The sequence below is a fragment of the Colwellia sp. BRX9-1 genome (assembly GCF_014077195.1).
Lineage (GTDB): Bacteria > Pseudomonadota > Gammaproteobacteria > Enterobacterales > Alteromonadaceae > Colwellia_A.
Genome location: NZ_JACGVM010000012.1, coordinates 1 through 115,343, shown reverse-complemented (window position 1 = coordinate 115,343; position 115,343 = coordinate 1). Strand labels below are relative to the sequence as shown.

Sequence of the window (115,343 nt, the reverse complement as noted above, 5' to 3'; positions counted from 1 at the left end):
TTAAGCGCTTCACCCGTTTTGTGGTTAGGTAAAGTGTCTTATTCTGCTTATTTAGTTCACTGGCCTCTTTTAGCCTTTTACCGTTATGGCTACGGAGAGCCTACACCTTTTACTTCAATTTTATTATTCATAAGTATTCTATTACTTTCATGGCTAAACTGGAAATATGTGGAAGAGCGCTTCAGATATGTAAATTTTTCATTCAGACAACTCACCATTCAACAATTCATATTACCTTCTCTGGCTATTATCTTAATATCTGGATTTGTTATTAAAACTAATGGTTTTGGCGTTCGTTCTGATAACTATCAAATCAAGTTTAAAGAATTAACAAATGAAGCTAAAGCAACAAATCAATACAATTATATTTGCCAATATTGGCGACTAGAAGAAAAACACTTTACTGATATAGACTGTGTTGTTGGTGATAATAAAGAGACGGATATATTATTGTGGGGTGATTCTAATGCGGCTCATTATATAGGACTAATAGGGAGTATTGCTAAAAATAAAAAGTGGTCATTTAGGAACATTTCGCATGCCTCCTGCCCGCCTATATTTAATGATGTACAACCATTTGTCAAAGTAGATAGGTATGATGATTGTCAGAGTTCTATTGACTTAGTAAGATCTAAGCTCGATCAGTATCAAACGATTATAATCTCAGCTGCTTATGACTATTACGCCAGAAAATCACCTAGCTTCATGGCCTATTTTGAGCAAACGATAGCAGCACTTGTTGAAAGTAACCATCAAGTGATAATCATTGGTAAAGCACCTGTCTATAGAGATTTTGACCGACACTGTTTAGCAAAAAGTATTATATATCCTTGGAAGAGTTGTTCTGAATTAGAGCAATATAATAGATTAGAAATTGACGCTATAAACACTAGATTGCTAACGTTTTCAAAGACGCAGCCACATGTTAGATATATCGATTTCAATGAAGAACTATGCGAAGGGAGTTGTAGTCCTTATAAAGACGGCATGCCTATATATTTTGATCCAAGTCATATTGAAATACAGTCCTCTTGGCGGCTTGGTAAACATATTATCGAAAATAATAAAATTCCAACATTATTTGAAACACTGATTTCTACGAGAGAGTAAATGTCTACTAGATTAAAAATAATAGCCATTAGCTATTTATTTCCAAATTGTAATCAACCTAATCATGGCATATTTGTTTTAAATCGTTTAAAAGCGATGAGTAAATATGCTGATATTACGGTTATCAACCCTATCGCAGATTCTCCGCTACATAAACAAATAAGTAAATTTGCACACCTGCAAAGTATTCCTGAATTAGAAGTTATAGAAGGTATTGATGTACATCATCCTCGCTACTTTTCTATTCCGGGTCACTTGAAATCAATAGAAGTGTTAACTTATCGACGAGCAGTTCAAAAAGTACTTGATGAAATTGGTTATGACTTTGATCTAATTGATTTACATTGGACTTTTCCTGACTTACCTTGTGGATATTGGCTTTCTAAAAAAATTAATAAACCTTTTCATGTAACACTTCGTGGTATGGAAGCATTTCACTTACAAGACTCTGGTTTAAGAAAGCATATTGTTGCTCATTATCTTAAAAAGGCAAGTAAAGTAATATCTCTTAGTGAGGAGATGGCACGTAAAGCCGATGAATTGTCAAATACAGCAGAACGAACGGTAGTTATTAGAAATGGTGTTGATACTGATAAGTTTTATTACTTAGATCAAAACGAATGTCGAGAAAAGCTCTCTCTGAAAAATAACGATAAAATTATATTAGGTGTTGGTGCGCTTATTCATCGTAAAGGTTTTGATTTGGTGATTAAAGGGCTAGAGCAAGTAATAACAATACAGGGTTTAGAAAACACTAAGTTCTATATTTTAGGCGCTCAAGGTCCTGAAGGTGATTATAGAAAAGAGCTTAACCAATTTATTAAACAACACAACTTACAAGATCATGTTGTTTTTGTTGGTGCTGTTGATAATAATCAACTAATTACTTGGTATAACGCTGCTGATGTATTTTGTTTAGCGAGCCGCGGCGAAGGTAGCCCTAATGTTCTGACTGAAGCCTTGGCTTGTGGTACACCTGCAGTAGCAACTAATGTTGGTAGTGTGCCTGAAATAATGGCGAGTGAAGATGATTTAGGATTTTGTGTACCAAATGAAGGTATGAAAGATATCTCAAATAAGATCATCGAACTGCTGAAACTTAAACACGACCGTCAAAAGCAAGCTGTGGCTTTTAGTAAATATACTTGGGATTGGTCTGCTAAAAAAGTGATGGGGATTTATAATGGATAAAGGTTATTCTCTTTATTTAGATGTTTTACGTTTTACTGCGGCCATGGTTGTTTTTTTCTCGCATGTAGCGAGCCAAGAATTAACAGATGGATTTTTATGGCAATTTAAGGCCTATTCACAAACAGCCGTAATGATTTTTTTTGTAATGTCTGGTTACGTTATAGCTTTTGTTACGCATGAAAAAGAAAAGAATATTACAGACTTTGCTATCGCTAGAGTTTCAAGGCTTTGGTCGATTATTATTCCTGCTCTAATTCTTACAGCTATTTGTGATTATATAGGTTTACAAGTTAATGAAAATTTATATATAAATTCAGCATGGCCTTATCCTGACGGCTCTCAGGTGATGCATTATTTATTGTCATTTTTTTTGGTGCAAAATCTTTGGGGGGCAGATTTGAACCCAGGTATAAACGGACCTTTTTGGTCTTTAACGTACGAATGGGTTTACTATATATTATTTGGGCTTTTTTATTTTCTAAAAGGTAACAAAAAATGGTTGTGGCTTATGCTGGTGGCTGCTTTAGCGGGACCTTCAATTCTGGCATTGTTTCCTGTTTGGATATTTGGTTATGCATTATTTCGGTTGAAATTAAATTTGAAAAGCAGTTTTGAGTTTTCGTATGTTAAGGCTGGCTTTGCAATTTTAGCTATTGCTTTAATCATTTTTGTTGGACCTCACGTCAGACAAATTAATACGTCAATCAGTTGGTTGACTAGAACTAATATCGCAGGCGATTACTTTGATGCAAGTATGTTTGTTATTCATCTATATTTTTGTCCACACTTAATAAGCTTAATCAAACCAATACTAATTCGCTTTGAAAAAATTATTAGGTGGAGTGCATCACTTACATTTGCACTTTATCTATTTCATCGACCTATTATTCAATTGATAGCTGCTATTTATGATGGGCCGCAGGAAAATAATCTTTATAGACTAATTATGGTTGTGATTACATTTATTATTGTTGCTACTATAGGCCGTTGGTGTGAAAAGAAAAAATATTCTTTTAAACAATTTATACATAGTTTGAAGTTTAAAATGAGAAAATGTATAAATTGAGTTATTTTGAGTTTCTCAATTCATTTGCATAACTATTTCTAACTTTAGATTTTTTAATAAACAAATATTTAATTATCAAGAAAGATAACTTTATGAGTGAAAATAGTTATTTTCACTCAATACCATTGAAAATAGATGGCTAATTTTTGATAGTTGATAGTTGATAGTTGATAGTTGAAAGTAAAGTTATCTTATCTAGTATAATTTTTTTATTATGCAGAACATTACTGTTTATATTAATGAATACAAACCTACAGTGGTACTGTCTAGCGTAAATGATGAAGTGCGATATACCATTGGAGGAACTTCAACTGAGCTCATCTAAAACCCGCTCCCTGTTTTTCTCATATATTTCCTATTAGGATCTGTAAAGCTTATATTTGGGGTAAAGTTAAGACTCTCTTCGCTTATATCAGAGTCTTGAAAATTTACTGTGGTCTTCTCTGTTGGCTCGGTTGTTGGTGTTCTGGAAGAAAGGCGTAGCACATATATCACTACTCGTCAAATTAGTGCTAACATATTCAATTTTGTTAAGAATAAGTGTTTTATTATTACTGTAGTTAACATTTATGTTAATAAGTGGGGTATTCCCTGCTAGTTCCGTAGGTAAATCATAATTACTCACTTGATATTGGTTAGGTTTAATCGTTATAGACTCCATAGAGTACCAATCACCTACGGGATTTTGAAAACGGCGATTAAAGTCATTAAAACTAATCATAGGTGTAAAATTTACTTGTATATCACTATTGTTATACCAGATAGCTCGTATAGTATCCCCTGCATTTAAAGTTAAACCAATGCCTGTGACTCCTTGAAAGTCGTAACTACCATTTTTACCTATGGTAATCGTTTTTCCTAGCTTAAAATTCTTCGTATATTTATCAGATATTACTGTATCAAAACGACTCGAAAGGATTAAATCTGAGCTCGATTTTTCTCCAAAATTTACAATACCAGAGCACTTTTTAATATTAAAGTCTTCTTCAGATTTTATTGGCATTCGTATATTATTTATAATTTGATTACCCTTGTGATCTTGTAGTAGTACTTTTACAGTATAGTCTCCTTCTTCTTCAGGTGTCCCTGTAATAAAGCCTGATTTATCAAGTGATAAACCAATAGGTAATGGCGATAAGTTTGTAAAACTATAAGGAGCAATACCCCCAGATAAAATAATTTGAGAAGAATAGTAGTGGTCTTTTATTGCTTGTTCTACTTGAGAGGTTTTAATCTTTAATGGGTAATTAATGATAGAAATTGGATAGGCAATGGTTTTAATTAGGTCGATTGTTCTTATATTTCCAACATTAGGTATTGTTTGTTCTTTGAAATCAATCTGCTCTTGCTCAATATTACTTCGGTTAGATATATCTTTTATTGCAAAGTAAATAGTTACTCCATCAGTTAATTTCTTTGAATGAAATTGAGATAATTTTATAGCAGCCCAAAGGTTATTATAGCCAGCGTTGGGTTTAATTATTTCACCTAAATTATTATTGTGGTTACGGTTGAAATTTAAAGTTTGCTCTGGTGTGTAGGCTTGTTCAAAGTTTAATAGAGTAATAGGAGAAAAAGAATATTTTATTTGGTATTTTGCAAAACATTCTAAACAGCGATATTTATCTGAAAAACTCACATCAAATATTTTATCTTGTGGATCATATCCTATGCCTAGGTTGTTAATTGTTTCGTCATTTTCGTATAAAACGAGGCTTGTTTTAATATCATCTATATAAAAAGTGTAGGGCGATGTACTTTTACTAGAAAACCCAGCGACAAAAGATATAGCAGTGGTATTGTTAAAATAAGCGATTCCATCACCAGGATATTCATATCCTCCAACTGAAAATGCACTATAGGGATTACGTGAACCACTGTTATGGTGTTGTGGATGTGCATCAAATTGTATTTTAGTCCACCCTCCCATAGGGATATTTGAAATACTATGATAATAATGACCTTGTCTGCTCGTGTTTATAAACGGATACATGGTAAACGTTTGATTAGGACGTGCCAACGAACTTGATTTTTTATAATAATCAATAGACTCTTTCACTTTGGGCATTAAGACCCATATGGAAAGTCGGTTTTTATTCTGTAGTGCGGGTAATGGTGTTGTGGAGTTTTCAGTCTTATAATAGAAACTGAATGCCCCCAAAAGTATTTGCTCTAAATCACCAAAGTCCTCTTCTGGGCTCTCTGACAAATCACTTTTAGAAAAAATTGGTGAACCAGAGTAACCAATCACACCTGAGGCCATTTTATAGGCCCCTCCAGTTAAGTTTACTTCAAGAGAGCTACCTGTTATAGAAAGTTTGTCGTTGCTATCTATATAACCGTATCGTAGCCAGCCCATATGTTCGTTGTTACGATAATTGTAATAAGGGTAAAACTTTAGACCATCGCTAGAGCATAATTTTGAAAATTTTTCACCCGCATAAATACCACAAGAAGTAGATCCTTTGTCAACATAACTCCAATTATCAAACCCATTTTCAATGAGATTATCTTTAAAGTTAAAATTAAATAAGGTTTCCGAATAGACATTAGTTGAAATCATTAAAATAAATAATGAAAATGTAAACGATATTAAATGATTAATTATACTTTTTGAAATGAGCAAACAGGTATCTTTAGATGTAACGGTGAGCTTATTCATTATAGACTCCAGAACTATCCCTCTACAGTTAGGGCAAAATGAAGTTCTAATTATATAGTAGATTAGTATTTTTTTATGCAAAGTGGAATGTAAAATATTTGAAATTAGTAAACTTTAGCTAAACGTACAATTAATATTTTCTCCATGTTGACCCTGTAACAGATTTTGTGTAACTGCCAGGTTTAAATAACATCTTTCAAACGGTCTTCAAATTCAATCATAAAACGATTCAAGGCCGTTTTCCAATTTCTTATCGGCATCGTCCACTTTTTAGATGCTTGTTCAATCGCTAAATAGATAACTTTTTTAGCCGAATCATCATGCGGAAATAGTTTACGCTTTTTAATGGCCTTACGGATAACACTGTTCAGTGACTCAATCGCATTGGTGGTATAAATGGCTTTGCGTATATCATTAGGATAGTTAAATATTGTGCTGACGTTTTGCCAGTTACTGCGCCACGAACGCGATATACTGGGGTATTTACTGTCCCAGCGTTGCTCAAATTGGTCGAGCGCCATCAAACCCTCCTCTTCGGTTACTGATTGATATATTTGCTTTAAGTCGCCAGTAACCTCTTTATAATCTTTCCATGGCACAAGCTTCAATGAATTACGCACCATATGCACAATACAGAGCTGTACCTGCGTTTGGGGATAAACGGTATTAATGGCATCAGGAAAACCTTTAAGGCCATCGACACAGGCGATGAGAATATCTTTTACCCCTCGATTTTGAAGTTCAGTTAACACGTTGAGCCAGAACTTAGCCCCTTCATTTTCGGATATCCACATGCCGAGCAATTCTTTATGGCCTTCAATATTGACGCCTAAAGCCAGATAAACTGCTTTATTAATAACGCGTTTGTCTTGCCATTCAATCACTTGCTCAATAACGGCGTTCGTTACACGAGAAATAAGCGAGGGTGACACATCAGCATCGTACATTTCCTTGAAGGTAGCGACGATATCACGCGTGGTCATGCCCTTGGAATACAGGTATAAAATTTTGTCGTCCATCGAGGTGAAGCAGGTTTGGTTTTTCTTCACAAGTTGAGGTTCAAAGCTTGAATCTCTATCGCGTGGGGCATCTAAATCGACTTGACCATCTTCGGTTCTGATAGTCTTCGATGAATAACCATTACGGTAGTTATTTTGCTGAGATTGTTCATGGCGAGCGTAACCAAGGTGTTCGTCTAGTTCAGCATTAAGTGCTGCTTCGACCGTTATCTTGGTTAACATTCTACGAAAGTCAGTTAAGTCTGCTTCCGTCTTAATTGATTTAGCCGCTTGCTTACCAAACGCTTCGAGTTCTTTCTTATTCATAATCTGCCTATCCTTAACCCTACATGGGTATTAATAATAGGCAGTTACACAGATTTTGTTACAGGGTCCACATGTTTCTTTCTATCTATTTATGCTTTGCTGGTTATATAACCTTGCATATATTTTAATAGGTATTACAGAGTATAAGTATTTTTATTATAGCTAAATGTTATTTAAGTTATAACAGCATTTTAACCAGTAAAATCGAGTGAATGACTTTTGTCTGTTTTTGAACGACGCCAACTACAGTTTTTTTAATACGGCCGAGTTAATTGGACTTCCTGATATGAAATAACTGTTTTCATTAAATATTACTTTCAGTTTTTTATTAATGTCTAATGCTCATTTTATAACGTAGATCTGTTTGTTTAATCTGTTAAGAGCAAACAGGTGATTAACTAACTTGAAATAAATCATACAATTTTATAAATTATCATCATAACAATAGAGAAAACCTTTTATTCGTCGGATTAATGCTTATTAATCGTGCCGATTAACTATGATATTTAATAAAATATTTTGTAATGTTCTTGCCTTGCCCTCTCTATTAAAGTTATCAAGGTCTCTTTGAATTAAACCGTTGTAATTTTTAATTAAGGCTTTTAATGATTTTTGTAATTCATTAGAGGTATTTCCAGTATAAATGGCATTAAATTGAGCCGCTAGCTTATACGTTTCCCCCTCGGTATCTGCCTTAACTAAAAGTGGTCTATTAGTTCTTAAATATTCATATACTTTGCCAGGTATTTGCTTATTAAATCGTTTGTCTTGAATGAGTAAAAGAGCGTCTGCATTCATCATGTTATTTAACGCATTCAAAAATGGAACAGGCTGGATAAATTTAACCATATTATGTAAATTGAGCTGGGTTACCTTGTCTTTAAATTCGTTGCCTTCGCCAGCTCCCTGAAAAATAATTTCAAAATTATTATCATCAATAAAATCTTGTTTTTTTAATGCTGCGATAGCTTCAAAAACGGGGATTGGGTCCCGACCATTTGGGTATAAAACACCACTATAATAGAGGGAGAATTTTTCCTTTGAAAAGGGGGTGGAGTTATCTTTTAGTAGTTTCAGTTTTTCAAAATTCGCTTCATCATAACCATTTTCAATAACGGTGTTTTTTCCTGCTACAAGTTCTGTATATGTATCTTCATATAAATCTCTAACGGCGCTTGTCGCAAAGGTTAAATGTTGAGCGTTTGTTAGCGTATTTCGATCAATTTTTTTGTGAAAACGGTCTAACCATTTACCTGCGGTACCATTCATATAGTGAAAAGGGTCACGATAATCTGCTACCCATGGCGTTTTAAATTTCTGCGACAATTTGTTAGCTATATAATGCGTACTGGGAATAGGTGAAGAAGACCAAATAACATCAGGTTGGTGTTCTACTATTATCTTTTTCCCTTTTGAAATCGCCGATGGTATCCAAGTTAAGCCCCATCTGTCGGGTGTTGCCATTAACTCAAGATACTTTCCTTTAAACGATAACTGTCGCTGTACGTCTAAAGCAGTAGTTCTAAAAATCAAGTGGTCAGTATTGTCTTGGTATGTATTGTCTTTGTTAACATAAGCATGGGGTTTAGCTGTTAATACAATGACTTTCCATCCCCATTGTTTTAAATAGCGATAAAAACTTTCTATTCTAGGTACTGAAGCTCCGTTACTTGGCGGAAACTCGAATGCTACCATGAGTAATGTTTTAGACATGTTCACCTGCTATTTTTGCGATGGATAAAGCGAATAAGGGTAATTGTTTTCTATAAGGCATGAACCGAGGTACAGTATAGATATTTGTAGACGTAAATGCACCACCATCGTTGGTAGAGAATGCCGCTTTAAAGCCCATTTTTTTAGCAATGTCGCAGTGTTCAAAGGTGAAGTCTCTTTCAAAAAAACCATTTGGAAATGCAACGAATTCTATTTTTTCGCTAATTATAGCTTCTAAGCTGTTTTTGTTAGTTAATAATTCTTGCTGGCAATCATCAATTTTTTCGGTTGTTAAAATAGTATGGTTGTGTGTATGAGCACCTATTGTGAATCCGTCTTGATGAAGCTTTTTAATTTGGTCTGTTGTCATCATGGTGCGTTTGAATTGTACGTGGCCTAATTCACTCGCTAACTTGTTTAATTGTTGCGTTCTTTTTTCATGACTCAAAAACTTTAATTTACTGAGTAGCAGTTGAAATGCTGCTATTTTTTCTATTTTATTATTAATGATTATTGATTCATCAATTACATTGGCTGAAATTTCGGTAATCGCCGTACTAACTAATAACTGTTCAACTTTGTCGTTCCATAAGTAACCTTCCTCAACACCACTGGTTGAAATAAAGAAGGTAGCAGGACAATTATGCTTTTTTAATATAGGTGCAGCCACGGTAAAGTTGTCTTGATAACCATCGTCAAAGCTAATAACTAATGCTTTAGGTGGTAAACGTTTAGCTTTTTGCAACTCCATAGCTTCTGATAACGCTAAAATATTAAAATGTTTCTTTAAAAATTTTATTTTTTCCTCGAATTCTAAAGCTGTTATATCATCTGGATGATACTCATTCTTATGTTCGAATACATGATGAAAATAAATAATTGCTAACGGGTTTTCTTTAAATTTGATTCGAGATCGCCAGTATATTATTGATAAAAGTAAATCTAACATATTTTGTTTAACGTCCTTTTTAAATGATTGGCAATTTTAGATATTAAGTGGTTCCCAGTTTAATCTATCAAGTAATATTTTCAATTGCTGTTTTCGGCGTTTGTTGAATTAAGTATTAGCCGATTGGTTTAGATAAGAATGACGACTTTAATCTTTTCATTAAATAACTTTAGTCCTTTTTATACTTTCAATTTGTGAAAAATAATTTTAGCCAAAGTAAATCTTATTTAACTGATAAGGATCATTGAATTGTCAGTTAGTTTCGCCTGATTAATAACCACTATTGATTTGAAAGAAAGCATGTTCTAGCTTAATTATACCTGTTATTTTTTAGCGTTCTGTTTAGCTTGTTTATACTACTACATTGCTAGCCAAAATAATTAGCCAAAGTAATAGACGGAAATAACTTTAAATATTATAAAATGAATGGATCCTGGTGTTTCTCCTCATATTATTGCACGTGTTTAAGTGACCGATATGGTATTTGTTTACGTTCAGGTTTTCATTGTGCTCAACCACTACGCTACATCGATTTTATAATGTACCTGCTTCTTTACGCTTATCATTTTGGTTATATAATACTGAAAATGAGATTGAACAAGCGATAAAAGGTATTGCTAACTTAATTAATTTAGTTAGATAAAAGAATAAATACAGCCTAATATATAGTTCTAGTTATTCATGCCTAGTAAATAATTGAATCAATGTTATTTACTAGGAACTAAAGCCCTATTTATAAAATACTGAAGTGTACGAATGAAAAAAATTGTGTTTTTATTGTTTTTTACTATTGCTTATTATTCCAATGCAGAGCAGGTTTTTGTTGATGGAAAAGAGTTTCAGTCGTTACAGGAAGCAAAAACAGCGATTAAAGATGGTAGTGTGGTCTATTTGAAGGCAGGTATTTATACACAAGGGCTTAATATTAAAGCCAGTAATATAGACATTATTGGTGAAAAAAATGTTATTTTTGACGATGCCGCAGTAGGTGGTAAAGCTGCTTTAGTGCTTTCTGGGGATAATGTGCTAGTTGAAAGTATAGAGTGTCGTAATATTTATGTGAAAGATTTAAATGGTGCTTGTATTCGTTTCGAGGGAGAAAATTTAACGATTCGTAATTTATACGCTCATGATAGCCAGTCAGGTGTGATGACGAGTTATAATGATGGCTTTTTAAAAATAGAATATTCGACCTTTGAGCGCCTCGGTGGAAAAGCTACAGGTAGAGGTTATGCGCATGCTATTTATGCGAATGTGGGTGTGTTTAGTTTTTTTGAAAGCAAAGTGGTCTCTATGGGTAAAGAAGGGAGCGGTTTAAAATCGCGTTCACGTAAAACTATTGTAACCAACAGCTTGCTTGCAACCCTAGACGGCAAAGACAGTCGTTTAATCGATGTAGCCGATTACGGTGAGTTAATAATTAAAAACAGTATTTTACAACAGGGGAATAATAGCTCTAATAGTCAACTTATTGCATATGGTTTAGAAAAACGTCCTATAAATTATTCGATTAATAGAATTGAAATTACTGACAACTTGTTTTTATTAGATCGCGAGAAAGCGAACGTAATTATTGCTCATAAAAATGCAGGTGAAGTTCTGATTGAAAATAACACCATGATAGGTGATTATTTATATCCCAATGAATTTAGTAAAAGAAACCCTTGGTATATTAGTAGAGAAAAGGCAAAATTACTCCCATACCCGTATTTACCGAATATTTCAGATTTACGCCAACTCATTAATAGCATTAGTATTGTGGGTGAACGAAACTAACACGGAAGAAAACTTTGAATATTATGCCTGAAACTAATAGCTTGAATATTACTATTCGCCTTCTTGATGCAGAGAATACTCAACTTTGGGATGATTATGTTAGCAAGCATAATAACGTTTCTATTTATCATTTGTCTGCTTGGAAAGGCTTAATAGAGAAAACGTTTAATCATAAGTGCTATTACTTTTATGCCGTTAACGAACATAATGAAATTTGTGGTGTGCTACCTAGCGTAAACTTAAAAAGTAAATTATTTGGACATTACATCGTATCAATGCCTTTTTTTAATTATGGCGGTGTACTGGCTGATAATCAAGAAATTACCGATAGCTTAAATGCACGTTTGCAACAACAAGGCAGTGAAAGCAGCGTTAGCCATATTCAGTATCGGGAACAAAAAGAACGAAAAAATAGTGCTATAGCCGTATCCACCGATAAAGTTAATATGGTACTTACGTTACCTGAATCTGCTGATGCATTAGGGAAATTAATTGGTTCTAAACGACGCTCTCAAATTAAACGCCCCATTCGTGAAGGTGTTGAACATAAAATTGGCGGTATCGAGCTATTAGATGATTTTTATTCTGTTTTTTGTCAAAACATGAGAGATCTTGGAACACCAGTTTATAGTAAATCATTTTTTAAAAATATTTTTGCAACTTTTAGTGAGAATGCTTCTTTAGTTGTTGTTTATTGGCAAGGAAAACCCGTATCTACTGGATTTTTAATCCGCTATAAAGACCGCATGGAAATACCTTGGGCAAGTACGCTTTCTTATGCAAATCGAATTTCAGTTAATATGTATATTTATTGGCAAATATTGTCTCACGCTATTGAAAGTGGCTGTACTGAATTTGATTTTGGTCGCTCAACTATTGATGCAGGAACTTACAAGTTTAAAAAACAGTGGGGCGCCGAACCACAGCAATGCTATTGGTATCATTGGGTGCCTGAAGGTGGTGAATTACCTAATTTATCTCCTAGTAATGCCAAGTTTGATTTGGCGATTAAAATGTGGAAAAAATTACCTTTGTCAGTTGCTAATACTTTAGGTCCATTTTTGGTTAAAAATTTACCTTAAAAATATTTTCGTGATTGAGTTTTTTTTATTAAGTATGAAGGAATAATTAGATGTATGAATGCAGCTGGCATCTAATTATTTACTATGAGAATAGTTTTTTTAGCTTGTTTTTTAATTGTATTAGTGAATTTTCAACTTTAAATTTTATTAAGTCTTTTTGTACTACAATATAGCTGTGATTATCTTGGTGACTTGATAATGACTTTTTATATCTTGCTTCTCCAGCCAAAAAATCATACTTATAAATAGCGGGTCTATTTTCAATTAACCACTGAATGAATAAGGTATGCAGGCTTAGCCCTAGCTTTATGCGATTGTCTTCAATTGGTTTAAAGGCACTTAAATAAAAGTAAGCACAATTGTTATCAATAAAGCAGTATAAACACCCCAGTAATTCACCATTAACTTTTAAATTAGCAATAACGGTTTTATTTGTAGGGTGTATTTCATTCATTAGGTTGTGATGAAAACTGGTGAAACTAGGGTTAATAAAACCACTTGGTGTATCTGTTCGTTGCCATTTATCTATGTGCCATTGCTTGCACTTTTTTAATATTTGATTTTGTTTTTCGGGATCTTCTGCTACCGAAAACTCATACGCTCCGAGTTCAGATAATAATTTATAGCTTCGTTTAATTTGTTTTCGAGTGTTTTTAGATAAAGAAGACAAATAATTATCAAGGCTGACTGTATTTTTTAGATTAAGATAGTAGCCATTTTCAGTGTATGCGCTTGTTGTGTTGTACTTTGATGATGCAGGTAATTTAAATTGTTCAGGGGTGTTGTGGTACATTGCGATTATAAATTCATCTACTTTACTGTGTTGTAAAAGCAAGGTTTGCCAAATAGATTCTATTATTAGTTCTTTGTTTTCATCGGTTGTTAAAAAGTTATTATTCTCAATCCATATTTGATCACTACTACCAACTCCACTTCTATGTAAAAACCATTGTGTACTTTTAAGTACAGTGTAACGTGTGACTTTTTGTTCAACAAAAACACCTAAACCAACAACTTGATTGTCTTGGGTGGCTTGCACAAGTATTAACTTCTCAGACGCGTCTAGTTTTTTTAACCAAGGCCCAATCCATTTCCAACTTAAAAAGAATAAAGGTGAAGATTTAGCTTCTAGCGCTTGCCACTTTTCTTTTAAAACTATAACTTGTTTAGATAAAAGTGGATTGATGGTTATTTGAACGGTATTTAACTCAGTTTGTTTATTTTTTACATTCAATTTAGATGCCTATTACGATAATATAGTCACACTTATTAATCTTACCTTTTTATTGTGTTGCTAGTTTATTGGAATGTAAAGCATAAATATTAAAGAGAAAAGCAGATATTTTAAAATGACAAATATAATCGTACATCTTGTCTATAGTTTTGGCTGTGGAGGCCTTGAAAAAGTAATTGCCAATTTAATCAATCATTCTTCCCAGTATGACGTAGAGCATGTACTTGTCTCTTTAACTGATGACATGAGTATGGTTGATCAAATAGACGAAAAAATTAAAGTGTTTGTTCTTGATAAACAGCCCGGTAACGATATTAAAACACACGTTAAGTTATATTCTTTATTGAAAAAGCTTAAACCACGGGTAGTAAATACATATAACTTCGGCACCATTGAATATCATTTAGTGGCAAAAATGGCAGGCGTTCCTATCCGTGTTCATAGTGATCATGGTAGAGGGGGCGATGATCCTGCGGGTAAAAGTAAGCCCCACAACCTATTTAGAAAATTCATTGTGAATTTCATCACCGAATATATTGTTGTTTCGTATGATTTATACCAATGGGTTTTAAACGATATTAACGTGAAGTCGTCAAAACTTACCTTGATCTTTAATGGTGTTGCCGTACCTCAAGCTAAAGAATTTGTAAGTGCTGAGCCTAAAGTATTTGTTACCGTTGGCCGTTTAGACAAAGTAAAGAATCAGAAATTGTTAATTAATGCTTTTGCTCAGGCAGTAAAATCGATACCAAGTTTTGGCAACTGTAGTTTGAATATTGTTGGGAATGGTCCTTTATTTAATGAGCTACAACTGCAAATAGAAGCATTGAAAATGCAAAAGCATATACATCTATTAGGTTTTAGGGATGATATAACTACTATTCTTAACGATTCAGATATATTTGTATTGTCGTCAGTATATGAAGCGATGCCGATGACTATTTTAGAGGCCATGGCCAATAAAACCCCGGTTATATGTACAAACGTTGGGGGTATTTCTCAATTTATTACGGAAGATCAGGCCTGGTTTGTAGAGTCTAATAATTGTGATGCACTAACAAATAAATTAAATGAAGTTAAAAACAATAAAGAAAGCCAATTAATAAAAGTTAATAATGCTTATCAGTTGGTTAATGAAAAGTACGCCATGAAAGAAATGGTTAAAGCGTACATGGATAAATACTCTATAGTTGAGAATAGGAAATCAAAATGAAAATAGGCATTATCGTTGGCACTCGTCCAGAAATTATAAAAATGGCTCCTGTGATAAGGGAATGTCAAAAGCGTAAAATACCTTTTTTTATTATTCATTCTAATCAGCATTATTCAAAAGAAATGGACAGTATTTTTTTTGACGAATTACACCTTCCTGCTCCTGATTATAATTTAGGGGTTGGTTCAGGGTTACACAGTAATCAAACGGGTAACATTCTAATAAAAATGGAACCTATTTTATTAGAAGAAAAGCCTGATGTTGTTTTAGTTCAAGGTGATACTAATACTGTTTTAGCCGGCGCACTAACCGCTTCGAAGTTGAATATTAAAGTAGGCCATATTGAAGCGGGTTTACGTAGTTATGACCGTACTATGCCCGAAGAAACAAACCGCATAATGACGGACCATATTAGTGAGTACTTATTTGCAGTAGGTCCTAATCAAGAAAAAATCTTGAAGTCTGAAGGTATTGCTAGCGATAAAATATATACAGTAGGTAATACTGTTTCTGACTCCCTATTTCAGCATTTAGATATTTCGGCAAAAACAAGCAATATTTTATCTGAGTTAGATTTGCATGCAGGTGAATATTTTTTAGTTACAGCTCATCGCGCTTCTAATGTTGATATAGCATCAAACCTTTTAGAGTTACTTCATTTATTTGATGAAATGCATAAGCATTATACAGGTACCATTGTTTGGCCAATTCACCCTCGAACGCAATCAAAATTAAAAGAATTCAATATTGAAGTGCCTAGCTACCTGCAATTAATTGCCCCTGTTGGATATTTAGATTTTATTCAATTACAGAAACACGCTAAATTAATTTTAACTGATTCTGGTGGGATTCAAGAAGAGGCATGTTTGTTAGGCGTTCCGAGTTTAACCTTAAGAGAGAATACTGAACGCCCAGAAGCGGTTGAAGTTGGCGCAAGTGAGCTTGTTGGGCGTGATGCTGTAAAAGCGGTTAAGGCAGCAGCAAAATGGTTAAGTCGTGACAGTTACTCTTGGGATAATCCTTTTGGTGATGGTCATGTAGCCGAGGCTATTCTTGATATAGTGATTGCTGATAATACTGAATTTATTGAACAACCTATAGTTGCTAAGAATGAAACGCTCGCTGTTATTGGTATGGGATATATGGGTTTGCCTATTTCAAGCTTACTTGCTCAAGCAGGCTATTCTGTAACAGGTGTTGATTTAAGTAAGGACAAGGTTGATTCAATTAATAGAGGAGAGTGTCCTTTTGATGAAGACGGCATGCCAGAGCTGGTAAAAAAAGTTGTAGAACAAGGCTTTTTAGTGGCTTCAATGACTATTCCTTCTTGTGAAACTTATTTAGTGGCAGTTCCAACACCACATAAAAATAAGCAATGTGACCGCTCTTATGTTTTTGCAGCGGTTGATGCTATTGCAAAAGTCGCTAAGAACGGGCAAACAGTCATCGTTGAATCTACTATCTCACCACAAACCAGTATAGAAGTTGAAAAACGATTAGCAGCTAAAGGCTTACAACTTGATGTTGTTCATTGCCCTGAAAGAGCTATACCTGGGCAAACATTATATGAGTTAGTGCATAACGATAGAATTATTGGTGCGTCGAATCCTAATGCTCAGCAAAAAGTTAAAGCTATATATCAAAGCTTTGTTGATGGTCAGGTGTTTTTAACCGATTTAACAACAGCGGAGTGTGTCAAATTAGTTGAAAACACCTCGCGTGATGTAGGTATTGCTTTTGCTAATGAGTTAGCACAAGTGTGTGAAGAGCTTAAAGTAGATGTGAATGAAGTTATTAAGTTAGCTAATCGTCATCCTAGAGTTAATGTATTAAATCCGGGGCCAGGGGTTGGCGGCCATTGCATACCAATTGACCCTTGGTTTTTAGTTGAAAATACTAAAGCAGGTGATTTTATCAGGTTAGCGCGCAAAGTTAATGACGAAAGGCCAATTGTTGTGGCAGAAAAAGTGCTTGAACGACTAAAAGAAAATGGGGGGACCAAAATAGGTATCCTCGGTGTTGCTTATAAAGCCAATGTAGATGATTGTAGAGAAACTCCAGCACAGCCTATATTAAAACATTTTGAACAGGCAGGTGTTGAGGTGCGTTACCATGATCCATATGTACCAGCGTGGGAATGTGATCGAGTTGACAATATTGAGGAAATACTCGAATGGGCAGATGTGATTGTGCTTGTTACTGGACATGAATGTTATAAAACGTTAAAGCCACAAAAATCAATCGTAGACAGCTGCGGACTCTTAACGTTAATGAAATAGGCTTTCGACAAAAGAAATATCGTGTATAAAAAATACTTATTAACAGGGAACAAGCATGAGAAATAATCTAAAAATAAAAAAAGCAATTATTATAACATCCATGTGTTTGATCGGTATTGTAGCCTGCGGTGATAAAAACAACTCCGCAGAATATATTGATTCAGCCAAGCAATTAATTGTTAACAATCAATATAAGGCAGCCATTGTAGAATTAAAAAATGCACATAGATTAGATCCAAATAATGCTGAAATTAGGGGGCTATTAGGGAAATCCTATTTACAAACAGGAGACGTGTTGTTTGCTGAAAGTGAATTTGAAAAAGCAATAACTAGTGGCCTAGAAGCTAAATCAATTATTCATGAATTATCTCGAACGTATTTATTATTAAATAAAGAAGATAAACTTAAAGAATTGTTAACGATTAATAATTTGAATGAACAACAACAAATTATAGTCAATATATATATTGGTATGATGTATGTCCAAAACAGTAAAATTGAAGAAGCAGAGTCTTATATTGCACAGGCAAGTGAACTAAGTGAAGATAACTTATATTCAAAGTTGGGTATGTTGTGGCTGAAGTCTAGTACTTCTTCTGATGGTGCGCTGGCTGCGGTTGAAGAACTGTTAAAAGTTGATAATACCCTCAGTGAGGCAATATTATTGAAAGCGCATCTATTAAGATCAAAAGGTGACGATTTAGCCGCTGCTTCAGTATATAACGACTATTTAAACTTACATCCATTAGCACATCATGTGAGAATTTTTAAAGCATCGGCATTAGTAAAAGGAGAAGAATTTAAAGAAGCGGAAGGCGAAATTGATTTTCTTTTAAATTTATATGCCAATCACCCTATTTTGAATGAATTAAAAGCGGTTACTCGATTTTATGATAATGACTTTGAATCAGCAGAAGCTTATGCGCGAAAATCAATGAATGCTGATCCCGATAGATCATTAGCAACGCTAATAGGTGGTATCAGTTCCTTTAAACTAAACAACACTGAGCAAGCATATCGTTATTTAGTTACTTTAGATAAAAAACTAGAACATGGACACATAGGCAAGAAAATATTGGCAATTACTCGTCTTAAATTAGGGTATTTAAATGATATCGCCAGTGAATATTCAGTTGACACTGATATTACAGATTTTGATATAAAAATGTTAACCGCGACCAGTAAAGCCATAGCAAAAAAAGGTGACCTATTAAAAGCAAAGGAAGTTTTACGTAATATAGACATTTCTCAAATAAGCAATATTGATAAACTTACTCAATTAGGGCTACTTAAATTGTCCCTAGATAATGCTGAAGGCTTAGAAGAATTACGAAAGGCAGTTGATTTAAATTCACAGAATATAGAATCAAAAATCATTTTAGCTGTATCTTTGATTTCAAAAAATGAATTGGATGAAGCTGAAAAGCTATTGATAACTTGGATACAGAGTTATCCAAATGAGCCAGATTTAAAAGTAGCATTGGCTGAAGTTGACATAAGACGACAACGTTTTGATTTAGCAGAGTCTAAGCTTAAAGAAGTAGTAAACGCATACCCTAAGAATATTTCGTCACGTTTTAGGTTATCCCAACTTGCACAAAAGCAAAACAATAACCTCGAAGCACTAGCCTTATTGAAACAAATTATTGAAATTAATAGTAAGCACGGTGGTGCATTAAGTAATTTGATTACTTTATCAAAAGATAAAGAATTAAAAGTACAAGAATACCTTTTGTCTAAGTGGACCGCAGATGAGTCAATTGAACTTTCAACTGCTTTGGCACAATCTTATGCTGCAATTAAAGAGTATGACAAATCGATTGAGTTATTAGACAAAGTCGATAACAAGCAGAGTAGCCTCCATTATATTTTGATGGGAGACATTTATTTAGACGCTCAAGATATTGTTGAAGCTGAAAAAGCTTATAGTATGGCTGTAGACAAAAATAGTGCTGATATACAAGCGATTACTAAATATGCTTTGTCACTTGAAATGCAGAAAAAATATCAAAAAGCACTAGAAGTTATTCAAAAGGGCTTAAATAATTCTAATTCAATTGGTGTATTAGAATTACTAGAAGTCAATTATTTATTATTTACCAATCAAATCGCACTCGCTGAAACTAAGTTCAACAGTTACAAGATTAAAGACAATAATCAACCCATTATATTCACTCGATTAGGTGGGCAAATTGCTTTAGCACAACAAAAATTTAATGTGGCGATTATTTACCTAGAAGAGTTAGTCAAATTAGAAAGTAATAAAAAAAATGTATTGATGCTAGCTATGGCCTATGCGGGTAGTCGTAATCTTAATGGCACTATTACAACACTGACTAATTTTCTTGAACAAGAAGATAATATTGATGTGAGAGCAAATTTGGCACAAGTATATATGTCGACAGATCTTGCTTTAGCAAAAGAGCAATATCTACTACTTGTTAAGAAGGTGCCGAATAATTATTTAATTCATAATAATTTGGCTTATGCTGCGGTTAACACTAATGATATGGATTTAGCTATTCAACATGTAAATAAAGCAGCTGAATTGGCACCACAAAATCCACAAGTTATAGATACTCTGGGCTTTGTGAGTTATATACAAAAAGACTATTCTAAAGCCCTTGGTTACTATAAACAGGCAAATGCGCTTGCACCAGATGATAAAGGTATAATAAAGCATATGGCAGATTGTTTACTTAAAATGAATAGAACTGAAGAAGCCAAAGCTTTATTAACGAATGTTAATAAATAAGATGTCAGGTTTTTTTACAATCATATATTTTTAATCTGATGGCTGTAAATTAATTATATAATAAACAGGCACTTGAAAAGTTGGCGGGCGAATTGCATTGTAACCTGTAGAAGTTAAAACGTAATTATATAACGAACAACATAAAGGTATTGATATGAAAAATTTATATAAAGGAATGGTAGCAGCAGCAATACTAGCTACAGCAAGTTTTGCGAATGCAGGGACAGTTTCTCTACCTGGTGGAGTTACATTTACTGAGTTAACCGATATTGATGCTGATCATAAGAAAGGCACATTCTCAACATCGTTTGACTTCGTACAGTGGTGGGAAGATAGTAGTAATAATGCTACTAGCTTATCAACTATGTTTAGTGGAGGTCTTCCTGCTACAGATGTTAATGGTCTTACTGATTACAGCCTTACTGGCTACGGTGAATTGAATACTAACTCTGCAACAGGTTCATTTCAGTGTAATGGCTGTGAGATGACATTTACATTTGAAGGTTTAGGTTTATCTTTAATAGATGTCCCAAATTCTGCTTATACTGATGCGTTTAATACATATACTAATTTTATCAACGTTGGTGGTGATGAAGCTGCGTTTGAAGCCTCTTCTTATTACACTAGTCAAGGTTCTCCATCTGCAACTGTTTCTGCTCCAGGTCTTGATTTGGCTGGCGCTAGCATGAATATTTATCTTGATAATACCCCTGATTTAGATTTAGGTCTTGATGTTGGTAATAAAACTAATGCAATGAATGGTGACGCATGGTTAGAGTTGTCATTTATACAAGTTGATTTTGGTGTTGTTGCAAGTTCAGCCGATTTAGCCGTTGCTGGTTTGAACAGAGCTGATTCATCTTTTGGTTTGGACGTTACAGGTGGTACTGCTGCTGATGGTTTCCTACTTGCAGGAGATATTCGTAATACTCCTATCTTAACTACCTTTGTTGATATGATTGGCTTTGGTTTGTCAGGCGAATTTGCTAAAACAAATGGCGAATATGATACATATTCTATTGGTGGTTCGGGAACTGCCCATGGCTTCGCTGTTACAGAACCAACGTCTATTGCAATCTTTGGTTTAGGTTTATTAGGCTTTGCAGCGGCATCACGTCGTAAGCAGTCTTAATTATTCATATAAACTAAGTTTATATATTAAAAGGCCTCCAATTGGAGGCCTTTTGCTTTTCTGATATTAAATGCTTTATAACTTTTTATATCAATTTATGCTCACTTAATTTTTTATCTTGGATTATATCGACCGGGGCTAAGTATATTATTTGGGTCAAAACTATCTTGTAATAACTGTACGGCTTTCCAAAACGGTTTATCTTTATCGAGTACCCATTGCTGCTGATCAATATTCAACCGGTAGGGGACCCATCCTTGCTTTACCCCTTCTAGCACCAGTTCTTTTAAACAATCATGCGCGTCTTTAACTGCTTGAGGGTTAGAGCTGTCGAAAACGATCGGAATAGTGCTGTCGAGACAATCATGTCGTAAATTAGTAAAGGTTATAAAAGGCTCTATATTATATTTAGGACACGTTTCTCTAATAAAGCTAACGTAACGCTCCATCTCTGCAGGTATCATGGGTATAAGCGGTGCATACCAAAGCAAACCACATTTGTCTTTAGCAATTGAAAATATATGATTTGTATCTTTATTGAAACTAGGGAGTTGGGGATTTCTCCAATAAGCGAGTTTTAAAGCAACTCGATTGGGCTTACCTAGCATTATTTCTTCACCTAAATTAAATGAATTTAATTGCTTTTTCACATCAACTAATTTATTGCTTATTTTGAAGATAAAATTAGGCATATTATTAATAACTAAGTTACCTAACTTAATAACAGCGCTATCTGAAAAAATAAATTTACATTCTATTTTTTTAAAAAGATTTTTAATTTCTTTCGCTACAACATTCACAACTGAAGTCGTTCCATATATTGTGCCAACGATTGTCCAGCAAGGCGTGTCTTGCTGTTTTGCAATGTTATTAATTTGTTGCGAAGACATTACTTGATGTTGTTCAGTTCCATTGGGATTATCAGCAAACATTGATAATATGCGACTTTTATCCATTAGGTTTACTGAGCCAACAATACCTTCATAATCACGAAGCGTTTTTTGTATTAACGGAACAATATCAGTGAGCAAATCGTCATTGTATACTTTGATGAAGAAAGACTTAAAAGCTTCTCGTTTTCTAGCCAACCTAATAGTGATCTCAGTAACAATGCCTAAACTTGATTGTGTAAATAAACCATCGATGTATGGTCCTGGACTATATTTATAGGTTTTATCCACTAAGTCTCGATGACTACCGTCAGGGTGTGTACTTTTATCGAGATCACTAATGGCTGATTGAAATAACTCGCCTGATGCCCAATAACCTTTCAATGAAGTAACAGCATCAAAATGCTGAGTATTAGGCGTTATACCGTAACCACGTTCGATAGCATTACTTAAAATGGCACAATCTGGCCCTGCCCCTGTGGTAGGAACCATATAATTGGTATTATTTTCTTGTAGGAACTCATAGAGATCTTGCTGAGTCACTCCCGGTTCAATAGTAACCAAATCAAGTTCAGGTATAAGGTGTATTTTTTTTAATCGAGATAAATCAATAATAATAACAGGCAGTATATCTGTTGGGGGTAAACCGGTACCATACCCCCAATTTCGTCCTGAACATATTGGATGTACTGTAAACTGGTCTTGTTTTTCTATAGCTGAATAATTGGCAAGTTTAAGTATCGCGGCAACATCTTGAATTAAAGCGACCTTTATAACTGCAGTAATATTACGGGTTAGTCCTTCTGTGCCTCTTAAATAAGGCGCTTTTTGCTCTGTAGTCGTTAGAAGGCTAGCGTTTGAGGATATTATATTACTAAGTTTTTCGAATAGAGTGTCCATTACTTTAAATACCTATGCATTTTATATAAATTTTGAATATACAGTTACGTACCTAAATGGAGCATAGCAGAAGCGAATTAAATAACAGAGAAGAGTATTGGTATTTGAATTATAATTTGATTTGAAAAATTTACTGCGACTGTGATTATCATCCAACATTGGTGGTTAATTATGTTAAAGGTGACGAGTAAAAGTGTGGCTAATGTATATATTGCCTTACTGACACTTATCGTCAATTGATAAAAAAACTGATAGTAATACTGCACTCCTGAGACGACCCTGTGGCGTCTATCCAGAACTTTCCACCTTGTTCTTGTAAGTATTCGTAAAGATCTTGTTGGGTTACACCTGGGGTTAAGGTAATAGTACCTTGCTTGTCGTCGTAGTTATCGAGTTCTTTAATACGTGAAAGTTTCATTAATATGGCATTATCAAAACTTGGTTCTTGCGCTGAATATCCCCAGTTTTTTCCTGAGCTTACCGTGCTAATTGAAAACTTTGAGTCGTCATTGGATAAATTATACTGGTTAATAGTTTTAACTATTTGCTGAACTTGCGCTGTATTTGCAGGCTTGATTACAATTTTATTTGTATTTTTATGAGGGAACGTTCCTAAATTATATTCAGCGACTTTTTTACTTGAAGTAAAAATGTAGTCTTTACCCACTATTGTTGTTAATAGCGAAATTAGGTTATTCATAGTTACTCTTTTTGGATATATAGATTGTAAATTATTATATGACATAATAATTTTATTGGCATTTTTAAGACAATAAATTCGTGTTTTTATTGATCCTGCATCAGTTTCATAAAATTTTGTAGAGGGAGTTATTGCTTTTTTAAAACTCGTATTGTGATGCCAGTCGTTTTATTTTGAAAGCTACCGGCATCACAGGGTATTTATTATATTTGCTGATATTTTTAAATATTATTACTCATTAAGATCAAAAGCTTTGTTGAAAAATTTAACTGCTTTATGACGAGATTTAACTGCAAGTTTCTTATTCGGCTTTAAGGTAACAGTGCCGCCTTGTCCTAAATGTGCAAAAGGATCTTCAACGATTAATGTCGGTTCAAGTCTATCCCATGCGTGGTAAGCTTTTTTATATACATTCAGGTCAGTTAACTCTTTATCTATATCAGGCAAATTATTCACCATGTTTGAACAGGTGTCAGGTAAGTCGTAATCGTCATATTGCCCGGTTTGAATTAATACCGGTGCACCGGTGAGTTTTTCAAATTCAAAACCAGGAACATTATTGTATACCCAACAAACAGGGTAATGCGCAACATGGGCGGCATATCGAAGAGAGCTACCTGTCATACCCATATATTGTTCAGTAGCGGTTAGCATAGATAAAACTCCACCCCAAGAAAATCCAATAATACCTATTTTAGATGAGTCTATGTCGGGTCTTGACGCTAAATAATGTAATGCAGCAATAGCATCGGGTAAAGTTTCTTGTGGACTTGCTGGTCTGTCGGTTCCTCCGGCTAGGTTGCGAGCGCCCCATAGATCAAGTTCAATGGTTACGATCCCATTGTTATTAAGCGACTTTGCGTAAAAATCACCCGTGCTATCTATACCGCCTGAGCTATGCATAATGACTACTGCAGGCATCTTTGATGCGTTATCTGTTCGTGGAATTCTTAATTTTGCCGATACTAGCCAACTATTTTCAAGTGTTTGGACGGGAATACTTACGTAATTAATGATTGGGAGCTGGTGTTTCTCAATTTTAATTTTTGCAGAAACGGGAAGTGAACATAAGAGTACAGATACAATAAAGCCTAATATTTTAAACATAATAAATTCCTTTTTATTTAGAGAGTTTTTTTATCAAATAACAATACACACGATAAAAGCATTTGTCATATATATTTATACGTAAGTGTGATTATTTATATTTCATATAAAAAGATGTCTTAATGCTTTAGTATCATATGTAAGTATTTAATCCAGAAAAAAGATACAGGAAGTTTAATGAAATTTTTAAAGTCGATAATATGTATAAGTGTTGTAATGGTTTTATCTGCATGTTCTGACAATGAGTCGGCACAAACCTATATAACCAAAGCAGAGAGCTCAATTTTAGAAAAGCAAAACAACGCGGCAATTATTTCATTAAAAAATGCCCTTAAAATTGATGGTGAAAATGCACATGCGCGATTCTTACTAGGCAGGTTATATTTAAACGATGGTGATGCCGAAAACGCGGTGAAGGAGTTAGAACGTGCTAATAAGTTAAAATATGACTTTGATAAAGTTCTCCCTTTACTCGCTCGTGCCTATATATTGACAGAATCTGATGACGATGTTTTAGCGCTTGAAATACACGAAAAGTCTTTATCAATGCCAAATACTCAATACCTCGCCTATAAAACTTTAGCATCATTGAGATCTGGAAAAAATGAGCTTGCCCAATCAATAGTTGATGAAGCACTTTCTCTATTTGGATCAGATGGCTACAGCCAGTTAGCGAATGCCTATTTAGCCTTCTCAACACAAAATATTGATCATGCAAGTTCACTTGTGAAGCAAATTTTAACGACAACGCCAAACAATGCTGATGCACTTATGTTACAAGGTCAGATTGCGACGGTTGAAAATAACTATGCTTTAGCCGTTGATAGCTTTAAGCAATATCAAGTATTACAACCTAATTCAGGTAAAGTGCAATTTTTTATCGCTGATTCACTCATCAAAAATGGCCAATATGATGAGGCTGAAGCCATTGCTGATGTTATTTTAGCAAGAATTCCGACCCAACCTTTCTTACAATATATTAAGGCGATGGCACGCTTTGAAAATAAAGACTACAAAGCTGCAAACGTTCTTGCTAATCAATCATTAAGTTCAGGGTTTAATTCTTTTAGTTTGAAATTAGTTGCCGGGGCAAGTGCTTTTTATTTGCAAAACTATGAGCAAAGCCATCTTCATCTGAAAGATTTGATCTCATATTTACCCGCAGAGCATCCGGTCAAAAGAATGCTTGCGTTAAGTCAATTACAGTTAGGTTTGATTGATGATATTAGTGAAACACTAAATGGTTACGACTCAAATAATAAAGAAAACGCACAGTTTTTATCTACATTAAGCTATGAATTATTAGAAGTAGGGGCTTACGAAAAAGCACAAGAAATGGCTAATTATGCCTCTAGTGCAGAGGATATGACGGCTGAAGAAGTTGCAAGAGCCGGTATTTTAAAACTAATGATGAACGATCCTTCTGGCATTGAAAAATTAGAATTAGCTTTACAGCAAGACCCTGAATTGATTTCAGCAGAGCTTGCACTGGCCTTTGCTTCAATTCAGTCTGGAAACTTGGCTAGAGCTACTAAAATTGCAGACAAGTGGTTGGAGTTATACCCAAATAAAGCAGGGGGACATAATCTACAAGCGAGAATCTTATTCAAAAATAATAAATTTGAGGAAGGAAAGGCTGCATTAGAGAAAAGCCTAGCATTAGAGCCTAATAATGTGTACGCATTAACTGAAATTATAAAGTTGGCTGCTTATCAAAAAGATACCGAACAAGCTACGTTATTGACAGAGCAGGCACTTAAAGCACATCCGAATAATATTGAAGTACTTCGCCTATACTTTGAGTTTCACAAAAATGAAGAAGGCTTAGAGGTGATTGCTCAGGCTCAAAAAAGTAATGCCGATAATGTTAAACATGGAATGCTATTAGCCGAAGCTCTTATACAGTTAGATCAATTTAGGCAAGCTAGTACGATATTGAACGGTTATCAATTAAGTGGAAGAACCCCAAAACGTTATTGGCAGTTAGTACTTATGGCTAATGCTAAACAGCCAGATGCTAAAGATGTCTATTCAATTTTAGATAAGTGGTTTAAGAATAATCCTTATCATATTGAACCTGCCTTTTTATTAGCAAATTATTGGACGAGCAAAAAATTTCCTGACAGAGCATTGGGCGTATTAGATGAAGCCTCTAAAAAGCATCCTAACAATCTAATGATTAATTTGGTGAAAATGCAGGTTTTATTAGATAGTGGTGGAATAGCAGATGCGAAAGATTTGTTTAAATCATTAGAAAAATTTGATGTTAATGAAGATTTAAAAGCAGGAATAGAAGGTAGGATTTTCTTACTGGAAAGAAATTTTATTGATGCAATACCTAAACTTGAGCAGCAGTATAAGGCCAGGCCTACTAGTAATAATGCGACGTTTTTAGCTTTTGCTTTGGAAGGAAATAATCAAAAATCGCAAGCTATTGAGTTGTTAGAGCAGTTTTCTGATAAGGAAAGCATAGACAATAAAATTGATCCTCGCGTTAGCCTGAGTTTAGCAAATATGTATTTAGCTGAACATAAAGACAAAGCTATTATTGAATATGAACGACTTATTAAAGCTAGCCCGAAAAATATTGTGGCCTTAAACAATTTATCATGGCTGTATATGGAAGATAAAAAACATTCACAAGCCCTGAAATATTCGAAACAAGCCTATGCTATTAATTCTACAATACCGAATGTCGTTGATACTTACGCTCAGGTCTTATTAAAGTTAGATAATAAAGTAGAAGCATTAGCAAAAGCAAAAGAAGCTTATGATTTGTCTAAAGGGAAAGATACTGATATTGCTTTAAACTATGTAGAAACGTTATTAGCAAATAATAATAGAGTAGAAGCCCAACGTATATTGAGCGAAATAACGGTGGTATCAGCGGAGCAAATAGAGAAAAAAAGGAAATTGTCTGAATAGTTGAAGGTTTGTTGTATTAGTAGCGAAAAGAGAAGACGTACATTATATTTTCGCTACTTTTATCAGTATTTTCTCTGATGATATTATGAACAGTGAATATTCGAAATAGTTAATTAAAACTGGCTACGGATATCTTTTTGTATTTCTTTATACAAGCTCTTAAAGCCACTTGTTAGGTTTTCTAAAAATATTTCAGCATTAATATAATAAGGAGCGCGTAAACCATGATATTCAATGGGCTCACCAATTTGTATGAATTTAATGCCAACAAACTTCATACTACGGGCTAAACGTGGCTCCATCATAACAAAAGCATGCTTTATACCAGTATCAATAGCTAAAGTGCCAGCAACCATATACAAACCTATCGCAATAAATGGGAAACAGCGCAGTTCTGATTCAGAATATGAACCTTCACTAATGGCACCAATGGCAGAACCCTTAAAACGATCTGATTTACGACGTCTGAAGTCAGCTTTTACGGCCAAGCGAGAAAATTCACCAATCTCTTCACGTTTGAATTTTTTAGGATCGTAGTCTTTATTTTGAATCGCGTCATAACAAAACTTTTCAATCGGTAACAATTCATCTTCATTGCTTGAGCGAACTATACGTACACAACTGGTGTAATTATTGGTTGGCTTGTGCTGAATTAGAGCAAAAATAGAGTGAGGATCAAACTCATCCATTTCCATACCATTATCTTTTTGATTTTCGAAGGCTAATTCTTCACAGTAAACATTGTGACGAATTTTAAATACTTCGTTACGTAGGTTGTCAGTAGAGGCGTATTGTGGCTTGAGAAACTTGGTAAAATGCTCAGCAATATTTCCGGCATCATGATTGACCTTAAACGACGCCACTTTTTTTGCGACATCGCCAATGATAGGGGAATTTAATATTAATTTGCTTAGACTCATTTTCTCATCCATTTGTCTTCATGTTATTTCGTGATAGAAGTCATTACGTCACGAGACATACTATTAATATAACCTAATACCGGAGAAATATTACTATTAACTGTTAAAAATTTTATTTCTTTCCCAGTTTTATCGGTAATACTTCCTCTGCTGTTTTAAAGCCAATATCAAATAAGCTTTGTTTTTGCTCTGTCGTCATGGAAAAGTCAACGGCAGAGTAATTGCCAATATTAACTACTACGGTATTGTGCCAGAAGGCTTCATTAATATATTCGCGCGAGATCGTGGTCATAAAGGTACGAATAAGCAGGGTTACGTACTTATAAATTGGGAAAAAACCTTTAATATTAACTTCGTTATTTTCATGCTCACCCTTAAGGCGAAAACATAATACCGGTGTCCCATCTTTTGCCCAGTCTCTATGTAGGGCGTCTTCAGATAAAATACTGCCATCGACCATGACATGTTCGCCAAAAGTCTTGAAACTAAATATTAAGGGAATGGACATCGAGAATCTTACTGCCAGTGATACTTTTACATCAGGGGTGAGCTCTTTGTTGAAAATAACGGGGGTACCTTTAGCGACATCTGTGGCAACAATATGTAAGTTATAATCAAGCTCAGCAAATGTTTTTCCACTGAGTAGGCCATCCATCCATTGTTCAAAACGGTCACCTGAACTTAAACCGCCGTTGCGAATTAATTTTAATAATGAAAATTCTCGGAACTTGTTATAGTTAGTATTTAAAGCGATATCTTTAATTTCCGCTGGGCTTAAGCCAGCTGCAAATAAGCTGCTAACAATACTGCCACCCGAAACCCCTACTAAGTGATTGAAGTCGATGTCATAAGCTTGTAGCGCATGTAAGATGCCAACATGTGCCGGCAGTCGTGTGCCGCCACCAGCGAAGATAGGAACTACTGTTTTTTTTGTCATATTGTTAAACGACCTTAAGAAATAGCTGCCTACAGGGATATAACATATTGTTATAATTATTTTAATTATGAGTAATCATAGCTGTTTTTGCGAGTAAAACGCAGTAAACTTATTGACGATAAATAAAATTTATAATGAATGGAGGGTTTAAGATGCGTTATTTGAAAATAATATTAAGTGTTTATATAGTTTTTTATACCAGCTCAGTACTGGCCGATTTAGCAGATACCGTTGAAAAAATAAAACCGTCAGTAGTGGGTATTGGTGTTCATACGCCATCGGGTCGTCAGCAAAATAGTTTGAACGGCAGTGGCTTTGTTATCGGTAATGGCCGCTATGTGGTCACCAACTTTCACGTTTTACCCAAAGAACTTGATGCAAATATTCTTCAACAGATGGCGGTGTTTACTGGCTCTGGAAAAGCGGCGAAAGTGCGAACTGCTGATATTGTTGCTAGTTCGCAGTTGCACGATATCGCCGTACTAAAAATCCATGGCGCGCCACTGCCCGCGATGCAACTTGCAAGTAAAGCGTTTAGTCGAGAGGGCAGCTATGTTGCTTTTACGGGCTTTCCTATTGGCGCTGTTTTAGGCCTATACCCTGTGACCCACCGCGGTATTATTGCCAGTATTACACCAACGATAATTCCGGTGGATAATGCTCAGCAAATTAGTATTAAGATGTTGAAGATGTTACGTAATCCTTATTTGGTTTATCAACTTGATGCTACCGCTTACCCTGGCAATAGTGGCAGTGCTTTATATGATGTTGATTCAGGAGAAGTGATTGGTATTATTAATAAGGTGTTTGTGCAGGAGTCAAAGGAAGCGGTTATTACTAATCCTAGTGGCATAACATACGCGATTCCGGTTAAATATTTATTAGCCTTACTAAAAAAAGATAACATTGATTATCTCGGTACTAATTAGTAATTTTTAGTCTTCAGTTATGACGGTCAGATCTTGCAGGATTTTTGGTGAGTCTATTAAGGATGAAACGGGCACTAAGTCAATATCAAGGGCTGCGAGTAACGGTATTAAACGATTGAGTGCAGCGATCGTTTCAGGGTGAGGGTGCGCAATAGCTACCACTGATTTATATTGCTGGGCGTGCTCAATAAGCTGCATAAATTGTTGATCAATATAGTCAGTAGTTAATTCATTATCTAAAAATATTTGTCGGTGGGTTGTTGGAACGCCTACCTGAAGGGCGATATGTTCTGCTTTGGTTTTGTTGGTAGTAACACTGTCGACAAAAATTAAATCTCGCTCTTTTAAAAAGCGCATGGTCCACATCATTGGATTATAAAGTTTAGTTAGTTTACTCCCCATGTGGTTGTTGATGCCAATAGCAAAAGGTATCTCAGCGAAAGCAAGTGCTAACTGATGGCGGATTGACTCTTCATTCATTTTAACGGTTAGTGCGCCAGGTCCTAGCTTTTTACCATTTTCTGCTTCCATTGGGATATGCAAAATAATTTCGTTATTTTTATGATAGCCTTCTAAAGCCAGCCTTTTACCATAAGGCGTATGGGGGAGAATAGCGAAGGTTATTGCGCCGGGTAAGGTTAGCACGGCAGCATCACTTTTTCGGTAACCAATATCGTCAATAATAATGGCAACTTGTGCGTTTTTAGCGGTTGCTAAAGGCGTTATACTTAGTAACGTCAATAAAATAATTAGTTGTGGGAATAAAGGCAAAAGAACTCTTAATTTGGAAAACATCATTATTGACCGAGATTATCAGTAGAAAAAGTTAAAATCGAGGAGAAGTTAACTTTTTATCTTCATTTAAACCAAGCTTTAGGGTTAACTGCTTGACCATCGCTGGGTATTTCGAAATAATTACAGCGGATTGACTGTTTTTATTAGCAGAAAAAATAAGACTCAGTAGGCGCTATATTTTTACTTTATTTAAACCAAGCTTTAGGGTTTACTGCTTGGCCATCGCTGCGTATTTCGAAATATAATCCAGATTGACTCTGCCCACCACTTTGTCCAACAAGTGCTATCGGTTCACCTGTTTCTACTCGGTCTCCTACTGACTTTAATAACGCTTGGTTATAGCCATATAGGCTCATATAGCCGGCGCCATGATCTAACACTGTGACTAAACCATAACCTTTTAACCAATCTGAAAACAATACCGTACCGTTATGAATGGCTTTAACTTGTTTACCAACAGGAGCGGCTAACAAAATACCTTTCCATTTTAAGTAACCTTGTTTACGAGAGCCAAAACTGTGGCTAATTTTGCCTTTAACCGGCCAAGAAAGTTTTCTTTTCAATTTTTTTAGGCCAACTAACTCTGCACTTTGCTGTGCTAATGCTGCGATTCGTTGTAATGCCACCACTAAATTTTGTTCTTCTGCCACTAATTGAGCTAACAGCTGTTTGCTACCAAGCAGCTCTTTATTTAATGCGCGAATGGTGTTTTTTCGTTCTTGCTTAGTGTTTTGAAATACGATTTTTTGTTCGGCTTGTTGTTGTTTTATAAGGTTTAACTTTTTAGCTTGCTCTTGGTGTTGTGTTGTTACGGCGAGCAAATCACTTAAGACAATCTGAAATTGGTCAATTTCTTTGATGCGAGCATCGTTCAAATATTTATAATAAGTAACGGTACGTTCTACGCTAGCAGGGCTTTGTTGGTTAAGTAATAATTTAATATAGTCGTGATGTCCCGATGTATAGGCGGCTCTTAATTGTTGGGCTAACACTTTTTCTTGCTGTTGTTTCTTGTGCGTTAAGGTTATTTTTTCTTGCGCGAGTTCTTTTAATGTTTGCTGAGTATCTTGAAAATCATCTTGGGTTTTAATCATCGCCTTTACTATTTTAGCGATTGAAATATCGTCATTTCTTAATTGATTTTCTAAAGATGAGCGTTTATTACTCGTTTGTTTAATCGATTTTTCTTGCTCAACTATTTGCTGCTGAACTTTCGACAATGCTTGATTGGTTTTATTGGTTGTATCACCATTATCCGACGACTGTGCAGTGGCGTTCACCGACATCAATACGCAGCTAAGGCTGAGTATTGATGCAAATAAAGATATTTTTTTCACGGTAAATTTCATTTTAATAATAATTTTCTTAAATAAACTTCATTAACGAATGACCGGTCATTTGCTTGGGTTGCTCTATATCCATCAGCTGTAATATTGTTGGCGCAATATCGCTCAATGCGCCATTTTCTGCTGGTTGAGCGGGTCGGCCAATATAAATTAGCGGCACAGGTTCACAGGTATGCGCGGTGTGTGCTTGCCCTGAATTGTTATCAACCATTTGTTCAGCATTGCCATGGTCAGCGGTAATTAAACACTCACCTCCTGCTTTTTCTAAGGCGGCAACAACACGACCAATACTGCTATCAACCGCTTCACAAGCGGCTACGGCAGCATCAAACTTTCCAGTATGACCCACCATATCACCATTTGGATAATTACAAACGATAAAGTCGTGTTCACCGCTTTCAATGGCGGCGACTAATTTATCAGTGAGTAACGCTGAATTCATTTCTGGTTGTAAATCGTAAGTGGCAACTTGTGGCGAAGGGACTAAAATACGCTGTTCGCCAACAAATTCACTTTCTTTACCACCGCTGAAGAAGAAGGTAACGTGCGCATATTTTTCTGTTTCTGAAATACGTAATTGCGTTTTGTTATTTTTCTCTAACCATTCACCCAGTACGTTCTCAAGTGCTACTTTAGGAAAAGCGATATTGGCTTTTATGTCACCGGCATATTCAGTGAGCATGACAAAGTCAGCAATAGCAGGGCACTTCTTACGCTTAAAGCCAGAAAAGTCTTGTTCAGTGAAGCAGCGGGTAAATTGACGGGCACGGTCGGCTCTAAAATTCATAAAAATTAAGGAGTCACCATCATCAATTTCTATGGCTTGGTTGTTCTCGTCTACAATCGCTGAAGCGGCAACAAACTCGTCATTTTCATCACGGGCATAAGCGGCGGCTAATGCCTCAGTTGCGCTTGAATATTTATACTGCGCTTCACCACTAACCATTAAGTTGTAAGCTAATTCGACACGATCCCAACGTTGGTCACGGTCCATGGCATAATAACGACCAATTACCGAAGCTATCTGGCCACAGCCTAGCTGTTGGAATTTTTCTTGTGCTTTAATCAATGACGCTTCTGCGCTACGTGGTGGTGTATCGCGGCCGTCTAGAAAAGCGTGTAAGTAAATTTTACGGGCACCTTTTTCTTTAGCGAGTTCGAGCATTGAAAAAATATGATCTTCATGGCTATGAACGCCACCTGGTGATAATAAGCCAAAAATATGTACGGCTTTATCATTTTTAACGGCTTGGTCAACCGCATCATTAAGTGCTTTGTTGCTGTTAAATTCTTTATCTTTTATCGATTTGGTAATACGAGTGAAGTCTTGATAAACAATACGACCAGCGCCTAAATTAACGTGGCCCACTTCTGAGTTGCCCATTTGTCCGTCAGGTAAACCTACTGCCATGCCTGAGGTGCCAATTAACATATGTGGATAGCGAGCATTTAAATCGTCGAGTACCGGCGTTCTTGCATGAAAAATAGCATTAGATTCTGTAGATTCTCGGTATCCCCAACCATCTAAAATCAGTAATACGGTAGGTTTTTTATTTGGCATTTTAGTTTCCATAACGGTGAAATTAGCTAATTATTCACCAGTATACCAAGGCAAATCAAGAATTGCTTGTGTGGTATTAGACAAAACATTTCAAATGAATTGTGTGCTTTTATTCGTTATCGGTCGGTTGTATCAACAAAAAAAACCTTTTCATTGATTTAATCGCTTATCACGTAAAGTTCTTTTTGGGTTTGCTTGGTAATTCTGTATACTATCGTCAACTTTTTATTCAACCAATATTTATTATTTTTATGGATCAATTAATTATTTTTGCTGGTAATCATCCAGCACTAAGCGCTGCTTGGGCAGTTATTGTCGTTCTTATTATTGTGACGACTATTCGTATTCAAATGTCTCCTATTAAGCAAATATCTACACAGGAACTTACTTTTTTAGTAAACCGTGAAGAAGGTGTAGTAGTTGATATTCGTACCGAAAAAGAATTTAAAGCGAGTCGTATCATCGATTCGAAAAATTTAGTGAAAGAGAAAGTATCAAATAATGATTTTGCTACCCTTGAAAACTATAAAGATAAACCCATCATAGTTGTATGTACCGCAGGAATTACTGCTACCCCGGTTGCTAATCAATTACTTAAAGCAGGCTTTACTAAAGTAAGTTTGTTAAAGGGTGGTATGAATTCTTGGGTTAATGCCGGTTTACCACTGGTTAAAAAATAATAGCTAATAACTAATAAAGGTTTGATATGACAGTTGATATTTATACTAAAGTAACTTGTTTTTACTGTATGCGAGCAAAAGCTTTACTCGAAGAGAAACAAGTAAGCTTTAATGAAATTAAAATCGACAATAATGCAGAATTGCGCAATGCCATGATCAAGCGTAGTGGCGGTGTAACTGTGCCACAAATCTTTATTGGTGATCATTATGTCGGGGGCTGCGATGAACTATTCGCACTTCACGCCGCTAATAAATTAGATGAACTTTTAGCAAAAGATTAAAAGTCATCATTATATAAAATAATAAATACAATAGGAAAAAACTATGTCTGATGAGAACACCAACAACGCTGATGCGCCAGAAGCCGCTACTGAACAAGCCGCACCACAATTTGCTATTCAACGTATTTATACAAAAGATATCTCTTTTGAAACGCCAAATTCTCCTGCTATTTTCCAAAAAGATTGGAAGCCTGAAATCCAATTAGATTTAGATACTAAATCAAATAAATTGGCTGAAGATACTTATGAAGTTGTTCTTTCAGTAACCGTTACCGCGACTGTTGAAGGGCAAACGGCCTTTTTAGCTGAAGTCCAACAAGCTGGTATCTTTTCTATTGGTAATTTACCTGAAGCACAACTTGCTCATACTATTGGTGCATTCTGCCCAACAACATTATTTCCGTATGCACGTGAGTCAGTGGCGAATTTAGTGAGTCGTGGTTCATTCCCACAAATTAATTTAGCACCAGTAAACTTTGAAGCACTATTTGCTTCATATGTTCAACAACGTGCCGCACAAGCACAAACTGAACAGATGCCTGCGAGCAGTGAAACTCACTAATTAACGGTTTTTCTTCAAAATCGGCTAGTAGTAACAATAAAATGGAAGTGATGATATGTCGAAATTAACGGCAAAAATCACGGTTTTGGGGGCAGGGTCTTATGGCTCTGCCCTTGCTATTTGTCTCGCTCGAAATGGTCACAAAACCGTATTATGGGGACGAGATCCTCAACATATTGCGCAAATGCAAGCGTCTCACTCAAATGAGAAATATTTACCGGGTAGTGAGTTTCCACCCTCACTGACAACGACTAACGATCTTGAAAGTGCTGTTCAAGCGAGTGAAAACATTTTAGTGGTTGTACCGAGTCATGCCTTCGGCGAAATGCTCAGCCAAATTAAACCCTACTTATTACCAAAGGCTAAAATAGCTTGGGCAACCAAAGGTTTAGATCATAAAACAGGTCGATTACTGCAAGATGTTGCCCGTGATATTCTGGGGGATGATATTTCATTGGCCGTGCTTTCTGGGCCAACCTTTGCAAAAGAGATGGCGGCTGGCTTACCAACGGCTATTTCATTATCGTCAACTGATGATGATTTTGTCACTGAAATTTCTGATCTATTACATTGTGGCAAAACCTTTCGGGTTTACGCAAATAAAGACTTTATTGGTGTACAACTCGGTGGTGCGGTTAAAAATGTGATCGCTATTGGTGCTGGCATCGCCGACGGTATTGGCTTTGGTGCCAATGCTCGTACTGCGTTAATTACTCGTGGTTTAGTTGAAATGACACGTTTAGGCTGTGCACTTAATGCCGAGGCAAGTACTTTTATGGGGATGGCTGGATTAGGTGATTTAGTCTTAACTTGTACTGATAATCAATCACGCAATCGTCGATTTGGCTTAGCACTTGGCAGCGGCGTTGATGTTGAAAAAGCGATGGCTGATATTGGCCAAGTTGTTGAAGGCTATCGTAATACCAAAGAAGTTTATATGTTAGCACAACGTATGGGCGTAGAAATGCCGATAGTAGAGCAAGTCTATCAGGTACTTTATTGCGGCAAATCAGCAAAGCTAGCCGCTGCTGATTTACTTTCTCGCGACCGTACTGTCGAATAATTTTACACTTTGTTTGGCTCCGTTTATCTTTACTATTGTAAATTTAAACTGAGCCTTCAAAGCCCATTTGTCGCCAAGCTTCAAAAATAAGCACTGCGGTGGCATTCGATAAATTCATACTCCGGCTGTCTTTTAGCATGGGGATACGAATTTTATCTTCATCGGGTATTTGCTGTCTTACTTCTTCTGGCAAACCACTGGTCTCTGAGCCAAAAAGTAAATAGTCCCCAGGTTTAAAGGCAATATCACCATAGTAATTGGTTGTTTTAGTGGTTACCGCTAAAACTCGCTCAGGTTGTTCACTTTCGATAAAAGCTTGGTAATCTTTATGGCGCTTAATGGCTGCAAACTCATGGTAATCTAAACCTGCTCGGCGAAGTTTTTTATCGTCTAGGTCAAAGCCAAAGGGTTCAATAAGGTGTAACCTAAAGCCTGTATTCGCACAGAGGCGGATAATATTACCGGTATTCGGTGGAATTTGTGGCTGAAACAAAACGACGTCTAACATAAAAATGTACTTAAATTCGAAGATGATAAGGTATTATACCAAACGAATTACTATATTGTACAAATTAGCGCTTAAGTAGCAAGCATGGAAAAGTAATGACTATGAGTGAAGCTTTATCAAAAAAAAATGATTACAGTTTTTGGGTAAGAGTAGCTGCTTTCGCTGCTACTGGAACGGCCTTATTACTTTTTCTTTTGAAACTATATGCTTGGGTGGTAACAGATGCTAGCTCAATGCTGGCTTCAGCCACCGATTCGATGTTGGATTTATTTGCTTCGTTGATGAATGTGGTTATTCTTCATTATGCTTTGGCACCCGCCGATGAAAAACACAAATTTGGTCACGGTAAAGCCGAGAGTTTAGCGGGTTTAGTACAAGCCGCTTTTGTGACCGGTTCTGCCTTGTTATTGATCTTTCATGGCTTTGACCGAATTATTCACCCCAAACTGGTTGTTAAAACAGAAATAGGCATAGTGGTGACGATTATAGCTATCGTGATGACACTGTTATTAGTGGTGTTGCAACGTTTTGTGATTGCCAAAACCCGTTCCGTTGCCATCAGTGCCGATGCCTTGCATTACCAGTCAGATTTATTATTAAACCTTGGCGTATTAGCGGCGTTGATTTTAAGCAGTGGCTACTCTCTCTATGCAGATGGGATATTTACTTGTCTTGTTGGGGTGTTGCTATTGAGTGGCGCTTTAAAAATTATTTACTTAAGTGTGCACAACTTAATGGATCATGAACTGAGTGAAGAAGAGCAGACTGAAATTACCGCTATTGTGGTTGCTCATGATTCGACCTTAGGTGTTCATGACTTGAGAACCCGACAATCAGGCCCACATCGCTTTATTCAATTTCATTTAGAGCTCGATGACCGACTGTCTTTACTGGAAGCTCACGATATTGGTGAAGCGATAGAAGAAGAAATTGAAGCGAAATTCTCGCCTTGCGAAGTGTTTATTCATCATGATCCCACTTCAGTGGTAGCCATTAAAACGGTTAATGTAGATCAAGAACCGCAACAGAAATAACATTAAGTTGAATGTGTATCATACCACTGCAGTGCTTTTTTTAAGGCGGGGCTGCGGTACTGGTCTTGCTCAAACATAAGTTCGTGCCGCGCATTGTCGACAGTGAAAGGTTTGCCTTCAGGGCAAGAATTTTGGTGGTATTGGTGCAATTGCTGGCAGAAAGTGTTTTGCGCTTTATTACAAACGATCGTGTCGTTACCTGCTTGCATGACTAAGATAGGTGTAGTCAATTTAGCTAAATCTGCAAAAATATTTTTCTTAGCGATAATGGCTTCTTTGAGCCAATGAGTGGTGACGCCGCCCAATTGTATCTCTTTATTTTTCTGATAAAGTTCCACAAAAACTTGGTAGCGAACAGTCGATTGACTAAGCTCATTTTCAGCAAAAGGTGTGTCGTTAAAGGCCGTTTGTCCAATAAAAAAATTAGCTTCAGCAGCTAAGCAAGCGTTAAAAAAATCACCTAAATAAATAATCCCTTTGGCAAGCCAGTTAGCGATATTGCCGTAGTTAACTGCAATCATTGGCGAGGTTAATACCGCAGATTTAGCTGACAGTGGGTATAACTGCATCATGCGCACAGCAATGGCTCCCCCCATCGAATGTGCTAATAAATGTGGTTTTTTAGCGGGCGTTTTACTGGCATTATTTGTGGCACTTTCTATAACAACCTCATCAATAAATTTTTTAAGATCTTTGGCGTAGTCATCAAATTTTTTTACATAGCCTTTTTGGCTATCATTCAACAAACGTTGTGACAAACCTTGACCACGGTGGTCGACGATAAATATATTATAACCTTGCTGATATAAGTCAAAGGCGAGCTCTTGATACTTTAGATAGCTTTCAGACCGTCCGGTAACTAATACAAGGTTTTCTTGGTTTTTGGAGTCAGTAAAGGTTGCGTAATTTATTCTTATTTTATCGACGCCACTAAAAGATGAAAAATAACCTTGTTGCCAAAACTGTTTTATTTCAGTTGATAAGCGAGCACTAAGCTCACTTTCTTTGCCATAGTCATTACTATTGATTTTCGCTAAAGCCATGTTGTTTAATCCTAAGGTCGCATGACATTAGCGGTGATAATTCACTTATGCTCATCAGTTTTATGTCAGTGTTGTGCTTATTGGCAAAGTAATGGTTACAGATAAGCCACCAGAGTCGTTGTTTTTAGCACTAATTTCACCATTATGTGCTAATACTGCTTGCTGCGCTATCGCTAAGCCTAAGCCGGTGCCACCCGTGTTTCTATCTCGGGCTTCATCGACACGATAAAAAGGCTGAAAAAGTTTTTCGATGGTACCTTGAGGAACGCCATTACCGCTATCGCTAATGATAATCTTAATACTGTCTTGTTGATTGAGAATAACACTCGCCATAGAAATGACCACTTCACTGTGCTTTGGGCTATATTTAATGGCATTAATAATGACATTACTAAAAGCACTGCTTAATAAATTTTGATCTCCGGGTAGATCCAAAGAGAAAAAGTGCTTCATAGTAATTAAGATATGTTTTTCGTCAGCAAGGTACTGGCAGTCTTGACAGATATCGGCTAATAATTCATCAAGATGAACGGTTTGCAAATTAATTTTTTGAAAGGTGTTTTCTAATCGAGAAAGAGAAAGCACATCGCTTATCATTTCATTTAAACGGCTAACTTCTAGTTCACAGCGCGCGAGATGCTTTTTTTGCAGCTCGGGTTTGTTAATCGCTTGCTGAGCTAGGCCAACCGCAAGTTGTAAGCGAGTCATCGGCGAACGAAGCTCATGGGAAACATCGGCTAATAAACGCTGATTAGCGGTTAGATTTAGTGATAACTTGTCGGCCATAGTATTAAAGCTGGTGGCAAGTGAACCCAGTTCGTCTTTTCTTTTATTGGCATGTTCGATACGGGCATCAAGCTGACCGTTACCAATATCGGTTGCCGCACGTCGTATTGCCAATATTGGCTTAATTAATGTTCGTGCTAATAACCAGGCTAATAGAGCACTGACCGCAATGGGGATGGCAAGTTTCAACCAATTGGGCAGTTGCATAATAAAGGAATCAAAATGTCGAGACTGACCTTTAATGGCTAAATATAGTTCGACGGGTTGATTATCTAAAATGATATTTTTAGGGCCGGTAATACGAGATCTCGGAAATTGAATCGAGGTGATGGCTGAAAAGCGATTTTTTTCTAGGTAGCTAACCAAGTCTTTTAAAAAACGGCTACTATCGGTGGTGAGCTGACCACTATCAATATTTCTGATAATAATAGCTTCATTAGGTGATTTTCCTCGATATCGCAAAAGTCCATCGGCTGAAGTATTATTCCTTTCAATATGTTTAGCGATACGGTTCAATTTTTTGAGGTCACCATGGTGCGCAGGCAAAACAATACTGTTCTGTGCTAACTGCGCTGAGATAAATCGTGTTGCTATAATAGAGCTTAAGGCGAACAGCCAAAACCATAAAAATATCTTAAAGCCAATCGATGAAAATGACTGTCTAATTTTATTGAGCATTAATCATTTATCCCCGTGCTCTCTCCTGTGAGGAAGATATAACCCGCGCCGCGAATGGTTTTTAATTTATCACTTGCAGAAAACTCGAGTAACTTACGGCGAATATTACTGATGTGCATGTCGATACTGCGATCAAAAGCACTCAATTTTCGTTTCAAAATTTGTTCTGATATTTCATTTTTACTGACGATTTGACTGGCATTATTCATCAGCAAAGCTAATATTTGAAACTCGGTACCGGTTAATTCAACTAACTGTTGATGGCAAAAAGCCTGACGAGTGCTATGTTCAAGCCTGACCTCATTAATTTGCTGATGGCTGATAGTACTTTCATTGGACTTAACTATTTTAATGCGTCGTAAAATAGCTTTAATGCGTGCCAGTAATTCACGATGCTGAAAAGGTTTCGCTAAATAGTCATCGGCGCCTAGCTCTAAGCCTAATATTCTGTCGTCGTTATCACCTTTAGCCGTTAACATTAAAATTGGCGTTTTATGCTGGCCACCTAAGGCTTTTAATACTTCAAAGCCATTTAGTTTGGGCATCATAACATCAAGTAATATCAGTGAAAATTTTTCATCATAAGCACGTGCCAGACCACTAACACCATCATGGCAAGCTTCTAATTCAAATCCTTCATACGATAGATACTCAGTTAATAACTCAGTGAGTTCTTTGTCGTCATCGATGATTAATATTTTCTGTTTGCTCATGAGGTTTTGTTATCTTTTGTTAGTGGCGGTATTTGGCGTATCTTAATATTAACTTAACTTTTATTAGAAAACTGACTTTGTTGTAGCCTTTACAAAAACTTTACACTGCCTTGCGTTTCTTTGCGTTGCAAGGTTTATAGTTACCTCACTTAAAAGAATGAATCGATTCACCGGGCTCGCTCAGTAATTGATTGATTAACTTATTCGATATTATTATCAATTTAACCCAGAGGTAAATCTTATGAAAAGTAAACTATCAGTTTTATTAGCCAGTGCAGTATTAACCTTATCCTTAGCAAGTACCGCAGCGTTGGCCATTAATAACGGCGATGGCGTTAACAATGACCGTCATGATGCCAAGCATACCGGTAACCATCAGCACAAATCAAAGCGTGGCATGAAAGGTGACTTTAAAAGAATGGCGAAGTATTTAGCGCTTACTGACGAACAACGTGAACAGGCAAAGGCGATAAATAAAACGGCAAAAACAAGTGGTTTAGTATTGAAAGAGAGCATGCAAGGTTTTCATCAACAACGTAAAGCGTTACTGATGGAAGAGCACTTTAATGAACAAGCTTTTGTTGATTTACAAAGTCAATACCAAGATATTATTGCACAAAAAGCCTTAATTAAAGCAAAGAAAGAACACAGTTTTATGATGATATTAACGGAGGCACAAAAAGAAAAAATGCAGTCACATCAAAAGCATGATGGGAGAAGAAAGCATCTTGCTGAGTAATCTTATTATCTAGCAATACTGAAAGAAAATATTTTAGACATGGTGCTTTCTACCGGTTGGTCATTATAACTTGCCGGGGTGAAACGCCATTTTTCTAATGATGAACGAATAGTATTACGAAAATAACTGACTCTGCCTTCACCATCGTATTGAATATCACGTACATAGCCATTTTTATCTATGGTGAATGTAACTTCTACATCTGTTTCAATACCTTTTCGCTTAGCATTGGCAGGGTATTTCGGGTATGTTGATGTCAGTAATTGCGCGGGTGCGTGTTCTGGCATGTAGTTAGTTGTCGATTCACTTGTCGAGGAAAGTACTTGCTCTATCATCTGTGAACGACGAGTTGTTGGTAGCGCTAAGTGCGAATTTATGGCTAATGGCTGCTTAGTCAAATCAGCTATTTGTGCAGCGTATGGGTTTTTTAATAATGAAGCTTTTTTGCTTGAGTCAGTGCGCTCAAAGGCTAATTCTGCTGGCGATTTACCCATAGTAACCGTTTGACTTAATGCCAATTGAGCTAAAGATTTGTTTACCTTTACTTGAGTACTAGGCTGTTCAGCTTGATTTTTTTGAACAGCCAAAGATTCAGTAAAATTACTTAAAGGTTCAGATTTAGCCTTTTTAAGCCCGACTAATTTATTGTTTACGACTGTCGCTAAGGTATCGACAGTATTCTTTTCTTGGGGGTTGTTGGCATTACCCGTGTTTTTAGTACTGTCGTTGTTCTCAAAGTAAGCTTGTGCGACTACGAGCTCAGCATTTACTGGATTTTTATTGGTCTTTTTAGGAAAAAATGGCGCTATCATCTTTGCGGGTAGTTTGTTTTCTAAGGCATTACTTTCATTGCCTCGGTGTAATAATTGCTGCGCCAAAGAAGGTAACGCTATTTCATCGCCACTATCTGTGTATGTTTTGAAGTCATCATCGGCGCTGCGGTATAAAGGAATGGTATCAGTGCCTATATCTAAGCTAGGAATTTGGATGTATTTTTTACTGCCCACAGCAATAATTGAGAAAATAATGACGATAGACGCTAACCATTTTCCTGAGTGAGTCGTTGTTGAGCAGTGTTGGTCGTGGTCAACTAAACGCAGAACGCGTTGCTTTAAATCACCACCCGATGCCGCCATTGCCATAGCGGGAATAGAATGATGACGGTGGCTGTCACATATTGAAGCGGTATCTGCCAGAGTGTGCGCATAAGCAACAGGGTTACCACAATGCTGCACAGCAATATCATCACTACAATATTCACGTTCATTTCGCATTTGCTTTGACACCCAACGCACAGCGGGGTGGAAGAATAAAAAGATTTCTACCAAGGTCTGAATGAAGTTAACTAGATAGTCATGTCGACGAATATGTGCCAGTTCGTGCAATATCAACATATCAAGTTGTGCGGGTGTTAAACCTGTCAACATAGTAACGGGAACAAGTACTATCGGCTTTAACCAACCTATTGCCATAGGCACATCATTTTTAAGTGAGATTAATAGTCGAGGTGAACAGGTTAATTTTACTTGTTCAACTAAGTGCTGAAATCTGGCTTCAAGTTCAGCATTTGCCGGCGAGGTGCCTATTTTGGGTAGTTGGTTAACATTATATAATTCGATGAACAGCTTTAGCGCTAAGGCAAAGCTTATTGTTACCCATGTTAATGATAAATAGGGTAAGAATTCAACCGCATTGGAGTACCAAACAGCAGTGTTTTGGGCGTCATTATTTATGATATCGCCCAGCAAGATGCTGTTATTTAATAAAGGACCAAATTGTGGAAAGTCAGCTTGAGAGATAATATAGAAAGTGAAAAAAGGCAGTAATAAATTAGCTACCATAGCCAATGACGCCATCGCATAACGCCATTGTGGTTTTTTATAAGAAGTAAACGTTAATGCCAACTTTAGCGCAAGCGCAACGAAAATCCCTTGCCAAAGAAAATGGATAAGGGTTAACGATAAATTGTATAAAAATGGACTACTCATTAAATTAATCTGACATTATCCTTCCATGTTATAGCACTTTTTAGATTGTACTATAACAAGTGTAGCAGTTTTTACTTTTCTAGCTCATTAAGTAATTGACGAATGTCGGCAATTTCTTCTTTACTGGTTGATTCATCTAAAGCTCGCATCACTAATTTTGACGTTGAGCCACCAAAAGCCTTTGAAGCTAGGTCTTTTAATAATGAAGATTGTGTAAAAGTTTCACTATTTGATGGTGCATAGACATGGGCACGATTACTTTCGTCTCGAATGACCAAGGTTTTTTCATGCATAATTTGTAAAATCTTCAAAACAGTGGTGTAACCTGTCTTTTGCGTTTTACTGACAACATCATGTACCTGACGAACTGTTGCTGGACCGACTTTCCAGAGAACATTAAGCAAAGTTAACTCTGCTTCTGTAGGCTTGATATTTGTATTATCTCGAGCCATCTAAAATCCTTAATACTATGAATAATTATAAGTTATATACGAATGCAATCGTATCTTGTGTTGATAAAATGAGCAACACCTTTTGTTGTTAGTGGCTTTGTTTTAAAATATCACTATGATAACAAAGGTTTTTAAATTGAATTTATTTTTTATTTGCTCAAGGTTTAATGTAGTACGAGCGAGGTAGTTAGTAAAAATGGTAGCGATTTTTAGTGTGATATTAATTAAATATCGACCGGTGATTTTTGATGGTGTTTGGCTGAGCGCCTTGATTAAAGGGGGTCGTGAACTTATCGATAATCGAGAAAGACTTATTGCCCTGATTGCTGGTCGTACTGAACGTCAAGCTCTATAACTTTTACCAAAATCTAGCAAAAAGCCAATAGCGTATTTCAGGAAATTCACTACTGGCTCTTTAATGAGCAATGACTTTATGGTTAATCAGCGTTAACAATATTGGCGTAGAGTTCACCTAAGCGGGTCACTGTACCTGGATGAGCATCAACATCAAACTCGATCATGCCAGGACCAAACGTTGACACTACCGTAGAGCCAAGTTTAAAACGTCCCATTTCATCACCTTTTTCAAAAGTGATCGCATCAGCGCCGTCAGCAGGGTAACTTTCTCTGAAAATTCCTTTGGCTCTAGGTGAAGTAATCGTACCTGCCCAAGTTGTTTCTATACTGGCAACTATGGTTGCGCCAACAAGGACCATAGCTAAAGGTCCTGATTTTGTATCAAAGATAGCGACAACACGTTCGTTACGAGAAAATAAGTTAGGCACGTTATTAGCGGTTAATGGGTTAACAGAAAATAAATCACCGGGTACAAAGATCATTTCGCGTAATGTTGCTGCCATCGGCATATGAATACGATGATAATCTTTTGGTGCTAAATAAATACAAGAAAACTTTCCGCCTTGAAAAGGCTTCGCGGTGTTATATGAACCACCCAGCAAGGTTTCCAATGAATAATCAAAACCTTTTGCTTGTATTAAACGTCCGTCTTCAATATCGCCTTGCTGACTAATAGCACCGTCAACGGGATAGCAGAGTGTTGTTTCATTGTTATCAATAGGGCGCGCACCATCTTCAAGTTCGCGGGTAAAAAAATCGTTGAAGGTGGTAAAGTCTTCGGCATTCTTAAGCTTTGCTTCTGACATATTAATGCCGTAATGCTTGATAAATGCTTCAATGGCTTTCGTGGTTACTTGGCCACATTCTGCAGCGGCAAATTTTCCAGCTAAACGCGAAATCAAATGTTTAGGCATAAGGTATTGAAGGGTGATTTTTAATTTATTTAAAAGCACTGAATTTCCTTTATATTATTAATATTAATTTAGTCGTTAAAACGAGAGGTTAATTTATTATCGCCTAAACTGGCTAAAATTCGTTGAAAGCTCGCTAAACGTTTTGGATGTATTTTCATTTCTTCACCGGCGGCTATTAATGCACAACCAGGATCATTTTGGTGTTTACAATCTCTAAATCGGCAACCACCCAAGTAATCTTCAAATTCAATAAAGCCACCGTAAACTTCTGCTGGCGTTAAATGCCATAAGCCAAACTCTCGAATACCGGGTGAATCAATTAAATCACCACCTTGTTCAAAATGGTATAAGCGAGCAACCGTTGTTGTGTGTTGACCTAAACCAGAGTTCTCAGAGACTATTTTTGTCATTAAACCCAGTTCAGGCATCAAAGTGTTAGTAAGTGTTGACTTACCGACGCCAGATTGGCCTACAAAGATACTGGTATGTTCGCTAAGTTGTTTCTTGAGCTCTTCTATACCGTGTTGAGATTCATTACTGACATAAATTACCTGATAACCAATCTCACGATAAATATCGAGATGTTGCTCAATTTCAGCTTTACTGGCTTTATCAAGTAAATCAGTTTTATTGAGTAAGATAACGGGGGTGATACCTGTTTGCTCTGCCGCCACTAAATACCGGTCGATAATATCAGGGTTAAAGGCAGGTAACACCGAAGAGACAATTAATATTTGGGTGATATTAGCCGCTATGGGTTTTACGCCGTCATAAACATCTGGACGACTTAATACTGACGTTCGCTCATGAACCGCTTCAATGACTCCTGAAATACTGTGTTGTGTTTCTTTACCTCTGCGCCATAAAACTTTATCACCACAGACCAAAGATTTAACGCCGCGGCGTATATTACAACGTATGCAATCACCATTTTCTGCTTCTACATCGGCATGCTGGCCAAAGCGACTGAGAATAGTGCCGTTTTCAGGCTCTCCCAACTCAGTATCTTGCCATTGCACTTGCTCTGGTTTATTACGCAGTTTTTTAGCTTGATTATCTTTAATGCGCCTTGTCTGACCTTTAGTCAGTTTTTTTAGCTTAGACATGGAGTTTTATCATGATAATTATGGAGTTTCACTCGTCTTTTAAAAGGGTAATGCGACAAAAAGTTTTAATCACAGTTCATTGTCACGTATTATACTGACTAAATCACCATTCATCTAATATACTTGTAATAGTAATATCAGTCTCACTTAGTTTGTTACCTTGCTGTGGCGAAGAAAACAAATGAAGATAAGGCGCTTGATTGAATAATCGTGAGCTATTGCGATTAAGAGCAACTTAGCCTTGGCGTACTTTAGGGGGCACAAGTGGGTGATAATTTAATGATATTGGTATCAGTAAAACAGTTGGCATTTTTAAGGAAGCGGCATGACAGGTAACGAGACAAATTTAATTTGGTTAGATTTAGAAATGACAGGCCTAGAACCCAATACAGATGTGATTTTAGAGATTGCCAGCATAGTGACTGACAGTCAGTTAAATATTTTAGCTCAAGGACCTGTTTTTGCTATTCACCAAAGTGATGAGGTATTAGACAATATGAGTCAGTGGTGTATCGAACACCATGGTCAATCAGGCTTAACTACACGTTGTCGTGAAAGTGTTAGTACGCTAGCCGATGCTACCGAGGCGACGATTAAGTTTGTTGAGCAATATGTGCCAAAAGGTAAATCACCGATGTGTGGTAATAGCATTGGGCAGGACAGACGCTTTATTAATAAATATATGCCTGATTTTGAAGATTACTTTCATTACCGGAATATAGACGTTAGCACGGTTAAAGAATTAGCGCGTCGCTGGAAACCTGAAGTGTTAGATAAAGTGGTGAAAACGGGCGCTCATTTAGCGCTTGATGATATTTTAGAGTCAATTGCTGAAATGAAAGTTTATCAAGAACACTTCTTTAAACTATAACGCTCAGCAATAATGTATAAATCAAAGCGCTTAGGGCGCTTTTTTTATGCACGTTTTTATCTGGGCGTTTTTAACTGGACACTCACTATAAGTTTGCCACGCGCTTTTATCTGGACACTCACTATAAGTTTGCCACGGGGTAAAAAAACTTGAAGGTCAGACCAGTTTGCGCGACACTTAATTAAAATTAACAGCAGGCAAATAAATTATGGCGAACAAATTTGGAAAAATAATCAGTAAAGTTAATAGAATGCCGCGCTTTATGCGCTCTTTTTTACTGACTAAAATTTTCTGTTCGACAGTAAAGTATGCTGGTACTTCATCAATAAAGTTGATTTCTGTTTCTCATACCAAAGCGGTATTATCGTTAGAAAACAAAAAGAAAGTACAAAACCATATTGGTGGTGTTCATGCCATTGCTGCGGCATTATTGGCAGAGTCGGCGACGGGTATCGTTTTTGGGATGAATGTTCCCGACACTTGTGTACCGCTATTGAAAAGTATGACATTTCATTTTCAAAGGCGAATGCAGGGAAATTTGTCTGCGGTAGCTGTATTAAGCCTCGCTGACATTGAACAAATAGAAAATTCGGATAAAGGCAGTTTGATGGTTAGTGTCGAGATTACCGATGAATCTGATCAACAGCCTATTGTTTGTGAAATGGAGTGGGCTTGGGTAACCAAAAGACGTTAAGTTTGAGAAGATAAAAAGAGCCTGTAAACGCGCTGATTGATTTGACCTTAGTCGGCTATGAGGCGCGTTATTTTTAAAACAGCTTACTCATATCGTTATTAAAAACCGTTGATTCTTAGTGACAATTCCTTACACTGTATTTTTAAACTAAATTTACCGTTGAAGGTATTGATCAATATGGACGCTACTCGTTACTTTTTTCAGCAATTATCAGGACGATTTTTTCGGATTGCTTTACTTTCATTTATTCTCTTTAGCGCCTTAACTGCTCTGTTAGTTCTTCGTGATAATCAAGTGACCTCGTTAGTAGAGAACGAACTGCCATCGTTAGCGAATAAGCATAAACAACAACAACAAATTTTAATTACTTATCTAGCCTTAGAAAATTTAACTAAACGTATTGATGCCAAAAATTTATCTGCTGACTATGAGGTCGCCCAACAGCAAATTAATAAAATATCTTTACTGGTAAAAAATAATAAAGCTCAGCTTGATTTGATGTATGTTGGCCATAAAGAATTTTCAGGTGTTATTGATAAACTTAGTGAAAATCATCAGAGAAACACTCAACTTAAGCAAAATACCATTATTCAACTGCAGTTAATTAATGATCAATTAACGGTTGAGATTAAGGAAAAGCAGCGACAAAAAAGTCTGCTTTTACAGCAACTCAATTCAGATAAATACACAGATAAAGTCACCGCAACCCGCGCTAAGGCCTATGTAAAGCAAATTACAGAACTGAGTGACTTACAATCATTACAACAAACCATTATCCGTGCACTATTAGCCTTTCAACAATTGAATTTACAGTCTTCTATTTTAGATTTTGATGATGTTAGTACCGAGCTAAAACAAGTGTTAACGAGCTTTCTCCCAGAAGAAAGCACGTTTAGCCAACAGGGTAAGTTATTAACGCTACAACTTAATACTTTAGAGCAATTATTATTTTCACAACAGAATTCGGTAGCCAAGTGGCGCAGTCATTTACGGTTATCTCGTTTATATGTCGAATTTATTGAGCAACAACAACAAAAATTACAGCTGTTAGTGCTTGAATCTATACCACCGGGGCCTTTATCTGCAGATAAAAAATTACGATTAATCGATTGGCTGCCTACTGAGATAAATGATTTTTTAGAAAAGCAAAACGTTAATGTTAACAATCAAGATCTACAAGCAACTGTGCTTAGTTTGATCGCACTACTATTTATGCTGTTATTGTCGATGCTATTTAAAAGTAAAAGCAAAATAAAAAAATATGGCCAAGAGAGTGTGCAATTATTTAGGCAGTTCATTGAAAAAAGAACAAAGGATAGTGATGAAAAACTGACCCCCAACTGTTTTAATTCAATGGAAAATAAAGAAATTGCCGAACAACTTGAAACCGCGCTCGAAACAATGATTAACCCTGAGCACAGTGAGCAAGAGTATCAGCAACAGCTTAGTGATCAGCAAGCCGCTAATGACAATATAAATCAACAAAATGAAGAAATTAAAAAATTAAAAGCGTCCCTACAGCAACTTGCATTAACCCATGATAAGCAAATTTTAGAGCGACAATCACAAAACAATGAAAACACCACAAAGTTAACCAATATGGTGGTGCGTAGTATGTTGCAAAGCCAAAGTGTTTCTATTGGTGCTGGTGTTACTTCGGTACAAGTTTATCGACAACTTGCGCGTATTTTTGATTGCTGTCAACAACACAAAATTCGCAGTGAATTTTTATCTGCGGTCAAACCTATGACGCTAAGCGATGTTGCTTTGCACAATGAAATTGACGCGGTATTACTTAATATTATTGCCGATGCCCATTTACAGCGTAATAAAATTTATTACCAACAAGATCCACAATTGTTAACTGCTGCGAAAGTTGACGTATGCTTATTTCACCGGCTGTTAAGTGGCCTATGCCGATTACTGCTTGCTGATTTATTTAAAGCTAATTTACATATTAGTACCCTTGTTATCGATAAAAATGAAGGCCAGCAAATTGTTCGTTTTGATTTTTCTGTGACCAGCAAAAAAACAATCGCAAAACTACCCGAGGCCCTCGAGTGCTTATTATTAGACGAGCGCCTTGAGTCAGCAAAAACCAATACAAACGATACCCTTGATTACTTATGCTTACTGTTTGATTCACTTAACGTCACAGATAAAAATGTGCAGTTACAAGAAAAGGGTTACCAGTTCCGCTTTACTCTGCCGATAGGTTTTGCTGATGTAGCACAAGAGATATCGGTAGAGCGTATTAATTTAAAGCAAGCCAATATTTTGTTGTTATCAAGTGATGCCGACATTTGCAGTATTACAGAAAAAGCGATCACTTCAGCTAATGGCATAATAACTACCTTAGCCGATCCGGAACAAGTTATTGAACAACTGAGTACCGCGCAGTTAATTGATAAAAGCATTGATGTCGTTATGTTGGCCAGTGACCTTTATGTAAAATCAGTTGAAAAAATACAGCAACAGATATCAAGTTTATCGATAGATATTCGGCCAAAGCTTTTTGTTATGCAACCTTATCTTAATGCGCCTTTAGAGCGATATGGCTTGTTTGAACAGACAGAAACGCCATTGCAAATACTCACACTTCAGCAAAGCTTAGCTGATTTTTTAACGACAGAACAAACGACTAACCATCAACTTTCTGCCAGTGTGTTTAATAAACATCAGTATTTATCGACCCAAGTTGAAGTGCTTTTTGCGGTGGCAAATCCAAGTAAACAGTTAACTTTGCTGCGTATTTTACAATGGTTAGGACTACAGGTAAAAATTGTCTGTCAGCCTAAAACAATGACTCAATTGTGGAGCTCTGGAAGATACTTATTGTTATTTACCGAATTTGAACAATCACCTTTTATTAAAATGTCTGCTGGAAAAAGTGTACGCCGTGACATCTTTACTTTTAATCAAAGTAATTTCTCCATTGAAGACTCACCAAAATTGGCAGATAAGTGGGCTGTTTCTATTTTACCTGCTTTGCATGATGTCGATGCTTTGGTGCTACTTTTACAGCCTTGGTTGAAAGCAAAGCCAACTAAAGTGGTTGCTATTAATACAGTAAAAGCACAAAGTAATAAGACTAAAGAGTATAATAATATTGACGCTGAACTGTTAAAAACAACTGAAAAGCTTGATGACGTATTATCGAACTTAGATTTAACACCCGCTGCGAAAACAAATCAACCTGAACCTTTTAACCTTGAACACTATGCAAAAAATCAGGGCTCTGCAGAATTGGCAATGTTGATGCTAGATGACTACCTTACTGATATTGATGACGCGATGAAAAAATTATCAACGGCACTAGCGGTACATAATTACCCATTAGCGATGAGTCTAACGAGTAGCATGTTTACAACCAGTAAAATATTAACCGCTAACGACTTTATTGATATTAGCCAACAGCTATTATTTAGTCTTACGTCAAATACGGTCATAGAACATCAACAAGTTATGTCGTTATTTAGCCAATTAAGCGAACAGCAACGCCTGTTAAATGAGTTTGCTGAGGCAATATAATATGACTACTGGGATATTAGTTAAATGAGTTTTAACGCTGAAAAAGAAATGGATGTTGCTAGCCCTTGTGTTAGAAATTGCTGTTTAAATGCCGATGATGTCTGCCTTGGTTGTTTCCGCCACATTGATGAGATTTTGGCGTGGACAAGCTATAAAAGTAAAGAAAAAATAACGGTAATTAACAACTGTCAACAAAGACGAATAGTGATTCAAGAGAAGCACGATTAAGGTAAAAGTTAAATGGAAATTACTGAACAAAGTGAATTAGACGATTTTTCACAACTTACCGTGCTGATAATAGACGATAACCGGTTAGTTCATGACACCTTAAAAAGAGGATTGTATGATATCGGCATTAATCACGTAAAATGTGCAGAAAGTGCTTATTACGGTATTAGGTTATGTGAAACAACACGTTTTCATATTGTTATTTGCTCATTTAATGTAAATAGTGATAAAGACGGTTTTCATTTACTCGAAGAATTAAAATTCAGAGGTCATGTTAACAAAACCACAGTTCTTATTTTTCTCAGTACTGAAACGAATGAGTCTCTTGTTAATTCAATTGTCGAATTACAGCCCGATGACTTTTGGGTAAAACCACTCGCCCCTAAAACAGTGCAACAACGCTTAATCCATACCTTGCAAACTAAAAAGCAATTATTCAATATGTATCGAGCGACTGATACTAAGAGTTTTTCGAAAGTTATATATTTTGCTGACCGTCATCTTGTTAATCAAAGTTTACACCAATATCACCCCAATATATTGCGGATGAAAGGTGAGGCTTACTTAAGTCTTTTAGAATTTGAAACGGCAGAATCTTTTTTTAAAAGCCTATTGAAAACCTATACCTACGCTTGGGTTTATTTAGGCTATGTAAAGTCTTTGTTAAAGCAAGGGCGTATAAACGAAATTAATGAACTGATTGAGAAGTTAATTAATAAGCCCGCTACTCGATTTGGGGCTCATGATATGCTGGCGCAATATTATATTGAGCATGAGCAATATGAAAGAGCCTACGATGAGATAAAAAAAGCAACTGCGTTGTCGCCACGAAATATTGAACGTAATAAAAAATCATGGGATTTAGCACGACTCAATCATGACCATGAAGGACAATATATAGCGACACGAAATATCGCCCAGCAAGCGAAAAACTCTATTCATGATTCACCCGAATTGCTCTTAAATGTTATTCGTTCAGGCATTGATTTAGCGGCGGCTATTACTGACGAACGATCTTTTAAAGTTTTGCAGCAAACAGACAAGCATATTAAGCAACTTCAAAATGATTATAGCGACGCAAATGAGTTTAAACAGCAGTTATTAGTGATCCAAGCACGGTTATATATTGTTCGTGAACAAAAAGAGAAGGCCACTAAACTTGTTGAAAACCATGTTAATTTTATTGCGTCACCGCAAATTGAAGACAACCTAGATAAAGTGAAAGTCTTTCACGAATTGGGTATGCGCGAAGAAGCGCTGAAAATGTTAGAGATTATCGGTAAACAAGTCTCAGGTGATTCATTAACGAGCCAAGTGATCAATAAATATATTGAGCAAGAAAGTCTTGAGCGTGCTGAAATTAATTTTTCACCCAAACAACTGAACGATATGGCGATTGAACATTTCGAAAAAAATCGTTTACAGCCCGCGCTTAAGGCTATTCAGCAAGCTCTAAGATTAACACCTCATAATATTAAATTAACGATGCGTATGTTAAAAATATTGGTGGTGATTAAACAAAGTAATGAATTTGATGAAAGTCACCAAAAACTGGGTGATGAAGCGCTTGCTCTACTTTTGTCTGCGAACATTAAAAGCAGCGGTGTTGAGTCTATAGAGCAGTTAAAAATAAAGTGGCAGCAAGCTGAATCAACTGAGCCTGCTAAGCATCTCTAGGTAAACCTTTTTCAACACTGCGGATCAAGCGCTCGGTTAATCGTTGATTTTTTATTGGAAAGTCACTTTGCTGTTCTGCAGCGATTCGCTTATTGTCTTGTTGATGCAATGCCCAATTAATATGTTCAGCAACCATAGGCTCTGCGGTTGCTAACTTATTATTTAACGCGTTAACATTTTCCGCACTATATGGCGCATTACCGATTGCAACGGAAATATTTCGTTGCCAGCTATTAAAACCAATACGGCGAATAGGAGACCCCTCTGTTTTATTGAGAAAGGTCGCTTCATCCCAGCTAAATACTGTTAATAATTCAACATCATCAAGATTTTGGCGAGGGGAAAAGTCGCCTTCGTGACTGATGTTAGCAAATTTATTCCATGGGCAAATGAGTTGGCAATCATCACAGCCATAAATTCTATTGCCAATTAACGGCCTAAACTCTTCTGGAATTGCGTCACGCAATTCGATGGTTAAATAGGATATACAACGGCGAGCGTCTACGACATAAGGAGCCACTATCGCTTGGGTTGGGCAAATTTTAATACAAGAAACACAACTACCGCATTCATTGGCTGTTTTTTCATTAGTCGGTAACGGAATATCAACTAATAGTTCACCCAAGAAAAACCATGAGCCGGCACTTTTGTTAATTAATAACGAATGTTTACCGACCCAGCCTAACCCCGCTTTTTCTGCTAAAGGTCGCTCTAAGATCGGTGCTGAGTCAACAAATGGGCGAAAGTTGAAGGTTTCACAGTACTCACTAATTTTATCACCGAGTTGTTTGAGGCGTTTGCGCATTAATTTATGATAGTCTCGCCCCAAGGCATAGCGGCTGATATAAGCATGGTCTTTCTTTTTGAGCGTACGGGCAAATTTTGCTTTGGGGGGTAAATAATCCATGCGAACACTGATCACCCGCGTTGTTCCTTCAACAAGCTCTTGGGCGCGTGCTCGCATTAAACCATGCTTTTGCATGTAATCCATTTCACCGTGATAATTATTTTCTAGCCACGTTGTTAAGGCTTGTTCATGACTTGATAAGTCAATATCACTGAAACCTATTTGCGAAAAGCCTAATTCTTGACCCCAAAGCTTGATTTTTTCAGCTAATTCTTGATAGTTAATATTAGGTGTTGTCATAGTTAACATGTCATCGCAGTACAATTTGGTAAAGGGAGATAGAAATGGAAATAAAACTGTTGAGTGCAAGCTTACCACAAGCTGCTTTTTCCGCGAAGCAAGTGTTAGCTAATGAAGCAAAAGTTGCTGCTATAGAAAATATTGAAATGTATTCATTGATGAAAAATGCAGGTCAGGCTGTTTTTCAGCATATCAAGCAAAAATATCTTCAAAATGAAAATGATATAGGTAAAAAAATAGCTAGCCAAAAGCTGTTAGTTATTTGTGGAAAAGGTAATAACGGTGGTGATGGGTTTGTAATTGCACGTTTAGCTGTGCAAGCTGGTTTTCAGGTTTCGGTGCTACTAACGGCAAAACCAGAAGAATTATCCGGCGATGCCTTACGCGCTTACCAAGCTTACATCAATGTTAATAAAGTTGAAAATGGCTTGATTATATTTGATCAAAAAACGGCTAATGTTGAGATTGTAGCGAATTTTCAAGGTAAGTTAATTATTGATGCACTATTTGGTATTGGTTTTAAAGGACGCCTACCAGAAACTCTAGTGACATTAGTTGCTTCTATTAACCAGCATTTGGCAAAAGTGATTAGTGTTGATGTGCCTTCAGGTTTATGTGCAACTACAGGTGTTGTTGAAAATACGGCAATCATTGCTAACAGTACTGTAACTTTTATTGCTCTAAAGTGCGGTTTAGTGACGGGACAAGCCATTAACCATGTTGGGGAAATCTATTTTGCTGATTTAGCATTAGGTCAAGCATTTACAGAGCAAGTGAAGACCAATATCACGGTTTTTGGCAACGAAGTTTTTGCTGCTTTACCTAAACGCAAAGCAAGCAGCCATAAAGGAAATATTGGATTATTACTGGCTGTTGGTGGTGGAGAAGGCTTTGCTGGTGCGATACGTTTGTCGGCAGAGGCGTCATTGCGCAGTGGTGCTGCATTAGTGAGTGTTTGTTGTCATAAAAATAATCGAGCATTAGTCTTTAATGGCCGCCCAGAATTAATGTTAGCGCCTAGTTGCGCAGAACAACTTGTGGGATCAATGACATTAAGTAAAGCTAAGGCTTATGTGCTTGGCCCTGGTTTGGGTCAAAATGAGTGGAGTCAGGCATTATTTGATTTAGTACTGGCTCAAAAAAAATTATGTGTAATTGACGCCGATGGTTTGAGTTTGTTGGCGCAAGCTTACCAACAAAATTTATTAACGGATAAAATTAAAAGTAACCATTGGGTTTTAACGCCACATCCCGGTGAAGCTGCAACGCTGTTAAATTGCACTGTGACAGAAATAGAGCGAGATCGTTTTAGCGCCGTAAAAAAAATAGCCCAACAATATCAATGCGTGAGCGTATTGAAAGGTGCAGGGAGTTTGATAAGTGATGGTCAACAGGTTTGGGTGAACACAACGGGTAATTCAGGCATGGCAAGCGGAGGCATGGGTGATGTGTTATCAGGTATTATTGCGTCATTGCTAATGCAAAAAATCTCGTCAGAAAAAGGGGAGGAACTGCAAGCGCGAACTGATTTTGCAAAGCTTACAGCCTTGGCCGTTTATATTCATGGTAAGGCTGCTGACATTATTGCGCAAAAGCATGGAAAAATTGGTATGCTAGCAAGTGACCTATTGCCAGTTATACGGCAGCTTATAAATAATAAATTTTAGAAAATAATTGATGAAAGAAATGCTTACAAACAAAAACTACTTTTTAGCTGATGAATCAGCAACTATAGCTATGGGTAATAAATTAGCTGATATTGTAAAAAAAGAACTAAAACAAGGTATTGTTGTATATCTTTACGGTGATTTAGGTGCGGGAAAAACCACCTTAACTCGAGGTTTTGTGCAAGGTATGGGGCATATTGGCCACGTAAAAAGCCCAACCTATACTCTCGTTGAACCTTATGAATTACATGACTGGTTAGTTTATCATTTTGATTTATATCGCTTGTCAGATCCTGAAGAACTAGAATATATGGGCATTCGAGATTATTTTGCAGATAACTGCTGTTGCTTTATTGAGTGGCCAGAAAAGGGGCTAGGTATGATCAAGGCACCTGATTTGCGTATCGACTTAGCGTATAGTGAAGAGCAAAGAACCATCAACATACAAGCAAAGACCCCTTTGGGTGAGCTCGTAGTAAATGCGCTTAGTTAATGTGCGCTAATAGACGCAAAAGGAAAGGGCAGCAGTAAATGAATATTCGATCGTTATTATTAGCTATGTTATTAACCGTTAGTGTTTTCTTTGAAGCGCAGGGTAATAGCATCGATGGCGTTCGTGTCTGGCCAGCCCCGGAAAATACCCGTATTGTTTTTGATCTCAGTGAACAGCCTGATTATAAGTATTTCAGTTTACAGAATCCTCAGCGTTTAGTCATAGATTTTAACAACAGTAAGAATCATGTTTCGTTTAAGAATATCCTTAAAAAGGATAAACGCATAAAACTGATCCGCACCAGTAAATCGCGTATTAAAGGCACAACACGTTTAGTATTAGAATTAGCGGATAATTACTCTTTGGCTGTTTTTCCGCTTGCACCAGCTGGACAATACGGTAACCGTTTAGTGATTGATTTATTCGATGAAGAAAAAATAAACCAAGGCGACCATACCCCCAAAAACGATCATCGAGATATTCTTATTGCCATTGATGCTGGCCACGGTGGTGAGGATCCTGGTTCTATAGGGGGTAAAGGCAGCTATGAAAAACGTGTTACGTTAGCGATTGCTAAAAAACTTGCTACCTATATTAATAATGAAAAAGGGATGAAGGCGGTAATGGTGCGCGATGGAGACTATTATGTTTCGGTCGGTCGACGTAGTGAAATAGCCAGAAAAAACCAAGTGGATTTTTTAGTGTCAATCCATGCCGATGCCTTTAGAACACCTCAACCTAACGGAGCCTCAGTCTGGATTGTATCGCACAAACGGGTTGAGTCAGAAATGGCCAAATGGCTGCGTAACCGCTCGAACAACTCCGAGCTTTTAGGTGGTGGCGGTGGTGTTATTAAAAATACCCGCGATGATAACTTGGCAAAAACCTTAGCAGATATGAATAAAGAGCATTCGCAGGGTGTCAGTATTAGCATGGCGAATAGCGTACTAAAACAACTGAAAAAAATTACTAAAATGCACAAGAAAGTTCCCCAACATGGTAATTTTGGTGTGTTAAAATCTTCAGATATCCCTTCGATTTTAGTTGAAACAGGTTTTATTTCTAACCATAGAGAAGAACAAAATTTAAACTCTAGTGCTCATCAGCGCAAGCTCGCTAAAGGTATTTTTAAAGGTATTAAAGACCATTTTATGATTCAACCGCCGATGGGCAGTTATTATGCCTCTATTGAAACACGACAACATAAAATTACTCGCGGAGAATCTTTATCTGTGGTTGCACAACGCTATAGTGTTTCAGTACGAGAATTAAAAATGGCAAATAGTTTAACCTCAAATACCGTTCGCATAGGTCAAACCTTAACCATACCTCGCGCCGATTAATTTATTATAAATAGTTAACAGATCAAAATTTATGACCATAGAAATCCTTCCAGCACGCCTAGCTAACCAAATTGCTGCCGGTGAAGTCGTAGAACGTCCTTCATCAGTGGTGAAAGAGTTAGTTGAAAACAGCTTAGATGCTGGCGCAACGACCATTAAAATAGACATTGAAAAAGGTGGCGCTAAACGTATTCGTATTAGTGATAATGGCTCGGGTATTGTTAAAGATGAACTAACGTTAGCGCTAAGTCGTCATGCGACCAGTAAAATTAAAGATTTAAATGATTTAGAAGGTATTTGTAGTTTAGGGTTTCGTGGCGAAGCACTGGCAAGTATTAGCTCAGTCTCACGTTTAACGTTGACGTCAAAACCTGCTGAGCAAGAATCAGCTTGGCAAGCCATTGCCGAAGGGCGAGATATGGCGGTAGCATTACAACCCGCTGCACATCCTAATGGCACGACCATTGATGTTGTCGACTTGTTTTTTAATACCCCCGCGAGACGAAAATTCCTTCGTACTGAAAAAACAGAGTTCACTCATATTGAAGAGGTCATTAAGCGTATCGCTTTGGCGCGCTTTGATGTTAGTTTTATTTTGTCACATAATCAGAAAGTGATTAAGCATTTTAAATCAGTCAATAATAAAAGCTTATACGCAAAACGGGTAGCACAAATTTGTGGTCAAAAGTTTATTGAGCATTCACTGGAAATTGACTGCCAGCATGGCGATTTACAATTATCAGGTTGGGTAGGGCTACCAAGCTTTGCCCGTAACCAAAATGATTTATGCTTTAGTTACGTGAATGGCCGTATGATGCGAGACAAGTTAATTAATCACGCCATTCGTCAAGCTTATAGTCATCTGTTACCTGCGGATACTTACCCAGCTTTTGTGCTGTTTCTGGTGCTTGATGTCCGAGAAGTTGATGTAAATGTTCACCCAGCAAAACATGAAGTACGGTTTCATCAAGGGCGTTATATTCATGATTTTATTTATTCGGTTTGTCATAACGCGTTAAGCGAAAATGCTAATGTTGGCTTATTGCCTGAACCAGAAGATCAACCCTCGGCTACTTTACCACTTCAGCCTGAAAGCCATGCGGTAAATTATAGACAAGACAATCAGCTTGAGTCAGATGAAACCGGGCAGCAATTAACGCGTGATTATATTAAGCCATTGACGAAAGTTACCGATGTTCAAAGCGAACCCTATCAAGGTAGCAATCCAGGTAGTCAAAAGAATTATTCTTCTTATACGCACAGTAATAACCAAGTGAGCAGAAATGCTGCGCAAGCTTATCAAACATTGATGACGCCTTTGTCTAATGGAAAGTCAGATGAAGACAGTACCGCTCTGCCAATACACGAGGTGAATGAAAATGAGCACTTAGCGTTAACCAAGATTATTGATGAAAAATATGCGGTGATAACGTTAGACAATGAACTACGTTTATTGGCATTAAACAAAATAGAGCAAGCGGTTAAATTCTTCGAAGTAAAAAACAGATGGCAGCATAATTTTGTTAGCCAGCCGTTACTATTGCCGATTAAGATATCGTTAACGCAAGCACAAGTCACTTTTGTTGAAGCGCAGACTGATGCACTGAAAAAAATAGGTATTGTCGCGAGTGTTTTATCTAAGAGCAGCATACAAGTACGAGAGTTTCCGGCCTTGTTAAGAAATAAAGATGTAAATTTAAGTGTTAATAAGCTCTTAACTCTTTTGTGTTTAGAAGATGGACAAGAATTAACAAATAGTGATTGGCAACAAGCCTTTGCAAGTTTATTATCCGCTGATTCTTACGATAACCAACAAGCTAAAAGCCTACTCCGTTTGAGTCAGCAACAATTAAATCCTACCTTTGAGCAGCAGCTACGCTTGAATTCGGTATTGATAGACCTCACATCATCAATAAGAATGTTAACGAATGCTACTTAAATTGATGCCTGACGCTTTATCAACAAACAATATTGACAGTAAAAACCGTAAATTACCGCCAGTCATTTGTTTGATGGGGCCTACTGCATCAGGTAAAACAGCGTTAGCAATGGCATTACATGATGCCTTGCCATGCGATATTATCAGTGTTGATTCTGCGCTTGTTTATCGTGGTATGGACATTGGTACTGCAAAACCAACAGCAGAAGAATTAGCAAAGTATCCGCATCGATTAATTAATCTAATTGATGCCAGTGAGAGTTACTCTGCCGCTGATTTTTGTCGTGACGCTTTACTAGAAATTGAGAAAATTAGGGCGAATAACCGCATACCTTTATTGGTTGGCGGTACTATGATGTATTTTAAAAGCCTGATTGATGGTATTTCGCCTCTGCCGGCGGCCGATGTAAAAATTCGCCAAGGCATAGCCGACGAAGCTGAACAATTTGGCTGGGAGAACATTCATCAACAACTTGCTAGCGTAGACCCAGTTTCTGCCGAACGTATTCACAAAAATGATCCGCAACGATTAATGCGGGCATTAGAAGTTTACCGCCTAACGGGGAAAAGTATGACCGACTTAACGAAAGTTAAGGGTGAACGACTCAGTGGTGATGTTTTACAATTTGCTATCTCACCGAAAGAGCGTAAAGATTTACATGCTCGTATTGCGCTTAGGTTTGAACAGATGATTGAACAAGATTTTGAATCAGAAGTTGTTAAGTTAAAGCAGCGTGACGATTTGCATGAAAATTTACCCGCTATTCGTTGTGTTGGTTATCGACAGATGTGGGAATATTTAGATGGTGAAGTCGACCATGATGAAATGGTTTTCAAAGGCATTTGTGCGACGCGACAACTGGCTAAACGACAGTTAACTTGGTTGAGAAATTGGCCAAATTTACAATGGTTGCATATGGAAGACGAAAATAATTTAAAACTAATTATGTCTTCAGTAAGCAAACTTTAAACCTTGATGTATAATAAAAACAGTTGCATAGTAAGTAACTAGTTTTCTAGAGAAAAAACTCTTACATACATTTATTAAAAATAACAAAAAAGGGGCCAAACAATGGCAAAGGGGCAATCTTTACAAGACCCATTTTTGAATGCTTTACGACGTGATCGCATTCCGGTAGCAATATATTTAGTTAATGGCATTAAACTACAAGGACAAGTAGAGTCCTTTGATCAATTTGTTATTTTACTTAAAAATACAGTGAGTCAAATGGTCTATAAACACGCCATTTCTACTGTTGTTCCTTCACGGGCAGTTTCTACGATGCCAGCACCACAAACTGGTGATTATAGTCAGGAACAGCAAGATTAATGATTTCGTTGAGTTTGGTTGTACACCAAATATTACGTGTCCAAAAGTTTCTTTTGGTTTAACTATTTAGTTTATAGGTAATACTCAATTGTTTGATCGTTATCAAGCAGGTGAACAAGCTATTCTTGTTCACCTCGATTTCCCTGATGAAAATGCGCGCGAAGACTTACAAGAATTTGAAATGCTTGTTAGCTCTGCGGGCGTTAACGCGCTTGCAATTGTTACAGGTAAACGTACTACACCTCATACTAAATTCTTTGTTGGTAGTGGTAAAGCTGAAGAAGTTGCCGAGGCGGTAAAGTTACATCAAGCCAATGTGGTACTTTTTAATCATGCACTTTCTCCTTCACAAGAAAAAAATATTGAAGCATTGTGTGAGTGCCGCGTTGTTGACCGAACAACACTCATCCTAGATATTTTTGCCCAGCGCGCTCGAACACATGAAGGTAAGATGCAAGTAGAACTTGCGCAATTACGTCATATGAGTACGCGTTTGATCCGTGGCTGGACACACCTTGAAAGGCAAAAAGGTGGTATTGGCCTCCGCGGGCCTGGTGAAACTCAGTTAGAAACTGATCGTCGTTTACTTCGCGACCGTATGGTAAATATTCGTAAACGCTTAGAACGTGTGGAAAAGCAACGCCAGCAAGGTAGAAGAGCAAGAACACGCGCTGAAATACCGACAATTTCTTTAGTGGGTTATACCAACGCAGGTAAATCGACGCTGTTTAATATTATTACTCAGGCAGACGTTTACGCAGCAGATCAATTATTTGCAACCTTAGATCCCACATTACGAAAAATTGAAATTGAGGATGTTGGCCGAGCAATTTTAGCTGACACCGTTGGCTTTATTCGTCATTTACCTCATGATTTAGTCGCCGCTTTTAAAGCAACATTGACTGAAACCCGTGAAGCTGAACTATTATTGCATGTCATTGATATTTCAGATGATAGGCGAACTGAAAATATTGAACAAGTTGAAACGGTTTTAAAAGAGATCGAAGCGGGCGATGTTCCGCAATTATTAATTTGTAACAAAATAGATGCTTTGGAAGATATTGAACCACGCATTGACAGAGACGATACAGGTCTACCTATACGAGTATGGTTATCTGCACAAAAAGGCATAGGGATTGAATTACTTTTTCAAGCGCTAGCTGAACGACTCGGCAAGAAAATAGTCAAGCATAACTTATGCTTACCTCCTAGCGAAGGTAAACTACGTGGTGTGTTTTATCAATTAAATTCTATTGTTGATGAACGGTATGACGAAGATGGAAATTGTTTATTGAAAATTAAATTACCTGCAAGAGAGTGGGATAGATTAATTAAACAGAGTGAAGCTGATATAGAAGGCTTTATTGAACGTAAACAGACTGATATATTACCGTAATGGGTAAATAGTAGTTTTAGCACTTATTTAAATTTATAGTTAGTGGAGAAGACCATGGCGTGGAATGAACCGGGGAATAATGATAAAGACCCCTGGAAAAAGAAAGATGATAAGAATCAAGGCCCACCAGATTTAGACGATTTACTAAAAGATATTGGTAATAAGTTTGGCGGTATTTTTGGCGGAAAATCATCAAAAGATGGCAGCAAGAAAGGCGCATCGAATGTTGGTATCGCTATTGCGCTAATCGTGGGTATTCTTGTTTATGCTTTTAGTGGTTTCTACACCATTAAAGAAGCTGAAAAAGGTATCGTATTACGTTTCGGGCAATACGATGGCACAGTTGAACCAGGTTTACGCTGGAAATGGACATTCGCCGAACGTATTATTCCTGTTGATATGCAAACAACACGCGACTTACCTGCATCTGGTTTTATGCTAACCAAAGATGAGAACGTGGTACGTGTTGAAATGCAGATACAGTATCGTGTTGTTGATGCCCGTGATTATATTTTCAGTGTTACTGATGCTGACGACAGTTTAAGCCAGTCACTAGACAGTGCTTTACGCTTCGTTATTGGTGATTCTAAAATGGATGATATTTTAACAAGTGGCCGTGAAAAAGTGCGTCAAGATGTCTGGAAAGAATTAGATGACATTATTGCCCCGTATAATCTTGGTCTAATTGTTGTCGATGTTAACTTTAAAGATGCTCGTCCTCCTGAAGAAGTCAAAGATGCTTTTGACGATGCTATTTCAGCACAAGAAGATGAAGTTCGTTTTTTACGTGAAGCCGAAGCCTATGCCCGTGGTATTGAACCAAGAGCACGTGGCCGAGTGAAACGTATGGAACAAGAGGCCATCGCTTATAAACAACAAACGGTATTAGATGCCGAAGGTGAAGTTGCTAAATTCAATAAATTACTTCCAGAATACCTTGCTGCTCCAGAAGTTACTCGCCAGCGTATGTATTTATCAACAATGGAAAATGTTTATGCCAATACCAGTAAGGTTATGGTTGATGTTGAAGGTGGCAATAACATGATGTATTTACCATTAGATAAAATGATGCAAAATCAGTCTTCTGGTCAACGTACTTTACCTGAGAGCCAAACGCGAGCGACGCAATCGATTAATACCCAAAGTACTGCGCCTGATTTATCAGGTCGTGCAGACAGATTTAACGAAGGGAGAAATTAAGCAATGAAAAACTTTATTATTGCCCTAATTGTATTATTCTCAGTATTAACCGTCTCTTCTGTTTTCATTGTTTTTGAAGGACAACGTGGTATCGTTTTTCAGTTTACAAAAATTAAACGTGATGCTAATTCAGGTGAAATGCTTGTTTATGAACCGGGTTTACACTTTAAAATACCCTTTATTAACAACGTTCGCAGACTTGATGCTCGTATTCAAACGCTTGATGAAGCGCCTGATCGCTTTGTAACATCTGAGAAAAAAGATTTAATGGTCGACTCATTTGTTAAGTGGCGTATTGTTGACTTTTCAACGTTCTACTTACGTACTTCTGGCTCAGTAGAAAATGCTCGTGCGTTATTGAAACAAAAAGTAAATAATGGTTTACGTACTGAGTTTGGTACGCGCACCATTAAAGAAATTGTTTCAGGTGACCGTGACGGCATTATGGCTAAAGCGTTAGCAAGTGCCTCAAGTAGTCGTGAAGACTTAGGTATTGAGGTTATTGATGTACGTATTAAAGCGATTAACTTACCCGCTGAAGTCAGTGCTTCTATCTATGACCGTATGCGAGCAGAGCGAACAGCTGTAGCAAAAGAGCATCGTTCTAAAGGTCAAGAGCAAGCGGAAATTATCCGTGCTACGATAGATTCGAAAGTAACTGTTATGTTAGCGACAGCACAAAAAGAAGCACAAGAAATGCGTGGTGAAGGCGATGCGTTAGCGGCTAAAGTTTATGCTGATTCATATGGACAAGATCCTGAGTTTTTCAGTTTTTACCGTAGCCTTGAAGCATATGAAAAAAGTTTTAGTAGTAAAAGTGATATCTTGGTGGTTAAACCCGATAGTGATTTCTTTAACTACTTAAAAGAAGGCGCTACAATTAAAAAGTAGTCTACTTTTTTGATAAAAAAGCCATGACTTGTCATGGCTTTTTCGTATCTGCTAGTTACCTATAGAAGTGATTGAGGAGTAATAACATGGTAGAGACACTATTAACGGCATTTGCTTTGGTACTGATTTCTGATGGACTCATTCCTGTACTTTTCGTATCGACTAGTTACCTATAGAAGCAATTGAGGAGTAATAACATGGTAGAGACACTATTAACGAACGGCATTTGCTTTGGTACTGATTACTGATGGACTCATTCCTGTACTTTTCGTATCGGCTAGTTACCTATAGAAGTAATTGAGGAGTAATAACATGGTAGAGACACTATTAACGGCATTTGCTTTGGTACTGATTATTGAGGGGCTTATTCCTGCACTTTTTCCAAATAAGTGGCGCGACACTATGGAAAAGTTAGCGCAACAATCAAGCTTATCTATTCGTAATATTGGCATTAGCTTACTCGTCGTAGGCACATTTATTTTATGGTTACTGAGTTATTAGACTAAAGAATGACATAAAAGTTTTTCATAACCCCTTTAGTTAATTGAATATTTTTAAATTGCATTAAAAATCATCATTTATTACTTGGACTACTATTTGATTTTTGATAAAATCCCCGCCTAATTTTTTATCGAAATTGAAAACATGGGCAAAAACGTCGTAGTTCTAGGCACCCAATGGGGTGACGAAGGTAAGGGTAAGATTGTTGATTTACTCACAGATAAAGCTAAGTACGTCGTACGTTATCAAGGAGGCCATAATGCAGGTCATACTTTGGTAATAGACGGTGAAAAAACCGTACTTCATTTAATTCCATCGGGCGTATTACGTGACAATGTGAAATGTTTAATCGGCAACGGCGTAGTTTTATGCCCGAAAGCCTTGATGACAGAAATCGCAATGTTAGAAGCCAAAGGCGTTCCTGTACGTGAACGTTTACTTATTAGTGACGCTTGTCCGTTAATTCTTCCTTATCATAATGCTCTAGATGCTGCGCGAGAAATCGCTCGCGGTAATAAGCCTATTGGTACGACAGGGCGTGGTATTGGTCCAGCTTATGAAGACAAAGTTGCTCGCCGTGGTTTACGTGTTGGCGATTTAGTTTGTGCTGAGTCATTTGCGATTAAATTAAAAGAAATTGTTGATTACCATAATTTCTCTTTAGAGCATTACTACAAAGTTGCACCCGTTTGTTATGACACTGTGCTTGCTGATGCTTTATCAGTTCGTGACGTTATCCTTAAAATGGTTGCCGATGTCGCTGAAATTCTTGATCAAGCCCGTAAAAACGGCGAATCAATTATGTTTGAAGGTGCTCAAGGTACTTTACTTGATATTGATCACGGTACTTATCCTTATGTAACGTCTTCAAACACTACTGCAGGTGGCGTTGCTACCGGTTGTGGTTTTGGACCTCGTCATTTAGATTATATTCTAGGTATTACTAAAGCATACACGACACGTGTTGGCTCTGGTCCTTTCCCTACAGAATTAGATGACGAAATTGGTGAACATTTAGGTACTGTAGGCCATGAATTTGGCGCGACTACTGGACGTGAACGTCGATGTGGTTGGTTTGACGCGGTTGCTATGCACCGTGCCATTCAAGTTAACAGCGTAACAGGATTTTGTTTAACTAAACTTGATGTTTTAGACGGTTTAAAAACCCTTAAAATATGTACAGGTTACCGCACTGAAGCTGGCGACATTATTACTGTACCGCCTACAGCTGCTGAAGGTTATGACAGAATTACACCTGTTTATGAAGAAATGCCAGGTTGGTCTGAAGTTACTGTTGGCGCAACTTCTCGTGACGCTTTACCTGCTAATGCTATCGCTTACATTAAGCGTATTGAAGAATTAACAGGTGTACCGGTTGATATTATTTCAACAGGTCCAGATCGTAATGAAACCATTATTTTAGTAAACCCGTTTGCTGAGTAATTAGAGCGAATAATTTTTTTCTAAAATAAGACGAATAAAACCACCCCTGAGGTGGTTTTTTTTTACCTAAAATAAATTATTTCAATGGCCATTATTGAATATAAATTCAAAAGCAATTAATCAACGTAATAAGCGATAGTGACAACGTTGATGAAGATTAATTATTAATTGGATAACTTCACCGATAAATTCGTTGTTGTGTATTGAAAAAAAGAAAAATCGATGGCTAAATTTTTTAAGTCAAAGAAGTTTATAAAAGTGGTCATAAAATACGGTGAATAGATTAAGCTGTATAGCGAATATTTAGTTTTATGATGTGCAATACAAAAGGGCTAAGGGTATGTTTGTTATAGCTTCTAGCACTTTTTATATAAGAATAACGTTGGAACAAAATGTAAGATTACAATAGTATATACCCGTTACTTTTTAAAGATCACAGACAAAGGTGTATCTTGATTGATAACGAGTCTATAAAACTATGCTGTATATAAACAAAATAAAACGTGAAAAATGGCATATATAAGACAATAAATTCACCTAACGCATAGGATCAATCATGACTGACTTTCGCCAACAAGCACTTGATTACCATCAATTCCCAACACCTGGAAAAATAAGTGTTGAATTAACCACGGCCGCTGAAACTAGCCGTGATTTAGCACTCGCCTATAGCCCAGGTGTTGCTGAACCGGTTCGCGCAATTGCGGCAAATCCCGATGATGTTTACAAATATACGGGCAAAGGCAATACCGTCGCTGTTATTACCAATGGTACCGCTATTTTAGGGTTAGGTAATCTAGGTGGTATGGCGGCTAAGCCGGTAATGGAAGGCAAAGCATTATTATTTAAGCGATTTGCAGGTATTAATTCATTTGATATCGAAGTTAAACATAAGACAGTTGAAGAATTTATAAATACGGTCGCCAACATCGCTGACAGTTTTGGTGGTATTAACTTAGAAGATATTAAAGCACCAGAGTGTTTTGCTATTGAAAAGGCACTTATTGAACGTTGTAAAATACCGGTATTTCACGATGACCAACATGGTACGGCTATTGTTACTGCTGCTGGAATGATCAATGCCTTGGAAATCCAAGGTAAAAGTATTAAAGATGCCAACATTATTTGTCTTGGCGCAGGCGCAGCAGCGATTGCTTGTATGGAACTATTAATCAAATGTGGCGCTCAGCGCGAAAAAATCTACATGCTTGATACTAAAGGTGTCATTCACACCCGACGTGATGATCTTAACGAATATAAGCGTATGTTTGCTAATAATACTGATAAACGTACCCTTGAAGATGTTATCGATGGCGCAGATGTATTTGTTGGTGTTTCTGGACCTAATCTACTTTCTGCTGAGCATGTAAAATTAATGGCACCCAATCCAATTATCTTTGCTTGTTCAAACCCAGATCCTGAAATAAAACCCTCATTAGCGCTTGCTGTTCGTGATGATCTTATTATTGCTACGGGTCGCTCTGATTACCCTAACCAGGTCAATAATGTGTTATGTTTTCCTTTTATTTTTCGTGGCGCTTTAGATGTTCGCGCTAGAACGATTAACGATGAGATGAAAATTGCCGCTGTTCATGCAATTCGTGAATTAGCAAAGGAACCTGTTTCGCAAGAAGTGTTAGATGCTAGTGGTGAGAAAAGTTTGACCTTTGGTAAGGAGTATATTATCCCTAAGCCGATGGATCCACGTTTGTGTGGTCGAGTAGCGCTTGCCGTTGCTAAAGCGGCGGTTGAGTCTGGAGTGGCAGCCCTAGAATTACCTGAAAACTATATGGAATAATCAGTAGTATTTATTAATAACGCTGTAAAAGGAGAGCTCGACTCTCCTTTTTTTATTTATGACAAATAGTAGGTTATTAAGGGCAAGTGGTCATGGTGACTCCAAGGCATCGATGTATTAGCTGCATTATTACCTCTTGTACGTCATCTATATTCCTGAAAAATCATTAATACTTGCACCTCTGTAGACAATGTCACCGATGGCAAAGCATAACAATATTGAGTAGGACGAATAACAATGAAAACTTCAACGAAAGCCGTTTTACTCTCAGCACTTGTTTACCCGGGTATTGGCCAACTAATGTGTCACGCTTATCGACGGGCTACGTTATTTATTTTAAGTTTTTCTGTGACGGTATATTTGTATATTGAAGAAGTGATGAGGCAATATCAGCCACTTATTAATAAAGTTAAATCAGGTGACGTTGCGCTCAATAGCCAAGCACTGATCGCTGAGATGTCAAAAAATCCCATTATTGTTGACCCTATCTTAATGAGTACATTAACCTATACGCTATTAACTTGTTGGTTACTGGCTATTGTAGATGCTTACCGTATGGGCATAAAAAAAGACGCCAGAGCGTCTTTTTGAGGAAGTGTATTAAAACCCTAAGCTACTCGTCTTCAATTTCAAATTGACTGAAGTCGGTAATACCTTTTGCTATTAAGGCTTCGCGCACACTTTTAGGTAGCATCTCTGTATTGTCTTTTGTTAAATCGCCATCATCAGGAAGAGGCTGTCCGGTAAAAGCATGCAGAAAAGCTTCACATAACAATTCGCTGTTAGTTGCATGGCGTAAGTTGTTAACTTGCCGACGAGTACGTTCATCCGTTAACACTTTCAGTACCCGCAACGGGATTGAGACCGTGATTTTTTTAACTTGCTCACTTTTTTTACCATGTTCGGCGTATGGTTTTATATAATCGCCATTCCACTTTGCCATTTAATTACCTTTGTTTAGCTAAATTACTTTTTATAAGTTAGATTTTACTGGTTGTTGGCGTTGAGTCAATAACGAATGTGTAGAAGTTTAGAAGTCTAAAGTTCTTGACCGACAAAAGTAAAGCGTTTAGAGTTATAGACGTCCAAACATCTATTTGATTTTACTGCCCGATTGGAGCAAAAAATGACAAGCAAAAAACCAGCAACATTAGCTGTTAGAGCCGGCATTAATAGTGATGAACATCACGGTGCGGTTGTTCCTGCCATTCATTTATCGAGTACTTATGCTTTAAAAGGCTTCAACAATAAGCGCCAATTTGATTATTCCAGAACAGGCAACCCCACTCGAAGCACGTTTGCACAAGCTATCGCTGATTTAGAGCAGGGTGCTGTAGGCATTGTTACCAGCACAGGAATGTCAGCGGTGCACTTAATCTGTCAGTTACTGACAACAAAAGATACGGTTGTTATTCCACATGATTGCTATGGTGGAAGTTATCGCTTGTTTACTCACCTAGCAAAACGTGGCTTATTTAATGTGATTGTTGTTGATCAAAACGATGATCAAGCGTTAGCGCAAGCGCTTGAAAAAAAGCCAAGATTAGTTTTGATTGAGTCACCCAGTAACCCATTATTACGGCTGATTGATATAAAAAAGGTTACTCAAGCCAGTCATGCTGTTGGTGCTTTAGTGGCAGTAGATAATACGTTTCTTTCTCCCTTGTTACAGCAACCGCTATTATTAGGTGCTGATATTGTTTTTCACTCGACAACTAAATATATTAATGGTCATAGTGATGTTGTGGGTGGGGTGTTAGTAACAAAAGAAAAAGAACTGGGTGAAGAGCTAGCGTGGTGGGCAAATTGTATTGGTATTACGGGTTCACCTTTCGACAGTTATCTGGCATTACGTGGCTTAAAAACCTTACCACTGCGCATGAAACAGCATCAAGAAAATGCTAATGCTGTTGCAAAATACTTAGAAAATCATCGAGCGATTAACGCGGTATACTTTCCTGGTTTAAAAAATCACCCGGGACACGAAATTGCTAAGCGTCAGCAAAAAGATTTTGGCGCTATGATGAGTTTCGAAATAAAAGGTGGTGTTGAAGCGGTTAAAGTACTCTTTGACAACTTATCACTCTTTACCTTGGCACAGTCATTAGGTGGCGTTGAAAGTTTAATCAGTCATCCATCAACGATGACCCATGCAGGTATGGAAATTGAAGCACAAATTGCAGCGGGTATTACTCAATCTTTAATCCGAATTTCTGTGGGTATTGAAGATGTTAGTGATATTATTAATGACTTAGAACAAGCTTTATCGGCAAGCCAAATTTAAAGTTGTAGACTATTTTTAGTAGAAGAATTAATGAGTGAAAATGACACAGTCAAATACAGTAGAACAATTATCATCAGGGAATAATCAACTGGCGAAGCATGCTATTCATGTACATAAATTTGGTGGCAGTAGCTTAGCAACTACCCAATGTATTGAACGTGTGGTTGATATTATTCGTCAAAACTGTCAATTAAATGATTTAGTTGTTGTTTCGGCAAATGGAAACACTACGGATGACTTATTCAATATTTATAAACTCGCACTTGAAAAAAGTGACGAGCTGTTTTTGGCTATTGAAACACTAGAGAAATCACAAAGCACATTAATTGGTGAGTTATTGAACCCTAGCAGTGCAGCAGACCTTATCAAGGTTTTGTCTGATGATATAACACAATTAACGGCTTGGTTATCTGATCAGCCAAGCCAACACCATGCAGATATGTTGGCATTTGGTGAGCTGTGGTCGGCGCGTTTATTATCGGCGGTGTTAAGTGAAAAAGTTTGTCCAAGTTATGCTATTGATGCGCGTGACTTTCTGGTTATCAATAATGATAAAGACTGTGCAGTCGACAATCAGCAAAGTAGTCAAAATTTTCAGCAGAACTTACAAAAAGGAAAGTTGGCGGTTATTACTGGCTATATCACTAAAAATTCTCAAGGTGAAACCTGTACTTTAGGTCGTAATGGTAGTGACTATTCAGCAACAATTATTGCATCACTGTCGGGTGCGCTGAATGTTACCCTATGGACTGACGTTGATGGCATTTATAGTGCCGATCCTCGTATTGTACCACTTGCCCGTAAATTACATCGCTTACCTAATGGTGTCGCGAAAGAATTGGGCCGCTTAGGTAACCCGGTTCTGCATGCAAAAACCTTACAGCCGCTCACTAACCACAGCACACACCTTCATGTAGCAAGTAGCTTTGATCCTGAAATTTCTGGTACAGAGATAGGAAAATTTGGTCAAATTGCTAAACAGGAGTTGTCGGTTACCTCGCTTAACGATCTGTTACTGGTAAAATCGACCAGTTTAGCCGGTTCGTTTGGTGAACAAGCCAGTAATGAGTTTTCTGCGATATGTAGTGATGTTCAGCAAGGCTTTATGGTTATCCACCAAACACAACAAAAATTAGTGAGTCAGTGGCTGGCGAGTCATGATACCGAAGTATCATTCACACCAGTGTCGATTATAGCGATTGTTGGTCATAGTGTGGTAAATCAAGGTAATATCCAAGCGCGTTTTAAACGTGCCCTCAAACATACTCATGTACTGCAGGTGGTGAACTCGTTAAGTGAGCATAGTATTATCGCCATTCTTCAGCAGAGTTGTACCGGTGAGTTACTTAATAATGTTCATTATGATATGACTAAAGACGCTCGACACATAGGTGTTGTTGTTTCAGGGCTTGGTAATATAGGTCAACGATTCTTAGACTTGTTACCCGCGCAACTCAATCGAGTCTCTGTGTTAGAGAACGTTCATTTAGTCGGTTTAGTCACTTCTAAAAAAGCACTGCTTAATACCGATGGTATCGATGTTAATCAAGCAATGTCGCTTTATGAAAGAGATGCTACGCCTTGTGATAATGCTTTATTGATGTCGTGGTTAACGAACCATCCTTACGACGAATTAATTGTTGTCGATATCACCCCTAGCGAACATTTTAGTGATTTATACAGTGAGTTCTTTAAAGAAGGTATTCATGTTATTGGTGCCAATAAATGGGCGGCTTCTGCCAGTACCGCTCGCTATAATGACTTAGTATTAACCGCGGCTGAAAATAAAAGCTTATGGTTAGGCAGTACTACTGTTGGCGCCGGTTTACCGGTTAACTTTGCCATTAACGATTTATTGAAAAGTGGCGATAAGATAACGGAGATATCAGGAATTTTTTCAGGCACGCTTTCTTGGCTATTTGAAACCTACGATGCCAGTGTACCGTTTTCAACCTTATTAATGGATGCCTTATCACAAGGGATCACTGAACCCGATCCACGAGAAGATCTGTCTGGGCGAGATGTGCAACGAAAATTACTGATTTTAGCGCGTATGGCAGGTTTTGAATTATCACTTGATGATATTGAATGCGAAAATTTAGTGCCAGAATCCTTACAAGGGTTATCAACGACGGAATTTTTAGCAAAGTCAGCAGACTTGGACAGTTACTTTGCTGAACAACTCACTAGCGCATCTAAACAGCAAGCCTGTATTCGTTATATTGCAAAATTCTGTGTCAACGAACAAGGCCAATTGAGCGCTAAGGTTTATCTTGCGACGCTTGCTAAGAATGATCCCTTTGCCTCTTTAACTCCGGGTGATAATATCTTTTTAATTAAGAGCCATTGGTATCAAGATAACCCGCTTATTATTCGTGGACCAGGCGCGGGTCGTGATGTTACTGCGGGTGGCCTACATTCAGACTTAGTGAGTATTTGCCAGCAACTGGCCGGTAAAAAACACCAAGTTAAAATCAAAGGTCTAAGTTAAATTAGCTTAATCTAGCTATCATCATTATTACTACACTAGGCATTAATACGCTAAATGAGAAAAAGCACAACTTGTAGGTTGTGCTTTTTCTCAATCGATACTAATAAACACTTGTCTGTTATCGCATTATTAACTAGCATTTAGATAATTAAAAAAATTAGCTACTTAGCACAGGCACCAAGTTGTATTTACATGGAAAATAAAACCTATAGCGACAGCTATTTTACCAGCCAAGTAAAAAGTCTTTTAAGCAGAATTTATGGCCACAGCCAATTAAATGATTCCGTTCTTGATCGTGCGATTGAGTACTATGAAAAACAATCTTTTATTGAGCATAAGTTAGATGAACTCAAGCAAAATATTGAAAAAGTTAGTCGGCAAACAGCCACGGATAAAGCTAAAACTTTACGGGTAAGACTCGAACGTGAACAACGCAATTATTACGAGGAATTACGCTTTGAACGCAATGAGCGTCATCAACATCTCTATAAACTCTGTAAAGAGATCATCAAGTTGTCTGAGGGTGATTGCTTTGAAGACAGTAATCGTAAATCTAGCCAGCTTTTAGGTACCATACAATTAGTGAGTCCCACCCAGGGGCGAAAAATTGCTTTAACCAACGAGCAACATAAACCGCTTTATAAAAGCGTGTTATGTTTGCGTTTACTTGACCGACTATGCATGGATCAACATATTGTTGAGCCCTATATCAAGAGTGCTTTGGGGGATATCAACGCAGAGCAATATCAAACGTTGGCTCAAGATAACCCCGAGGCGTATCAAGCCTTTGTAGAGAAAGTAAAAATTCCACTGGTCATGGCGGCGCTATTACAAGATATCGGTAATAACCACCCCGAGTCGCTAGTCATTTTGCGTGGTGCAGATTATCAAAAAGATCCCCATCGAACCTTACCTATTGAAGAGCGAAAAGTACTCTTACAAATAAATTATCGAGAAACGGTTAAGTATCTTATTGATGGTATTGGCGCGGGTATATATATTGGTAATTCAAAAAAAGATCGCGACGAGCACAATGTCGTTGAGCATAAAAAATTATTGTTCATTAAGCATTTACTCAAAAGTGCCGTCAACCCAAAGAAGGGTATTGGCAACCTTCTTAAAGTACCACAAATATACAGTTCTATTATCTTGTCGACAAAAGATAGCTATAACTACAAATTATTACCGAAAGTTTATTATGTTCTTAATCAAAACGCGGAGCGGGGAGCTTGTTGTCAAGCAGTGGTTAATGCACTGACAAAAATTACTGGCCATTTTCCACAAGGTTATGGTGTTACCTATGTCCCGTATGAGCAAGATATTAACGACCGCTATGAATATGCCATCGTCAGCCAGCTTTATCCTGCAAATGCTGATTATCCTATTTGCCGAACGGCAACACGCAACTTAGCCTTCATAAGTCATGGACAAGAGATAGTCATTAAAAAATCTGCTAATTTATATTTTACTGAAACAGCTAAAAATTTCTCTACTATCAGTAAAGAGCGCCTCCATGAAATATTAGAGTTGTTAGTGTCAAATTCCCATGAGCGTAAACAACTAGATCTACTTCCTCGCTGTTGGCAGCCAGGAGAATTCTTTTCAGTCAATATTAATCAAAAGCTGTGGAACAAAGCTAAATAACGTTAAAGTCTTTGCTTTTATAACGCCATAGTGAAAACACTTAGCAAGTTAAGTAAGTAGACTTACCCTGTTGTTGTTATCAAAGAGGGATATTTACAGTAAATATTAATCAAAAGCTGTGGAACAAAGCTAAATAACGTTAAAGTCTTTGCTTTTATAACGCCATAGTGAAAACACTTAGCAAGTTAAGTAAGTAGACTTACCCTGTTGTTGTTACCAAAGAGGGATATTTACAGTAAATATTAATCAAAAACTGTCAAATAAGGCTAAATAACCATAATGCTTTTTCACTGTCTGTTAAAGTTCAGGTAAAATGGCGTTTATTACTTTGCATAACTTTGGAATATCTCGTGAGCGATCAAGAAAAAAGACTGAATAAATTTATCAGTGAATCAGGTTACTGCTCGCGCCGAGCTGCTGATAAGTTGATTGAAGAAAGTCGAGTTACGATCAATGGTAAAACCCCTGAGTTAGGTACTAAGGTACAAGCGGGTGATGTGGTTTTTGTTGATGGTAAGCAAATTGGTGCTATGCCGGCTAATAAATCTGACCGGGTTTACATTGCTTATAACAAGCCAGTGGGTATTACCTGTACGACCGAGTTACATGTTAGAGGTAATATTATTGACGCTATTGGTCACAAGGAAAGGATCTTTCCGATAGGGCGCTTAGATAAGCCTTCAGAAGGATTAATTTTCTTGACCAGTGATGGTGATATCGTTAATAAAATTTTGCGCGCTGAAAATGCCCATGACAAAGAGTATATTGTCACGGTTGATAAACCCATCAGTGAGCGTTTTATCCAACGGATGTCAAAAGGTGTACCTATACTGGGAACCATCACTAAACCCTGTCTTGTTAAAGTAGAAAGTAAATTTGTTTTTCGTATTATCTTAACGCAAGGCTTAAATCGTCAAATTCGTCGGATGTGTGAATATTTAGATTACGAGGTTTTACAGCTAAAACGTTCGCGTATTATGAGTGTCGAGCTGGGTGATTTACGACCAGGACAATGGCGAGATTTAACCACAGCGGAAATGGTTGAAATTAATGCAGCGGTAGCCACGTCGACGAAAACAGCTTTACCAAAAGAAATCGATGAATCGGGTGATCCATGGGCAACCGTTATTGCAGTAACAGACATAGAAAATGATGTTAAAAAATAAAGCTTAGTTATACTAAACGTTAATTACGTTTGGTTTTTAAGGCAATAAAAAAGGACGCCTAAGCGTCCTTTTTTTGTTTTCTTACTTAATGCTTACTATTTTCTAGCAGCATCTTTTGCTTCTTTAGCTGCTTTAACTTCAGCGATAACAACTTCTGCTACGTTATTAGGACAAGGCATGTAGTGAGAGAATTCCATTGAGAATTGACCACGACCTGATGTCATTGTACGTAATGTTCCGATGTAACCAAACATTTCTGAAAGAGGTACGTCAGCTTTAATACGAACACCAGAAACACCTGCGTCTTGACCTGCGATCATGCCACGACGACGGTTTAAATCACCAATAACATCACCAACGTGATCATCAGGCGTAAACACATCAACTTTCATGATAGGTTCGATTAACTGTGCACCAGCTTTTGGAATTGACTGACGGAAAGCACCACGAGCAGCAAGTTCAAAGGCAACAGCAGATGAATCGACCGCGTGGAAACCACCATCGTATAATTCAATTTCAACGTCAAGTACAGGGAAGCCAGCAAGAACACCAGTATCCATCATGCCTTTGAAGCCTTTCTCGATTGCTGGGAAGAATTCCTTAGGAACATTACCACCAACAACAACAGAGCTGAATACGAAACCAGTACCAGGTTCGCCGGGCTTAATACGGTAATCAATTTTACCGAACTGACCAGAACCACCAGATTGTTTCTTATGTGTGTAAGAATCTTCAATTGCCGTAGTGATTGTTTCACGGTACGCAACTTGTGGCTTACCAACTTCTAATTCAACACCGTAAGTACGTTTTAGAATATCTACTTTGATATCTAAGTGAAGCTCACCCATACCAGATAAAATCGTTTCACCTGAATCGATATCAGTTTCAACTTTAAAAGTAGGATCTTCTGCAACCATTTTACCGATAGCAAGACCCATCTTCTCAGTTGAACCTTTATCTTTAGGTGTTACAGAGATTGAAATTACTGGCTTAGGAAATACCATAGCTTCTAGAACGATAGGGTGCTTAGGATCACATAATGTGTGACCTGTCTGAACATTACTCTTCATACCAACAATCGCGATAATATCACCAGCTTGTGCTGAAGTAAGTTCGTTACGGTCATCAGCTTGCATTTCACACATACGTCCAACACGCTCAGTTTTACCTGTAGCAGCGTTAAGAATGGTATCGCCTTTCTTCAATGTACCTGAATAGATACGTACGAAAGTTAATGTACCAAAACGGTCATCAGTGATTTTGAATGCTAACGCTTTGAATGTTTCTTCTGCAGAAACAATTGCGAATTCGCCATTAGGCGTGCCTTCTTCATCAGTAAGTGGTTGAGGATTAACATCTGTAGGTGAAGGCAAGTAATCAACAACAGCATCAAGAATTAATTGAATACCTTTGTTTTTAAATGCAGAAGCACCGTAAGTTGGGAAGAAAGTCATATCACGAGTACCAGTACGGATACACGCTTTGATTTGTTCTGTAGTAGGAACCATTTCCCCTTCTAAGAACTCCATCAACATATCTTCATCAACTTCTAAAGCTGTTTCGATTAACTGTATACGGTACTCAGCAGCTTTTTCTACCATATCCGCTGGAATATCAGTAATTTCATAGTTTTCTGGAAGACCTGTGTCATCCCAGATGTAAGCTTTTTCGCTAAGAAGGTCAACAACACCAACAAAGTCATCTTCTTCGCCAATTGGCAAAGTCATAATAAGTGGCGTAGCACCTAAAACGTTTTTAACTTGCTTACAAACACGGTAGAAATCAGCGCCTAAACGGTCAAGTTTGTTGATCATGATAATACGAGCAACTTTTGAGTCGTTCGCGTAACGCCAGTTAGTTTCTGATTGTGGTTCAACACCACCAGAACCACAGAATACGCCGATACCACCATCAAGTACTTTAAGTGAACGGTAAACTTCAACAGTGAAGTCAACGTGACCAGGAGTATCGATGACATTGAAACGGTGATCGTTCCAAAAACAGCTTACCGCAGCAGACTGTATGGTAATACCGCGCTCAGCTTCTTGTTCCATGAAGTCAGTGGTAGATTCACCATCATGTACTTCACCAGTTTTATGGATCTGACCGGTTAATTTAAGGATACGTTCAGTTGTTGTGGTTTTACCAGCATCAACGTGAGCGAAGATACCAATATTTCTATATTTAGATAAATCTGCCATTACTTTACTCTATTTAAGTCGCTACTAAAAAAGCGGAATTGTTGAAAATTTGCGCGCGAGTATACCATTAGTAAGTTCAAACAAAAATAAAAAATGAAAATTAATTAATAACAGTGATAAAAAGTTGGGCTAATCTGACGGTGTTTTATCGTGAGTTTATGGCATTAATTATCGAATTATAGCGAGTTGTCGACGGCCAAGACTTTAATAGCTTGTTTGATAAGGTGCGATAGCTGTTTTTAATGATACCTTAACTAACATAATTGCGACCTTTTACACGACCCAATTGTTATACTTATTAAGACAGCTAAAAAGGGATCAGTTTTGACGAAATGGAATGACAAGCTACTGGAAAGTATGAAGCAGGGTGATGAGGTGGCATTCGAGCAATGTTACCGGTTACTCTCTCCTATTATCTTTACTGCAATTCTTAAGATTTGTAAAAACCGCCATGATGCTAATGACCTATTACAAGATACCTTTGTAGATGCTTTTGACAATTTAGCTTCTTTCCATCAACAGGTACCTTTTATTGCTTGGCTAAAAAGAATAGCCTTTAATAATACGTTTAATTTTTTAAAAAAAATTAAACGCTTAACAATTGGCACTGACCATTTACCCGAAGCGGTGTCTTTGGAAAATAGTATTGAAAGCGACTATGAGAACCGCAATTTATTACTTTACTTGTTTGAGCGATTGTCCGAAATGGAGTGTTTGATTATGTGGCTATATATAGCAGAGCAATATAAGCATAGTGAAATAGCGGAAGTTATTGGAAAAACGCCAAGTTATTCAAAATCAGTTGTCTGTCGATGTTTACAAAAGTTAAGGGCGAATGCAGAGGTAAAAAAGTATGCTAATTAGCAAAATAAATGGTGATGACTTACCTGAGCAAACGCGTCAGCTTGATTCATATTTAACCCTTGATTCGGTGCGTAAAGAAATAACTGCATTGCAACAGTCGGCAGATGAAATAGCGCTAGAAACACCCGATGAACTCAATTGGCAGAAAATTAATCATCGTTTAGCCACTTCAACTCATCGTACAAGGGGGCAGAGTAAATCTACAAATATATTTACAGAGAAAAAACCGTTACTCGCTATGGTTGCGTCTTTGTCATTTTTATTTATAGGTGGTTTGAGTTGGTATAACTATCAATTACAACAACAGTTAGTTATGGCATTAAAAACTAACCAAAGCATGGAATTACAACTCGCTGAATATAGCCAGCTACAAGTAAATCAATACTATCTATTGCAAGAAATCTCTGCGGTGGAAGCCAAGCTGCTTAACGAACCATCTTTGAAAGTTAAGGTAGCGATATTAAAACACAGGAGCGCATTAATGCAACAAGTGCTCGAGTATCAACAAGGAGGTAACGATGAGTTTAGTATTTAAGGCCTTATTCACTAATAAGTATAGTGGTGTGTTATTAGTGCTGCTTTTATCAAAGCCCTTATTCGCCGCAACGCCACAAACGCATGAATGTGCAACGCTAGCGCTGACCGCTAATAATCAACAAAACCAGGCGATAACCTACCAGCTGTTGTCACATAACAATAGTGCGATTGATAACAACGCCTATTTAGATAATAGCTACCAAGCCGTGTTTATCGCTCCAGGACAACATAGCTTAAAGGTAAGGGCTTGGCGGACAGCCGATTATCTCAGTTACCACAATGGTATTGATATAAATAAACAGCAGGCATTGATTAAAAAAACTGTTGACCACCAGCTATTAATAACCGTGGTTGCCGACGCTAACTATCAACTGTTACCGATAAACGAAGAGGATGGAACTGTACTCGTCTTAGAAAAAAATCTGCAAAATTGTCATCCAGACACTCGCAGCGTGTTAGTAGCTAAGCATCAGCCATTAACATCCCAGATGATAAATTCGGTCTCCTTACCCGGAGATCTTGAGATACGCTTATATAATTTAATGGGAAAGTTAGCGCTTGAGAACTCATCAAGTATTAAGGGTTTAGTAGCAACAAGTAATATAGTGCCGCTTAGATTAATGGGGAGTTTTGGTCTGACGTTTGACCAAGGTAATGATACCAACAATGACACGCTGAAGGTATTAACCGTTCATCCTTTCTCAGTCGCCCATACCTTAAAATTAGCCAGTGGTGATGTGATTGTAAATCTAAACAATAAAAGTGACTTAACGGTAAAAGCTTCACCCAATCAGAAGTTTCAACACTATGTTAACCGTTTAGCTATTGGCGAGGATATAGAGATTACCGTTCGACGAGATAATAAAGAACGGCTATTAAAAGGTAATTACCAGCCAAAAATATTGCCTGAAAGCCACTATAAAATAAATGGTACTGCCATTGTAGATTCATTCGACGATAAGCAATGTGCATCGTTAAGTCGATACTTCACGGGGATAAAAGGCTATAAGATAATTAGCCACAATGGTCAGTCACTGAGTGAGCTTTATGGAAATTCAGCTCCAACAAGGTTAAGCCTGTCGCCAGGCGTTCATCGATTTCAAGCGGTATTTTCTCCTCGACCTACTAGTGCCATTAATAGTCAAATGGCGAGTACCCTTGATATTGCCCCAAGAATATCGGGCGGTAGCCGAGCGGGTGAAGCGGGTATTAAAACCTTAATCCGTACAAGAACAGGTTCGATTAATGGTTGGTTCGGTAATCCTACTGATCGTAATTCAGCCAGAACCAATGGTACGATAGTCGACGATTATATCATTGAGCCAATGGTGGGGCGGCCATTACTGAATGTTACCCTAAATGTTGAACAGGCTAAGCAATATAAATTAACGCTAGCACAGGAATCTACTGAGTCTAAACAGTCGATTTATGAAATTACGTCAACAGCTACGTTAAGTGAAATAGATTGTGCTGAAACTGTCTTATCGGCAATTTTATCGCCGCCATTAACAACGCAGTCCTTAATAAATAGTCAGACCTTAACGCCTTCACTTCAGTACGAGTTAGATCAATTGTTGTTAGAAGTGGCCTCTTATTATCAGCTCAGTGGTATTAACACCGGTATTGTTGATATTTACCGCGAGAAAAAGCTCGATAATAAGTATGGCCTTATTGGTAAGATGACTGATTATCGAGCAGGTTATGCCTTGTTAGTTAAACAAGTCAGTAGTAATAGCATGGCAAGTCGGGCAGGTTTGATGGCGGGAGATAAAATATTGGCTTTAAACAACACCATTTTTATTAATAACAAGCCAAGTGAATTTTTAGCCGGTATAGCAAAGTTAAAAGCGGATGAAGTCTATACATTACTTATTTTAAGAGAAAATGAACAACGTGAGTTCGTTGCGGTTTACCAAGAAAAAGATCTTCCTGCTTTCTTCTTGTCAGTAGATATGAGCTCTGTAGCACAAGCCCAACAGGCTTTGGATCGGATAAACAGTTCAAACTAAGCTGATAATAGGGATAGCCATTTGTACTAAAAAGCAGATAACCTATATTAACAATCAATAACGGAGACAACTGATGAATAAATTTACAATTATAACCGCGTTATCATTAATACTGGCTGGATGTAGCGCTTATCAAATCAAAGCCGATGTTGATGAAGGTAAATTTCGCTTTGTTAACTTTGAAAAAGAACGGGGTAAGCAATTTGAGTATATCCATCTTATGTGTCTGTATAAAAGGCCAATTGAATGGAATCTACCTAAGCAGTATCAAGCAGGTAATCACCAATTATGGGTAAAAGCGCAAATTTATCAAAATGGCATGAGCATTCGTGAAAAGAATGCCTTCGTTAAATTTGACGTAACGTTAAAAGCAGGCCTGAGTTATAAATTGAACCGCTCTTTTGATGATGATAATAATATTTCCATTTGGATCGAAGAAGAACAGTCTAAAAATATTGTTTCAGAAATTATTACCACTGAACTCCTTAGACCCTTGCTTATTGAAAAATCATTGAGAACTGAGCAATGTGAGTCGGGATCAATTTAGTCTGATCGCCACCGCATCTGAGCTTTAGTGATAAAAAATATTTAGGCTTGATAAATATTATCAGTTATGTATAATACGCATCCGCACATCGCTCACGCTTTGTGCGGATTTTCACCTTAGCCTTTACGGTTAAGGTTTACAGCAGCTCCGATAGGGAGTTGAATGTTATTAGCGATACACCCCCCTTTTACATATAAAAGGTGATGGGATGTATTTTGTTGTTCTTTAAAAATGGGGATTTGATTAATGTCAAATCAAAGAATTCGCATTCGTTTGAAAGCGTTCGATCATCGTTTGATTGATCAATCAACAGCTGAAATCGTAGATACTGCAAAGCGCACTGGTGCTCAGGTTCGTGGTCCAATTCCACTTCCTACACGTAAAGAGCGTTTTACTATCTTGACTTCTCCACACGTTAACAAAGATGCGCGTGATCAGTATGAAATTCGTACTCACAAACGCATGATTGATATCGTAGAGCCAACTGAAAAGACTGTAGACGCATTAATGCGTTTAGATCTAGCAGCTGGCGTTGACGTTCAAATCAGCTTGGGTTAAGGGGTTTTAACAATGACTATTGGTCTAGTTGGACGTAAAGTAGGCATGACTCGTATCTTCACTGAAGATGGCGTTTCAACACCTGTAACCGTTCTAGAAGTTGAAGCCAACCGTATTTCTCAAGTGAAAACTTTAGAAACTGACGGTTACTCGGCGCTTCAAGTTACAACAGGTAGCCGTAAGGCTAGCCGTGTTACAAAACCAGCAGCTGGGCATTTCGCTAAAGCTGGCGTTCAAGCAGGCCGTGGCCTGTGGGAATTCCGCTTAAACGAAAATGAAGGCGAAGGTTTAGAATTGGGCGGTGAAATCACTGTTTCAATTTTTAATGACACTAAATTAGTAGACGTAACCGGTACATCTAAAGGTAAAGGCTTCCAAGGCGGTATTAAACGCTGGAACTTTACTATGCAAGATGCTACTCATGGTAACTCTGTCTCTCACCGTTCAAACGGTTCGTTAGGTCAGTGTCAAACACCAGGTCGCGTTTTCAAAGGCAAAAAAATGTCTGGTCACATGGGTTCTGTGCGCTGTACTACACAAAACCTTGAATTGGTTCGCGTTGACGCAGAACGTAACTTGCTCCTTATTAAAGGTGCGGTTCCGGGTGCTATCAACGGTAACGTAATCATCAAACCAGCTGTTAAAGCTTAGTCCAGGAGATTCGTGATGGAATTATCATTAAAAGACGCTGCAGGTGCTCTTGAAGTTTCTGAAGCAACTTTTGGACTTGAGTTTAACGAAGCATTAGTACATCAGGTAGTAGTTGCATATGCAGCTGGCGCTCGTCAAGGTACTCGTGCTCAAAAGACTCGTTCAGAAGTAAGTGGCGGTGGTGCAAAACCTTGGCGTCAAAAAGGTACTGGCCGTGCTCGTGCTGGTACTAGCCGTGGTCCAATTTGGCGTTCTGGTGGCGTAACATTCGCTGCTAAACCTCAAGACCACAGCCAGAAAGTAAACCGTAAAATGTACCGTGGTGCGATTAAAAGCATCCTATCTGAGCTTGTTCGTCAAGATCGCTTAGTAGTGGTAGAAAACTTTACTGTTGAAACACCAAAAACTAAAGAATTAGTAGCTAAACTAAACGGCTTGGAGTTAAAAGATGTATTAATCATCACTCCAGAAGTTGATGAGAACTTGTTCTTATCAGCACGCAACTTGTACAAAGTTGACGTTCGTGACGTAGACGGTATTGACCCAGTTAGCTTGGTTGGTTTCGAAAAAGTTTTGATGACTGCTACAGCAGTTAAACAACTTGAGGAGATGTTAGGATGATAAGCGAAGAACGTTTGTTAAAAGTGCTTTTAGCACCGAACATTTCTGAGAAAAGCACTATGGCATCTGAAGCAAACAACACTGTTGTTTTCAAAGTTGTTACTACTGCTACTAAAGCTGAAATCAAAGCTGCTGTTGAGAAACTTTTTGAAGTTTCAGTAGACGGTGTTCGCACATTAAATGTTAAAGGTAAAGTGAAACGTACTGGTGCTCGTTTTGGTCGCAGAAGCGACTGGAAAAAAGCATACGTTACTCTTGCTGAAGGCAGCGACATCGACTTCGTCGGCGCGGAATCATAGGAGTTTACGAAAATGGCTATAGTTAAATGTAAACCTACTTCTCCGGGTCGTCGCCACGTAGTTAAAGTGGTAAACACGGAGTTGCATAAAGGTAAGCCTTACGCACCATTACTAGACACTAAGTCTAAGTCTGGTGGTCGTAATAATAACGGTCGTATTACGGTTCGTCATATTGGTGGTGGTCACAAACAACATTACCGCATGATCGATTTTAAACGTAATAAAGATGGTATCCCTGCAAAAGTTGAACGTTTGGAATATGATCCAAACCGTTCTGCTAATATTGCACTAGTATTATATGCTGATGGTGAACGTCGTTACATCCTAGCCCCTAAAGGCTTAAGCGCTGGAGATACAGTCCAGTCAGGTGTTGACGCTCCAATCAAAGCTGGTAATACTATGGCTTTACGCAACACACCATTAGGTAGTGTTGTGCATGCAATCGAACTTAAACCAGGTAAAGGTGCTCAAATAGCACGTGCTGCTGGTACTTACGCTCAACTAGTTGCTAAAGACGGTGCATATGTCACTTTACGTCTTCGCTCTGGCGAAATGCGTAAAATTGAGTCTGACTGTCGTGCTACTTTAGGTGAAATCGGCAATTCTGAACACATGCTTCGCTCTTTGGGTAAAGCTGGTGCTTCAAGATGGCGCGGTGTTCGCCCAACTGTTCGTGGTGTTGCCATGAACCCAGTTGATCACCCACACGGTGGTGGTGAAGGTAAAACGTCTGGCGGTCGTCACCCGGTATCCCCTTGGGGCGTACCAACTAAGGGTTACAAGACTCGTTCAAACAAACGTACTGATAAATTTATCGTGCGTCGTCGTACTAAATAGTACATTTAATTAATACTCTGATTGTTTGAGCTTGGTTTACTTCGGTAAAGTTAAGTTCAACATGAAGGGTAAATAAAGAGGATTCACCATGCCACGTTCTCTCAAGAAAGGTCCATTTATAGACCTACACTTGCTGACGAAGGTAGAGAAAGCTCTGGAAAGCGGGAATAAAAAGCCAATTAAGACTTGGTCCCGTCGTTCAATGATCATCCCAACGATGATCGGATTGACCATAGCTGTCCATAATGGCCGTCAACACGTACCTGTATTTGTAACTGATGAAATGATCGGTCACAAATTAGGAGAATTTGCACCAACTCGTACTTATCGCGGTCATATCGCTGATAAGAAAGCGAAGAAATAGGGGAAATTGAATGGAAGCTATCGCTATACATAAATTTGCCCGCGGTTCTGCTCAGAAAGCACGTTTAGTTGTGGATCAAATCCGCGGCTTACATGTAGAGAAAGCACTTGAAATTTTAACTTTTAGCAACAAATCAGCTGCTGAATTAGTTAAAAAAGTACTTAACTCTGCAATTGCTAACGCTGAACATAACGAAGGTGCAGACATTGATGAACTTATCGTAAAAACTATTACAGTTGACGATGGTCCTACAATGAAACGTATTCGTCCTCGTGCAAAAGGCCGCGCGGATCGTATAATTAAGCGCACAAGTCACATTACTGTGATCGTGTCTGATTCTTAGGAGTATATTAGTATGGGTCAAAAAGTTCATCCTAACGGTATTCGCTTAGGTATCACGAAACCTTTCGCGTCTACGTGGTTTGCAAGTAACAAAGACTTCGCTGAAAATTTACGCGGTGACCATTTGGTTCGCGAATATTTGAAAGAGAAGCTTGTTCGTGCATCATTATCAAAAGTAGTTATTGAGCGTCCAGCTAAATCTATCCGCGTAACAATTCATACGGCTCGTCCGGGTGTTGTTATCGGTAAGAAAGGCGAAGATGTTGAGAAACTACGCTTAGCAGTTTCTAAAATTGCTGGTGTTCCTGCTCAAATCAACATTGCTGAAGTACGTAAGCCAGAAATGGATGCGCAGCTTGTTGCTGACAGTATTGCTAGTCAATTAGAACGTCGTGTGATGTTTCGTCGCGCTATGAAACGTGCTGTACAAAATGCTATGCGTCTAGGCGCAAAGGGTATTAAAGTACAAGTAAGTGGTCGTTTAGGCGGTGCAGATATTGCACGTGCTGAATGGTATCGTGAAGGTCGTGTACCACTACACACTTTACGTGCTGACATCGATTACGCTATTGCACGCGGTAACACAACTTATGGTGTTATTGGTATCAAAGTGTGGATCTTTAAAGGTGAAATCATTGGTAACATGCCTCTACAGGCAGAAGTACCAGCGGCTAAACCTAAAAGAAAAAACAACCGCAAGCCTAAGTAGGAGCTAAGTAATGTTACAACCAAAACGTACTAAATTCCGTAAGCAATTTAAAATGCGCAACCGTGGTCTTGCACACGTCGGTAGCTCAGTTAGCTTCGGTACTTTCGGTTTAAAATCAATGGAACGTGGTCGTATGACTGCGCGTCAGATTGAAGCGGCACGTCGAGCAATGACTCGTCACGTAAAGCGTCAAGGTAAAATCTGGATACGTGTATTCCCTGATAAGCCAATTACTAAAAAGCCTCTTGAGGTTCGTATGGGTAAAGGTAAAGGTTCAGTGGAATATTGGGTATGCCAAATTCTACCTGGCCGTGTTCTTTATGAAATGGAAGGTGTATCGGAAGAAATCGCACGCGAAGCATTTGCTTTAGCAGCGGCTAAACTTCCGTTCAAAACATCTTTCGTAACTAGAACGGTGATGTAATGAAAGCTAGTGAATTAAAAGATAAAAGCATTGAAGAGCTAAATACTGAAATGCTTGCATTATTACGCGAACAGTTTAACTATCGCATGCAAGCAAGCACAGGACAATTAGCACAAACTCATTTGCTAAGAACGGTACGTCGCAATATTGCACGTGTAAAGACTATCATAACTGAAAAGGCAGGTAAGTAATGAGCGAAGCTAAAATCCGCACACTACAAGGTCGTGTTGTCAGTGATAAAATGGATAAGTCTATCACTGTATTAATTGAACGTCGTGTTAAGCACCCTATTTACGGTAAGTACCTTACACGTTCAACTAAGTTGAAAGTGCATGATGAGACTAACCAATGTAATGCTGGTGATTTAGTAACAATTCGTGAAGTTGCACCAATTTCAAAGTCTAAAAACTGGACTTTAGTTGCTGTAATTACAAAAGCATAATTTACTTTTTGTAAATTTGTTTTAACGAACGTGTTAAATAAAAACCCTATCACAGTGTGATAGGGTTTTTTTTTGCTTAAAATATTGCCGACAACTAATGGCTTGATGATGAGATGCCAATGGTGTTAAAGGATATTTTACTAGGGTGAATGCTTAGCAATTGTTTATTTTTTAACTAAATAAGGTATCACTTTCATTTTGGTGGTGTTATAATCTCGCGCCCTCCGAATTCGTCTGACGTTTTTATGGGGGCAGTAGAAGGCAGTGACGGGTCAAATTTCTGGCCTTAAATTATATCTAAGTTTGTTTAGATAAATAGCGGAGTAAAACTCAATGATCCAAATGCAATCACAACTGAACGTAGCTGATAACAGCGGCGCTCGACGTGTACAGTGTATAAAGGTTCTTGGTGGTTCGCACCGTCGCTACGCGCGTATCGGTGATATCATTAAAATTGCAGTGAAGGAATCAAATCCTCGCGGCAAAGTTAAAAAAGGTGATGTTCTGACTGCGGTAGTTGTGCGCACTAAGAAAGGTGTTCGTCGTTCAGATGGTTCAACCATCCGTTTTGATGAAAACGCGGCTGTAATGTTAAATGCTAACTTACAACCAATTGGTACTCGTATTTTCGGTCCAGTGACGCGTGAACTTCGTAATGAAAAGTTCATGAAAATCGTTTCACTTGCACCTGAAGTACTATAAGGAGTCACGATAATGGCATCTAAGATTCGTCGTGATGATGAAGTTATTGTACTAGCTGGCAAAGACAAGGGTAAGACTGGTAAAGTCACTAAAGTTCTTGTTGATGACGGCAAAGTATTTGTAGAAGGCATAAACTTGATCAAGAAACACACTAAGCCTGTACCTCAGTTACAGCAGCCTGGTGGAATTATTGAAAAAGAAGCTTCTTTACAAGTTTCAAACGTAGCGATTGTTAACCCTAAAACGGGTAAAGCAGATCGTGTAGGCTTTAGAATTGAAGACGGCAAAAAAGTTCGTTTCTTCAAATCTAACAACGAACTAGTTTAATTATTGGAGTAAACGATGGCGAAACTGCATGATTTTTACAAAGATACTGTTGTAAACGACCTTCAGAAGAAGTTCGAATACAAAAGTGTCATGCAAGTCCCTCGGATTGAAAAGATCACCCTTAACATGGGTGTTGGTGAAGCTATTGCTGATAAAAAAGTATTAGACCATGCCACAAATGATCTTACTGCAATCTCAGGTCAAAAACCAGTTACGACTGTAGCACGCAAATCTGTTGCGGGCTTTAAGATTCGTGAAGGTTATCCTATTGGTACAAAAGTAACTCTACGTGGCGAACGTATGTGGGAATTTTTAGAGCGTTTAATTTCGATCTCTATTCCTCGTATCCGCGATTTCCGTGGCTTAAACCCTAAGTCATTCGATGGCCGTGGTAACTACAGCATGGGCGTACGTGAGCAAATAATCTTCCCTGAAATCGATTACGATAAAATCGATAAAATTCGTGGGATGGATATTACTATCACTACTAGCGCGAAGAATAATGAAGAAGGACACGCATTGTTGTCTGCCTTTAGCTTCCCGTTTAAGAACAAGGTGTAGAGTTATGGCTAAAACGTCAATGAAAGCTCGTGAAGCTAAAAGAACCAAATTAGTAGCACAGTACGCTGAAAAGCGTAGTGCATTAAAAGCAATCATCTCTAACGATAATTCTTCTGAAGAAGATCGTTGGGATGCTGTATTGAAACTTCAAAGTTTACCTCGTGATTCATCAAGTAGTCGTCAACGTAACCGTTGTAACATTACTGGTCGTCCTCATGGTTTCTTACGTAAATTCGGTTTAAGCCGAATCAAATTGCGTGAAGCAATGATGCGTGGTGAAGTTCCAGGTCTTAAGAAAGCTAGTTGGTAATTCACGGGAGTAAATTGTTATGATGACTGATCCTATCGCGGATATGTTTACACGCATTCGCAACGGTCAATCTGCAGCAAAAGTTGCAGTTACAATGCCATCTTCTAAAGTAAAAGTTGCTATCGCAAACTTGCTTAAAGAAGAAGGTTATGTATCAGAGTTTTCAGTATCAGGCGAAGTTAAGCCTGAGTTATCTGTAACTTTGAAATATTTTGAAGGTAAAGAAGTAATTGAAACGATCAAGCGTGTTTCACGTCCTGGTCTTCGTATATACAAAAGCTGTGATGAACTTCCTAAAGTTCTTGCAGGTATGGGTATTGCGATCGTATCTACTTCTAAAGGTCTGATGACTGATCGCGCTGCTCGCTCTGCGGGTATCGGCGGTGAAATCATCGGTTTCGTAGCGTAAGGAGAAATATATGTCTCGTGTTGCAAAAGCACCTGTCGTTGTTCCTGCTGGCGTTACTGTTACGTTATCAGGTCAAGACATTATAGTTAAAGGTCCAATGGGCGAATTATCTCGCACGATCCATAGTGACGTTGTTATTTCTCAAGAAGAAAATAGCATCATTACTAATATCGTTGCCGATGTTAAAGGCGCTTGGGCTCAAGCCGGTACTACACGTGCTTTAATCCAGAATATGGTTGAAGGTGTAAGTACAGGTTATGTAAAAACATTGTTATTAAACGGTGTTGGTTATCGTGCAAAAGCTGATGGTAAGTCTTTAAACTTATCTTTAGGTTTATCACACCCAGTTAACCACGCAATCCCTGATGGGATTACTGTTGAAACTCCTAGTCAAACTGAAGTCATACTGAAAGGTGCTGATAAACAGTTGGTTGGTCAAGTTGCTGCAGACATTCGTTCTTACCGTAAGCCAGAGCCTTATAAAGGTAAAGGTATACGTTATAGTGACGAGCATGTTCGCCGTAAAGAAGCTAAGAAGAAGTAGGATAATACTATGGATAAGAAAACATCTCGTTTGCGCCGCGCTAAACGCGCTCGTGCAAAAATTAGCGAGTTGGGTGCGAATCGTTTAGTTGTATTTCGTACTCCTCGCCATATTTACGCGCAATTGATCGCTCCAACGGGTTCTGAAGTTATCGCATCTGCGTCTACTTTAGACAAAGAAATCAGTGCTCAGTTAGATAAAACAGGTAACGTTGCCGCAGCAACTGCAGTCGGTACAGCAATTGCTGAACGTGCAGTAGCTAAAGGGATCACTAGCATTGCTTTTGATCGCTCTGGTTTCCGTTATCACGGTCGCGTAAAAGCGTTAGCAGAAGCAGCTCGTGAAGCTGGTCTGCAGTTCTAGGAGTTGATAATGGCTAATCATAATCAAGAAAACTCACAACAAAGTGATATGGCTGAAAAGCTAATTGCCGTTAACCGCGTTTCAAAAGTGGTTAAAGGTGGTCGCATATTCAGTTTCACTGCACTTACAGTAGTTGGTGATGGTGCTGGACGCGTTGGTTTTGGATACGGTAAAGCACGTGAAGTGCCTGCTGCAATCCAGAAAGCAATGGAAAAAGCACGCCGTAACATAGTAACCGTAGATTTGAAGGGTACTACTCTTCAGCATGTCATTATTGGCAAGCATTCTGGTTCTAAAGTTTACATGCAACCAGCTTCTGAAGGTACAGGTATCATCGCCGGTGGCGCGATGCGTGCAGTACTAGAAGTTGCAGGTGTTCAGAACGTATTGTCAAAAGCATACGGTTCTACTAACCCGATCAACGTAGTTCGTGCTACTGTTTCAGCTCTTGCGAATATGAAATCGCCGGCAGGTGTTGCAGCTAAGCGTGGCAAAACCGTTGCAGACATACTGGGGTAATTGAGCATGGCTAAAACAGTAAAAGTAACTCAAATGAAAAGTTCTATCGGTCGTTTACCGAAGCATAGAGCTACATTAAGAGGTCTTGGATTACGTCGTATCCGTCATACAGTAGAGTTAGAAGACACTCCATCTGTACGCGGTATGATTAACACAGTATCTTATATGGTTAAGGTGGAGGATTAATTATGCATTTAAATACTTTATCTCCTGCACCAGGTGCAAAGAAAGCTAAGAAGCGCTGTGGGCGTGGTATTGGTTCTGGCATTGGTAAAACAGGCGGACGTGGCCACAAAGGTCAGAAGTCTCGTTCTGGCGGTAGTGTACGTCCAGGTTTCGAAGGTGGTCAAATGCCATTGAAACAACGTTTACCTAAGTTTGGTTTCACGTCACGTAAATCTTTAGTTCGCGCTGAAGTACGTTTACATGAACTAAACAACATCACAGGTGATGTTGTCGATATCTTTGCTCTTAAAGATGCAAACCTAATTACACGTAACATCAAAACAGCAAAAATTATGTTGTCTGGTGATATTAACCGTCCAATTACGGTTCGTGGTTTAGGTGTTACTAAAGGCGCACGTGCAGCTATTGAAGCTGCTGGCGGAAAAATCGAGGAATAGTACAGCATGGCTACACCAGGAATGGCTCCTTCAAAAGGTAGTAAAGGCGCAGGCGGAATGTCTGAGCTCAAGCAAAGATTATGGTTTGTTCTCGGCGCACTAATTGTGTTTCGTTTAGGATCATTTGTGCCAATCCCTGGTATTGACGCCGCTGTATTAGCTCAGTTGTTTGAACAACAAAAGGGCACCATCGTAGAAATGTTTAACATGTTCTCTGGTGGTGCACTTGAGCGAGCCTCTGTATTGGCACTTGGTATTATGCCGTACATCTCAGCTTCAATTATCATGCAATTGCTTACTGTGGTTCATCCCGCAATGGCAGAGCTGAAAAAAGAAGGTGAAGCTGGACGTCGTAAGATCAGTCAATACACCCGCTACGGCACGTTAGTTCTAGCGACAGTACAATCAATTGCAATTGCAAGAAGTTTACCAGGAATGATGCCGGGTCTAGTAATGGACGCAGGTTTTGGTTTCTACTTTGCCGCTGTAGTAAGTTTAGTAACCGGTACCATGTTTTTAATGTGGTTAGGTGAACAAATTACTGAACGTGGTATTGGTAACGGTATATCTATCTTAATATTTGCAGGTATTGTTGCTGGCATGCCTTCAGCTGTTGCACAAACAGCAGAGATGGCGCGTCAAGGTGAATTGCACTTATTAGTATTATTGCTGATGTGTGTCATAGTATTCGCTGTAACCTTTTTTGTAGTATTTGTAGAACGTGGTCAACGACGTATTGTTGTTAACTACGCTAAGCGTCAGCAAGGCCGTAAGGTTTTCGCCGCGCAAAGCACGCATTTACCGCTTAAAGTTAATATGGCTGGTGTTATACCACCTATCTTTGCATCAAGTATTATCTTGTTCCCCGGCACTCTAGCGAGTTGGTTTGGACAAGGTGAAGGTGCAGTTGCTGACTTTCTACAAGAAGTATCTATTGCTATTTCTCCAGGTCAGCCGTTGTACGTTATGTTACTTGCCGCAGCGATAATATTTTTCTGTTTCTTCTACACGGCTCTTGTTTTCAATCCGCGTGAAACAGCAGATAACCTAAAAAAATCAGGTGCGTTTATTCCTGGGATTCGTCCTGGTGAGCAAACGTCTAAATATATAGATAAAGTGATGACACGCTTAACCTTAGCGGGTGCGTTGTATATTACCTTTATCTGTTTGGTACCTCAGTTCATGATCATCGCATGGGACGTTCAGTTCTACTTCGGTGGTACATCATTACTTATTATAGTAGTGGTCATTATGGACTTTATGGCACAAGTACAAACGCATATGATGTCTCATCAATATGACAATGTGCTTAAGAAAGCTAACTTAAAAGGTTAGGTCGTTAGACTTAACTCAATAGGTAAACGGAGTATAAAATGAAAGTACGTGCATCCGTAAAAAAGATTTGTCGTAATTGTAAAGTGGTTAAACGCAAAGGCGTAGTACGCATTCTTTGTGTAGAACCAAAGCACAAACAAAGACAAGGTTAAGCTTAGATTCATCTAAGCTGACAGCAATATCTTTTAGAAGTAGCATTGTGCAGAGATTTCTGTATAATGCCGCTTCGATTTGCAGAAAAGAAGACGGGTTGGGTATCCTAACGGGCTTTCCAACCTGATAATTTTAACCTTAAATAGGAGATGTGTTAGTGGCCCGTATCGCTGGCATTAACATCCCTGATCGTAAGCATGCAGTAATCGCCATTACTGCGATTTTCGGTATCGGAGCGACTCGCGCAAAAGCAATTTGTGCAGCAGCAGGTATCGCAGAATCAACGAAGATCAGTGAATTAGACGAAGCAAAAATAGATTTGCTACGTGCTGAAGTGGATAAATACACCGTAGAAGGTGATTTACGCCGTGAAGTTTCAATGAATATTAAACGTCTTATGGATTTAGGTTGTTACCGTGGCATACGCCATCGTCGCAGTCTTCCATTACGTGGTCAACGCACTAAAACTAATGCGCGCACCCGTAAAGGTCCTCGTAAGCCAATTAAGAAGTAAGAGGAACTAGACAATGGCTAAAACACCTGTACGTACGCGTAAACGCGTTAAAAAACAAGTTGCTGATGGCATGGCTCATATCCACGCCTCTTTCAACAACACAATCGTAACTCTTACAGATCGTCAAGGTAATGCTTTATCTTGGGCAACTGCAGGTGGTTCAGGTTTCCGTGGTTCACGTAAATCTACCCCATTTGCTGCTCAGGTAGCTGCAGACCGCGCTGGCGCCGCTGCAAAAGAGTTTGGTTTGAAGAATATTGAAGTTTTCGTTAAAGGCCCTGGACCAGGACGTGAGTCTGCAATCCGTGCCCTAAATGCTGCTGGTTTTAAAATCACCAACATTACTGACGTTACGCCTATTCCTCATAATGGTTGTCGTCCTCCTAAGAAACGTCGCGTTTAATCGTACTTTTTTTAGGATAGTTGGAGAAAGAAAATGGCTAGATATTTAGGTCCTAAGTTAAAGCTTAGTCGTCGCGAAGGAACAGATTTGTTCCTTAAAAGCGGTGTTAGAGCAATTGACACTAAATGTAAAATCGAAACAATACCAGGTCAGCACGGCGCACGTCGCGGTCGTTTGTCTGATTACGGTATTCAACTTCGTGAAAAACAAAAAGTTCGTCGTATTTATGGCGTACTAGAAAAGCAATTCCGTAATTACTACAAAGAAGCGGCTCGTTTGAAAGGTAATACAGGTGAAAACTTGTTACAACTTTTAGAGATTCGTCTTGATAACGTAGTATACCGTATGGGCTATGCAAGCACTCGTGCTGAAGCTCGTCAACTAGTTAGCCATAAAGCTATCGTAGTAAACGGCGTAGTTGTTAATATTCCATCTTTCAATGTTAAAGCTGAAGATGCAGTTTCTATTCGTGAGAAATCTAAAACTCAAGCGCGTATCATCGCTGCTTTAGAATTAGCTGAGCAACGTGAGAAGCCAGTCTGGGTTGAAGTAGATAACAAGAAACTTGAAGGCGTTTTCAAACGTGTTCCTGATCGTTCTGACTTGTCTGCCGAAATTAATGAACAGTTAATTGTTGAACTTTACTCTAAGTAAAGTAGCACTTAAGAGAGGAAATATATGCAGGGTTCTGTAACCGAATTCCTTAGACCGCGATTGGTTGGTATTGAAACCATTAGCGCGACTCGTGCTAAGGTAACTTTAGAGCCATTAGAGCGTGGTTTTGGTCATACTTTAGGTAATGCTTTACGTCGCATTCTTCTATCTTCAATGCCAGGTTGTGCTGTAACTGAAGTTGAGATTGACGGCGTTCTACACGAATACAGTAGTAAAGAGGGTGTGCAAGAAGACATCATCGAAATATTGTTGAACCTTAAGGGATTAGCTATAAGTTTAGAAGGTAAAAACGAAGCTGTTATTACTTTAACTAAATCCGGTGAAGGCCCTGTAACGGCAGCTGATATCCAACATGACGGAGATGTAACAATCGCAAATCCTAATCATGTAATCTGTAATTTAACAGGTGAAGGTTCTATCAGCATGCGCATCAAAATTGAAATGGGACGTGGTTATGTTCCTGCTTCAGTTAGACGCGATGCCGAGGATGAAGATCGTGCAATCGGACGTTTGTTAGTTGATGCTTCGTTCAGTCCAGTTGTAAGAATTGCCTACGATGTTGACTCTGCCCGAGTAGAACAGCGTACTGATTTAGACAAACTTGTACTTGATATGGAAACCAATGGTACATTGGATCCAGAAGAAGCTATTCGTCGTGCTTCAACAATTTTAGCTGAACAGCTAGATGCGTTTGTAGAATTGCGTGATATTAAAGAAGTAGAGCCAAAAGAAGAGAAACCTTTATTTGACCCTATTTTGCTTCGTCCAGTTGATGATCTTGAATTAACAGTTCGTTCAGCAAACTGCTTAAAAGCAGAAGCAATTCAATACATTGGCGATTTAGTACAGCGTGCAGAAGTTGAGCTTCTTAAAACACCTAATTTAGGTAAGAAGTCTTTAACAGAAATCAAAGACGTTTTGGCGTCTCGTGGTTTATCTTTAGGTATGCGCCTTGAAAATTGGCCGCCTGAAAGCATCGCTGATAACGACTAATTCGTTTATCGTTTTTTAATAGTTTGAGAGAAGGATTAACTTATGCGCCATCGTCAAAGCGGTCGCCAGTTAAACCGTAATAGCAGTCATCGTCAAGCGATGTTCCGTAATATGGCAAGTTCACTAGTTAAGCACGGCGTTATTAAAACGACTGTAGCTAAAGCTAAAGAACTACGTCGCGTTGTAGAGCCACTGATTACATTGGCCAAGACCGACAGTGTTGCAAATCGCCGTTTAGCGTTTGCTCGTACACAAGATAAAGAAGTAGTAGGTATTTTATTTAACGAACTTGGTGCACGTTACCAAGAACGTCCAGGTGGATATACTCGCATTTTAAAATGTGGTTTCCGTACTGGTGATAAAGCGCCTATGGCTTATGTTGAATTAGTAGACCGTCCTGCATCAGATGTTGTTGCAGAAGAAGTTGAAGAGTCAGCAGAAGCTTAATTTAGCCTAGCTAAATTTGCTTTAAAATTAAAAACGGAGCTTCGGCTCCGTTTTTGTTTTTAAAAATAATGATAATCAACCCTAGTGTAAACTTGACCAACCTTAAAATTCTCCGTATAACATTTAACCCCACTCTTAAGAGAATCAATTATGTCATCACGTAATCCTATCATTGCTGTAACCGGATCATCAGGAGCAGGTACATCGACAACGATAGAGTCGTTTGCACATATATTTCGTTCATTGGGTATCACTCCAGCTACGGTTGAAGGAGATAGTTTTCATCGGTACTCTCGACAAGAAATGGACCTCGAAAAGCGTAAGGCGAGAGAAGACAGAAGAAACATTAGTTATTTTGGTGATGAAGCTAACGATTTCGACGCCTTAGAAAAACTTTTCAGCACTTATTCTGAAACGGGTAAAGGCCAGATGCGTCGATACCTACACACTTTTGATGAAGCCGTTCCCTATAACCAAATGCCGGGTACGTTTACACCCTGGGAAAAACTAGGTGATGGCACTGACTTACTCTTCTATGAAGGGTTACATGGCGGCGTGGTCACTGAAAAAAATGACGTAGCAAAACATGTCGACTTGCTAATTGGTATGGTACCGATAGTCAACTTAGAGTGGATACAGAAAATAATACGCGATACTAATCAACGTGGGCATAGTCGAGAAGCGGTAACAGCAAGCATAGTGCGCAGTATGGAAGACTATATCTCTTACATAACGCCACAGTTTTCAAAGACACATATCAACTTCCAGCGCGTACCGACAGTAGATACCTCGAACCCTTTTAGTGCTAAAGCGATACCAAGCCTTGATGAGAGTTTTGTGGTGATACGCTTTCGCGAAGCTACGGGAGTTGACTTTCCTTACTATTTATCGATGATTGACGGTGCCTTTATGTCACGGATCAACACCTTAGTTGTGCCGGGTGGGAAAATGGGGCTTGCCATGGAATTACTGTTAACACCATTGATCAGAGATTTAATGGAGAAAAAGCATCGCGCCAATAAGCAATTAGATTGGATGACTGATTTGTAGTAAATTGTGCTGTAACGTAAATTACAGCACATCGTGCATTTACTCTTCGACTATTTCAAAGTCATGGGTGATTCGTACAGTGTTATGTAGCATCAATGCTACTGAACAGTATTTGTCAGCAGAAAGCTTAACGGCGCGCTCGACGTGTTTTGCTGAAACTTCCTGACCTGTTATCACAAAGTGCAGATGAATATCAGAAAACAGTTTCGGCACTGAGTCTACACGCTTAGCTTCAATATCCACTTTACAACCACTGACGTTTTGCCTAGATTTATCAAGAATACTGACTACATCTACTGAGGAACAAGCCCCCAATGAAATCAATACATTCTCTAGCGGGCTAGGGGCAGACGCACCGGCGTTAGCGTCCAAAACAATCGTATGACCATTTTGCGAAGTACCCATGAATAACTCTTCACCCATCCATTTTACACTTGCTTTCATTGTTAGACCTTATATCTACTTATTAATGGGTAATATATTAACGTGCATCGGCTGAAATTTACTAGTGCTTCATCTAGATAATCAGAAAAAGAACCTTGAAGCCAACAAACAGCAGACAAAAGAAAATATCACTTGAGAAAAGTAATATCATTAGTATAATGGCGCCTCACTTCTTGAGTATCTTTAAATTCCCAAACAAACTAAGATTCACCAGAAAAGTGTAACTCTTCATCTTAGATGGAAAGTAAACTAGGGGTATAGTTCCAATTGGTAGAACAGCGGTCTCCAAAACCGACGGTTGGGAGTTCGAATCTCTCTACCCCTGCCATATTTTATAAAGTATTTTTTAATACTTTTGAAGTAACTTCAGTGATGAAGTTAACATGCCATAGGCAAATATTTACAGGTCAATATTATGAATGCAAGTACAGAAAGCCAGCCAAACGGATCTCTTGATTCGCTAAAATGGATGATCGTTATCCTGCTTTTAGCCGGAGTCGTTTTCGCCAATTATTTTTACGGTGATGAATCCGTTTTATACCGTGCGATAGGTGCCGTTGTCGGTATCGTTATTGCTGGTGTAATCGCCATGCAAACTGTTAAAGGTCACAACGCCGTTGCATTTGCGAAAGAATCACGTACTGAAATTCGTAAAGTTGTTTGGCCAACACGCCAAGAAGCGATACAAACTACAGGTATCGTATTGTTCGCTACTTTTATTATGTCTTTAGTGATGTGGGGACTTGATTCTACGCTATTTTGGGTAGTTGGCTTTATTACAGGTTTGAAGGTGTAATCATGACTGAAGAAATTTTATCTCCTGAAGAGAATGAACAAAACGAAGAAAAAGCAATTAACACAAACCCGAAATTACGTTGGTATGTTGTACAAGCTTTTTCTGGCTATGAAGGACGCGTGCAAAAAACATTGGTTGAGCATATCGAAATTCAAGGATTGCATGAAAAGTTTGGTCAAATTCTTGTGCCTACCGAAGAAGTCGTTGAAATGCGTGCTGGTCAAAAGCGTAAGAGTTCACGTAAGTTTTTCCCTGGCTATGTATTAGTACAAATGGAAATGGATGTTGAAGCCTGGCATTTAGTTAAAAGTGTGCCACGAGTTTTAGGTTTTATCGGTGGTACCAGTGATCGCCCAGCACCTATTTCACAAAAAGAAGCTGACCGTATTTTACAAAGACTAGAAGATACCGACAAGCCTCGTCCTAAAACATTGTTTGAGCCCGGCGAAGTGGTTCGTGTTATTGATGGCCCATTTGCTGACTTTAACGGTGTTGTTGAAGAATTAGATTACGATAAAAACCGTATTAAAGTATCGGTATTAATCTTTGGTCGTTCAACCCCAGTAGATTTAGAGTTCGGACAAGTCGAAAAAGGCTAACCACTCAGTAATAAATATTAATTCGAAAAGGCTAGAGATGTGAATCTCTAGCCTTTTTTGTTATATCAATATAATCCGTTCAACTCCCCTGAAGTCATATAAATAAGAATTTCATTAAAGTCTTGTGTAAAAGGGCTTTTTTAATATATAATCCGCTGCCTATTTTTTTTAAGTGACTTCGTCGTTTAGGAAAAAGTAAGGATAATCGAACAACGGGGAGCTGAATTAAATTTTAGCGTTAACACCCAAACTAAAGGTATTGAAAAATGGCTAAGAAAGTCCAAGCTCTAATCAAGCTACAAGTTGCTGCTGGTGCAGCAAACCCGTCACCGCCAGTTGGTCCTGCTTTAGGTCAACACGGTGTGAATATCATGGAATTTTGTAAGGCGTTCAACGCAAAAACAGAATCTTTAGAAAAAGGCGCTCCAGTACCAGTAGTTATTACTGTATACAGCGATCGTTCTTTTACATTTGAAACAAAAACACCACCTGCTTCTTACTTATTGAAAAAAGCAGCTGGCATCAAAAGCGGTTCTGGCCGTCCTAACACTGACAAAGTGGGTACTGTTACTACAGCTCAACTTGAAGAAATTGTTAAGACAAAAGAAGCTGACTTAACTGCTGGTTCTATGGAAGCTGCAGTGCGTACCATTGCGGGTTCTGCTCGTTCAATGGGTTTAGTGGTAGAGGACTAATCAATGACTAAATTAACGAAACGCGCTCGTCTAATCCGTGAAAAAGTAGACGTATTAAAAGATTATGATATTGCTGAAGCCATTTCTTTATTAAAAGAACTTGCTACTGCAAACTTCCGTGAAAGTGTAGATGTTGCTGTAAACCTTGGCATCGATGCTCGTAAATCAGACCAAAACGTACGTGGCGCAGCTGTATTACCAAATGGTACTGGCCGTGATGTTCGTGTTGCTGTATTTACACAGGGCGCAAATGCTGAGAAAGCGAAAGAAGCTGGTGCTGACATCGTAGGTATGGAAGATTTAGCTGAATTAGTTAAAAAAGGCGAGATGAACTTTGATGTTGTAATCGCTTCTCCAGATGCTATGCGTGTTGTTGGTCAACTTGGTCAGATTTTAGGCCCACGTGGTTTAATGCCTAACCCTAAAGTTGGTACTGTAACACCAGACGTTGTAACCGCTATTAACAATGCAAAATCGGGCCAGATCCGTTACCGCAATGATAAAAACGGTATCATCCATACTACTATTGGTAAGGCTGATTTCGACGATGCTAAATTACAAGAAAACCTAGAGTTTTTATTGGAAGCTTTAAAGAAAGCTAAACCAGCAAATGCTAAAGGTCAGTACATTAAGAAACTTTCTATCTCAACTACTATGGGCGCCGGTGTATCGGTAAACCAAGCTAGTTTGACAGCAGTTTCTAAGTAAAGTCACATTTTTTGCACTTTACAAGGGTTAAATTATAGACTATAATTTCGCCCTTAAAAATTTTGGTAGGTGTTGTTTTATTCTTTTAGAAGTTTAAACAACCCCGTCAAAGACCGTAGGAGTTTATGAGGTAATTATTTACTTTAATAGACTTAATTTTTCCTACGTAGATGGTGATTACCCAGTATTTCCTAATTCTGGTCCTCGCCGTAACGGCCTAGTTTACTTTCTTTGAAAGAATATAAACTAGGGATAGTAAATACCGGTTTATTTAACCGGTGAACCAGGAGTTAAAGCCAATGGCTATCAATCTTGATGACAAAAAGGCAATTGTTGCTGAAGTTCAAGAAGCTGCTAGTGGCGCTCACTCAGTTGTAATCGCGGATGCCCGTGGTGTTGGAGTGGAAGCAATTACTGCATTGCGTAAGCAAGCACGTGAAAGTGGTGTATGGATGAAAGTTGTCCGTAACACATTAGCACGTCGTGCAGTAAAAGGTACTCAATTTGAATGTGTTTCTGACGTATTCAAAGGACCTTCATTAATTGCTTTTTCATCTGATCACCCAGGTGCCGCTGCACGTTTATTCACAGCCTTCGCTAAATCTAACGAAGCCTTTGATTTAAAAGCAGCTGCATTTGAAGGTAATTCAGTAGACGTAAATGTGTTAGCTAAGCTACCTACTTACGACGAAGCGATTGCACGTTTAATGAGCGCAATGAAAGAAGCATCTGCAGGCAAATTAGTCCGCACGATTGCTGCAGTACGCGATCAGAAAGAACAAGAAGCCGCTTAATAATTGTTTACCTCTGCTATTACTTAAACATAGGCAGAGCACAATTCGCACTTTTTGTATTTATAGTTATTTCAAACAGCCAAAGGCTGTTTATTAAAAAACAGGAAATTTAAAATGTCTATTTCTAAAGACGATATCCTAAACGCAGTTGCTGACATGTCAGTAATGGACGTTGTTGCTTTAATCGAAGCAATGGAAGAAAAATTTGGCGTATCTGCATCAGCTGCTGTTGCCGCTGCTGGACCAGCTGAAGCTGTTGAAGAGCAAAGCGAATTCAACGTTGTTATGACTAGCTTCGGTGAGAAGAAAGTTGCAGTAATCAAAGCAGTTCGTGGCGCTACAGGTTTAGGCCTTAAAGAAGCTAAAGACTTAGTTGAAGCTCTTGGCGTTGTTAAAGAAGGCGTTGACAAAGCTGAAGCTGAAGCTCTTAAGACTCTTCTTGAAGAAGCTGGCGCTTCTGTTGAGATCAAATAATCTGTTTTTAAACAGATTATTTGCCTGAAAAGGCAATGGCTGGTGACTTTAAAGTCACCGGCCTTTTTGCGCTAAAGAAAGTGGTTTTTTTTAAACCAAAAAGTGCATAATTGGTACTAAATGTATTAAGTATCATTGCAATATCCTGTCTGATACCAATTGGATTAGCTAACACAAAGTATGAAGCTATACTGAAGTTGTCTAGTCCAATTGGTATTTTAAAGGCAGATCGGCCATAACCAGCAAGCTGAGGAACCCCATGGTTTACTCTTACTCCGAAAAGAAACGTATTCGCAAGGACTTTGGTAAAAGCATACAAGTAATGGATTATCCATTCTTGTTATCAATCCAACTCGAATCTTTCCGTAAGTTTATTGATATTGATCCAACAGGTGAAACAGGCCTAGAGGCTGCGTTTCATTCTATTTTCCCAATTAAAGCTTACTCTGGTAGCTCAGAGTTACAATATGTGAGCTACAGACTTGGCGAACCGTTATTTGATGTCAAAGAATGTCAAATCCGCGGTGTAACCTATTCTGCGCCGCTTCGCGTTAAATTACGTTTAGTAGTTTACGATAAAGAAGCGCCAGCAGGCACAGTTAAAGATATCAAAGAACAAGAAGTATACATGGGTGAAATCCCATTAATGACAGACAACGGTACGTTTGTTATTAATGGTACTGAGCGTGTTATTGTTTCGCAATTACATCGTTCTCCAGGTGTGTTTTTCGATCATGATAAAGGTAAAACACACTCATCTGGTAAAGTATTATATAACGCACGCGTTATTCCTTACCGTGGTTCTTGGTTAGATTTTGAGTTTGATCCTAAAGATAATTTATTTGTACGTATTGACCGTCGTCGTAAATTACCGGCGTCAATCATTTTACGTGCCTTAGAGTATTCTACTGAAGAAATTCTAGACATGTTCTATGACACCACTGACTTTTCAATCAAAGGCGATAAGTTGATCATGGATTTAATCCCTGAGCGCTTACGCGGTGAAACGGCAACGTTTGACATTTGTTTGAAAAATGGTGATGTATTAGTAGAACAAGGTCGTCGCATTACTGCACGTCATATTCGTTCATTGTCGAAAGAAAATCTTGAAAAGCTAGAAGTCCCAGCTGAGTACATCGTAGGTAAAGTTTTATCTAAAGCTTACATCGATGAGTCTACTGGTGAAGTTATTGCTGAAGCCAATGCTGAAATAACATTAGAGTTATTAGCAGAGCTAAGCCAAGCTGGCCATAAAGTTCTTTCTACTTTATATATGAATGAATTCGATGTTGGTTCATACATGTCTGACACTATTCGTGTTGATGGTACTTCAAACAAGCTAGAAGCTTTAGTTGAAATATACCGCATGATGCGCCCAGGCGAGCCACCAACAAAAGATGCAGCAGAAACGTTATTTACTAACTTGTTTTTTGCTCCAGAACGCTATGATTTATCAACCGTTGGTCGAATGAAGTTCAACCGTCGTGTTGGCAATTCAGACGATGTTGGAAGTGGCATTTTATCTAACGATGACATTATTTCAGTAATGAGAACCTTAATCGCCATTCGTGACGGTAAAGGCGAGACTGATGATATCGATCACTTAGGTAACCGTCGTATTCGCTCTGTTGGCGAAATGGCAGAAAACCAATTCCGTGTTGGTCTAGTACGTGTTGAACGTGCTGTACGTGAACGTTTAAGTCTTGGTGACTTAGACGCTATCATGCCACAAGACCTAATCAACGCTAAGCCTATCTCTGCGGCTGTGAAAGAATTTTTCGGTTCTTCACAATTGTCACAGTTTATGGATCAAAACAACCCGTTATCAGAAGTGACGCATAAACGTCGTATCTCCGCATTAGGCCCAGGTGGTTTGACGCGTGAACGTGCTGGTTTTGAAGTTCGAGATGTACATCCGACCCATTATGGTCGTGTATGTCCTATCGAAACGCCGGAAGGTCCAAACATTGGTTTGATTAACTCATTGTCGTGTTATGCACGTACAAACGATTACGGTTTCTTAGAAACTCCATATCGTAAAGTAGTTGATGGTTTAGTCACTGATGATATTGATTATTTATCAGCAATTGAAGAAGGTAACTTCGTTATTGCCCAAACTACAGCTCCGGTTGATAGTGAAGGTAAGTTAGTAGACGGCTTAGTACAATGTCGTCACAAAAACGAATTTACATTAATCTCGGCAGAACAAGTCCAATACATGGATGTTTCGCCACAGCAGATTATTTCAGTTGCAGCAAGTTTAATTCCGTTCCTTGAGCACGATGATGCTAACAGAGCCCTGATGGGTTCAAACATGCAACGTCAAGCCGTACCAACTCTTATCGTTGATAAGCCGTTAGTCGGTACAGGTATGGAAAAAGTTGTAGCTGTTGATTCAGGTGTAACTGCTGTTGCAAAACGTGGTGGTGTAGTCAGCTATGTTGACGCTTCTCGTATTGTTGTTAAAGTTAATGAAGACGAAATGCATGCTGGTGAAGCCGGTATTGATATTTATAACTTAACTAAATATACGCGTTCTAACCAAAATACATGTATCAACCAACGTCCACAGTGTCGTATGGGTGAACCTGTTACACGCGGTGATGTTTTAGCTGATGGTCCTTCAACGGACATGGGGGAATTAGCCCTAGGTCAAAACATGCGTATAGCGTTTATGCCTTGGAATGGTTACAACTTCGAAGATTCAATGTTGTTATCTGAACGTGTTGCTACAGAAGATCGTTTCACTACAGTTCATATTCAAGAATTAACCTGTATAGCACGAGACACTAAATTAGGTAGTGAAGAAATTACTTCTGATATTCCTAATGTTGGTGAATCAGCTTTATCTAAATTAGATGAAGCGGGTGTTGTTTACATCGGTGCTGAAGTTAATGGTGGCGACATCTTAGTGGGTAAAGTTACTCCTAAAGGTGAAACACAATTAACACCAGAAGAAAAACTATTACGTGCTATTTTCGGTGAAAAAGCAGCTGACGTTAAAGACAGCTCTTTACGTGTACCTAACTCAGTTAAAGGTACTATCATCGACGTTCAAATCTTCACCCGTGACGGTGTAGAAAAAGATAAGCGCGCTGTTGAAATTGAAGAATTACAACTTAAAGAAGTTAAGAAAGATTTAGGCGATGAATTTAGCATCTTAGAAGATGGTATTTATGCTCGTGCTAAAAACCTTCTTTTATCTGCTGGCTTAAACGAATCAGACATTAATAGTATGTCTCGTGCAAATTGGTTAGTTCAAAACTTGTCTGACGAAGGTCAACAATCTGAGCTTGAACAAATTGCTGAGCAATACGACAATATTAAAGCTGATTTCGATAAGAAGTTTGAAATTAAACGTCGTAAGATCACCCAAGGTGCTGATTTAGCTCCAGGTGTTCTTAAAATTATCAAAGTTTACTTAGCGATAAAACGCCACATCCAACCGGGTGACAAAATGGCCGGTCGTCATGGTAACAAAGGTGTTATTTCAAACGTCGTTCCAGTAGAAGATATGCCTTACGATCAATATGGTGTTCCTGTTGATGTGGTACTTAACCCGTTAGGTGTACCATCACGAATGAACATTGGTCAGATCTTAGAAACTCATCTAGGTATGGCGTGTCGTGGTATTGGCGAAAAAATCAACCGTATGTTGGAAGCGCAACAAGAAATTCATAAACTACGTAACTTCATTCAAGAAGTTTACAATGTTGGTGAATCTCGTCAAGTTGTTGACATCGCGAGCTTCTCTGATGATGAAGTGATGCGTTTAGCTAATAACTTGCGTGCCGGTCTTCCTATTGCTACTCCAGCATTTGATGGTGCAGCAGAGAAAGAAATCAAAGAGATGTTTAGACTTGCAGATATGCCTGAAAGCGGTCAGTTTATCTTAACTGACGGTCGTACTGGTCGTGAATTTGAACGTCCTGTAACGGTTGGCTACATGTATATGTTAAAACTTAACCATTTAGTTGATGACAAAATGCATGCACGTTCTACTGGCTCTTACTCATTAGTAACGCAACAACCTCTTGGCGGTAAAGCGCAATTTGGTGGTCAACGTTTCGGTGAGATGGAAGTATGGGCACTAGAAGCATACGGTGCTGCTTATACGCTACAAGAAATGTTAACGGTTAAATCTGATGATGTTAACGGTCGTACTAAGATGTATAAAAACTTAGTAGACGGTGATCACAGAATGGAGCCAGGCATTCCTGAATCATTCAACGTATTGTTGAAAGAAATTCGTTCGTTAGGTATTAACATCGAATTAGATCAGGACTAGCTTCCAAAGCTGCATGCTGACTATCAAATTGATGAGTCAGTACACGGAGAAAGCAGGCAACTGCTTTCTTTTTAAGGTTTAACTCCGACAGGAGAAGAAGTGTGAAAGATTTACTTAAGTTTCTTAAGCAACAAAATCAAACAGAAGAGTTCGATGGTATACGTATCGGACTAGCCTCACCAGATCAGATTCGTTCTTGGTCATTTGGTGAAGTAAAAAAACCTGAAACGATTAACTACCGTACGTTCAAACCAGAACGTGACGGTCTATTTTGTGCGCGTATTTTTGGTCCAGTAAAAGATTACGAATGTCTTTGTGGCAAATACAAGCGTTTAAAGCATCGTGGTGTTATTTGTGAAAAATGTGGCGTTGAAGTTACATTAACAAAAGTTCGTCGTGACCGTATGGGTCATATCGAATTAGCAAGCCCAGTTGCACATATCTGGTTCTTAAAATCATTACCTTCGCGTATTGGTTTATTACTTGATATGACACTTCGTGATATCGAACGTGTTCTTTATTTTGAATCTTATGTTGTTACTGAACCTGGTATGACAACATTAGAAAAAAGCCAAATTCTAACTGAAGAAGAATATCTTGATGCTTTAGAAGAGCATGGTGATGAATTTGACGCATTAATGGGTGCTGAAGCTGTTTTAGCTTTACTACAACAAATCGATTTAGAAGGCGAAGTAGCGCAAATGCGTGAAGAGCTTCCTGAAATTGGTAGTGAAACTAAGCGTAAAAAAGTCACTAAGCGTTTAAAATTAATGGAAGCATTCGCCGCTTCAGGTAATAAGCCTGAGTGGATGATTATGAACGTACTACCCATTTTACCGCCGGATTTACGTCCGTTAGTACCTTTGGATGGTGGCCGTTTTGCTACGTCTGATTTGAACGATTTATACCGTCGTGTTATTAACCGTAACAACCGTTTAAAACGTCTTCTTGACTTAGTTGCTCCAGATATTATCGTACGTAACGAAAAACGTATGTTACAAGAATCTGTTGATGCACTTCTTGATAACGGTCGTCGTGGTCGCGCAATTACCGGTTCTAACAAACGTCCTCTTAAATCTCTTGCCGATATGATTAAAGGTAAGCAAGGTCGTTTCCGTCAGAATCTATTGGGTAAACGTGTTGATTACTCTGGTCGTTCTGTAATTACTGTTGGTCCTACACTGCGTTTACACCAGTGTGGTTTACCGAAAAAAATGGCACTTGAATTATTCAAACCATTTATTTACGGTAAATTAGAAGCTCGTGGTTTAGCGACTACGATTAAAGCGGCTAAAAAATTAGTTGAACGTGAAGGCGCTGAAGTTTGGGATGTACTTGACGAAGTTATTCGTGAACATCCAGTTATGCTTAACCGTGCACCAACACTTCACAGACTAGGTATCCAAGCGTTTGAACCTGTTCTAATTGAAGGTAAAGCAATTCACTTGCATCCTCTAGTTTGTGCGGCATACAACGCCGATTTCGATGGTGACCAAATGGCGGTACACGTACCGTTAACTATCGAAGCGCAAATGGAAGCTCGTACCTTAATGATGTCTACCAATAACGTGTTATCACCAGCAAACGGTGAGCCGATTATTGTACCATCACAAGATGTTGTTTTAGGCTTGTACTACTTAACACGTGACCGTGTTAATGGTTTAGGTGAAGGCATGGTTTTTGCTGACACTAAAGAAGCTGAAAAAGCTTACCGCACAGGTGTTGCAGAACTTCACGCCCGTGTAAAAATTCGTATCACTGAATACTTTAAAGACGAAGAAGGTAACTTTACTGTTCCTAAAACGACTTTACGTGATACCACGGTAGGTCGAGCCATTATGTGGCAGGTTTGTCCAAAAGGTATGCCTTACGATCTAATCGATCAACCGCTTGGCAAAAAACCAATTTCGAAATTAATTAACCACGCTTACCGTAACTTAGGTTTGAAAGAAACGGTTATTTTTGCTGACCAAATCATGTACACAGGTTTCCATTACGCGATGATCGCGGGTTGTTCTGTTGGTATTGATGATATGGTTATTCCTGCGGCTAAATACACTATTATCGAAGAGTCGGAAGAAGAAGTTGCTGAAATCCAAACTCAATTCGAGCAAGGTTTAGTTACTCAGGGCGAAAAATATAACAAAGTTATTGATATTTGGTCATCTGCCAACGAGAAAATCTCTAAAGCGATGATGGACAATTTATCAAAAGAAACTGTTATTAACCGTGACGGCGTGCCAGAAGAACAAGATTCATTTAACTCTATCTACATGATGGCTGACTCGGGTGCTCGTGGTAGTGCTGCTCAGATCCGTCAGTTAGCGGGTATGCGTGGCTTGATGGCTAAACCAGATGGTTCTATCATCGAAACGCCAATCAAAGCTAACTTCCGTGAAGGTTTGAACGTATCTGAATACTTCATCTCAACTCACGGTGCGCGTAAAGGTCTTGCCGATACTGCACTTAAAACAGCTAACTCGGGTTACTTAACTCGTCGTTTAGTTGATGTTGCACAAGATTTGGTTGTGACTGAACATGATTGTGGTACTTTCGACGGTCTACAAATGACACCACTAATCGAAGGTGGCGATGTTGTTGAACCATTAAGAGAACGTGTTCTTGGTCGTGTTGTTGCTGAAGATGTTATCAAGCCGGGTACTGACGAAGTTTTATTACCTCGTAACACGCTAATTGACGAAGCTTTATGTGATTTCATTGAAGAAAACTCAATTGATCAAATGAAAGTACGTTCAATTATTACCTGTAAAACCGATTTTGGTATTTGTGCTCATTGTTACGGTCGTGATTTGGCTCGTGGCCATATGATCAACCAAGGTGAAGCTATTGGTGTTGTTGCAGCACAATCAATCGGTGAACCTGGTACACAGCTTACCATGCGTACGTTCCACATCGGTGGTGCCGCATCGCGTGCTTCTGCTGAAAACAACGTACAAGTTAAAAACACAGGTACTTTGAAACTTCAAAATGCTAAGTTTGTAACTAACTCTGAAGATCATCTTGTTATTACCTCACGTTCATCTGAAATGACGGTAATTGATGAGCTAGGTCGTGAGAAAGAACGTTATAAAGTGCCTTACGGTACAGTGCTTTCTAAGAAAGATGGTGGTTCAATTGTTGCCGGTGAAATCATCGCTAACTGGGACCCGCATACTCACCCTATTATTACGGAAGTAGCAGGTAAAGTTCAGTTCGTTGATCTTTCTGATGGCGTGACTATGGTTCGTCAAACTGATGATCTGACTGGTCTTTCAAGTATTATTGTTACTGACGCAGGTCAACGTAATGCAACGGGTAAAGAAATGCGCCCAGCATTGAAACTTGTTGATGCTAACGGTGAAGAAGTTATGATTGCCGGGACAGAAATCCCAGCACTTTACTACTTACCGGGTAATGCGATTGTTAACTTAGAAGATGGCGCGGATGTAAACATTGGTGATGCACTTGCTCGTATACCACAAGCAAGTTCTAAAACTCGTGATATAACCGGTGGTCTTCCACGTGTTGCTGATTTATTTGAAGCACGTAAGCCTAAACTTCCTGCAATTCTTGCTGAGAAAACAGGTGTTGTTGCTTTCGGTAAAGAAACCAAAGGTAAAGTGCGCTTATTAATCACTCAACCTAGCGGTGAAGTATACGAAGAGATGATCCCTAAAACGCGTCTTTTGAATATCTATGAGGGTGAGCCAGTAATCAAAGGTGAAGTTATTGCCGATGGTCCTGAGTCTCCGCATGATATCTTGCGTTTACGTGGTGTTGCACCTGTTGCTAATTACATTGTTAACGAAGTACAAGAAGTATATCGTTTACAAGGTGTAAAAATTAACGACAAGCACATCGAAGTTATCGTCCGTCAAATGATTCGCAAGTGTGAAATCTTAGACGCGGGTGATAGTGATTTCTTGAAAGGCGAACAAGTAGAAGTAGCGCGTGTTAATATTTCAAACCGCGAGCTTGAATCTGCTGGTAAGCAACCTGCTGAATACGAAATGCAAATGATGGGTATTACTAAAGCATCATTAGCAACTGAATCGTTTATTTCAGCGGCATCTTTCCAAGAAACAACACGTGTACTTACTGAAGCTGCTGTTGCAGGTAAGAAAGATAAGTTACGTGGCTTGAAAGAAAACGTTATCGTTGGTCGTTTGATCCCAGCGGGTACAGGTTATTCGTACCATCAGGAACGTGCTAAACGTAAACTACAAGCAAAAATGCCTGCTGTTGAAGAAGTCGCTGTTTCAGCTGACGATGCAGCACAAGCATTAACTGACGCACTAAATGCTAGTGATTAAGTAAAAAATATAGCGTTAATGGCCTGTGCTACTTGACAGGCCATAGCTTGACCTATAGAATTCCGCGACCCTATATCCTGTACTGTTTATGTATAGCATTTAAGGTCGCGGATTTTCACGTTTATAAGGGTGTAAATTTCTCATTGATTGGAATTTACACAAGTTTAACTAATCGGGAGCTATTTAATGGCAACTATTAACCAATTAGTACGTAAACCACGTGTAAGACAAGTAACTAAAAGTAACGTTCCAGCGTTACAAGCTTGTCCACAACGTCGTGGCGTATGTACTCGTGTGTATACAACTACACCGAAAAAACCTAACTCAGCACTTCGTAAAGTTGCTCGTGTTCGTTTAACTAACGGCTTCGAAGTAACTTCATACATCGGTGGTGAAGGACATAATTTACAAGAGCATAGCGTTATTTTAATACGCGGTGGCCGTGTAAAAGATTTACCGGGTGTGCGTTATCACACCGTTCGTGGCGCGCTTGATTGTTCAGGTGTAAGCGACAGAAGACAAGGCCGTTCTAAATACGGTGCTAAACGACCTAAATCTTAAGTTTTCCTCTCTAACTCCTTATAGATAGGAAGAGAAAAAAACGTTAAGTAAGGCCAAATAAGAAATTTTTAAATTTATATATTTTGGATTAATCCTGAATACTACGGAGAATTAAGATGCCAAGAAGACGCGTCGTAGGGCAACGTAAAATATTGCCAGATCCTAAGTTCCATAACGAACTTTTAGCAAAATTCATCAACATCCTTATGGTTGATGGTAAAAAATCTACTGCAGAAAAAATTGTTTACGGTGCATTAGACATTTTAACTGAAAAAAACAGCGAGAAAACTCACTTAGAGCTTTTCGAAACTGCTTTAGATAATATCCGCCCATCTGTCGAAGTTAAATCTCGTCGTGTTGGTGGTTCTACTTATCAAGTACCAGTTGAAGTTCGTCCAGTTCGTCGTAATGCTCTAGCCATGCGTTGGTTAGTTGAAGCAGCTCGTAAACGTGGTGAAAAATCAATGGCTCAGCGCCTAGCTAACGAAATGTTAGATGCGTCTGACAGCAAAGGTTCAGCGGTTAAGAAACGTGAAGACGTTCACCGTATGGCTGATGCTAACAAAGCGTTCGCTCACTACCGCTGGTAAGCTAGCAGTTTTGAATGGATGTATGATTTACCCTTTGCATATGCTTAGGGTAAATACATGGCTAGCAAGAGTTTCTCTTGCTAGCCATACTAACTTTTACGGACTGATGCTTTGCGCAGTTCAAAAAGTATTAAACAGTAGTATTAAACAAATACTCACCGCTTACGCGAATATTTATTTAATAGTACTAATTATTAGTGACTAAGAATTAGAGGATTTCATTTTGGCACGTATCACCCCTATTGAGCGCTACCGTAACATTGGTATCTGTGCGCACGTAGATGCTGGCAAAACGACAACCACAGAACGTGTTTTGTTTTACACGGGTCTTTCTCACAGAATTGGTGAAGTGCACGATGGTGCTGCAACCATGGACTGGATGGAACAAGAGCAAGAGCGTGGTATTACCATTACCTCAGCTGCGACAACTTGTTTCTGGAAAGGCATGGACGGTCAATTTGTTGACCACCGTATTAATATTATCGATACTCCTGGTCACGTTGATTTTACCATTGAAGTTGAACGCTCTTTGCGTGTCCTCGATGGTGCTGTATTAGTTTTATGTGCCTCTTCAGGTGTTCAACCGCAAACAGAAACTGTTTGGCGTCAAATGGAAAAGTATGCCGTTCCACGCATTGTTTTTGTTAACAAAATGGACCGCACTGGCGCAGACTTTCTTTCTGTTGTTGGTCAGCTAAAAGCACGTCTAAAAGCAAATGCAGTTCCTATTCAGTTACCTATTGGTTCAGAAGAAGATTTTAAAGGTGTTATAGACCTTGTTAAAATGAAAGTGATCAACTGGAGTGAAGACGATCACGGGATGACTTTTACTTATTCAGCAATACCTACCGATATGCAAGACCTTGCCGATGAATGGCGTGAGAATATGATATCGGAAGCGGCTGAAGTGTCAGACGAGCTAATGGATAAATACCTTGAAGATGGCGATTTGACAGAAGACGAAATCAAGTCAGCACTTCGACAACGTACCCTTAATAATGAAATCATTCTTTGTACTTGTGGCTCTGCTTTTAAAAACAAAGGCGTACAAGCTGTTTTAGATGCGGTTATTGACTATTTACCCTCACCAACGGAAGTTGCTGCTATTACGGGTATTAGTGATGACAAAAATGAAACACCTGCAACGCGTGCCGCAGATGATAGTGCACCATTTTCCGCGTTAGCCTTTAAAATTGCCACTGACCCTTTTGTCGGTACGTTAACCTTCTTCCGCGTTTATTCCGGAGTAGTAAAAACAGGCGATAGTGTCTTTAATCCGATTAAAGGCAAGAAAGAACGTCTCGGTCGTCTAGTGCAAATGCATGCCAATGACCGTCAAGAAATTAAAGAAGTTCGTGCTGGTGATATTGCAGCAGCCATCGGTTTAAAAGATGTTACTACGGGTGAAACACTGTGTGATGCCAATCACGTAATAACACTTGAGAAAATGGAATTCCCTGATCCGGTAATTTCAATAGCCGTTGAGCCAAAAACCATTGCTTCTCAAGACAAGTTAGCCCTAGCCTTAAGTAAATTATCAGCTGAAGATCCTTCGTTTAAGGTCGCTACTGATGATGAAACGGGTCAAACGATCATTTCCGGTATGGGTGAGCTACACTTAGACATTATTGTCGAGCGCATGAAACGTGAGTTTGGCGTCGAATGTAATGTCGGTAAGCCACAAGTTGCTTATCGTGAAACTATTCGTTCTACGGTTGAAGTAGAAGGTAAATTTATTCGACAATCAGGTGGTAAAGGCCAATTTGGTCACGTTTGGTTGAAAATGGAACCCTTACCAGAAGGTGGTGGTTTCGAATTTGTTAACGAAATTGTTGGCGGTACTGTTCCTAAAGAATATATACCTGCCATTGAAAAAGGCTGTTTTGAGCAAATGGATAGTGGTGTATTAGCCGGTTATCCAATGCTTGATGTTAAAGTAACACTTTATGACGGTTCTTTTCATGACGTTGACTCTAATGAAATGGCGTTTAAAGTTGCTGCTTCAATGGGCTTTAGAGAAGGGGCGTTAAAAGCTACGCCGACACTTCTAGAACCTATGATGAAAGTAGAAGTAACTACGCCAGAAGAAAACATGGGTGATGTCGTTGGCGATTTAAATCGTCGTCGCGGTATGATCGATGGCATGGACGAAGGTCCTGCTGGCTCTAAGATAGTGAATGCAATAGTACCACTGTCTGAAATGTTTGGTTATGCTACTGCATTACGCAGTGCAACACAGGGCCGCGCCTCTTATTCGATGGAATTTTTACAATACAGTGAAGCTCCTAAGAATGTAGTTGCGGCAATAACAGAATCTCTTGGAATCTCGTAAGACACTCACTTATAGTTAGTGAAAGTCTAGCTCGGTCATCTTGGCTGCGCTTTTAATAAACTTTAAGGTAATTGAAAAATGGCTAAAGCAAAATTTGAACGTTTAAAACCGCATGTTAACGTTGGTACTATCGGTCACGTCGATCACGGTAAAACAACTTTAACAGCTGCTATCTCTGCAGTATTAACTAAAGTACACGGTGGTGAAGTTAAAGATTTCGCACAAATCGATAATGCTCCTGAAGAGCGTGAGCGTGGTATTACAATCAATACTTCTCACAT

110 protein-coding genes and 1 tRNA gene (1 of these 111 running past the window's edge) are annotated in these 115,343 nt (G+C 38.2%); 86 read left to right on the top strand and 25 right to left on the bottom strand.

The window, feature by feature from the left end:
* The 3 genes in view from H4J76_RS12460 to H4J76_RS12450 are tightly spaced (each overlapping or abutting the next) and all read left to right on the top strand, a layout consistent with a single transcriptional unit that may run on beyond the window.
* A protein-coding gene (locus H4J76_RS12460) for an acyltransferase family protein (RefSeq protein WP_182230725.1) crosses the window boundary here: on the top strand, positions 1–1,110 show its 3' portion. Its footprint begins 843 nt before the window's first position; the window shows 1,110 of its 1,953 coding nt (coding positions 844–1,953); the start codon falls outside the window, past its left edge; the stop codon is at positions 1,108–1,110.
* Entirely contained in the window at positions 1,111–2,301 is a 1,191-nt protein-coding gene (locus H4J76_RS12455) for a glycosyltransferase (RefSeq protein ID WP_182230724.1), read from the top strand.
* The gene (locus H4J76_RS12450) at positions 2,294–3,367 is read left to right on the top strand and encodes an acyltransferase (RefSeq protein ID WP_182230723.1); all 1,074 of its coding nucleotides are present in this window, start codon (positions 2,294–2,296) and stop codon (positions 3,365–3,367) included. The genes H4J76_RS12455 and H4J76_RS12450 overlap by 8 nt, the downstream gene beginning before the upstream one ends.
* A gap of 412 nt (positions 3,368–3,779) precedes the next feature.
* On the opposite strand, the gene H4J76_RS12445 is transcribed toward H4J76_RS12450, so the two are convergent.
* The 4 genes from H4J76_RS12445 to H4J76_RS12430 form a co-directional block, all read right to left on the bottom strand.
* Positions 3,780–6,029 (bottom strand): hypothetical protein, encoded by a 2,250-nt coding sequence (locus tag H4J76_RS12445; RefSeq protein WP_182230722.1) that lies wholly within the window; start codon positions 6,027–6,029, stop codon positions 3,780–3,782.
* A gap of 182 nt (positions 6,030–6,211) precedes the next feature.
* Positions 6,212–7,354 (bottom strand): IS256 family transposase, encoded by a 1,143-nt coding sequence (locus H4J76_RS12440; protein ID WP_182230721.1) that lies wholly within the window; start codon positions 7,352–7,354, stop codon positions 6,212–6,214.
* A gap of 480 nt (positions 7,355–7,834) precedes the next feature.
* Positions 7,835–9,067 carry a glycosyltransferase gene (locus H4J76_RS12435; protein WP_182230720.1) on the bottom strand — a complete coding sequence of 411 codons (1,233 nt, stop codon included), beginning with the start codon at positions 9,065–9,067 and terminating at the stop codon, positions 7,835–7,837.
* Positions 9,060–10,016, bottom strand: a complete 957-nt coding sequence (locus H4J76_RS12430) for a polysaccharide deacetylase family protein (RefSeq protein WP_182230719.1) — start codon at positions 10,014–10,016, stop codon at positions 9,060–9,062. Before H4J76_RS12430 ends, H4J76_RS12435 begins: the two co-directional genes overlap by 8 nt.
* A 756-nt stretch (positions 10,017–10,772) precedes the next feature.
* Between H4J76_RS12430 and H4J76_RS12425 the strand changes: the two genes are divergently transcribed.
* Both H4J76_RS12425 and H4J76_RS12420 read left to right on the top strand, forming a co-directional pair.
* Positions 10,773–11,792, top strand: a complete 1,020-nt coding sequence (locus H4J76_RS12425) for a hypothetical protein (RefSeq protein ID WP_182230718.1) — start codon at positions 10,773–10,775, stop codon at positions 11,790–11,792.
* A 23-nt stretch (positions 11,793–11,815) separates the two neighbouring features.
* Positions 11,816–12,874: a FemAB family XrtA/PEP-CTERM system-associated protein gene (locus H4J76_RS12420; protein ID WP_182230717.1), complete on the top strand. Its 1,059-nt coding sequence runs from the start codon at positions 11,816–11,818 to the stop codon at positions 12,872–12,874.
* An 82-nt stretch (positions 12,875–12,956) separates the two neighbouring features.
* Here the strand turns inward: H4J76_RS12420 and H4J76_RS12415 are convergent, their stop codons facing one another.
* On the bottom strand, positions 12,957–14,108 hold the full coding sequence (locus tag H4J76_RS12415; RefSeq protein ID WP_182230716.1) for a GNAT family N-acetyltransferase: 1,152 nt from the start codon (positions 14,106–14,108) through the stop codon (positions 12,957–12,959).
* Positions 14,109–14,223: 115 nt separating this feature from the next.
* Here H4J76_RS12415 and H4J76_RS12410 point away from each other — a divergent pair, with 115 nt between their 5' ends.
* The 4 genes from H4J76_RS12410 (at position 14,224) to H4J76_RS12395 (ending at position 21,487) form a co-directional block, all read left to right on the top strand.
* A complete protein-coding gene (locus H4J76_RS12410; RefSeq protein WP_182230715.1) occupies positions 14,224–15,321 on the top strand; it encodes a glycosyltransferase in 1,098 nt (365 codons plus the stop codon).
* Entirely contained in the window at positions 15,318–17,600 is a 2,283-nt protein-coding gene (wecB, locus tag H4J76_RS12405) for a non-hydrolyzing UDP-N-acetylglucosamine 2-epimerase (protein ID WP_182230714.1), read from the top strand. Before H4J76_RS12410 ends, wecB begins: the two co-directional genes overlap by 4 nt.
* 55 nt (positions 17,601–17,655) lie before the next feature.
* Entirely contained in the window at positions 17,656–20,355 is a 2,700-nt protein-coding gene (prsT, locus tag H4J76_RS12400) for an XrtA/PEP-CTERM system TPR-repeat protein PrsT (protein WP_182230713.1), read from the top strand.
* Positions 20,356–20,509: 154 nt separating this feature from the next.
* Positions 20,510–21,487: a PEP-CTERM sorting domain-containing protein gene (locus H4J76_RS12395; protein ID WP_182230712.1), complete on the top strand. Its 978-nt coding sequence runs from the start codon at positions 20,510–20,512 to the stop codon at positions 21,485–21,487.
* Positions 21,488–21,600: 113 nt separating this feature from the next.
* Here the strand turns inward: H4J76_RS12395 and H4J76_RS12390 are convergent, their stop codons facing one another.
* The 3 genes from H4J76_RS12390 to H4J76_RS12380 all read right to left on the bottom strand — a co-directional run bounded on the left by H4J76_RS12390 (position 21,601) and on the right by H4J76_RS12380 (position 25,084).
* Positions 21,601–23,277 (bottom strand): FAD-binding oxidoreductase, encoded by a 1,677-nt coding sequence (locus tag H4J76_RS12390; protein ID WP_182230711.1) that lies wholly within the window; start codon positions 23,275–23,277, stop codon positions 21,601–21,603.
* Between the two features lie 232 nt (positions 23,278–23,509).
* On the bottom strand, positions 23,510–23,977 hold the full coding sequence (locus tag H4J76_RS12385) for an FAD-binding protein (protein WP_182230710.1): 468 nt from the start codon (positions 23,975–23,977) through the stop codon (positions 23,510–23,512).
* 231 nt (positions 23,978–24,208) lie between these two features.
* A complete protein-coding gene (locus H4J76_RS12380) occupies positions 24,209–25,084 on the bottom strand; it encodes a dienelactone hydrolase family protein (RefSeq protein ID WP_182230709.1) in 876 nt (291 codons plus the stop codon).
* A gap of 177 nt (positions 25,085–25,261) precedes the next feature.
* Between H4J76_RS12380 and prsT (H4J76_RS12375) the strand changes: the two genes are divergently transcribed.
* A complete protein-coding gene (prsT, locus tag H4J76_RS12375; RefSeq protein ID WP_182230708.1) occupies positions 25,262–28,009 on the top strand; it encodes an XrtA/PEP-CTERM system TPR-repeat protein PrsT in 2,748 nt (915 codons plus the stop codon).
* A 113-nt stretch (positions 28,010–28,122) separates the two neighbouring features.
* Here prsT (H4J76_RS12375) and H4J76_RS12370 read toward each other — a convergent pair whose 3' ends face one another.
* On the bottom strand, positions 28,123–28,929 hold the full coding sequence (locus H4J76_RS12370) for a PEP-CTERM/exosortase system-associated acyltransferase (protein WP_182230707.1): 807 nt from the start codon (positions 28,927–28,929) through the stop codon (positions 28,123–28,125).
* Positions 28,930–29,041: 112 nt separating this feature from the next.
* A complete protein-coding gene (locus H4J76_RS12365; RefSeq protein ID WP_182230706.1) occupies positions 29,042–29,866 on the bottom strand; it encodes a patatin-like phospholipase family protein in 825 nt (274 codons plus the stop codon).
* A 152-nt stretch (positions 29,867–30,018) separates the two neighbouring features.
* Here H4J76_RS12365 and H4J76_RS12360 point away from each other — a divergent pair, with 152 nt between their 5' ends.
* Positions 30,019–30,795 (top strand): serine protease, encoded by a 777-nt coding sequence (locus H4J76_RS12360; RefSeq protein ID WP_182230705.1) that lies wholly within the window; start codon positions 30,019–30,021, stop codon positions 30,793–30,795.
* 6 nt (positions 30,796–30,801) lie between these two features.
* On the opposite strand, the gene H4J76_RS12355 is transcribed toward H4J76_RS12360, so the two are convergent.
* The 3 genes from H4J76_RS12355 to gpmI all read right to left on the bottom strand — a co-directional run bounded on the left by H4J76_RS12355 (position 30,802) and on the right by gpmI (position 34,497).
* Positions 30,802–31,566, bottom strand: a complete 765-nt coding sequence (locus tag H4J76_RS12355) for a divergent polysaccharide deacetylase family protein (RefSeq protein ID WP_259364996.1) — start codon at positions 31,564–31,566, stop codon at positions 30,802–30,804.
* Positions 31,567–31,775: 209 nt separating this feature from the next.
* The gene (locus H4J76_RS12350; protein WP_182230704.1) at positions 31,776–32,927 is read right to left on the bottom strand and encodes a peptidoglycan DD-metalloendopeptidase family protein; all 1,152 of its coding nucleotides are present in this window, start codon (positions 32,925–32,927) and stop codon (positions 31,776–31,778) included.
* A 28-nt stretch (positions 32,928–32,955) separates the two neighbouring features.
* On the bottom strand, positions 32,956–34,497 hold the full coding sequence (gpmI, locus tag H4J76_RS12345) for a 2,3-bisphosphoglycerate-independent phosphoglycerate mutase (protein ID WP_182230703.1): 1,542 nt from the start codon (positions 34,495–34,497) through the stop codon (positions 32,956–32,958).
* Positions 34,498–34,748: 251 nt separating this feature from the next.
* On the opposite strand from gpmI, the gene H4J76_RS12340 reads away from it, so the two are divergent.
* Genes H4J76_RS12340 through gpsA form a run of 4 tightly spaced genes read left to right on the top strand, consistent with a single transcriptional unit; the run spans position 34,749 to position 37,083 of the window.
* Positions 34,749–35,177 carry a rhodanese-like domain-containing protein gene (locus tag H4J76_RS12340; protein WP_182221512.1) on the top strand — a complete coding sequence of 143 codons (429 nt, stop codon included), beginning with the start codon at positions 34,749–34,751 and terminating at the stop codon, positions 35,175–35,177.
* Between the two features lie 26 nt (positions 35,178–35,203).
* Positions 35,204–35,458 (top strand): glutaredoxin 3, encoded by a 255-nt coding sequence (gene grxC, locus H4J76_RS12335; RefSeq protein ID WP_182216038.1) that lies wholly within the window; start codon positions 35,204–35,206, stop codon positions 35,456–35,458.
* Positions 35,459–35,501: 43 nt separating this feature from the next.
* Positions 35,502–36,020, top strand: a complete 519-nt coding sequence (gene secB, locus H4J76_RS12330) for a protein-export chaperone SecB (RefSeq protein ID WP_182216040.1) — start codon at positions 35,502–35,504, stop codon at positions 36,018–36,020.
* Positions 36,021–36,075: 55 nt separating this feature from the next.
* Positions 36,076–37,083, top strand: a complete 1,008-nt coding sequence (gene gpsA / locus H4J76_RS12325; protein WP_182216042.1) for an NAD(P)H-dependent glycerol-3-phosphate dehydrogenase — start codon at positions 36,076–36,078, stop codon at positions 37,081–37,083.
* Between the two features lie 43 nt (positions 37,084–37,126).
* On the opposite strand, the gene trmL is transcribed toward gpsA, so the two are convergent.
* Positions 37,127–37,591, bottom strand: coding sequence for a tRNA (uridine(34)/cytosine(34)/5-carboxymethylaminomethyluridine(34)-2'-O)-methyltransferase TrmL (gene trmL / locus H4J76_RS12320; RefSeq protein WP_070375112.1), 465 nt, complete (start codon positions 37,589–37,591; stop codon positions 37,127–37,129).
* A 95-nt stretch (positions 37,592–37,686) separates the two neighbouring features.
* Here trmL and H4J76_RS12315 point away from each other — a divergent pair, with 95 nt between their 5' ends.
* Positions 37,687–38,625: a cation diffusion facilitator family transporter gene (locus tag H4J76_RS12315; protein ID WP_259377143.1), complete on the top strand. Its 939-nt coding sequence runs from the start codon at positions 37,687–37,689 to the stop codon at positions 38,623–38,625.
* Positions 38,626–38,627: 2 nt separating this feature from the next.
* On the opposite strand, the gene H4J76_RS12310 is transcribed toward H4J76_RS12315, so the two are convergent.
* Genes H4J76_RS12310 through H4J76_RS12300 form a run of 3 tightly spaced genes read right to left on the bottom strand, consistent with a single transcriptional unit; the run spans position 38,628 to position 41,845 of the window.
* Positions 38,628–39,668: an alpha/beta fold hydrolase gene (locus tag H4J76_RS12310; RefSeq protein WP_182230702.1), complete on the bottom strand. Its 1,041-nt coding sequence runs from the start codon at positions 39,666–39,668 to the stop codon at positions 38,628–38,630.
* 60 nt (positions 39,669–39,728) lie between these two features.
* Positions 39,729–41,132: an ATP-binding protein gene (locus tag H4J76_RS12305; protein ID WP_182216046.1), complete on the bottom strand. Its 1,404-nt coding sequence runs from the start codon at positions 41,130–41,132 to the stop codon at positions 39,729–39,731.
* A complete protein-coding gene (locus H4J76_RS12300; RefSeq protein ID WP_182216048.1) occupies positions 41,132–41,845 on the bottom strand; it encodes a response regulator transcription factor in 714 nt (237 codons plus the stop codon). The genes H4J76_RS12305 and H4J76_RS12300 overlap by 1 nt, the downstream gene beginning before the upstream one ends.
* 241 nt (positions 41,846–42,086) lie before the next feature.
* On the opposite strand from H4J76_RS12300, the gene H4J76_RS12295 reads away from it, so the two are divergent.
* Positions 42,087–42,584: a Spy/CpxP family protein refolding chaperone gene (locus H4J76_RS12295; protein WP_182230701.1), complete on the top strand. Its 498-nt coding sequence runs from the start codon at positions 42,087–42,089 to the stop codon at positions 42,582–42,584.
* A 5-nt stretch (positions 42,585–42,589) separates the two neighbouring features.
* On the opposite strand, the gene H4J76_RS12290 is transcribed toward H4J76_RS12295, so the two are convergent.
* Both H4J76_RS12290 and H4J76_RS12285 read right to left on the bottom strand, forming a co-directional pair.
* On the bottom strand, positions 42,590–44,572 hold the full coding sequence (locus H4J76_RS12290) for a M56 family metallopeptidase (RefSeq protein ID WP_182230700.1): 1,983 nt from the start codon (positions 44,570–44,572) through the stop codon (positions 42,590–42,592).
* A 71-nt stretch (positions 44,573–44,643) separates the two neighbouring features.
* A complete protein-coding gene (locus H4J76_RS12285; RefSeq protein WP_070375106.1) occupies positions 44,644–45,024 on the bottom strand; it encodes a BlaI/MecI/CopY family transcriptional regulator in 381 nt (126 codons plus the stop codon).
* A gap of 196 nt (positions 45,025–45,220) precedes the next feature.
* Here H4J76_RS12285 and H4J76_RS12280 point away from each other — a divergent pair, with 196 nt between their 5' ends.
* Positions 45,221–45,379 carry a hypothetical protein gene (locus H4J76_RS12280; RefSeq protein WP_182230699.1) on the top strand — a complete coding sequence of 53 codons (159 nt, stop codon included), beginning with the start codon at positions 45,221–45,223 and terminating at the stop codon, positions 45,377–45,379.
* Positions 45,380–45,461: 82 nt separating this feature from the next.
* Here H4J76_RS12280 and asd read toward each other — a convergent pair whose 3' ends face one another.
* Both asd and rsgA read right to left on the bottom strand, forming a co-directional pair.
* Positions 45,462–46,295, bottom strand: a complete 834-nt coding sequence (gene asd, locus H4J76_RS12275) for an archaetidylserine decarboxylase (protein ID WP_182230743.1) — start codon at positions 46,293–46,295, stop codon at positions 45,462–45,464.
* A gap of 68 nt (positions 46,296–46,363) precedes the next feature.
* Entirely contained in the window at positions 46,364–47,401 is a 1,038-nt protein-coding gene (gene rsgA / locus H4J76_RS12270) for a small ribosomal subunit biogenesis GTPase RsgA (protein ID WP_182216054.1), read from the bottom strand.
* Positions 47,402–47,726: 325 nt separating this feature from the next.
* Here rsgA and orn point away from each other — a divergent pair, with 325 nt between their 5' ends.
* The 5 genes from orn (at position 47,727) to H4J76_RS12245 (ending at position 54,402) form a co-directional block, all read left to right on the top strand.
* On the top strand, positions 47,727–48,272 hold the full coding sequence (orn, locus tag H4J76_RS12265; RefSeq protein WP_182221518.1) for an oligoribonuclease: 546 nt from the start codon (positions 47,727–47,729) through the stop codon (positions 48,270–48,272).
* A 208-nt stretch (positions 48,273–48,480) separates the two neighbouring features.
* Positions 48,481–48,966, top strand: coding sequence for a DUF4442 domain-containing protein (locus H4J76_RS12260; RefSeq protein ID WP_182230698.1), 486 nt, complete (start codon positions 48,481–48,483; stop codon positions 48,964–48,966).
* A 177-nt stretch (positions 48,967–49,143) separates the two neighbouring features.
* Complete coding sequence (locus H4J76_RS12255; protein WP_182230697.1) at positions 49,144–52,497, top strand: hypothetical protein; 3,354 nt, start codon at positions 49,144–49,146, stop codon at positions 52,495–52,497.
* Between the two features lie 24 nt (positions 52,498–52,521).
* Positions 52,522–52,725, top strand: a complete 204-nt coding sequence (locus H4J76_RS12250) for a DUF1289 domain-containing protein (protein WP_182230696.1) — start codon at positions 52,522–52,524, stop codon at positions 52,723–52,725.
* A gap of 12 nt (positions 52,726–52,737) precedes the next feature.
* A complete protein-coding gene (locus tag H4J76_RS12245) occupies positions 52,738–54,402 on the top strand; it encodes a response regulator (RefSeq protein ID WP_182230695.1) in 1,665 nt (554 codons plus the stop codon).
* Here the strand turns inward: H4J76_RS12245 and queG are convergent.
* The gene (gene queG, locus H4J76_RS12240; protein WP_182230694.1) at positions 54,389–55,549 is read right to left on the bottom strand and encodes a tRNA epoxyqueuosine(34) reductase QueG; all 1,161 of its coding nucleotides are present in this window, start codon (positions 55,547–55,549) and stop codon (positions 54,389–54,391) included. The genes H4J76_RS12245 and queG overlap by 14 nt on opposite strands.
* Positions 55,550–55,593: 44 nt before the next feature.
* Between queG and H4J76_RS12235 the strand changes: the two genes are divergently transcribed.
* From H4J76_RS12235 to H4J76_RS12175, 13 genes are all read left to right on the top strand, one after another.
* On the top strand, positions 55,594–57,216 hold the full coding sequence (locus H4J76_RS12235; protein WP_182230693.1) for an NAD(P)H-hydrate dehydratase: 1,623 nt from the start codon (positions 55,594–55,596) through the stop codon (positions 57,214–57,216).
* A gap of 19 nt (positions 57,217–57,235) precedes the next feature.
* Entirely contained in the window at positions 57,236–57,709 is a 474-nt protein-coding gene (gene tsaE / locus H4J76_RS12230; protein ID WP_404842494.1) for a tRNA (adenosine(37)-N6)-threonylcarbamoyltransferase complex ATPase subunit type 1 TsaE, read from the top strand.
* Between the two features lie 38 nt (positions 57,710–57,747).
* Entirely contained in the window at positions 57,748–59,052 is a 1,305-nt protein-coding gene (locus H4J76_RS12225) for an N-acetylmuramoyl-L-alanine amidase (RefSeq protein ID WP_182230691.1), read from the top strand.
* A 31-nt stretch (positions 59,053–59,083) separates the two neighbouring features.
* On the top strand, positions 59,084–60,991 hold the full coding sequence (gene mutL, locus H4J76_RS12220; protein ID WP_182230690.1) for a DNA mismatch repair endonuclease MutL: 1,908 nt from the start codon (positions 59,084–59,086) through the stop codon (positions 60,989–60,991).
* Between the two features lie 4 nt (positions 60,992–60,995).
* A complete protein-coding gene (miaA, locus tag H4J76_RS12215; protein WP_182230742.1) occupies positions 60,996–61,961 on the top strand; it encodes a tRNA (adenosine(37)-N6)-dimethylallyltransferase MiaA in 966 nt (321 codons plus the stop codon).
* Positions 61,962–62,063: 102 nt separating this feature from the next.
* On the top strand, positions 62,064–62,321 hold the full coding sequence (gene hfq / locus H4J76_RS12210) for an RNA chaperone Hfq (RefSeq protein WP_070375096.1): 258 nt from the start codon (positions 62,064–62,066) through the stop codon (positions 62,319–62,321).
* An 88-nt stretch (positions 62,322–62,409) separates the two neighbouring features.
* Complete coding sequence (hflX, locus tag H4J76_RS12205; RefSeq protein WP_182216096.1) at positions 62,410–63,717, top strand: ribosome rescue GTPase HflX; 1,308 nt, start codon at positions 62,410–62,412, stop codon at positions 63,715–63,717.
* 54 nt (positions 63,718–63,771) lie between these two features.
* Entirely contained in the window at positions 63,772–64,917 is a 1,146-nt protein-coding gene (hflK, locus tag H4J76_RS12200) for an FtsH protease activity modulator HflK (RefSeq protein ID WP_182221527.1), read from the top strand.
* Positions 64,918–64,920: 3 nt separating this feature from the next.
* Positions 64,921–65,808 (top strand): protease modulator HflC, encoded by an 888-nt coding sequence (hflC, locus tag H4J76_RS12195; protein WP_182216100.1) that lies wholly within the window; start codon positions 64,921–64,923, stop codon positions 65,806–65,808.
* 312 nt (positions 65,809–66,120) lie between these two features.
* Positions 66,121–66,309 (top strand): DUF2065 domain-containing protein, encoded by a 189-nt coding sequence (locus H4J76_RS12190; RefSeq protein WP_182203168.1) that lies wholly within the window; start codon positions 66,121–66,123, stop codon positions 66,307–66,309.
* A 144-nt stretch (positions 66,310–66,453) separates the two neighbouring features.
* Entirely contained in the window at positions 66,454–67,752 is a 1,299-nt protein-coding gene (locus H4J76_RS12185; RefSeq protein ID WP_182216102.1) for an adenylosuccinate synthase, read from the top strand.
* Positions 67,753–68,308: 556 nt separating this feature from the next.
* On the top strand, positions 68,309–69,550 hold the full coding sequence (locus H4J76_RS12180; protein ID WP_182217248.1) for a malic enzyme-like NAD(P)-binding protein: 1,242 nt from the start codon (positions 68,309–68,311) through the stop codon (positions 69,548–69,550).
* 237 nt (positions 69,551–69,787) lie between these two features.
* The gene (locus tag H4J76_RS12175; RefSeq protein WP_182221529.1) at positions 69,788–70,141 is read left to right on the top strand and encodes a hypothetical protein; all 354 of its coding nucleotides are present in this window, start codon (positions 69,788–69,790) and stop codon (positions 70,139–70,141) included.
* A gap of 22 nt (positions 70,142–70,163) precedes the next feature.
* Here the strand turns inward: H4J76_RS12175 and metJ are convergent, their stop codons facing one another.
* The gene (gene metJ / locus H4J76_RS12170) at positions 70,164–70,493 is read right to left on the bottom strand and encodes a met regulon transcriptional regulator MetJ (RefSeq protein WP_070375088.1); all 330 of its coding nucleotides are present in this window, start codon (positions 70,491–70,493) and stop codon (positions 70,164–70,166) included.
* Between the two features lie 183 nt (positions 70,494–70,676).
* Here metJ and metB point away from each other — a divergent pair, with 183 nt between their 5' ends.
* From metB to rluF, 4 genes are all read left to right on the top strand, one after another.
* Positions 70,677–71,834, top strand: coding sequence for a cystathionine gamma-synthase (metB, locus tag H4J76_RS12165; RefSeq protein WP_182230689.1), 1,158 nt, complete (start codon positions 70,677–70,679; stop codon positions 71,832–71,834).
* 40 nt (positions 71,835–71,874) lie between these two features.
* Positions 71,875–74,325 carry a bifunctional aspartate kinase/homoserine dehydrogenase II gene (metL, locus tag H4J76_RS12160; RefSeq protein WP_182230688.1) on the top strand — a complete coding sequence of 817 codons (2,451 nt, stop codon included), beginning with the start codon at positions 71,875–71,877 and terminating at the stop codon, positions 74,323–74,325.
* Between the two features lie 192 nt (positions 74,326–74,517).
* Positions 74,518–75,969 (top strand): hypothetical protein, encoded by a 1,452-nt coding sequence (locus H4J76_RS12155; protein WP_182230687.1) that lies wholly within the window; start codon positions 74,518–74,520, stop codon positions 75,967–75,969.
* Positions 75,970–76,319: 350 nt separating this feature from the next.
* Entirely contained in the window at positions 76,320–77,135 is an 816-nt protein-coding gene (gene rluF / locus H4J76_RS12150; RefSeq protein WP_083277955.1) for a 23S rRNA pseudouridine(2604) synthase RluF, read from the top strand.
* Positions 77,136–77,230: 95 nt separating this feature from the next.
* On the opposite strand, the gene fusA (H4J76_RS12145) is transcribed toward rluF, so the two are convergent.
* Positions 77,231–79,336, bottom strand: coding sequence for an elongation factor G (fusA, locus tag H4J76_RS12145; protein ID WP_070375085.1), 2,106 nt, complete (start codon positions 79,334–79,336; stop codon positions 77,231–77,233).
* Positions 79,337–79,660: 324 nt separating this feature from the next.
* Between fusA (H4J76_RS12145) and H4J76_RS12140 the strand changes: the two genes are divergently transcribed.
* The 33 genes from H4J76_RS12140 to H4J76_RS11980 all read left to right on the top strand — a co-directional run bounded on the left by H4J76_RS12140 (position 79,661) and on the right by H4J76_RS11980 (position 98,468).
* Entirely contained in the window at positions 79,661–80,200 is a 540-nt protein-coding gene (locus tag H4J76_RS12140) for an RNA polymerase sigma factor (RefSeq protein ID WP_182230686.1), read from the top strand.
* Positions 80,190–80,735, top strand: coding sequence for a hypothetical protein (locus tag H4J76_RS12135; protein ID WP_182230685.1), 546 nt, complete (start codon positions 80,190–80,192; stop codon positions 80,733–80,735). Before H4J76_RS12140 ends, H4J76_RS12135 begins: the two co-directional genes overlap by 11 nt.
* A complete protein-coding gene (locus H4J76_RS12130; protein ID WP_182230684.1) occupies positions 80,719–82,746 on the top strand; it encodes a hypothetical protein in 2,028 nt (675 codons plus the stop codon). Before H4J76_RS12135 ends, H4J76_RS12130 begins: the two co-directional genes overlap by 17 nt.
* 73 nt (positions 82,747–82,819) lie before the next feature.
* Positions 82,820–83,293 (top strand): hypothetical protein, encoded by a 474-nt coding sequence (locus H4J76_RS12125; RefSeq protein WP_182217232.1) that lies wholly within the window; start codon positions 82,820–82,822, stop codon positions 83,291–83,293.
* 246 nt (positions 83,294–83,539) lie between these two features.
* Positions 83,540–83,851 (top strand): 30S ribosomal protein S10, encoded by a 312-nt coding sequence (gene rpsJ, locus H4J76_RS12120; RefSeq protein ID WP_070375080.1) that lies wholly within the window; start codon positions 83,540–83,542, stop codon positions 83,849–83,851.
* A 12-nt stretch (positions 83,852–83,863) separates the two neighbouring features.
* Positions 83,864–84,502 (top strand): 50S ribosomal protein L3, encoded by a 639-nt coding sequence (gene rplC / locus H4J76_RS12115; protein ID WP_070375079.1) that lies wholly within the window; start codon positions 83,864–83,866, stop codon positions 84,500–84,502.
* Between the two features lie 15 nt (positions 84,503–84,517).
* Positions 84,518–85,123 (top strand): 50S ribosomal protein L4, encoded by a 606-nt coding sequence (gene rplD, locus H4J76_RS12110; RefSeq protein WP_070375078.1) that lies wholly within the window; start codon positions 84,518–84,520, stop codon positions 85,121–85,123.
* Positions 85,120–85,422 (top strand): 50S ribosomal protein L23, encoded by a 303-nt coding sequence (gene rplW / locus H4J76_RS12105; protein ID WP_070375077.1) that lies wholly within the window; start codon positions 85,120–85,122, stop codon positions 85,420–85,422. Before rplD ends, rplW begins: the two co-directional genes overlap by 4 nt.
* Positions 85,423–85,434: 12 nt before the next feature.
* Entirely contained in the window at positions 85,435–86,259 is an 825-nt protein-coding gene (rplB, locus tag H4J76_RS12100) for a 50S ribosomal protein L2 (protein ID WP_070375076.1), read from the top strand.
* An 88-nt stretch (positions 86,260–86,347) separates the two neighbouring features.
* Entirely contained in the window at positions 86,348–86,623 is a 276-nt protein-coding gene (gene rpsS / locus H4J76_RS12095) for a 30S ribosomal protein S19 (RefSeq protein WP_070375075.1), read from the top strand.
* A 10-nt stretch (positions 86,624–86,633) separates the two neighbouring features.
* The gene (rplV, locus tag H4J76_RS12090) at positions 86,634–86,966 is read left to right on the top strand and encodes a 50S ribosomal protein L22 (RefSeq protein WP_070375074.1); all 333 of its coding nucleotides are present in this window, start codon (positions 86,634–86,636) and stop codon (positions 86,964–86,966) included.
* Positions 86,967–86,978: 12 nt separating this feature from the next.
* Positions 86,979–87,674 (top strand): 30S ribosomal protein S3, encoded by a 696-nt coding sequence (rpsC, locus tag H4J76_RS12085; RefSeq protein ID WP_070375073.1) that lies wholly within the window; start codon positions 86,979–86,981, stop codon positions 87,672–87,674.
* Positions 87,675–87,684: 10 nt separating this feature from the next.
* The gene (rplP, locus tag H4J76_RS12080) at positions 87,685–88,098 is read left to right on the top strand and encodes a 50S ribosomal protein L16 (RefSeq protein WP_070375072.1); all 414 of its coding nucleotides are present in this window, start codon (positions 87,685–87,687) and stop codon (positions 88,096–88,098) included.
* Entirely contained in the window at positions 88,098–88,289 is a 192-nt protein-coding gene (gene rpmC, locus H4J76_RS12075; protein WP_070375071.1) for a 50S ribosomal protein L29, read from the top strand. The genes rplP and rpmC overlap by 1 nt, the downstream gene beginning before the upstream one ends.
* Positions 88,289–88,540: a 30S ribosomal protein S17 gene (gene rpsQ / locus H4J76_RS12070; protein ID WP_070375070.1), complete on the top strand. Its 252-nt coding sequence runs from the start codon at positions 88,289–88,291 to the stop codon at positions 88,538–88,540. The genes rpmC and rpsQ overlap by 1 nt, the downstream gene beginning before the upstream one ends.
* A 333-nt stretch (positions 88,541–88,873) precedes the next feature.
* Entirely contained in the window at positions 88,874–89,242 is a 369-nt protein-coding gene (gene rplN, locus H4J76_RS12065; protein WP_070375069.1) for a 50S ribosomal protein L14, read from the top strand.
* 12 nt (positions 89,243–89,254) lie between these two features.
* Complete coding sequence (gene rplX, locus H4J76_RS12060; protein WP_070375068.1) at positions 89,255–89,569, top strand: 50S ribosomal protein L24; 315 nt, start codon at positions 89,255–89,257, stop codon at positions 89,567–89,569.
* A gap of 15 nt (positions 89,570–89,584) precedes the next feature.
* Complete coding sequence (gene rplE / locus H4J76_RS12055) at positions 89,585–90,130, top strand: 50S ribosomal protein L5 (protein WP_070375067.1); 546 nt, start codon at positions 89,585–89,587, stop codon at positions 90,128–90,130.
* A 4-nt stretch (positions 90,131–90,134) separates the two neighbouring features.
* Positions 90,135–90,440 (top strand): 30S ribosomal protein S14, encoded by a 306-nt coding sequence (gene rpsN, locus H4J76_RS12050; protein WP_070375066.1) that lies wholly within the window; start codon positions 90,135–90,137, stop codon positions 90,438–90,440.
* 19 nt (positions 90,441–90,459) lie between these two features.
* Positions 90,460–90,849, top strand: a complete 390-nt coding sequence (gene rpsH, locus H4J76_RS12045; protein WP_146799770.1) for a 30S ribosomal protein S8 — start codon at positions 90,460–90,462, stop codon at positions 90,847–90,849.
* A 10-nt stretch (positions 90,850–90,859) separates the two neighbouring features.
* Positions 90,860–91,393: a 50S ribosomal protein L6 gene (gene rplF, locus H4J76_RS12040; RefSeq protein WP_070375065.1), complete on the top strand. Its 534-nt coding sequence runs from the start codon at positions 90,860–90,862 to the stop codon at positions 91,391–91,393.
* 9 nt (positions 91,394–91,402) lie between these two features.
* Complete coding sequence (rplR, locus tag H4J76_RS12035) at positions 91,403–91,756, top strand: 50S ribosomal protein L18 (RefSeq protein ID WP_070375064.1); 354 nt, start codon at positions 91,403–91,405, stop codon at positions 91,754–91,756.
* Positions 91,757–91,765: 9 nt separating this feature from the next.
* Positions 91,766–92,275 carry a 30S ribosomal protein S5 gene (gene rpsE / locus H4J76_RS12030; RefSeq protein WP_070375063.1) on the top strand — a complete coding sequence of 170 codons (510 nt, stop codon included), beginning with the start codon at positions 91,766–91,768 and terminating at the stop codon, positions 92,273–92,275.
* Between the two features lie 6 nt (positions 92,276–92,281).
* Positions 92,282–92,461: a 50S ribosomal protein L30 gene (rpmD, locus tag H4J76_RS12025; RefSeq protein WP_070375062.1), complete on the top strand. Its 180-nt coding sequence runs from the start codon at positions 92,282–92,284 to the stop codon at positions 92,459–92,461.
* A gap of 2 nt (positions 92,462–92,463) precedes the next feature.
* Positions 92,464–92,898: a 50S ribosomal protein L15 gene (rplO, locus tag H4J76_RS12020; RefSeq protein WP_070375061.1), complete on the top strand. Its 435-nt coding sequence runs from the start codon at positions 92,464–92,466 to the stop codon at positions 92,896–92,898.
* A gap of 6 nt (positions 92,899–92,904) precedes the next feature.
* Positions 92,905–94,233: a preprotein translocase subunit SecY gene (gene secY / locus H4J76_RS12015; protein ID WP_070375060.1), complete on the top strand. Its 1,329-nt coding sequence runs from the start codon at positions 92,905–92,907 to the stop codon at positions 94,231–94,233.
* Positions 94,234–94,271: 38 nt separating this feature from the next.
* Positions 94,272–94,385 (top strand): 50S ribosomal protein L36, encoded by a 114-nt coding sequence (gene rpmJ, locus H4J76_RS12010; RefSeq protein ID WP_083277954.1) that lies wholly within the window; start codon positions 94,272–94,274, stop codon positions 94,383–94,385.
* A gap of 158 nt (positions 94,386–94,543) precedes the next feature.
* A complete protein-coding gene (rpsM, locus tag H4J76_RS12005) occupies positions 94,544–94,900 on the top strand; it encodes a 30S ribosomal protein S13 (protein WP_070375059.1) in 357 nt (118 codons plus the stop codon).
* Between the two features lie 13 nt (positions 94,901–94,913).
* Complete coding sequence (gene rpsK, locus H4J76_RS12000) at positions 94,914–95,303, top strand: 30S ribosomal protein S11 (RefSeq protein WP_070375058.1); 390 nt, start codon at positions 94,914–94,916, stop codon at positions 95,301–95,303.
* Between the two features lie 33 nt (positions 95,304–95,336).
* On the top strand, positions 95,337–95,957 hold the full coding sequence (rpsD, locus tag H4J76_RS11995; RefSeq protein ID WP_070375057.1) for a 30S ribosomal protein S4: 621 nt from the start codon (positions 95,337–95,339) through the stop codon (positions 95,955–95,957).
* Positions 95,958–95,981: 24 nt separating this feature from the next.
* On the top strand, positions 95,982–96,971 hold the full coding sequence (locus H4J76_RS11990; RefSeq protein WP_070375056.1) for a DNA-directed RNA polymerase subunit alpha: 990 nt from the start codon (positions 95,982–95,984) through the stop codon (positions 96,969–96,971).
* A gap of 42 nt (positions 96,972–97,013) precedes the next feature.
* A complete protein-coding gene (gene rplQ / locus H4J76_RS11985; protein ID WP_070375055.1) occupies positions 97,014–97,418 on the top strand; it encodes a 50S ribosomal protein L17 in 405 nt (134 codons plus the stop codon).
* A 150-nt stretch (positions 97,419–97,568) separates the two neighbouring features.
* On the top strand, positions 97,569–98,468 hold the full coding sequence (locus tag H4J76_RS11980) for a phosphoribulokinase (RefSeq protein WP_070375054.1): 900 nt from the start codon (positions 97,569–97,571) through the stop codon (positions 98,466–98,468).
* A 39-nt stretch (positions 98,469–98,507) separates the two neighbouring features.
* On the opposite strand, the gene H4J76_RS11975 is transcribed toward H4J76_RS11980, so the two are convergent.
* Positions 98,508–98,912 (bottom strand): OsmC family protein, encoded by a 405-nt coding sequence (locus H4J76_RS11975; protein WP_070375053.1) that lies wholly within the window; start codon positions 98,910–98,912, stop codon positions 98,508–98,510.
* Positions 98,913–99,163: 251 nt separating this feature from the next.
* Between H4J76_RS11975 and H4J76_RS11970 the strand changes: the two genes are divergently transcribed.
* The 13 genes from H4J76_RS11970 to H4J76_RS11910 form a co-directional block, all read left to right on the top strand.
* Positions 99,164–99,240, top strand: a tRNA-Trp gene (locus tag H4J76_RS11970).
* A gap of 87 nt (positions 99,241–99,327) precedes the next feature.
* Positions 99,328–99,708 carry a preprotein translocase subunit SecE gene (gene secE, locus H4J76_RS11965; RefSeq protein ID WP_070375052.1) on the top strand — a complete coding sequence of 127 codons (381 nt, stop codon included), beginning with the start codon at positions 99,328–99,330 and terminating at the stop codon, positions 99,706–99,708.
* A gap of 2 nt (positions 99,709–99,710) precedes the next feature.
* On the top strand, positions 99,711–100,307 hold the full coding sequence (gene nusG, locus H4J76_RS11960) for a transcription termination/antitermination protein NusG (RefSeq protein WP_197517671.1): 597 nt from the start codon (positions 99,711–99,713) through the stop codon (positions 100,305–100,307).
* A gap of 266 nt (positions 100,308–100,573) precedes the next feature.
* Positions 100,574–101,002 carry a 50S ribosomal protein L11 gene (rplK, locus tag H4J76_RS11955; protein WP_070375051.1) on the top strand — a complete coding sequence of 143 codons (429 nt, stop codon included), beginning with the start codon at positions 100,574–100,576 and terminating at the stop codon, positions 101,000–101,002.
* A gap of 3 nt (positions 101,003–101,005) precedes the next feature.
* On the top strand, positions 101,006–101,710 hold the full coding sequence (gene rplA / locus H4J76_RS11950; protein WP_070375050.1) for a 50S ribosomal protein L1: 705 nt from the start codon (positions 101,006–101,008) through the stop codon (positions 101,708–101,710).
* Positions 101,711–102,009: 299 nt separating this feature from the next.
* Positions 102,010–102,504, top strand: coding sequence for a 50S ribosomal protein L10 (gene rplJ / locus H4J76_RS11945; protein WP_182217228.1), 495 nt, complete (start codon positions 102,010–102,012; stop codon positions 102,502–102,504).
* 114 nt (positions 102,505–102,618) lie between these two features.
* Positions 102,619–102,978 carry a 50S ribosomal protein L7/L12 gene (rplL, locus tag H4J76_RS11940; RefSeq protein ID WP_070375048.1) on the top strand — a complete coding sequence of 120 codons (360 nt, stop codon included), beginning with the start codon at positions 102,619–102,621 and terminating at the stop codon, positions 102,976–102,978.
* A gap of 259 nt (positions 102,979–103,237) precedes the next feature.
* Positions 103,238–107,266, top strand: coding sequence for a DNA-directed RNA polymerase subunit beta (gene rpoB, locus H4J76_RS11935; protein WP_070375047.1), 4,029 nt, complete (start codon positions 103,238–103,240; stop codon positions 107,264–107,266).
* A gap of 101 nt (positions 107,267–107,367) precedes the next feature.
* Positions 107,368–111,579 (top strand): DNA-directed RNA polymerase subunit beta', encoded by a 4,212-nt coding sequence (gene rpoC, locus H4J76_RS11930; protein WP_070375046.1) that lies wholly within the window; start codon positions 107,368–107,370, stop codon positions 111,577–111,579.
* A gap of 186 nt (positions 111,580–111,765) precedes the next feature.
* Complete coding sequence (gene rpsL, locus H4J76_RS11925; RefSeq protein WP_011045492.1) at positions 111,766–112,140, top strand: 30S ribosomal protein S12; 375 nt, start codon at positions 111,766–111,768, stop codon at positions 112,138–112,140.
* Positions 112,141–112,256: 116 nt separating this feature from the next.
* Complete coding sequence (gene rpsG, locus H4J76_RS11920) at positions 112,257–112,730, top strand: 30S ribosomal protein S7 (RefSeq protein ID WP_070375045.1); 474 nt, start codon at positions 112,257–112,259, stop codon at positions 112,728–112,730.
* Between the two features lie 223 nt (positions 112,731–112,953).
* Positions 112,954–115,062: an elongation factor G gene (fusA, locus tag H4J76_RS11915; protein WP_070375044.1), complete on the top strand. Its 2,109-nt coding sequence runs from the start codon at positions 112,954–112,956 to the stop codon at positions 115,060–115,062.
* 78 nt (positions 115,063–115,140) lie between these two features.
* A partial coding sequence (locus H4J76_RS11910) for a GTP-binding protein (RefSeq protein ID WP_259364653.1) occupies positions 115,141–115,343 on the top strand: 203 nt, incomplete at its 3' end.

Excerpts from the sequence above, each read along its gene's own strand:
- H4J76_RS12455 (WP_182230724.1), top strand. The coding sequence starts at position 1,111 with ATGTCTACTAGATTAAAAATAATAGCCATTAGCTATTTATTTCCAAAT.
- H4J76_RS12450 (WP_182230723.1), top strand. The coding sequence starts at position 2,294 with ATGGATAAAGGTTATTCTCTTTATTTAGATGTTTTACGTTTTACTGCG.
- H4J76_RS12445 (WP_182230722.1), bottom strand. The coding sequence starts at position 6,029 with ATGAATAAGCTCACCGTTACATCTAAAGATACCTGTTTGCTCATTTCA.
- H4J76_RS12440 (WP_182230721.1), bottom strand. The coding sequence starts at position 7,354 with ATGAATAAGAAAGAACTCGAAGCGTTTGGTAAGCAAGCGGCTAAATCA.
- H4J76_RS12435 (WP_182230720.1), bottom strand. The coding sequence starts at position 9,067 with ATGTCTAAAACATTACTCATGGTAGCATTCGAGTTTCCGCCAAGTAAC.
- H4J76_RS12430 (WP_182230719.1), bottom strand. The coding sequence starts at position 10,016 with ATGTTAGATTTACTTTTATCAATAATATACTGGCGATCTCGAATCAAA.
- H4J76_RS12425 (WP_182230718.1), top strand. The coding sequence starts at position 10,773 with ATGAAAAAAATTGTGTTTTTATTGTTTTTTACTATTGCTTATTATTCC.
- H4J76_RS12420 (WP_182230717.1), top strand. The coding sequence starts at position 11,816 with ATGCCTGAAACTAATAGCTTGAATATTACTATTCGCCTTCTTGATGCA.
- H4J76_RS12410 (WP_182230715.1), top strand. The coding sequence starts at position 14,224 with ATGACAAATATAATCGTACATCTTGTCTATAGTTTTGGCTGTGGAGGC.
- wecB (WP_182230714.1), top strand. The coding sequence starts at position 15,318 with ATGAAAATAGGCATTATCGTTGGCACTCGTCCAGAAATTATAAAAATG.
- prsT (WP_182230713.1), top strand. The coding sequence starts at position 17,656 with ATGAGAAATAATCTAAAAATAAAAAAAGCAATTATTATAACATCCATG.
- H4J76_RS12395 (WP_182230712.1), top strand. The coding sequence starts at position 20,510 with ATGAAAAATTTATATAAAGGAATGGTAGCAGCAGCAATACTAGCTACA.
- H4J76_RS12390 (WP_182230711.1), bottom strand. The coding sequence starts at position 23,277 with ATGGACACTCTATTCGAAAAACTTAGTAATATAATATCCTCAAACGCT.
- H4J76_RS12385 (WP_182230710.1), bottom strand. The coding sequence starts at position 23,977 with ATGAATAACCTAATTTCGCTATTAACAACAATAGTGGGTAAAGACTAC.
- H4J76_RS12380 (WP_182230709.1), bottom strand. The coding sequence starts at position 25,084 with ATGTTTAAAATATTAGGCTTTATTGTATCTGTACTCTTATGTTCACTT.
- prsT (WP_182230708.1), top strand. The coding sequence starts at position 25,262 with ATGAAATTTTTAAAGTCGATAATATGTATAAGTGTTGTAATGGTTTTA.
- H4J76_RS12370 (WP_182230707.1), bottom strand. The coding sequence starts at position 28,929 with ATGAGTCTAAGCAAATTAATATTAAATTCCCCTATCATTGGCGATGTC.
- H4J76_RS12365 (WP_182230706.1), bottom strand. The coding sequence starts at position 29,866 with ATGACAAAAAAAACAGTAGTTCCTATCTTCGCTGGTGGCGGCACACGA.
- H4J76_RS12360 (WP_182230705.1), top strand. The coding sequence starts at position 30,019 with ATGCGTTATTTGAAAATAATATTAAGTGTTTATATAGTTTTTTATACC.
- gpmI (WP_182230703.1), bottom strand. The coding sequence starts at position 34,497 with ATGCCAAATAAAAAACCTACCGTATTACTGATTTTAGATGGTTGGGGA.
- H4J76_RS12340 (WP_182221512.1), top strand. The coding sequence starts at position 34,749 with ATGGATCAATTAATTATTTTTGCTGGTAATCATCCAGCACTAAGCGCT.
- grxC (WP_182216038.1), top strand. The coding sequence starts at position 35,204 with ATGACAGTTGATATTTATACTAAAGTAACTTGTTTTTACTGTATGCGA.
- secB (WP_182216040.1), top strand. The coding sequence starts at position 35,502 with ATGTCTGATGAGAACACCAACAACGCTGATGCGCCAGAAGCCGCTACT.
- gpsA (WP_182216042.1), top strand. The coding sequence starts at position 36,076 with ATGTCGAAATTAACGGCAAAAATCACGGTTTTGGGGGCAGGGTCTTAT.
- trmL (WP_070375112.1), bottom strand. The coding sequence starts at position 37,591 with ATGTTAGACGTCGTTTTGTTTCAGCCACAAATTCCACCGAATACCGGT.
- H4J76_RS12315 (WP_259377143.1), top strand. The coding sequence starts at position 37,687 with ATGACTATGAGTGAAGCTTTATCAAAAAAAAATGATTACAGTTTTTGG.
- H4J76_RS12310 (WP_182230702.1), bottom strand. The coding sequence starts at position 39,668 with ATGGCTTTAGCGAAAATCAATAGTAATGACTATGGCAAAGAAAGTGAG.
- H4J76_RS12305 (WP_182216046.1), bottom strand. The coding sequence starts at position 41,132 with ATGCTCAATAAAATTAGACAGTCATTTTCATCGATTGGCTTTAAGATA.
- H4J76_RS12300 (WP_182216048.1), bottom strand. The coding sequence starts at position 41,845 with ATGAGCAAACAGAAAATATTAATCATCGATGACGACAAAGAACTCACT.
- H4J76_RS12295 (WP_182230701.1), top strand. The coding sequence starts at position 42,087 with ATGAAAAGTAAACTATCAGTTTTATTAGCCAGTGCAGTATTAACCTTA.
- H4J76_RS12290 (WP_182230700.1), bottom strand. The coding sequence starts at position 44,572 with ATGAGTAGTCCATTTTTATACAATTTATCGTTAACCCTTATCCATTTT.
- H4J76_RS12285 (WP_070375106.1), bottom strand. The coding sequence starts at position 45,024 with ATGGCTCGAGATAATACAAATATCAAGCCTACAGAAGCAGAGTTAACT.
- H4J76_RS12280 (WP_182230699.1), top strand. The coding sequence starts at position 45,221 with ATGGTAGCGATTTTTAGTGTGATATTAATTAAATATCGACCGGTGATT.
- asd (WP_182230743.1), bottom strand. The coding sequence starts at position 46,295 with ATGCCTAAACATTTGATTTCGCGTTTAGCTGGAAAATTTGCCGCTGCA.
- rsgA (WP_182216054.1), bottom strand. The coding sequence starts at position 47,401 with ATGTCTAAGCTAAAAAAACTGACTAAAGGTCAGACAAGGCGCATTAAA.
- orn (WP_182221518.1), top strand. The coding sequence starts at position 47,727 with ATGACAGGTAACGAGACAAATTTAATTTGGTTAGATTTAGAAATGACA.
- H4J76_RS12260 (WP_182230698.1), top strand. The coding sequence starts at position 48,481 with ATGGCGAACAAATTTGGAAAAATAATCAGTAAAGTTAATAGAATGCCG.
- H4J76_RS12255 (WP_182230697.1), top strand. The coding sequence starts at position 49,144 with ATGGACGCTACTCGTTACTTTTTTCAGCAATTATCAGGACGATTTTTT.
- H4J76_RS12250 (WP_182230696.1), top strand. The coding sequence starts at position 52,522 with ATGAGTTTTAACGCTGAAAAAGAAATGGATGTTGCTAGCCCTTGTGTT.
- H4J76_RS12245 (WP_182230695.1), top strand. The coding sequence starts at position 52,738 with ATGGAAATTACTGAACAAAGTGAATTAGACGATTTTTCACAACTTACC.
- queG (WP_182230694.1), bottom strand. The coding sequence starts at position 55,549 with ATGACAACACCTAATATTAACTATCAAGAATTAGCTGAAAAAATCAAG.
- H4J76_RS12235 (WP_182230693.1), top strand. The coding sequence starts at position 55,594 with ATGGAAATAAAACTGTTGAGTGCAAGCTTACCACAAGCTGCTTTTTCC.
- tsaE (WP_404842494.1), top strand. The coding sequence starts at position 57,236 with ATGCTTACAAACAAAAACTACTTTTTAGCTGATGAATCAGCAACTATA.
- H4J76_RS12225 (WP_182230691.1), top strand. The coding sequence starts at position 57,748 with ATGAATATTCGATCGTTATTATTAGCTATGTTATTAACCGTTAGTGTT.
- mutL (WP_182230690.1), top strand. The coding sequence starts at position 59,084 with ATGACCATAGAAATCCTTCCAGCACGCCTAGCTAACCAAATTGCTGCC.
- miaA (WP_182230742.1), top strand. The coding sequence starts at position 60,996 with ATGCCTGACGCTTTATCAACAAACAATATTGACAGTAAAAACCGTAAA.
- hfq (WP_070375096.1), top strand. The coding sequence starts at position 62,064 with ATGGCAAAGGGGCAATCTTTACAAGACCCATTTTTGAATGCTTTACGA.
- hflK (WP_182221527.1), top strand. The coding sequence starts at position 63,772 with ATGGCGTGGAATGAACCGGGGAATAATGATAAAGACCCCTGGAAAAAG.
- hflC (WP_182216100.1), top strand. The coding sequence starts at position 64,921 with ATGAAAAACTTTATTATTGCCCTAATTGTATTATTCTCAGTATTAACC.
- H4J76_RS12190 (WP_182203168.1), top strand. The coding sequence starts at position 66,121 with ATGGTAGAGACACTATTAACGGCATTTGCTTTGGTACTGATTATTGAG.
- H4J76_RS12185 (WP_182216102.1), top strand. The coding sequence starts at position 66,454 with ATGGGCAAAAACGTCGTAGTTCTAGGCACCCAATGGGGTGACGAAGGT.
- H4J76_RS12180 (WP_182217248.1), top strand. The coding sequence starts at position 68,309 with ATGACTGACTTTCGCCAACAAGCACTTGATTACCATCAATTCCCAACA.
- H4J76_RS12175 (WP_182221529.1), top strand. The coding sequence starts at position 69,788 with ATGAAAACTTCAACGAAAGCCGTTTTACTCTCAGCACTTGTTTACCCG.
- metJ (WP_070375088.1), bottom strand. The coding sequence starts at position 70,493 with ATGGCAAAGTGGAATGGCGATTATATAAAACCATACGCCGAACATGGT.
- metB (WP_182230689.1), top strand. The coding sequence starts at position 70,677 with ATGACAAGCAAAAAACCAGCAACATTAGCTGTTAGAGCCGGCATTAAT.
- metL (WP_182230688.1), top strand. The coding sequence starts at position 71,875 with ATGACACAGTCAAATACAGTAGAACAATTATCATCAGGGAATAATCAA.
- H4J76_RS12155 (WP_182230687.1), top strand. The coding sequence starts at position 74,518 with ATGGAAAATAAAACCTATAGCGACAGCTATTTTACCAGCCAAGTAAAA.
- fusA (WP_070375085.1), bottom strand. The coding sequence starts at position 79,336 with ATGGCAGATTTATCTAAATATAGAAATATTGGTATCTTCGCTCACGTT.
- H4J76_RS12135 (WP_182230685.1), top strand. The coding sequence starts at position 80,190 with ATGCTAATTAGCAAAATAAATGGTGATGACTTACCTGAGCAAACGCGT.
- H4J76_RS12130 (WP_182230684.1), top strand. The coding sequence starts at position 80,719 with ATGAGTTTAGTATTTAAGGCCTTATTCACTAATAAGTATAGTGGTGTG.
- H4J76_RS12125 (WP_182217232.1), top strand. The coding sequence starts at position 82,820 with ATGAATAAATTTACAATTATAACCGCGTTATCATTAATACTGGCTGGA.
- rpsJ (WP_070375080.1), top strand. The coding sequence starts at position 83,540 with ATGTCAAATCAAAGAATTCGCATTCGTTTGAAAGCGTTCGATCATCGT.
- rplC (WP_070375079.1), top strand. The coding sequence starts at position 83,864 with ATGACTATTGGTCTAGTTGGACGTAAAGTAGGCATGACTCGTATCTTC.
- rplD (WP_070375078.1), top strand. The coding sequence starts at position 84,518 with ATGGAATTATCATTAAAAGACGCTGCAGGTGCTCTTGAAGTTTCTGAA.
- rplW (WP_070375077.1), top strand. The coding sequence starts at position 85,120 with ATGATAAGCGAAGAACGTTTGTTAAAAGTGCTTTTAGCACCGAACATT.
- rplB (WP_070375076.1), top strand. The coding sequence starts at position 85,435 with ATGGCTATAGTTAAATGTAAACCTACTTCTCCGGGTCGTCGCCACGTA.
- rpsS (WP_070375075.1), top strand. The coding sequence starts at position 86,348 with ATGCCACGTTCTCTCAAGAAAGGTCCATTTATAGACCTACACTTGCTG.
- rplV (WP_070375074.1), top strand. The coding sequence starts at position 86,634 with ATGGAAGCTATCGCTATACATAAATTTGCCCGCGGTTCTGCTCAGAAA.
- rpsC (WP_070375073.1), top strand. The coding sequence starts at position 86,979 with ATGGGTCAAAAAGTTCATCCTAACGGTATTCGCTTAGGTATCACGAAA.
- rplP (WP_070375072.1), top strand. The coding sequence starts at position 87,685 with ATGTTACAACCAAAACGTACTAAATTCCGTAAGCAATTTAAAATGCGC.
- rpmC (WP_070375071.1), top strand. The coding sequence starts at position 88,098 with ATGAAAGCTAGTGAATTAAAAGATAAAAGCATTGAAGAGCTAAATACT.
- rpsQ (WP_070375070.1), top strand. The coding sequence starts at position 88,289 with ATGAGCGAAGCTAAAATCCGCACACTACAAGGTCGTGTTGTCAGTGAT.
- rplN (WP_070375069.1), top strand. The coding sequence starts at position 88,874 with ATGATCCAAATGCAATCACAACTGAACGTAGCTGATAACAGCGGCGCT.
- rplX (WP_070375068.1), top strand. The coding sequence starts at position 89,255 with ATGGCATCTAAGATTCGTCGTGATGATGAAGTTATTGTACTAGCTGGC.
- rplE (WP_070375067.1), top strand. The coding sequence starts at position 89,585 with ATGGCGAAACTGCATGATTTTTACAAAGATACTGTTGTAAACGACCTT.
- rpsN (WP_070375066.1), top strand. The coding sequence starts at position 90,135 with ATGGCTAAAACGTCAATGAAAGCTCGTGAAGCTAAAAGAACCAAATTA.
- rpsH (WP_146799770.1), top strand. The coding sequence starts at position 90,460 with ATGATGACTGATCCTATCGCGGATATGTTTACACGCATTCGCAACGGT.
- rplF (WP_070375065.1), top strand. The coding sequence starts at position 90,860 with ATGTCTCGTGTTGCAAAAGCACCTGTCGTTGTTCCTGCTGGCGTTACT.
- rplR (WP_070375064.1), top strand. The coding sequence starts at position 91,403 with ATGGATAAGAAAACATCTCGTTTGCGCCGCGCTAAACGCGCTCGTGCA.
- rpsE (WP_070375063.1), top strand. The coding sequence starts at position 91,766 with ATGGCTAATCATAATCAAGAAAACTCACAACAAAGTGATATGGCTGAA.
- rpmD (WP_070375062.1), top strand. The coding sequence starts at position 92,282 with ATGGCTAAAACAGTAAAAGTAACTCAAATGAAAAGTTCTATCGGTCGT.
- rplO (WP_070375061.1), top strand. The coding sequence starts at position 92,464 with ATGCATTTAAATACTTTATCTCCTGCACCAGGTGCAAAGAAAGCTAAG.
- secY (WP_070375060.1), top strand. The coding sequence starts at position 92,905 with ATGGCTACACCAGGAATGGCTCCTTCAAAAGGTAGTAAAGGCGCAGGC.
- rpmJ (WP_083277954.1), top strand. The coding sequence starts at position 94,272 with ATGAAAGTACGTGCATCCGTAAAAAAGATTTGTCGTAATTGTAAAGTG.
- rpsK (WP_070375058.1), top strand. The coding sequence starts at position 94,914 with ATGGCTAAAACACCTGTACGTACGCGTAAACGCGTTAAAAAACAAGTT.
- rpsD (WP_070375057.1), top strand. The coding sequence starts at position 95,337 with ATGGCTAGATATTTAGGTCCTAAGTTAAAGCTTAGTCGTCGCGAAGGA.
- H4J76_RS11990 (WP_070375056.1), top strand. The coding sequence starts at position 95,982 with ATGCAGGGTTCTGTAACCGAATTCCTTAGACCGCGATTGGTTGGTATT.
- rplQ (WP_070375055.1), top strand. The coding sequence starts at position 97,014 with ATGCGCCATCGTCAAAGCGGTCGCCAGTTAAACCGTAATAGCAGTCAT.
- H4J76_RS11980 (WP_070375054.1), top strand. The coding sequence starts at position 97,569 with ATGTCATCACGTAATCCTATCATTGCTGTAACCGGATCATCAGGAGCA.
- H4J76_RS11975 (WP_070375053.1), bottom strand. The coding sequence starts at position 98,912 with ATGAAAGCAAGTGTAAAATGGATGGGTGAAGAGTTATTCATGGGTACT.
- secE (WP_070375052.1), top strand. The coding sequence starts at position 99,328 with ATGAATGCAAGTACAGAAAGCCAGCCAAACGGATCTCTTGATTCGCTA.
- nusG (WP_197517671.1), top strand. The coding sequence starts at position 99,711 with ATGACTGAAGAAATTTTATCTCCTGAAGAGAATGAACAAAACGAAGAA.
- rplK (WP_070375051.1), top strand. The coding sequence starts at position 100,574 with ATGGCTAAGAAAGTCCAAGCTCTAATCAAGCTACAAGTTGCTGCTGGT.
- rplA (WP_070375050.1), top strand. The coding sequence starts at position 101,006 with ATGACTAAATTAACGAAACGCGCTCGTCTAATCCGTGAAAAAGTAGAC.
- rplJ (WP_182217228.1), top strand. The coding sequence starts at position 102,010 with ATGGCTATCAATCTTGATGACAAAAAGGCAATTGTTGCTGAAGTTCAA.
- rplL (WP_070375048.1), top strand. The coding sequence starts at position 102,619 with ATGTCTATTTCTAAAGACGATATCCTAAACGCAGTTGCTGACATGTCA.
- rpoB (WP_070375047.1), top strand. The coding sequence starts at position 103,238 with ATGGTTTACTCTTACTCCGAAAAGAAACGTATTCGCAAGGACTTTGGT.
- rpsL (WP_011045492.1), top strand. The coding sequence starts at position 111,766 with ATGGCAACTATTAACCAATTAGTACGTAAACCACGTGTAAGACAAGTA.
- rpsG (WP_070375045.1), top strand. The coding sequence starts at position 112,257 with ATGCCAAGAAGACGCGTCGTAGGGCAACGTAAAATATTGCCAGATCCT.